General features: G+C 69.5%; 105 protein-coding genes, 2 tRNA genes and 1 riboswitch (2 of these 108 running past the window's edge). Of the genes, 52 read left to right on the top strand and 55 right to left on the bottom strand.

Annotated elements, in window-relative coordinates; all coding sequences use genetic code 11:
- Positions 1–564, top strand: partial view of a succinate dehydrogenase iron-sulfur subunit gene (locus J7U37_RS02230; protein WP_056180281.1) — the 3' portion only. It extends 240 nt beyond the left edge of the window; only the last 564 of its 804 coding nucleotides appear in the window; its start codon lies off the left edge, out of view; it ends in the stop codon at positions 562–564.
- Between the two features lie 131 nt (positions 565–695).
- On the opposite strand, the gene J7U37_RS02225 is transcribed toward J7U37_RS02230, so the two are convergent.
- The 3 genes from J7U37_RS02225 to J7U37_RS02215 form a co-directional block, all read right to left on the bottom strand.
- Complete coding sequence (locus J7U37_RS02225) at positions 696–3,860, bottom strand: multidrug efflux RND transporter permease subunit (RefSeq protein ID WP_056180284.1); 3,165 nt, start codon at positions 3,858–3,860, stop codon at positions 696–698.
- A gap of 3 nt (positions 3,861–3,863) precedes the next feature.
- A complete protein-coding gene (locus tag J7U37_RS02220; RefSeq protein ID WP_247634684.1) occupies positions 3,864–5,198 on the bottom strand; it encodes an efflux RND transporter periplasmic adaptor subunit in 1,335 nt (444 codons plus the stop codon).
- A 329-nt stretch (positions 5,199–5,527) separates the two neighbouring features.
- Positions 5,528–5,980 carry a hypothetical protein gene (locus J7U37_RS02215; RefSeq protein ID WP_247634683.1) on the bottom strand — a complete coding sequence of 151 codons (453 nt, stop codon included), beginning with the start codon at positions 5,978–5,980 and terminating at the stop codon, positions 5,528–5,530.
- Between the two features lie 247 nt (positions 5,981–6,227).
- Here J7U37_RS02215 and J7U37_RS02210 point away from each other — a divergent pair, with 247 nt between their 5' ends.
- The gene (locus tag J7U37_RS02210) at positions 6,228–6,800 is read left to right on the top strand and encodes a L,D-transpeptidase (RefSeq protein WP_056180290.1); all 573 of its coding nucleotides are present in this window, start codon (positions 6,228–6,230) and stop codon (positions 6,798–6,800) included.
- Positions 6,801–6,866: 66 nt separating this feature from the next.
- The gene (locus J7U37_RS02205) at positions 6,867–7,667 is read left to right on the top strand and encodes a TSUP family transporter (RefSeq protein ID WP_056180294.1); all 801 of its coding nucleotides are present in this window, start codon (positions 6,867–6,869) and stop codon (positions 7,665–7,667) included.
- Between the two features lie 75 nt (positions 7,668–7,742).
- Here the strand turns inward: J7U37_RS02205 and J7U37_RS02200 are convergent, their stop codons facing one another.
- Both J7U37_RS02200 and J7U37_RS02195 read right to left on the bottom strand, forming a co-directional pair.
- The gene (locus J7U37_RS02200; RefSeq protein WP_247634682.1) at positions 7,743–7,955 is read right to left on the bottom strand and encodes a DUF4287 domain-containing protein; all 213 of its coding nucleotides are present in this window, start codon (positions 7,953–7,955) and stop codon (positions 7,743–7,745) included.
- Positions 7,956–8,055: 100 nt separating this feature from the next.
- A complete protein-coding gene (locus J7U37_RS02195; protein ID WP_247634681.1) occupies positions 8,056–9,024 on the bottom strand; it encodes a hypothetical protein in 969 nt (322 codons plus the stop codon).
- 107 nt (positions 9,025–9,131) lie between these two features.
- On the opposite strand from J7U37_RS02195, the gene J7U37_RS02190 reads away from it, so the two are divergent.
- A complete protein-coding gene (locus tag J7U37_RS02190) occupies positions 9,132–10,043 on the top strand; it encodes a LysR substrate-binding domain-containing protein (RefSeq protein WP_247634680.1) in 912 nt (303 codons plus the stop codon).
- Here J7U37_RS02190 and J7U37_RS02185 read toward each other — a convergent pair.
- Together J7U37_RS02185 and J7U37_RS02180 are read right to left on the bottom strand one after the other, a co-directional pair.
- Positions 10,019–11,065 (bottom strand): MaoC family dehydratase, encoded by a 1,047-nt coding sequence (locus J7U37_RS02185; RefSeq protein WP_247634679.1) that lies wholly within the window; start codon positions 11,063–11,065, stop codon positions 10,019–10,021. The two genes, J7U37_RS02190 and J7U37_RS02185, sit on opposite strands and share 25 nt — an antisense overlap.
- A 95-nt stretch (positions 11,066–11,160) precedes the next feature.
- The gene (locus tag J7U37_RS02180) at positions 11,161–11,463 is read right to left on the bottom strand and encodes a YggT family protein (RefSeq protein WP_056180307.1); all 303 of its coding nucleotides are present in this window, start codon (positions 11,461–11,463) and stop codon (positions 11,161–11,163) included.
- Between the two features lie 121 nt (positions 11,464–11,584).
- Between J7U37_RS02180 and J7U37_RS02175 the strand changes: the two genes are divergently transcribed.
- Positions 11,585–11,660: transfer RNA gene (locus tag J7U37_RS02175), tRNA-Ala, on the top strand.
- An 82-nt stretch (positions 11,661–11,742) separates the two neighbouring features.
- On the opposite strand, the gene J7U37_RS02170 is transcribed toward J7U37_RS02175, so the two are convergent.
- Both J7U37_RS02170 and J7U37_RS02165 read right to left on the bottom strand, forming a co-directional pair.
- Positions 11,743–12,093: a DUF3140 domain-containing protein gene (locus tag J7U37_RS02170; protein ID WP_247634678.1), complete on the bottom strand. Its 351-nt coding sequence runs from the start codon at positions 12,091–12,093 to the stop codon at positions 11,743–11,745.
- 342 nt (positions 12,094–12,435) lie between these two features.
- Positions 12,436–12,843, bottom strand: coding sequence for a hypothetical protein (locus J7U37_RS02165; protein WP_247634677.1), 408 nt, complete (start codon positions 12,841–12,843; stop codon positions 12,436–12,438).
- 266 nt (positions 12,844–13,109) lie between these two features.
- On the opposite strand from J7U37_RS02165, the gene J7U37_RS02160 reads away from it, so the two are divergent.
- The gene (locus J7U37_RS02160; RefSeq protein ID WP_247634676.1) at positions 13,110–13,604 is read left to right on the top strand and encodes a phosphohydrolase; all 495 of its coding nucleotides are present in this window, start codon (positions 13,110–13,112) and stop codon (positions 13,602–13,604) included.
- 113 nt (positions 13,605–13,717) lie between these two features.
- Here the strand turns inward: J7U37_RS02160 and J7U37_RS02155 are convergent, their stop codons facing one another.
- The 4 genes from J7U37_RS02155 to J7U37_RS02140 all read right to left on the bottom strand — a co-directional run bounded on the left by J7U37_RS02155 (position 13,718) and on the right by J7U37_RS02140 (position 16,079).
- The gene (locus J7U37_RS02155) at positions 13,718–14,014 is read right to left on the bottom strand and encodes a hypothetical protein (protein ID WP_247634675.1); all 297 of its coding nucleotides are present in this window, start codon (positions 14,012–14,014) and stop codon (positions 13,718–13,720) included.
- Positions 14,015–14,353: 339 nt separating this feature from the next.
- Positions 14,354–14,527, bottom strand: coding sequence for a hypothetical protein (locus J7U37_RS02150; RefSeq protein WP_200940895.1), 174 nt, complete (start codon positions 14,525–14,527; stop codon positions 14,354–14,356).
- A gap of 140 nt (positions 14,528–14,667) precedes the next feature.
- Entirely contained in the window at positions 14,668–15,327 is a 660-nt protein-coding gene (locus J7U37_RS02145) for a 3-oxoacid CoA-transferase subunit B (protein WP_247634674.1), read from the bottom strand.
- A 23-nt stretch (positions 15,328–15,350) separates the two neighbouring features.
- Positions 15,351–16,079 carry a CoA transferase subunit A gene (locus tag J7U37_RS02140; RefSeq protein ID WP_056180324.1) on the bottom strand — a complete coding sequence of 243 codons (729 nt, stop codon included), beginning with the start codon at positions 16,077–16,079 and terminating at the stop codon, positions 15,351–15,353.
- 390 nt (positions 16,080–16,469) lie between these two features.
- Here J7U37_RS02140 and J7U37_RS02135 point away from each other — a divergent pair, with 390 nt between their 5' ends.
- Complete coding sequence (locus tag J7U37_RS02135) at positions 16,470–18,350, top strand: AsmA-like C-terminal region-containing protein (protein WP_247634673.1); 1,881 nt, start codon at positions 16,470–16,472, stop codon at positions 18,348–18,350.
- Positions 18,351–18,378: 28 nt separating this feature from the next.
- On the opposite strand, the gene J7U37_RS02130 is transcribed toward J7U37_RS02135, so the two are convergent.
- The 4 genes from J7U37_RS02130 to J7U37_RS02115 are packed head-to-tail and all read right to left on the bottom strand — an operon-like array spanning position 18,379 to position 21,848.
- Positions 18,379–19,152 (bottom strand): ABC transporter permease subunit, encoded by a 774-nt coding sequence (locus tag J7U37_RS02130; RefSeq protein WP_247634672.1) that lies wholly within the window; start codon positions 19,150–19,152, stop codon positions 18,379–18,381.
- A complete protein-coding gene (locus J7U37_RS02125; RefSeq protein ID WP_247634671.1) occupies positions 19,149–20,048 on the bottom strand; it encodes an ABC transporter permease subunit in 900 nt (299 codons plus the stop codon). The genes J7U37_RS02130 and J7U37_RS02125 overlap by 4 nt, the downstream gene beginning before the upstream one ends.
- Positions 20,049–20,050: 2 nt before the next feature.
- On the bottom strand, positions 20,051–21,139 hold the full coding sequence (locus tag J7U37_RS02120; RefSeq protein ID WP_247634670.1) for an ABC transporter ATP-binding protein: 1,089 nt from the start codon (positions 21,137–21,139) through the stop codon (positions 20,051–20,053).
- A gap of 16 nt (positions 21,140–21,155) precedes the next feature.
- A complete protein-coding gene (locus J7U37_RS02115) occupies positions 21,156–21,848 on the bottom strand; it encodes a Crp/Fnr family transcriptional regulator (RefSeq protein ID WP_056180343.1) in 693 nt (230 codons plus the stop codon).
- A gap of 209 nt (positions 21,849–22,057) precedes the next feature.
- Between J7U37_RS02115 and J7U37_RS02110 the strand changes: the two genes are divergently transcribed.
- The 6 genes from J7U37_RS02110 (at position 22,058) to J7U37_RS02085 (ending at position 29,541) form a co-directional block, all read left to right on the top strand.
- Positions 22,058–23,932, top strand: coding sequence for an ABC-F family ATP-binding cassette domain-containing protein (locus J7U37_RS02110; RefSeq protein WP_056180346.1), 1,875 nt, complete (start codon positions 22,058–22,060; stop codon positions 23,930–23,932).
- A 515-nt stretch (positions 23,933–24,447) separates the two neighbouring features.
- A complete protein-coding gene (locus J7U37_RS02105; protein ID WP_247634669.1) occupies positions 24,448–25,431 on the top strand; it encodes an alpha/beta fold hydrolase in 984 nt (327 codons plus the stop codon).
- A gap of 70 nt (positions 25,432–25,501) precedes the next feature.
- A complete protein-coding gene (locus J7U37_RS02100) occupies positions 25,502–25,936 on the top strand; it encodes a heme-binding protein (RefSeq protein WP_247634668.1) in 435 nt (144 codons plus the stop codon).
- 7 nt (positions 25,937–25,943) lie between these two features.
- The gene (locus tag J7U37_RS02095) at positions 25,944–27,542 is read left to right on the top strand and encodes a peptide ABC transporter substrate-binding protein (RefSeq protein WP_247634667.1); all 1,599 of its coding nucleotides are present in this window, start codon (positions 25,944–25,946) and stop codon (positions 27,540–27,542) included.
- Positions 27,539–28,462 (top strand): ABC transporter permease subunit, encoded by a 924-nt coding sequence (locus J7U37_RS02090; RefSeq protein WP_247634666.1) that lies wholly within the window; start codon positions 27,539–27,541, stop codon positions 28,460–28,462. The genes J7U37_RS02095 and J7U37_RS02090 overlap by 4 nt, the downstream gene beginning before the upstream one ends.
- A complete protein-coding gene (locus J7U37_RS02085) occupies positions 28,459–29,541 on the top strand; it encodes an ABC transporter permease (RefSeq protein WP_247634665.1) in 1,083 nt (360 codons plus the stop codon). The genes J7U37_RS02090 and J7U37_RS02085 overlap by 4 nt, the downstream gene beginning before the upstream one ends.
- Here J7U37_RS02085 and J7U37_RS02080 read toward each other — a convergent pair.
- Positions 29,525–29,779 carry a hypothetical protein gene (locus J7U37_RS02080; RefSeq protein ID WP_247634664.1) on the bottom strand — a complete coding sequence of 85 codons (255 nt, stop codon included), beginning with the start codon at positions 29,777–29,779 and terminating at the stop codon, positions 29,525–29,527. The genes J7U37_RS02085 and J7U37_RS02080 overlap by 17 nt on opposite strands.
- Positions 29,780–29,909: 130 nt before the next feature.
- On the opposite strand from J7U37_RS02080, the gene J7U37_RS02075 reads away from it, so the two are divergent.
- Entirely contained in the window at positions 29,910–31,397 is a 1,488-nt protein-coding gene (locus J7U37_RS02075; RefSeq protein ID WP_056479863.1) for an MFS transporter, read from the top strand.
- A 96-nt stretch (positions 31,398–31,493) separates the two neighbouring features.
- On the top strand, positions 31,494–31,802 hold the full coding sequence (locus J7U37_RS02070) for a hypothetical protein (RefSeq protein ID WP_056180368.1): 309 nt from the start codon (positions 31,494–31,496) through the stop codon (positions 31,800–31,802).
- A 4-nt stretch (positions 31,803–31,806) separates the two neighbouring features.
- Here the strand turns inward: J7U37_RS02070 and J7U37_RS02065 are convergent, their stop codons facing one another.
- Complete coding sequence (locus J7U37_RS02065) at positions 31,807–32,295, bottom strand: nucleoside deaminase (protein ID WP_247634663.1); 489 nt, start codon at positions 32,293–32,295, stop codon at positions 31,807–31,809.
- 156 nt (positions 32,296–32,451) lie between these two features.
- On the opposite strand from J7U37_RS02065, the gene J7U37_RS02060 reads away from it, so the two are divergent.
- From J7U37_RS02060 to J7U37_RS02045, 4 genes are all read left to right on the top strand, one after another.
- Entirely contained in the window at positions 32,452–32,655 is a 204-nt protein-coding gene (locus J7U37_RS02060) for a CsbD family protein (protein WP_056180530.1), read from the top strand.
- 1,126 nt (positions 32,656–33,781) lie between these two features.
- Positions 33,782–35,764 (top strand): pseudouridine synthase, encoded by a 1,983-nt coding sequence (locus J7U37_RS02055; protein ID WP_247634736.1) that lies wholly within the window; start codon positions 33,782–33,784, stop codon positions 35,762–35,764.
- On the top strand, positions 35,761–36,318 hold the full coding sequence (gene rsmD / locus J7U37_RS02050; RefSeq protein ID WP_247634662.1) for a 16S rRNA (guanine(966)-N(2))-methyltransferase RsmD: 558 nt from the start codon (positions 35,761–35,763) through the stop codon (positions 36,316–36,318). Before J7U37_RS02055 ends, rsmD begins: the two co-directional genes overlap by 4 nt.
- A gap of 125 nt (positions 36,319–36,443) precedes the next feature.
- Positions 36,444–37,571, top strand: a complete 1,128-nt coding sequence (locus J7U37_RS02045; protein ID WP_247634735.1) for a spore photoproduct lyase family protein — start codon at positions 36,444–36,446, stop codon at positions 37,569–37,571.
- Positions 37,572–37,584: 13 nt separating this feature from the next.
- Here J7U37_RS02045 and J7U37_RS02040 read toward each other — a convergent pair whose 3' ends face one another.
- Positions 37,585–37,980 carry a helix-turn-helix domain-containing protein gene (locus tag J7U37_RS02040; protein ID WP_247634661.1) on the bottom strand — a complete coding sequence of 132 codons (396 nt, stop codon included), beginning with the start codon at positions 37,978–37,980 and terminating at the stop codon, positions 37,585–37,587.
- A gap of 76 nt (positions 37,981–38,056) precedes the next feature.
- Here J7U37_RS02040 and J7U37_RS02035 point away from each other — a divergent pair, with 76 nt between their 5' ends.
- A complete protein-coding gene (locus J7U37_RS02035) occupies positions 38,057–38,668 on the top strand; it encodes an FMN-dependent NADH-azoreductase (protein WP_056479847.1) in 612 nt (203 codons plus the stop codon).
- Positions 38,669–38,687: 19 nt separating this feature from the next.
- Here J7U37_RS02035 and mutL read toward each other — a convergent pair whose 3' ends face one another.
- Entirely contained in the window at positions 38,688–40,637 is a 1,950-nt protein-coding gene (mutL, locus tag J7U37_RS02030; RefSeq protein WP_247634660.1) for a DNA mismatch repair endonuclease MutL, read from the bottom strand.
- A 161-nt stretch (positions 40,638–40,798) separates the two neighbouring features.
- Here mutL and J7U37_RS02025 point away from each other — a divergent pair, with 161 nt between their 5' ends.
- Positions 40,799–41,887, top strand: coding sequence for a glycosyltransferase family 61 protein (locus J7U37_RS02025; protein ID WP_247634659.1), 1,089 nt, complete (start codon positions 40,799–40,801; stop codon positions 41,885–41,887).
- A gap of 4 nt (positions 41,888–41,891) precedes the next feature.
- On the opposite strand, the gene J7U37_RS02020 is transcribed toward J7U37_RS02025, so the two are convergent.
- Positions 41,892–42,920: a KpsF/GutQ family sugar-phosphate isomerase gene (locus J7U37_RS02020; RefSeq protein ID WP_247634658.1), complete on the bottom strand. Its 1,029-nt coding sequence runs from the start codon at positions 42,918–42,920 to the stop codon at positions 41,892–41,894.
- Between the two features lie 364 nt (positions 42,921–43,284).
- Between J7U37_RS02020 and J7U37_RS02015 the strand changes: the two genes are divergently transcribed.
- Positions 43,285–44,907 (top strand): outer membrane beta-barrel protein, encoded by a 1,623-nt coding sequence (locus tag J7U37_RS02015; protein ID WP_247634657.1) that lies wholly within the window; start codon positions 43,285–43,287, stop codon positions 44,905–44,907.
- 139 nt (positions 44,908–45,046) lie between these two features.
- On the opposite strand, the gene J7U37_RS02010 is transcribed toward J7U37_RS02015, so the two are convergent.
- The gene (locus J7U37_RS02010) at positions 45,047–45,643 is read right to left on the bottom strand and encodes an AprI/Inh family metalloprotease inhibitor (RefSeq protein ID WP_247634656.1); all 597 of its coding nucleotides are present in this window, start codon (positions 45,641–45,643) and stop codon (positions 45,047–45,049) included.
- A gap of 280 nt (positions 45,644–45,923) precedes the next feature.
- On the opposite strand from J7U37_RS02010, the gene J7U37_RS02005 reads away from it, so the two are divergent.
- Positions 45,924–47,036, top strand: coding sequence for an acyltransferase (locus J7U37_RS02005; protein ID WP_247634655.1), 1,113 nt, complete (start codon positions 45,924–45,926; stop codon positions 47,034–47,036).
- A 719-nt stretch (positions 47,037–47,755) separates the two neighbouring features.
- Here the strand turns inward: J7U37_RS02005 and J7U37_RS02000 are convergent.
- The 5 genes from J7U37_RS02000 to J7U37_RS01980 all read right to left on the bottom strand — a co-directional run bounded on the left by J7U37_RS02000 (position 47,756) and on the right by J7U37_RS01980 (position 53,244).
- Positions 47,756–49,753 (bottom strand): methyl-accepting chemotaxis protein, encoded by a 1,998-nt coding sequence (locus tag J7U37_RS02000; RefSeq protein ID WP_247634654.1) that lies wholly within the window; start codon positions 49,751–49,753, stop codon positions 47,756–47,758.
- Between the two features lie 156 nt (positions 49,754–49,909).
- Entirely contained in the window at positions 49,910–51,154 is a 1,245-nt protein-coding gene (locus J7U37_RS01995) for a cytochrome P450 (RefSeq protein WP_056479817.1), read from the bottom strand.
- Complete coding sequence (locus tag J7U37_RS01990; RefSeq protein WP_247634653.1) at positions 51,151–52,443, bottom strand: FAD/NAD(P)-binding oxidoreductase; 1,293 nt, start codon at positions 52,441–52,443, stop codon at positions 51,151–51,153. Before J7U37_RS01990 ends, J7U37_RS01995 begins: the two co-directional genes overlap by 4 nt.
- Entirely contained in the window at positions 52,440–52,706 is a 267-nt protein-coding gene (locus J7U37_RS01985) for a ferredoxin (protein WP_056180410.1), read from the bottom strand. The genes J7U37_RS01990 and J7U37_RS01985 overlap by 4 nt, the downstream gene beginning before the upstream one ends.
- Positions 52,707–52,755: 49 nt before the next feature.
- The gene (locus J7U37_RS01980) at positions 52,756–53,244 is read right to left on the bottom strand and encodes a GNAT family N-acetyltransferase (protein ID WP_247634652.1); all 489 of its coding nucleotides are present in this window, start codon (positions 53,242–53,244) and stop codon (positions 52,756–52,758) included.
- A gap of 724 nt (positions 53,245–53,968) precedes the next feature.
- Here J7U37_RS01980 and J7U37_RS01975 point away from each other — a divergent pair.
- Positions 53,969–56,050, top strand: coding sequence for a TonB-dependent receptor (locus tag J7U37_RS01975; protein ID WP_247634651.1), 2,082 nt, complete (start codon positions 53,969–53,971; stop codon positions 56,048–56,050).
- A 143-nt stretch (positions 56,051–56,193) separates the two neighbouring features.
- Positions 56,194–56,481 (top strand): hypothetical protein, encoded by a 288-nt coding sequence (locus tag J7U37_RS01970; RefSeq protein ID WP_247634650.1) that lies wholly within the window; start codon positions 56,194–56,196, stop codon positions 56,479–56,481.
- Positions 56,482–56,630: 149 nt separating this feature from the next.
- Here the strand turns inward: J7U37_RS01970 and J7U37_RS01965 are convergent, their stop codons facing one another.
- Both J7U37_RS01965 and J7U37_RS01960 read right to left on the bottom strand, forming a co-directional pair.
- A complete protein-coding gene (locus J7U37_RS01965; RefSeq protein WP_056180422.1) occupies positions 56,631–57,005 on the bottom strand; it encodes a DUF6481 family protein in 375 nt (124 codons plus the stop codon).
- 251 nt (positions 57,006–57,256) lie between these two features.
- Complete coding sequence (locus J7U37_RS01960) at positions 57,257–57,466, bottom strand: cold-shock protein (protein WP_056180426.1); 210 nt, start codon at positions 57,464–57,466, stop codon at positions 57,257–57,259.
- 706 nt (positions 57,467–58,172) lie between these two features.
- Between J7U37_RS01960 and J7U37_RS01955 the strand changes: the two genes are divergently transcribed.
- Positions 58,173–60,104: an autotransporter assembly complex family protein gene (locus J7U37_RS01955; RefSeq protein ID WP_247634734.1), complete on the top strand. Its 1,932-nt coding sequence runs from the start codon at positions 58,173–58,175 to the stop codon at positions 60,102–60,104.
- 200 nt (positions 60,105–60,304) lie between these two features.
- Positions 60,305–64,591, top strand: coding sequence for a translocation/assembly module TamB domain-containing protein (locus J7U37_RS01950; RefSeq protein ID WP_247634733.1), 4,287 nt, complete (start codon positions 60,305–60,307; stop codon positions 64,589–64,591).
- A 45-nt stretch (positions 64,592–64,636) separates the two neighbouring features.
- On the opposite strand, the gene J7U37_RS01945 is transcribed toward J7U37_RS01950, so the two are convergent.
- Positions 64,637–64,837 carry a hypothetical protein gene (locus tag J7U37_RS01945; RefSeq protein ID WP_056180429.1) on the bottom strand — a complete coding sequence of 67 codons (201 nt, stop codon included), beginning with the start codon at positions 64,835–64,837 and terminating at the stop codon, positions 64,637–64,639.
- 149 nt (positions 64,838–64,986) lie between these two features.
- On the opposite strand from J7U37_RS01945, the gene J7U37_RS01940 reads away from it, so the two are divergent.
- The 4 genes from J7U37_RS01940 to J7U37_RS01925 all read left to right on the top strand — a co-directional run bounded on the left by J7U37_RS01940 (position 64,987) and on the right by J7U37_RS01925 (position 66,661).
- A complete protein-coding gene (locus J7U37_RS01940) occupies positions 64,987–65,490 on the top strand; it encodes a peptide deformylase (protein ID WP_247634649.1) in 504 nt (167 codons plus the stop codon).
- Positions 65,491–65,596: 106 nt separating this feature from the next.
- Positions 65,597–66,034 (top strand): hypothetical protein, encoded by a 438-nt coding sequence (locus tag J7U37_RS01935; protein ID WP_247634648.1) that lies wholly within the window; start codon positions 65,597–65,599, stop codon positions 66,032–66,034.
- Positions 66,031–66,330: a hypothetical protein gene (locus J7U37_RS01930; protein ID WP_247634647.1), complete on the top strand. Its 300-nt coding sequence runs from the start codon at positions 66,031–66,033 to the stop codon at positions 66,328–66,330. The genes J7U37_RS01935 and J7U37_RS01930 overlap by 4 nt, the downstream gene beginning before the upstream one ends.
- Positions 66,331–66,433: 103 nt before the next feature.
- Positions 66,434–66,661 (top strand): hypothetical protein, encoded by a 228-nt coding sequence (locus tag J7U37_RS01925; protein WP_247634646.1) that lies wholly within the window; start codon positions 66,434–66,436, stop codon positions 66,659–66,661.
- Between the two features lie 34 nt (positions 66,662–66,695).
- Here the strand turns inward: J7U37_RS01925 and J7U37_RS01920 are convergent, their stop codons facing one another.
- The 10 genes from J7U37_RS01920 to J7U37_RS01875 all read right to left on the bottom strand — a co-directional run bounded on the left by J7U37_RS01920 (position 66,696) and on the right by J7U37_RS01875 (position 73,025).
- Positions 66,696–66,905 carry a hypothetical protein gene (locus J7U37_RS01920; protein WP_056180441.1) on the bottom strand — a complete coding sequence of 70 codons (210 nt, stop codon included), beginning with the start codon at positions 66,903–66,905 and terminating at the stop codon, positions 66,696–66,698.
- A 217-nt stretch (positions 66,906–67,122) separates the two neighbouring features.
- Complete coding sequence (locus J7U37_RS01915) at positions 67,123–67,797, bottom strand: HAD family hydrolase (RefSeq protein ID WP_247634645.1); 675 nt, start codon at positions 67,795–67,797, stop codon at positions 67,123–67,125.
- Positions 67,798–67,916: 119 nt separating this feature from the next.
- Positions 67,917–68,204, bottom strand: a complete 288-nt coding sequence (locus J7U37_RS01910) for a hypothetical protein (RefSeq protein ID WP_056180551.1) — start codon at positions 68,202–68,204, stop codon at positions 67,917–67,919.
- 186 nt (positions 68,205–68,390) lie between these two features.
- Positions 68,391–68,915 carry a DUF2934 domain-containing protein gene (locus tag J7U37_RS01905; protein ID WP_247634644.1) on the bottom strand — a complete coding sequence of 175 codons (525 nt, stop codon included), beginning with the start codon at positions 68,913–68,915 and terminating at the stop codon, positions 68,391–68,393.
- A 65-nt stretch (positions 68,916–68,980) separates the two neighbouring features.
- Entirely contained in the window at positions 68,981–69,259 is a 279-nt protein-coding gene (locus J7U37_RS01900) for a hypothetical protein (RefSeq protein WP_056180451.1), read from the bottom strand.
- Positions 69,260–69,336: 77 nt separating this feature from the next.
- Positions 69,337–69,738, bottom strand: coding sequence for a hypothetical protein (locus J7U37_RS01895; RefSeq protein WP_056180454.1), 402 nt, complete (start codon positions 69,736–69,738; stop codon positions 69,337–69,339).
- On the bottom strand, positions 69,735–70,130 hold the full coding sequence (locus J7U37_RS01890; protein WP_247634643.1) for a hypothetical protein: 396 nt from the start codon (positions 70,128–70,130) through the stop codon (positions 69,735–69,737). Before J7U37_RS01890 ends, J7U37_RS01895 begins: the two co-directional genes overlap by 4 nt.
- A 278-nt stretch (positions 70,131–70,408) precedes the next feature.
- Complete coding sequence (locus J7U37_RS01885) at positions 70,409–70,867, bottom strand: hypothetical protein (RefSeq protein ID WP_247634642.1); 459 nt, start codon at positions 70,865–70,867, stop codon at positions 70,409–70,411.
- 68 nt (positions 70,868–70,935) lie between these two features.
- Entirely contained in the window at positions 70,936–72,192 is a 1,257-nt protein-coding gene (locus J7U37_RS01880; RefSeq protein WP_056479792.1) for a class I SAM-dependent RNA methyltransferase, read from the bottom strand.
- Positions 72,189–73,025, bottom strand: a complete 837-nt coding sequence (locus tag J7U37_RS01875; RefSeq protein ID WP_247634641.1) for a TlyA family RNA methyltransferase — start codon at positions 73,023–73,025, stop codon at positions 72,189–72,191. The genes J7U37_RS01880 and J7U37_RS01875 overlap by 4 nt, the downstream gene beginning before the upstream one ends.
- 268 nt (positions 73,026–73,293) lie before the next feature.
- Between J7U37_RS01875 and J7U37_RS01870 the strand changes: the two genes are divergently transcribed.
- Positions 73,294–74,985, top strand: a complete 1,692-nt coding sequence (locus J7U37_RS01870; protein WP_247634640.1) for a CYTH and CHAD domain-containing protein — start codon at positions 73,294–73,296, stop codon at positions 74,983–74,985.
- Positions 74,986–75,007: 22 nt separating this feature from the next.
- Here J7U37_RS01870 and rlmB read toward each other — a convergent pair whose 3' ends face one another.
- Entirely contained in the window at positions 75,008–75,838 is an 831-nt protein-coding gene (gene rlmB, locus J7U37_RS01865; RefSeq protein WP_244476781.1) for a 23S rRNA (guanosine(2251)-2'-O)-methyltransferase RlmB, read from the bottom strand.
- A 157-nt stretch (positions 75,839–75,995) separates the two neighbouring features.
- On the opposite strand from rlmB, the gene J7U37_RS01860 reads away from it, so the two are divergent.
- Together J7U37_RS01860 and J7U37_RS01855 are read left to right on the top strand one after the other, a co-directional pair.
- Positions 75,996–76,071: transfer RNA gene (locus J7U37_RS01860), tRNA-Glu, on the top strand.
- 220 nt (positions 76,072–76,291) lie between these two features.
- Positions 76,292–76,549 (top strand): hypothetical protein, encoded by a 258-nt coding sequence (locus J7U37_RS01855; protein WP_244476780.1) that lies wholly within the window; start codon positions 76,292–76,294, stop codon positions 76,547–76,549.
- Positions 76,550–76,616: 67 nt separating this feature from the next.
- Here J7U37_RS01855 and J7U37_RS01850 read toward each other — a convergent pair whose 3' ends face one another.
- The 4 genes from J7U37_RS01850 to J7U37_RS01835 all read right to left on the bottom strand — a co-directional run bounded on the left by J7U37_RS01850 (position 76,617) and on the right by J7U37_RS01835 (position 80,435).
- A complete protein-coding gene (locus J7U37_RS01850; RefSeq protein ID WP_056185878.1) occupies positions 76,617–77,090 on the bottom strand; it encodes a MucR family transcriptional regulator in 474 nt (157 codons plus the stop codon).
- 330 nt (positions 77,091–77,420) lie between these two features.
- The gene (locus J7U37_RS01845) at positions 77,421–78,782 is read right to left on the bottom strand and encodes a hypothetical protein (RefSeq protein ID WP_056185881.1); all 1,362 of its coding nucleotides are present in this window, start codon (positions 78,780–78,782) and stop codon (positions 77,421–77,423) included.
- Positions 78,779–79,504: an NAD(P)-binding domain-containing protein gene (locus tag J7U37_RS01840; RefSeq protein ID WP_247634639.1), complete on the bottom strand. Its 726-nt coding sequence runs from the start codon at positions 79,502–79,504 to the stop codon at positions 78,779–78,781. Before J7U37_RS01840 ends, J7U37_RS01845 begins: the two co-directional genes overlap by 4 nt.
- Positions 79,494–80,435: an aldo/keto reductase gene (locus tag J7U37_RS01835; RefSeq protein ID WP_247634638.1), complete on the bottom strand. Its 942-nt coding sequence runs from the start codon at positions 80,433–80,435 to the stop codon at positions 79,494–79,496. Before J7U37_RS01835 ends, J7U37_RS01840 begins: the two co-directional genes overlap by 11 nt.
- A 440-nt stretch (positions 80,436–80,875) precedes the next feature.
- On the opposite strand from J7U37_RS01835, the gene J7U37_RS01830 reads away from it, so the two are divergent.
- Positions 80,876–81,247: a PilZ domain-containing protein gene (locus tag J7U37_RS01830; RefSeq protein ID WP_247634637.1), complete on the top strand. Its 372-nt coding sequence runs from the start codon at positions 80,876–80,878 to the stop codon at positions 81,245–81,247.
- 145 nt (positions 81,248–81,392) lie between these two features.
- On the opposite strand, the gene J7U37_RS01825 is transcribed toward J7U37_RS01830, so the two are convergent.
- Together J7U37_RS01825 and J7U37_RS01820 are read right to left on the bottom strand one after the other, a co-directional pair.
- Positions 81,393–82,289, bottom strand: a complete 897-nt coding sequence (locus J7U37_RS01825; RefSeq protein WP_056479774.1) for a diguanylate cyclase — start codon at positions 82,287–82,289, stop codon at positions 81,393–81,395.
- 334 nt (positions 82,290–82,623) lie between these two features.
- On the bottom strand, positions 82,624–85,281 hold the full coding sequence (locus J7U37_RS01820; RefSeq protein ID WP_247634636.1) for a glucosidase: 2,658 nt from the start codon (positions 85,279–85,281) through the stop codon (positions 82,624–82,626).
- A 415-nt stretch (positions 85,282–85,696) separates the two neighbouring features.
- Between J7U37_RS01820 and J7U37_RS01815 the strand changes: the two genes are divergently transcribed.
- From J7U37_RS01815 to J7U37_RS01805, 3 genes are all read left to right on the top strand, one after another.
- Complete coding sequence (locus J7U37_RS01815; RefSeq protein WP_247634732.1) at positions 85,697–87,004, top strand: alpha/beta hydrolase; 1,308 nt, start codon at positions 85,697–85,699, stop codon at positions 87,002–87,004.
- 266 nt (positions 87,005–87,270) lie between these two features.
- Complete coding sequence (locus J7U37_RS01810) at positions 87,271–87,696, top strand: DUF1236 domain-containing protein (protein WP_156375923.1); 426 nt, start codon at positions 87,271–87,273, stop codon at positions 87,694–87,696.
- Between the two features lie 179 nt (positions 87,697–87,875).
- The gene (locus tag J7U37_RS01805; RefSeq protein WP_247634635.1) at positions 87,876–88,754 is read left to right on the top strand and encodes a LysR substrate-binding domain-containing protein; all 879 of its coding nucleotides are present in this window, start codon (positions 87,876–87,878) and stop codon (positions 88,752–88,754) included.
- A gap of 92 nt (positions 88,755–88,846) precedes the next feature.
- Here J7U37_RS01805 and J7U37_RS01800 read toward each other — a convergent pair whose 3' ends face one another.
- Complete coding sequence (locus J7U37_RS01800) at positions 88,847–89,860, bottom strand: zinc-binding alcohol dehydrogenase family protein (protein ID WP_247634634.1); 1,014 nt, start codon at positions 89,858–89,860, stop codon at positions 88,847–88,849.
- Positions 89,861–90,126: 266 nt separating this feature from the next.
- Here J7U37_RS01800 and J7U37_RS01795 point away from each other — a divergent pair, with 266 nt between their 5' ends.
- From J7U37_RS01795 to J7U37_RS01785, 3 genes are all read left to right on the top strand, one after another.
- Positions 90,127–91,077, top strand: coding sequence for a 2-dehydropantoate 2-reductase (locus J7U37_RS01795; RefSeq protein ID WP_247634633.1), 951 nt, complete (start codon positions 90,127–90,129; stop codon positions 91,075–91,077).
- Positions 91,078–91,577: 500 nt separating this feature from the next.
- Entirely contained in the window at positions 91,578–92,408 is an 831-nt protein-coding gene (locus J7U37_RS01790; RefSeq protein WP_056185906.1) for an alpha/beta hydrolase, read from the top strand.
- Positions 92,409–92,564: 156 nt separating this feature from the next.
- Entirely contained in the window at positions 92,565–93,017 is a 453-nt protein-coding gene (locus J7U37_RS01785; protein WP_056185909.1) for a hypothetical protein, read from the top strand.
- Positions 93,018–93,053: 36 nt separating this feature from the next.
- Here J7U37_RS01785 and J7U37_RS01780 read toward each other — a convergent pair whose 3' ends face one another.
- From J7U37_RS01780 to J7U37_RS01770, 3 genes are all read right to left on the bottom strand, one after another.
- Positions 93,054–93,572: a hypothetical protein gene (locus tag J7U37_RS01780; RefSeq protein ID WP_247634632.1), complete on the bottom strand. Its 519-nt coding sequence runs from the start codon at positions 93,570–93,572 to the stop codon at positions 93,054–93,056.
- Between the two features lie 331 nt (positions 93,573–93,903).
- Positions 93,904–94,338, bottom strand: coding sequence for a hypothetical protein (locus tag J7U37_RS01775; RefSeq protein ID WP_247634631.1), 435 nt, complete (start codon positions 94,336–94,338; stop codon positions 93,904–93,906).
- Positions 94,339–94,402: 64 nt separating this feature from the next.
- Positions 94,403–94,645, bottom strand: coding sequence for a hypothetical protein (locus J7U37_RS01770; RefSeq protein WP_056185912.1), 243 nt, complete (start codon positions 94,643–94,645; stop codon positions 94,403–94,405).
- Positions 94,646–94,887: 242 nt separating this feature from the next.
- Between J7U37_RS01770 and J7U37_RS01765 the strand changes: the two genes are divergently transcribed.
- From J7U37_RS01765 to J7U37_RS01745, 5 genes are all read left to right on the top strand, one after another.
- Positions 94,888–95,478 (top strand): hypothetical protein, encoded by a 591-nt coding sequence (locus J7U37_RS01765; RefSeq protein ID WP_247634630.1) that lies wholly within the window; start codon positions 94,888–94,890, stop codon positions 95,476–95,478.
- A gap of 149 nt (positions 95,479–95,627) precedes the next feature.
- A riboswitch (cobalamin riboswitch) is annotated at positions 95,628–95,830 on the top strand.
- A 105-nt stretch (positions 95,831–95,935) separates the two neighbouring features.
- Complete coding sequence (locus tag J7U37_RS01760; protein ID WP_247634629.1) at positions 95,936–98,086, top strand: TonB-dependent receptor; 2,151 nt, start codon at positions 95,936–95,938, stop codon at positions 98,084–98,086.
- A gap of 245 nt (positions 98,087–98,331) precedes the next feature.
- Entirely contained in the window at positions 98,332–99,228 is an 897-nt protein-coding gene (locus J7U37_RS01755) for a glycoside hydrolase family 16 protein (RefSeq protein ID WP_247634628.1), read from the top strand.
- Positions 99,229–99,264: 36 nt separating this feature from the next.
- On the top strand, positions 99,265–99,546 hold the full coding sequence (locus J7U37_RS01750; RefSeq protein ID WP_247634627.1) for a hypothetical protein: 282 nt from the start codon (positions 99,265–99,267) through the stop codon (positions 99,544–99,546).
- Between the two features lie 123 nt (positions 99,547–99,669).
- A complete protein-coding gene (locus J7U37_RS01745) occupies positions 99,670–100,335 on the top strand; it encodes a L,D-transpeptidase (RefSeq protein ID WP_056185924.1) in 666 nt (221 codons plus the stop codon).
- A 129-nt stretch (positions 100,336–100,464) separates the two neighbouring features.
- Here the strand turns inward: J7U37_RS01745 and J7U37_RS01740 are convergent, their stop codons facing one another.
- Both J7U37_RS01740 and J7U37_RS01735 read right to left on the bottom strand, forming a co-directional pair.
- A complete protein-coding gene (locus J7U37_RS01740; protein ID WP_247634626.1) occupies positions 100,465–100,818 on the bottom strand; it encodes a hypothetical protein in 354 nt (117 codons plus the stop codon).
- Positions 100,819–101,148: 330 nt separating this feature from the next.
- Positions 101,149–101,640 (bottom strand): phasin, encoded by a 492-nt coding sequence (locus J7U37_RS01735; protein ID WP_056185929.1) that lies wholly within the window; start codon positions 101,638–101,640, stop codon positions 101,149–101,151.
- A 300-nt stretch (positions 101,641–101,940) separates the two neighbouring features.
- Here J7U37_RS01735 and J7U37_RS01730 point away from each other — a divergent pair, with 300 nt between their 5' ends.
- The 6 genes from J7U37_RS01730 (at position 101,941) to J7U37_RS01705 (ending at position 111,269) form a co-directional block, all read left to right on the top strand.
- The gene (locus tag J7U37_RS01730) at positions 101,941–104,568 is read left to right on the top strand and encodes an ATP-binding protein (protein WP_247634625.1); all 2,628 of its coding nucleotides are present in this window, start codon (positions 101,941–101,943) and stop codon (positions 104,566–104,568) included.
- A 114-nt stretch (positions 104,569–104,682) separates the two neighbouring features.
- Entirely contained in the window at positions 104,683–104,952 is a 270-nt protein-coding gene (locus J7U37_RS01725) for a hypothetical protein (RefSeq protein ID WP_056186584.1), read from the top strand.
- Between the two features lie 146 nt (positions 104,953–105,098).
- Entirely contained in the window at positions 105,099–107,048 is a 1,950-nt protein-coding gene (acs, locus tag J7U37_RS01720; RefSeq protein ID WP_056185935.1) for an acetate--CoA ligase, read from the top strand.
- 128 nt (positions 107,049–107,176) lie between these two features.
- On the top strand, positions 107,177–107,485 hold the full coding sequence (locus J7U37_RS01715; RefSeq protein WP_056185939.1) for a DUF485 domain-containing protein: 309 nt from the start codon (positions 107,177–107,179) through the stop codon (positions 107,483–107,485).
- The gene (locus tag J7U37_RS01710) at positions 107,482–109,176 is read left to right on the top strand and encodes a cation acetate symporter (protein ID WP_056185943.1); all 1,695 of its coding nucleotides are present in this window, start codon (positions 107,482–107,484) and stop codon (positions 109,174–109,176) included. The genes J7U37_RS01715 and J7U37_RS01710 overlap by 4 nt, the downstream gene beginning before the upstream one ends.
- Before the next feature lie 335 nt (positions 109,177–109,511).
- A complete protein-coding gene (locus J7U37_RS01705) occupies positions 109,512–111,269 on the top strand; it encodes an MFS transporter (RefSeq protein ID WP_056185946.1) in 1,758 nt (585 codons plus the stop codon).
- A 49-nt stretch (positions 111,270–111,318) separates the two neighbouring features.
- Here J7U37_RS01705 and J7U37_RS01700 read toward each other — a convergent pair whose 3' ends face one another.
- Positions 111,319–112,413, bottom strand: the 3' portion of a protein-coding gene (locus tag J7U37_RS01700) for a DUF2252 domain-containing protein (RefSeq protein WP_247634624.1). The gene runs 282 nt beyond the window's last position; only the last 1,095 of its 1,377 coding nucleotides appear in the window; its start codon lies off the right edge, out of view; its stop codon occupies positions 111,319–111,321.

Below are 112,413 nucleotides of genomic sequence, written 5' to 3'. Positions count from 1 at the left end.
CGCGAGGGCATCTGCGGCTCCTGCGCCATGAACATCGAGGGCCAGAACGCGCTGGCCTGCACCATGGGCATCGACGAGTGCCAGGAGCACGCCAAGGGCAAGAAGACCGGCGCGGTGCGGATCTACCCGCTGCCGCACATGCCGGTGCTGAAGGACCTCGTTCCGGACCTGACCAACTTCTTCGCTCAGCACGCCTCGATCGAGCCCTGGCTCCAGACCGAGACGCCCGCGCCCGAGGGCGAGTGGAAGCAAACCCCCGAGGACCGGGCGCAGCTCGACGGCCTGTACGAGTGCATCCTCTGCGCCTGCTGCACCACCTCGTGCCCGAGCTACTGGTGGAACGGTGATCGCTTCCTCGGCCCGGCCGCCCTGCTCCAAGCCTATCGCTGGTTGATCGACAGCCGCGACGAGAGCACCGGCGAGCGCCTCGACGCCCTGCACGATCCGTTCCGGCTCTATCGCTGCCACACGATCATGAACTGCGCCAACGCCTGCCCGAAGAGCCTGAACCCGGCCAAGGCCATCGCGGAGATCAAGAAGATGATGATCGCCCGAGAGGTGTAGCTTTTCCCCTTCCTCGTAAGACCCACTGAAAAGGGCGCGCGGTTCTGAACCGCGCGCCCTTTTTGATTGTCCATTGCCCGATGTTCGTAGCCTGCCCTGAGGCCGCGCAGCGGCCTCAGGGTGGCGCCGTCCTACTCGGCGGGTGCGTGGTGCGGCACGTGCACGGCACCGGGCTCGGCCTCCGACCGGATGCCCTCGGTGGCGTCCTTGCGCCGGAAGATCCGCATCACCACCACGAAGAACACCGGCACGAACAGCACGGCCAGCACGGTGGCCGAGACCATGCCGCCGAGCACGCCGGTGCCGATCGCCTGCTGGCTCTTCGAGGCCGCGCCGGTGGCGATCGCCAGCGGCACCACGCCGAAGATGAAGGCCAGCGAGGTCATCACGATCGGCCGGAAGCGCAGCGTCGCCGCCTCGATGGTCGCGTCCACCAGGGAGGTCCCGGGCTTCCACAGGTCCTTGGCGAATTCCACGATCAGGATCGCGTTCTTGGCCGAGAGACCGATGATCGTGATGATGCCGATCTTGAAGTAGACGTCGTTGGGCAGACCGCGCAGGTAGACCGCCGCCACCGAGCCGATCACCCCGAGCGGGATCACGAGCAGCACCGAGAACGGGATCGACCAGCTCTCGTAGAGCGCGGCGAGGCACAGGAACACAATCAGGATCGACAGCCCGAGCAGCAGCGAGGCCTGCGAGCCCGCCTGTTTCTCCTGCAGCGACTGACCGGTCCAGGCGTAGCCGAAGCCTTTCGGCAGCTGCTCCATCAGCCGCTCCATTTCGTTGAGCGCGTCGCCCGAGGTGTAGCCCGGGGCCGGCTCGCCGGTAATGCGGACCGACTGGTAGCCATTGAAGCCGATGATCTGGGCCGGGCCGACGCCCCATTTCAGGTCGGCGAAGGAGGACATCGGCACCATGGTGCCGGAGGCGTTCTTCACCCCGTAATTCAGGATGTCGGCCGCCTTCAGGCGCTGCGCGTCTTCCGCCTGGACGATGACGCGCTGCATCTTGCCCCGATTGGGGAAGTCGTTGGTGTAGACCGAGCCGAGATTGACCTGGATGGTGTTGTTGATCTCCTCGAAATCGACCCCGAGGGCGGCCGCCTTCTCGCGGTCGATGACGAGTTCCGCCTGCGGAGCCGGGGGCAGGCCCTCGACATAGACCTTCTGCAGGACGGGGCTCTTGCGGGCGAGCGACAGCAACTGCTCCTGGGCCGCCATCAGGGCCGAATAGCCCTTCTGCGCGCGGTCCTGGAGTCGGAAGCTGAAGCCGGAGGCGTTGCCGAGGTTGTCGATCGGCGGCGGCTCGAGGGCCTGGATCACCGCGTCCTTGTAGGATGCCAGCGCCTTGTTGGTGCCCTCGATCAGCTTGGCGGCCGAGTTGTCGGCATCGCGCTCGCCCCAGGGCTTCAGGGTGACGAAGGCCTGTGAGGTGACCTGTCCCTGGCCCGAGAACGAGAAGCCGTTGACGACGGTCACGGTGGCGACGCCCGGCTGCGCCAGGAGATGTTCCTCGACCTTCTTCACCGCCGCCTCGGTGCGGTTGAAGGAGGAGCCGGGCGGGGTCTGGATGTCGACGGTGAAGAAGCCCTGGTCCTCCACCGGCAGGAAGCCCTCCGGCAGGCGCAGGAAGGCGTAGCCGAGGCCGATGACCAGGGCGAGGTAGACCAGCATGACCCGGCCGGAGCGCTTGATCAGGCCGGCGACGCCGCGGCCGTAGCGGGCGGTCTCGCGGTCCACCACCCGGTTGAACCAGCCGAAGATGCCGCCCTTGGAATGGCCGTGGCCCTTCTCGATCGGCTTCAGCAGGGTGGCGCACAGGGCCGGGGTCAGCGACAGGGCCAGCAGTGCCGAGAAGGCGATCGAGGTCACCATCGCGATGGAGAACTGGCGGTAGATGATGCCGACCGAGCCGGGGAAGAACGCCATCGGGATGAACACCGCGATCAGCACCAGCGTGATGCCGATGATGGCGCCGGTGATCTGGGTCATCGCCTTGCGGGTGGCCTCCTTCGGGGAGAGGCCCTCCTCGTTCATGATGCGCTCGACGTTCTCGACCACCACGATGGCGTCGTCGACGAGGATGCCGATGGCCAGCACCATGCCGAACATGGTGAGCACGTTCACCGAGAAGCCGGCGAGCAGCATCACCGTGCAGGTGCCCATCAGGGCGATCGGGACCACGATGGTGGGGATCAGCGTGTAGCGGATGTTCTGGAGGAAGACGAACATCACGATGAAGACCAGCACCACCGCCTCGACCAGGGTGTGCAGAACCTTCTCGATGGAGGCCTCGACCGCCGGGGTGATGTCGTAGGGGATGTCCCACTTCACGTTCGACGGGAAGAACTGCGACAGCTCCTCCATCTTGGCGCGGATGGCCGAGGCGGTTTGGAGGGCGTTGCCGTCGGGGGCCAGGGTCACCGAGATGCCGGCGGCCTCGCCGCCGTCGAGGCGGGTGGTGAATTTGTAGTCCTCGCCGCCGAGCTCGATCCGGGCGACGTCGCGCAGACGCACGTTGGAGCCGTCGGAATTGGCGCGCAGCACGATGGCGCCGAACTCCTCCGGCGCGGTCATCTGGCCCTTCACGATGATGGGGAAGTTGACCGGGTTGCTCTGCGGGCTGGGCATCGCGCCGACGGCGCCGGACGCGATCTGGACGTTCTGGTTGGAGATCGCCTTCGACACGTCGGAGGCGTTGAGCGACAGGCCGCGCAGCTTGTCGGAATCGATCCAGATGCGCAGGCTGCGCTCGGTGGAATACAGCGTCGCGCGCCCGACGCCCGGGATGCGGCGGATCTCGTTGATGACGTTGCGGATCAGGAAGTCGCCGAGGGCGATCTCGTCCATCGATTTGTCGGGCGAGACCAGGGTGATGATCTGCAGGGTCGCGGCGGAGGCCTCCTCCACCAGGGTGCCCTGCTGGCGCACCTCCGCCGGCAGGCGGGCCTCGACGCGCTTGAGGCGGTTCTGCACCTCGACGCCCGCGAGGCTCGAATCGGTGCCGGGCTGGAATTGCGCGGTGATCTCGACCACGCCGAAGGCGTCGCTGGCCGATTCGAAGCTGAGGATGTTGGCGGCACCGTTCAGCTCATCCTCGATGAGCCGGGTGGTGCCGGTGTAGAGGTTCTCCACCGACGCGCCCGGATAGGCGGTCGAGAGCGCGATGGAGGGCGGCGCGATCACGGGATACTGCGCCACCGGCAATTGCGGGATCGTGAGCAGGCCGCCCAGGATGATGAAGAGGGCGACGACCCAGGCGAAGACCGGCCGGTCGATGAAGAAGCGAGCCATGGTTCAGCGCACCTGCGATACGGGCTTGGGGGCAGCCGTATTGGGTGCCGCCGTCTGGGGCGACGCGGGCTTGGGCGACGCGGGCATGGGCGACGCGGGCTTGGGCGCGCCCGGCGCCTCGGCGGCCTCGGGCTCCGGAACTTCGGTGTCGCGGGGCTTCGGCTCGGCGTCGGCGGTGGCGACCCGCAGCTCGACGGTCTTCACCTGCTGGCCGGCGGTGATCTTCTGCACGCCCTCGACGACCACGCGGTCGCCGGCCTTCAGGCCGGAGCGGATGACCCACTGGTTGTCGACCACCGGGCCGACCTCCACCGGCTGAAGCATGACCTTGCTGTCGTCGCGCACCACCCAGACCTCGGCCTTGCCGTCGTTGGTCCGCTGGATCGCCTGCTGCGGCACCGCGAGCGCATCGGTGTCGATGCCCTGCTTGATGCGGGCACGCACGTACATGCCGGGGAAGAGCTCGTCGTGCGGGTTCGGGAACAGCACGCGCAGGGTCACCTGCCCGGTGCTCGGATCGGCGGTGACGTCGGAAAACAGCAGCTTGCCGGCCGAGCCGTAGAGCGTCCCGTCATCCATGATGAGGTGGACGTTGGCGGTGTCGGCCGAGAGGCGCGAGAGTTCGCCGCTGGCGAGATCCCGGCGCAGCTTGTTCAGCTCGCCGACCGACTGGGTGATGTCGACGTAGATCGGGTCGAGCTGCTGGATGGTGGCGAGGTTGGCGGCGCCGCCCTGCTCCACCAGGGTGCCCTCGGTGAGCAGCGCGCGGCCGATGCGGCCGGAGATCGGGGCGCGGACATCGGTGTAGCCGAGATTGAGCTTGGCCCGGTCGCGCGTCGCCTTGGCGCCCGCGACCTCGGCCTGGGCCTGCTTCAGGCCCGCATAGGCGGCGTCGTACTGCGCCTGACTCGCGGTCTGGCGCGAGAGCAGCTGCTCCAGCCGGTCGGCCTGCTGTCCGGCGAGGACCTGCGCGGCCTCGGTCCGGGCCAAGGCGGCCTCGGCGCTCTGCAGCTCGACCTCGAACGGGGCCGGGTCGATCTTGTAGAGAACGTCGCCTTCCTTGACCAAGCTGCCCTGCTCGAAGGTGCGCTTCACCACGAGGCCGGAGACGCGCGAGCGCACCTCGGCGATGCGCAGCGGCGCGACGCGGCCCGGCAGGTCGCGCACGTAGGGGATCGGCTGTTCGCGGACGGTGACGATGCTGACTTCGGGCACCGGTCCGGGGACCGGGGCCGCCGCCTGCTGTTTCTGATTGCAGGCCGATAGGGCGACCAGGACGATGCCCGCGGCGAGCGCGGTCGGCCGGGCCCCGAACAGGCGGTGGTTGAAAGACGTCACGATCGCGTCGCTCCTGCGCAATTCCGGCGGATGGCCCGCAGACACGGGCCGGCATCGCCGCGTTCAAGGTCCGGGCCCCCTGATCGCCGCGCGCGGCTGGGGCCATGGCAAGCGCCGGGCCATTCTGCATGGCCGGACGTGGGGTGGTGGCGGTCACAGGTGCGGCGGCTCGGCCCGTGCCCAGGGGGCGCGGACCGGCCGGACCCGGTCCGACTCGTCCGATGACGAGGCTGGAATGGCGCACAATCTGGGCGTTCCGACGACGCAGGTTGTATTCGACACGAAAAAGTCAGGTCGAATCCTGCGTCCGCCGGAAAGCGGCAGACGGTTCAGGCCGGAAGGACGAGCCTGGGGGGCCGATCGGGGGGCGCGACCGCCCGTGTGGCGGGCGCCGGCAGGACGCGCGGCAGGACGAGGCGATCCGTCCGGTGCTCGGTCGCCTGCGGGATGCGCAGGGCCGCGACGTTGCCGTAGCTGTCGTCGAGGTCGATCATCGCGGCCGAGATGCGCAGGTTCGTGTCCCGATTCGGCGGCAGCGTCGAAGAGGCCATCACGGCCTGACGCTCGAAACCGCGCGGGACCTCGCCCGCCATCCGCAGGAGCGGCAGCACGGCGCAGACGAGAAGCAGCATCGCGAGGAGACCCGACGCGAGCACGCCGAAAGCCCGCAGGACCGGGCGCGCCAGGATCGGCGAAGCCCGAAGACGCCCGGGCGAAGCCGGGACGCGCTCGGGCGAAGCCGGTTCGGCGGCGCGCGCGGTATGGAAATCTGCGGAACTCACGGTTCCGAGTCTGGGGTCAAAGGGCCTTGGCCGCAAGTTCCTGCGGCATTGTGTCAGGGCGGACGGGCGGATCGGAGAGCCCGAGTCGCGGGCGTTGCCGGGATCACACAGGGGCGGCGCCTTCGATCCCGGCTCGGTTGACCGCCCTCTCCCATCCCGCCAAGGCTCTCTCCCTCGACCACATGCCTTCCGGACACGCCGGGCGCTCGCGCCTGCGCTCCCCCGGTTTTCGGCTGGAGGACAGACCATGCAGACGCGCCGCGCTCTCGCCGCATCCGCCCTGGCGGCGGCCCTGACCCTTGCGACCGGACCGGCCTTCGCCGGCAACCCGTTCGACAGCGGGCCGATCGCCGACTTCATGAACATCTTCAAGGAGCAGGCGATCCCGCGCGAGACCGTCGCCTGGAAGGGCGCCGAGAAGCCCGGCACCATCGTGGTCTCCACGAGTCAGCGCCGGCTCTTCTACGTGCTCGGCGGCGGCCAGGCCGTGCGCTACGGTGTCGGCGTCGGCCGCCAGGGCTTCTCGTGGTCCGGCGAGAAGACGGTGACGATGAAGAAGGAATGGCCGGATTGGCGCCCGCCGGCGCAGATGCTGGCGCGCCGGCCCGACCTGCCGCGCTTCATGGCCGGCGGCCAGGACAACCCGCTCGGTGCCCGCGCCCTCTATCTCGGCTCCTCGCTCTACCGCATCCACGGCTCGAACGAGCCCGAGACGATGGGCGCCGCCGTCTCGTCCGGCTGCATCCGCATGACGAACAAGGACATCGTCGACCTCTACGATCGCGCCAAGGTCGGCACCAAGGTCGTCGTCCGCAACTGAGGACGGCCACCACCCTGGCGAGACCGCCGCCGGCCGGCCTCGCTGGACCTGAGACGTGAGGACGGGATGATTTTCGGAGTCGATATCGGCCTGATCGCGGGTCTGTTCGCGGTCGCGCTGGCGGCCGGCTGCGTCGACGCAATCGCAGGCGGCGGCGGCCTCCTGACCCTGCCGGCTCTGCTGCTCGCCGGTCTCGATCCCGTCTCCGCCATCGCGACCAACAAGCTCCAGGGCAGCGCCGGCGCGGTCTCCTCCACCCTCGCCTTCGCCCGCCGCCGCCTGATCCACTGGCCGGACGCCTGGAAAATCGCGGTGAGCGCCGGCTGCGCCTCCATCGCGGGCGCGCTCTGCGTCAGCCTGCTGCCGCGGCCGGTTCTCGACGCGGCCGTGCCCATCCTTCTGGTGGCGATCGCGATCTATTTCGCCACCGCCAAGCGCATGAGCAACGAGGACGCCACCGCCCGCATCACGCCGAACTGGTTCGCCCTGACCTGGGCGCCGGCGGTCGGCTTCTATGACGGCGTGTTCGGTCCCGGTGCCGGGGCCTTCTACATGATCGGCTTCGTCACCCTGCTGGGGCTCGGCGTGGTGAAGGGCACCGCCCACACCAAGCTCGCCAACGCGGCGAGCAACCTCGGCAGCCTCGCCCTGTTCGCGCTCGGCGGCCACGTGGTCTGGGCCATCGGCCTGGTGATGGCGGTGGGCGCCTTCCTCGGCGCGCAGATCGGCTCGCGCCTGGCGATCCGCATGGGCGCCCGCCTGATCCGTCCCCTCCTCGTCACCATTGCGTGCCTGATGGCTCTGCGCCTCCTGTCCGATCCGGCCAATCCGCTGCGCCGCGCCGTGGCCGGATGGTTCGGGGGGTGATCGCCGAACGCGGTCGCCAGTAAAGCCGAGGGCTTCGCGAGCTTCGCTCCACGTCGGTGTCTCGGCGGGATGGCGTCACGCTTTCCGCGTCGCCAGGACATGCGCCACGATCGCGTTGGCGTGTCCATGGCCCATGCCATGCTGGGTCTTCAGCATCGCGACGAGTTCCATGTGCCTCGCCGGAAGCCTGTCGAGAACGATCTGCTGCCAGAAGGCGATGGGCCGGCCATAGGTCTTCTCGATCGACGGGAAATAGGAGGCCGGACCTTTGGTCGTCTCGGTCGCCACGGCGCGTCGTCCTTCGCGTGCAGGCGGATGACTTCAATGTGAACAAGCCAACCTGAACACATCCTGCCGCCTTCGCAACCATGGCACGGAGCCGGTCGGGTCACGGGCGGCCGGGCCGAAGATAGCGAGCGACGCGCTGGCCGGTGAAGCTGGCGACCCAGACCTCACCGCCGACCCCGAGGGCTCCGGTCGCGCCGCCGAAGCGGGAATCCCCGCCGCGCACGACGACACGGGTCGCCAGGGTTTCGGGATCGACCTCCACCACCGTGAAGGCCATCGGGCACGGCCGTCCGGCGGCCTCGCAGCCGAACACCGCGCGCGGCGTCGCGTTCTGGCCTGCCAGCAGCAGGCGTCCATCCGATCCCCAGCGCAGGTTGTCCGGAAGGAAGTCGAGGTCGACAGCGGTGATGCCGCCCTCCCCCGTCAGCGGGAAGCGCCAGAGCCGGCGCGTCGCCCATTCGGACACGATCACGAAGCGACCATCGCGGGTGAGTTCGATCCCGTTGGCACCGGAGAGCGGGCGTGGGGCGATCGAAGCCCATCCGCCCTCGGGCGACCAGTGCCAGACCCCGCCGGTGGGCGTGCCGGCCTCGAACTTCGCGAGGAAGTCCGGATCGCCGGGATCGAACATGCTGGTCACGACGAAGCCGCCCTCCGGGGTCGGCGCGATGCCGTTGCCCCAGGTGCCCGGCGGCATCGCCACCCGGCGCACGGCCCGTCCGCGCGGGCCGGAGGGCGTCACCGCGAGATCGAAGATGTCGACCGCTTCGCCCGCGCCGTGATCGACGACGTAGAGCTCGAACGCGCCTGGGCCGGTGGCCCGGATGTTGATGCCGTGGGGTGAGAACGTGCCGGCGACGGGGGCGCCCGTCAGCATGTCCGCCGAGGGAAACAGGGCGAAAGGCGGGCGGTCCGGATGCTCCGCATCCACGACGGAGAGGCGGCCGCCGCCGCCCCGGGGCGACGGCATGCTGCTGACGACGATCCAGGCGGTTCCCTCAAGGCGCACGAGATCCTCGGGATGGGGAACGTTCTCCACGAAGGCGTAGGGGGGCGTCGCGTGGTCCATGGCTGTTTCCGGTCGGGATGCGGGCGCACAACGTCCATCGCCGCAACTTTGGAAACAATGGCTCGCCTGGGACTGGCATTGTGGACGGATACGCTATGATTCCGCACATGGACCGCCTCGCCGCCCTTACCGCCTTCGTCCGCACCGCCGATGCCCGCAGCTTCGCAGCCGCCGCCCGCACCCTCGGGCTGTCCCCGTCGGCCATCGGCAAGAGCGTCGCCAGGCTGGAAGCCGAATTGGGCGTCCGCCTGCTCCAGCGCACCACCCGGAGCGTCAGCCTCACGGCGGAAGGCGCCCTGTTCCTCGAACCGTGCCGCAGGGCGCTCGATGCCTTGGCCGAGGCGGATCTCGCCGTCAGCGCGCTGGCGTCGTCCCCACGCGGACGGCTGCGACTGAGCCTGCCGACGATCGGGTATCGCTTCCTGGTGCCGCTGTTGCCGGGCTTCGCCCGACTCTATCCCGACATCCGGCTCGATCTCGATTTCAGCGATCGGATGGTGGATCTGGTCGAGGAAGGCTTCGATGCCGCGATCCGCAGCGGCGTGCCGGCGGATTCGCGCATGGTCGCGCGCCGGATCGGTGGTTTCCGGATGGTGCTGTGCGCGGCGCCGTCCTACCTCGCGCGGGCCGGAACCCCCCGTGGCGTCGACGATCTGAGCGCCCATGCCTGCCTGCGTTTCCGGCAGGCATCGGCGGCGAACCCGCAGCCCTGGGTCCTGCGCGGCATGGCCGCGACGGCCGCCGACGCCTTTTCGACCCCCCTCGTCGCCAGCAACATGGAGGCCCTGCGCGCCGCCGCCATCGCGGGTCTGGGGATCGCCGCGATGCCGCGCTTCCTGGCCGCCGAGGCGCTGTCACAGGACGCGCTGACGGAAGTCCTTCCGGAGGCTCTGGCCGAGGGCGGCGATTTCTGGCTCGTCTGGCCCTCGAACCGCCACCTGTCGCCGAAGCTCCGCGTCTTCGTCGACTTTCTGGTCGCGAATTTCGACGCGGATCAGCGCGGCATGAAGGCCCAGTAATCCAGGTCGAGGATGACCGACGGGTCGTAGCCTTCGCCGGTCTTGTCGGGGTGGTTGCCGCAGGGCTGGTTCTTGGTGGCGACGGTGCGCAGGCGCAGGGCGCCGATGTCGGTGCGGCCGGGCAGGTCGGCGGTCTCCAGCACCTCGCTCCAGGCATAGACGGTGTCGCCGGCAAACAGAGGGGCCACGTGGCGCCCGGCATTGATGCCCGCCAGCGCGAAGGCGTTGCCCAAACCGTTGAAGCTGAGGGCGCGCGCGAGCGAGATCACGACGCCGCCGTAGATCAGGCGCCGACCGAAACGGGTGTCCTTGGCCGCGTAGCCGTCAAAATGCACCTTGGCGGTGTTCTGGTACAGGCGTGTGGCGATCTGGTGCTCGGCCTCCTCCACGGTCATGCCGTCGACATGGTCGATCTTCTCGCCCACCACGTAGTCGCCGAAGCGGTGCGGCGAGCCGGCGAGTTCGACGTCGTAGGCGCCCGGATTCAGGGGCGGCAGGGCGCTCGCGAGGTCGGCCGGGTCCACCACCTTCGCGAAGGTCGGCACGTGCTCCTGCGCAATCGTTGCCTCGGGGTCGCGCTTCTTCACCAGCACCCAGCGGCAATAGCTCAGCACGGTCTCGCCCTGGGCGTCCGAGCCGGTGGAGCGCACGTAGACCACGCCGGTCTGGCGATTCGAGCTCTCCTTGAGGCCGATGACTTCCGACACGGTCGAGAGGGTCTCGCCCGGATAGACCGGCCGGCGGAAGCCGCCCTCGGCGTAGCCGAGATTGGCCAGCGCGTTGAGGGAGATGTCCGGCACGGTCTTGCCGAAGACCACGTGGAAGGTGAGGAGGTCGTCGAGCGGGCTCTGCGGATAGCCGATGGCGCGCGCGAAGGCGTCCGAGGATTGCACGGCGAAGCGGGGGCCGTAGAGCGCGGTGTAGAGCGCGACGTCGCCGAGGGTCACCGTGCGCGGGGTGGCATGGCGGATGGTTTCGCCGAGGCGGTAATCCTCGAAGAAGCGGCCGGGATTGGTCTTCATGATTCGGGCGTCCCTCGAACGGCGCGGCGGCTCGCGTTTCTTGTTGTGTCGGGCTGGGCGGCGAGCCGGGACCGGCTCGCCGCCACGGTGCCGGGTCAGCCCGGATAGACGACGGTCTGGGTCGGCACGAACTCGTGCAGCAGGCGGCTCGCGAACAGCAGAAGCAGCACCAGCACGATCGGCGAGAGGTCGACGCCGCCGAGGTTCGGGAGAATGTTGCGGATCGGGCGCAGCACCGGCTCGGTGAGGCGGTATAGCACCTCACCGATCTGCGACACGATCGGATTGCGCACGTTCACCACGTTGAACGCGACGAGCCAGCTCAGGACCGCGCTGGCGATGAGGACGTAGATGTAGAGCTGCACGACGGTGTCGAAGAGCCAGATGAAGGCGTTCATGCGCGGAAACGATGTCCTCGTGGCCCGCGCTCGCGGGACGCATCACGCGCACGCAAAGCTGCAGGATTTCTGGAATTGACAGGTCGACGTGGGCAAGCCTAAAAGGCCGCCACCCCGGAACGGGGCTGTAGCTCAGATGGGAGAGCGCCGCAATCGCACTGCGGAGGTCAGCGGTTCGATCCCGCTCAGCTCCACCAGGTTACCCCCAGGCGCGGGGGCTGCCGGTGGTTTTTTCCAACACCCTGCTCGCAAGACATCGCTACGGCCGATCCGGTCCGGTCAGTCGTGCTTGAGCGGATCGTGGCCCCAGTTCATCAGCGACAGGCGCCAGGGCGAGTCCTTCACCGCGCTCTTGTCCTCCGGGCCGCCCTGCTTCAGGTGGCGGTGGACGTAGCCGACGACCTTCGCCATGTGGGCGTAATCGTCGTCGCTGAGATCGGCTTTCTTGGTCCTCAGCAGCGCGACGATGCGCCGGCCCTCGCGATGGCCCGTGGCTTCGCCGCCGCCCGTCTTCTGTCCGATGGACTGGCTCTCGTCCGTCTCCAGGTAGGCTTCCAGCTTGGCCGGGGTCATGTTCACGGCTTCGTGGAAGGCCGCGAAGGTTTCGGCGTGGTCGTCGGCCTTGGCCATGGTGTCGTCTCCCGAAAAGTCGGGCGAGAAACCGGGGCAAAACCCCGCGGGTTCCGCGCCCGCGACGGCGCGACCCGCACGCCTGGCCTCAGGCGATCAGCCAGGCCACCGCCATCACGCCGGCGAAGAAGATCCCGTACGTCGCCAGGACGGCGACGATCTCACGGTGCTGGATGACGAGGTTTTCAGAGGCGGACAGCATGGCGGTATGGCCGGGTGTGGAACGAACCCACTCATGTCACGGCCGCCCTGAAAATTCGATGATCCCGACTACGGTGCCGGCGAGGAAATTGCCGATGTCTCCCGGCCGCCACAGCCGGGTCCGGCGACCTCCGTCGAGCCTCAGGCGGGAACGCCGGAGGGCTGGTCGAACAGGAAGCCGTCGATCGCCGGAATGGTGACGGCGAGGCCGGCCCCGGCGCCGTAGCTCGCCTTGGTGAGGCGCCACGGCGAATCGGTCCGCGCCCGGATGGCCTCGGAGGGACGCAGGCGGCGCGCCGTGCCGTCGGTCGCGATCTCCTCGATCGTTACGAAGCCGTAGACCTGGAGCCGGGCCGCGATGAGCTTCGTCTCTCGGTCGCCGGCCGCCACCGGGAGGCTGCCGGTGTTGTAGACCGAATCCATCAGCGCGCGCTGCTCGCTGCGGCGGGCCGCCAGACCACCCCGGGGTGCGGCCGCTTCCGTGTGCTGGGTGCGAAGGGCGCGTCGGAAGGGAACCACATTGTCCATCGTCGCCGGAACGCTGCCCATACGCCACTGTCCTCACGCTGTGCCCGAAGGCCGGGGAACGCCCCCTGATGATCCCTTGATTTCGATGGTTCCGCTTAATGGGCCGCTAACGCTGCCGGACGGCGGCGTCCCGTTTCCGGGCCATCGCGTTCCAGAGGCCCCGCGCAATGCGGCGATCGTCCGCGCGCGGGATGGTTTACGGTCCCGCGGAATCGGGGCAGACACGGCGGAAGCGGTCAAAGGCGGGCGTTTCCGCGCCCGGCGGTGGCCCTGCCGAAGGACGCGTCATGGCATCCATCTTCGAGGCCCACAGCTTCGCGATCGTCGCGCATGCGGGACAAATCGATAAGGGCGGGCAGCCCTATATCCGGCACCTGGAGCGCGTCGCCAACGCCTCCGTGGCGCGGGCGGGCCATGCCAAGTCGGTGGATCGCCTCGCCCTCGATCCGATGCAGGTGATGCAGGCGGCGATCCTGCACGACGTCCTCGAGGACAGCCCGACGACGCCGGTGGCCCTGCGCGCCGAAGGTTTCCCGGATGCGGTGATCGCGATGGTCGTGATGCTGACCAAGCCGCCGGAGCCGATGCCCTACGACGCACGCATCGCCGCGCTGATCGCCAAGGGCAACCTCGGCGCGATCCTGATCAAGATGTCCGACACCGAGGACAATCTCAGCCCGGACCGCACCCTCAAGGGCGGCGAGGCGCGGCGCGCGGCCTATGCCGAGGCCTTCGGTCGCCTGAAGGCGGCCGCCGCGTCCCTCGGCTACACGGGTGCCTGACGGCCCGACGACAAACGGCCCCACAGCGGTTCATGCTGCGGGGCCGGATGTCACGAGGCGGCCCGTTCGCGAACGACCGGGCCGGTTGATTCAGCGCTGAGCTGATCGCGCGCTTACTTGCCGCTCGGGGCCGCGCCGCTGCCGGTCTCGCCGTTGCCGCCGGTGCTGCCGCCGGGCGCACCCACCGTCGCGGTGCTCGGGCCGCCCGAGGTTCCGGCCGGCGCCATCGTGGAGCCCGTGCTCGCCGGCGCGCCGGTGCGCTCCATCGACTTCTCGCTGTTGCTCTTCACGCTGCCCGGGTTGTTCATGTTGCCTTCCGCAGACCCGCCGCCGGCGGCGGTCTGGGCGAAGGCCGATCCCGTCAGGGCGAGGGCAAGGGAGCTGGCGATGACAAAGGTCTTGATGGACATGCTGCGTTGTCTCCAAGTTCTTGGTATGTGGTGGAGTTCTTGGTAAGTGGTGGACAAACGCGGCCGTGTCTCATTTGTTCATCCCGGCACGATGATTTTCACCGAGCGCGACAAACATTTAGCGTCATCTTAGTAAGGTGCCGTTTGACCGGCGGACTATTCAGCCTAGGCCGGTTCGCGTGCAATCCAGAGCTGTGTTATGGCCGGATGATCCGGTCTCGACGGGCCGTGGACGCGGCCGCGAGATCGTGCCCCGAGGGGGGGCGGCTGGCGCCACCGGTCCGGCACCGGCGACGGGCGCGCGAGGCGGCTTGGACCGCCCCGCTCCTTGGGCTCCGCTCAGGTGTCGCTCTCGGCCCGGTCGGTGTTCTGCTCGGGCTCGTCGACGGTATAGCCTTCGAGCCAATCCGCGCTGTTCTGCGAGCCGGCCGGGTAGGGATTCGCGTCGTCGGGCTGCCCCGCCGCCTTGGCCGCCCGGCCTTCGTCCAGAACCTGCTTCGAAATCGCCGCCATGTGGTTCGCTCCCCTGTTGTCGTCCTGCGTCAGCTAGGGCGCCGAGCACGAGCGGGGACCGGCCGGACGGCAAAAACCCGCCGCGACGGTGCGTCGGGCGGGTTTGGAGTCTTGTTTGCGAGCGAGGCTGCCTGCGGCGATCAGGCGAGCTTGGTGGTGAACCGCCCGGTGGTCTTGCTGCGGATCTCGTCCTCGGTGACCCCGTCGGCGAGTTCGACCAGCGTCATGCCGCCGTCGCCCTTCTTGTCGATCAGGAAGACGCCGAGATCGGTGATGACCATGTCGACCACGTGGGTGCCGGTGAGCGGCAGGTCGCAGGCCTCGAGCAGCTTCGGGCTCTCCGACCCGTCCTTGCCCTTGGCGGTGTGCTCCATCACCACCACCACCTTCTTGACGCCGGCCACGAGGTCCATGGCGCCGCCCATGCCCTTCACCATCTTGCCGGGGATCATCCAGTTGGCGAGGTCGCCGTTCTCGGCCACCTGCATGGCGCCGAGGATGGACAGGTTGATGTGCCCGCCCCGGATCATCCCGAAGGATTCGGCCGAGGAGAAGTAGCTGGTGGTCGGCAGCGCCGTGATGGTCTGCTTGCCGGCATTGATGAGGTCGGCATCCTCCTCGCCCTCGTACGGGAACGGCCCCATTCCGAGCATGCCGTTCTCGGATTGCAGCTGCACCGACATGCCGTCCGGGATGTAGTTCGACACGAGGGTCGGGATGCCGATGCCGAGGTTCACGTAGAAGCCGTCCTGCAGCTCCTTGGCGGCGCGCGCCGCCATCTGTTCGCGGGTCCAGGCCATGATCGTGGTCTCCTTGTCGGCTCTCAGACGGCGGCGGCGGGCACGGCGGGCTCGCCGCGCGTGCGGGTGGTGCGCTGCTCGATGCGCTTCTCGCGCACCGGCACGTGAACCATGCGCTTCACGAAGATGCCGGGGGTGATGATGGTGTCGGGGTCGATCTCGCCGGGCTGCACCAGGTGCTCGACCTGCGCGACCGTGACCTTGGCGGCGGTGGCCATCATCGGATTGAAGTTCCGCGCCGTCTTCCGGTAGATCAGGTTGCCCTCGGTGTCGCCCTTCCAGGCATGCACGATGGCCAGATCCGCGAACAGGCCGCGCTCCATCACGTAGTCCTCTCCGTCGAATTCGCGGACATCCTTGCCCTCGGCGATCAGGGTGCCGACGCCGGTCTTGGTGTAGAAGGCCGGGATGCCGGCGCCGCCGGCGCGGATGCGCTCGGCCAGGGTGCCCTGCGGGTTGAACTCGATCGCCAGTTCGCCGCCGAGGTATTGCCGGGCGAATTCCTTGTTCTCGCCGACATAGGACGAGATCATCTTGGCGACCTGTCGGGTCTCCAGGAGCTTGCCGAGGCCGACGCCGTCGATGCCGGCATTGTTCGACACCACGGTCAGGCCCTTCACGCCGGACTCGCGGATCGCGTCGATCAAGGCGTCGGGAATGCCGCAGAGGCCGAAGCCCCCGCACATGATCATCATGCCGTCCTTCAGCACGCCGGCGAGCGCCGCCGTGGCGTCCGGATAAACCTTCTTCATGGAAGCCCTCCTGGTGGGTTTGTTCTTCGTCGGCGCGACCGTCACGCGAAAGTCGCGTCCTGCCAAGCCCTTGTGACGAGGCCGCCGTTACATTTCACAGGGCGCGGCATGCCGCCCGGCCTTTGAGCGCGTCGAACTCCGGCGGGCAAGCGATGTCCGGCGATGTGCGTGTTCACCCCCTCGGCGACGTGCATGCGTCTTCGGCGTGCATCCTTCTGCGCAGTGGATGAGACTCCCGCAGCCGGCCGGCTCGGGGAGACAAGCCGGCCGTCGAGGACTATCAGGGATGGTCGCCGGTTCATCCGGCGTCGCGGCTGCCCGGGGCCGATGGGCCTTTCCCCGCGACGATCGCGCACCGCGTCGCTCGGGTCAGGCGCCGGATGGAGTGGAATGCCGCTGCGCCGCATCCTATCGATACTGAGCCTCGGGGCGTTCGGAGCCGCCCTGGTGGCGGCCTGCCTGCCCTGGTCGGTCTCGACGCCGCGGCTGAAGGGCATCGTGGCCCGGGACTTCGTGCGCGCCTACGGGCTCGCCCTGACGGCCGAAGGTCCGACCGACGTGACGCTGCTGCCGCTGCCGCGCCTCGGCTTCCGGAACGTGACCCTCGCGTCGGGGGGCCGCGACGGGCCGGTCCTGGCGCAGGGCGGTACGCTGTCGCTGCAGCTCAACCTTCTCGCGCTGCTGACCGGGCGCCTCGACGTGAACACCCTGACGCTCGACGGGGCGGCGGTGCATCTGCCCGCCGGCGACGGGGATTCACGCTGGGCCGAGCCGATCCGCCTGCTTCAGGCCCGCCTCGCGGCCGACGGCGCCGCGCATCCGCGCCGGATCAGCCTGTCGCGCGCCACCGTCACGGGCTTCGATCCGCGCGACGGATCGCCCCAGACCGCCCGCGACCTCGACCTCACGCTGTCCTGGCCGCTCTGGAGCGCACAGGCCGAGCTGTCCGGCAGCTTCCAGTGGAGCGCGATGCCGACCCGGTTCACCCTCTCGGGCCTGCGGGTCGTCGACCTCCTCGACGGCGGCGTGACCCCCTTCGCGCTCTCCGCGACCTGGTCCGCCGGAACCCTGACGGCCGAGGGCAACGGCCTCGCCCGCGCCGACGGCCTGACGCTGACCGGCCTCGGACAGTTCGAGACGCGGTCCCTGCCGGAGACCCTGGCCTGGGCCGGCGGCACCGTTGCGCTCTCGCCCTTCGTCGGGGCGTTCGGTCTGTCGGGAAGCTTCGAGGTGGACGGGCGCCGCCTCCTCCTGCCCAACGTCCGGGTGTCGTTCGGCGACAACCAGCTCGAAGGGGCCGGCTCCATCGTCTTCGGCCCGGATCGGCCGGCGGTGCAGGCGACCCTGGCGGCCGAGACGCTCAATCTCGCCCCGGCCCTGGCCGACGTGCTCCGGACCGCCGGAATCACCTCCGTCCCCGAGGGCGCGCCGGACTGGCGCACGCGTCCCCTCGCCCTCGGCCCCTACACCGGCGGCGACCTCGACCTTCGGATCTCGGCGGGGGCCGCCCGGTTCGGACCGGTCCTGGCGGAGGATCTGGCGGCGAGCGTCCTGGTCCGCGCCGGAAACATCGAGGCGTCCCTCGGCCGCGCCACCCTGGCCGGCGGCACGCTGAAGGGGCGCCTCGTCCTGGCCGCCGTGCCTGGAAACCCGGCCGCGACCGATGCGCGGTTGCAGGGCGCCTTCGATCGGCTCGACCTCGCCGCCGTCCCGGCGGACCTGCGCCCGGAGCCCTGGATTCTCGGCGCCGCGCAGGGTCAGTTCCAGGCCGAGGCCTCCGGCGCCGATTTGCAGGCCTTCCTGGGTCAACTCGACGGCCAAGCGACCTTGGCGATCGACGGGGGCACCCTGGTCGGGTTCGACCTGACCGAGGCGGCCCTGCGCCATCGGGCGCCGGTCCGGCAGGTCGGGCGCACGGCCTTCGACCGCGCCGTCCTCGGCCTGCGCTTCCGCGACGGCGTCGGCGAGATCACCGAAGGCACGATGGAGGGCGTCCTGATGGCCGCCTCCCTGCGCGGGACCGTGTCCCTGCCGGACCGCCGCTGCGACACCCTGGCGGAGATCACCGCGCGCGGCGGCCAACCGGAGGGCGCCAAGCGGGCACCGATGCGCTTCCGCATCGCCGGGCCGTTCGGTGGCCTCGACGTCCAGAGCCTGACCCGGGAGACCGAGCCCGATCTGCGCGGCGGCGCCATGGTGCCGCCGAAAGGCCCGCGCAGCCCCGCCGCCGGATGGGCGCTCCCGGCCGGAGCCCGCGCCTACGCGCCGTGACGGGCCGGGGCGGCGACCCAGCCGCCGGTCAGGCGAGGCCCTTGCGACCGCTGAGCCACGAGGCGGTGAGGACGATGGCGGTGATGAGACCGACGAGCAGCGTCGAGGCCGCGTTGATCTCCGGGTTCACCCCGAGCCGGACCTGGCTGTAGAGCCGCATCGGCAGGGTGGTGGCCCCCGGCCCGGACACGAAGCTCGCGATCACGAGGTCGTCGAGGGACAGGGTGAAGGCGAGCAGGAACCCCGCCGCCAGGGACGGGGCGATCAGCGGCAGCGTGATGGTGGCGAAGACGCGGGCCGGGCTCGCCCCGAGATCGGCCGCCGCCTCCTCGAGCGCGCCGTCGAGCCCGTGCAGCCGCGCGCCGACGATCACGGCCACGAAGCCGAGGCCGAGGGTCGCGTGCGCCACCACCAGGGTCAGGATGCCCCGGTCGAGCCCGAAGCCCACGAACAGCAGCAGCAGGGACAGCCCGGTGATCACCTCCGGCATCACCAGCGGCGCGTAGATCAAACCGGTGAAGAGGCGCCGGCCGGCGAAGCGGCCGCCCCGGTCCAGGGCCAGGGCCGCCAGGGTTCCGAAAACGGTCGCGAGGCTGGCGGCCGCCAGCGCCACGACGAGCGAGACCAAGGCCGCCTCCCGCAAGGGGATGTCGGCCAACAGCACGCCGTACCAGCGCGTCGAGAACCCGCCCCAGACCGTGACCAGGGCCGAGGCGTTGAACGAGTACGCCACCAGCACCAGGATTGGGCCGTACAGGAAACCGAGCCCGAGAATCAGGGCGATGCGGTCGAGCGCCCTCATCGGCTCGCCTCCGCGCCACCCTGCGCCGTGGCGGCATCGCCATCGCGAAACAGGATCAGCGGGCCGACGACCAGGATGAGGACCAGGACCGCCACCGCGGAGGCGAGCGGCCAGTCGCGGTTGGAGAAGAACTCGCTCCACAGGACGCGTCCGAGCATCAGGGTGTCGGAGCCGCCGAGCAGGTCCGGGATGATGAATTCGCCGACCATCGGTACGAAGCAGAGCAGCGCCCCGGCCACCAGCCCGGGGCGGGCCAGCGGCAGCGTCACGGTCCAGAACACCCGCACCGGCCCGGCGCCGAGATCGGCCGCGGCCTCGGGCAGGCGCGGATCGCTCTTTGCCAACACGGCGTAGAGCGGCAGCACCATGAAGGGCAGGTAGGCATAGGTGAGCCCGATCAGCACCGCCCCTTGCGTGTTGAGGATTTCCAGGGGCTGGCCGATCAGCCCGAGCTTCATCAGGCCCGCGCTCAGCAGCCCCTCGGGCTTCAGGATCGCGATCCAGGCGTAGATGCGGATGAGGAAGCTCGTCCAGAACGGCACGATGAGCAGCGCCACCAGGAGCGGCTGCCGGCGCGCGGGGGCGCGGGCCATGGCGTGGGCGATCGGTGTGCCGACCAGTGCCAGGATCGCGGTGGCGAGGCCCGCCAGGGTCAGGGAGGACAGGGCGGCGTCGCGGTAGAGCGCATCGCTCGCCAGAGTCTCGAAATTGGTGAAGTCGAGGGCTTCGAGGAAGCTGCCCCAGCCCTCGATCCCGGCGCTCCAGTCGAGCACCGGCAGGTAGGGCGGCTGGGCGGTGGCCGGGGTCGACAGGCTGATCTTCAGGGTCAGGATCAGCGGAAGCAGCACGAAGGCGGCGAGCCACAGGGCGGGCAGGACCGGCAGAAGGCGCTTCATACTCACCCCGCCGCCGGCATCAGCCAGGCCCGCTCCGGCGCGTAGGTCACGGCGACGGTCTGCCCCATGGCGGGGGTGTCCGATCCCGTGGGTGCGCTGACGCGCCAGACCGACCCGTCGGCGAGGCGGACCTGAACCCGAACCCGGTCGCCCAGATAGGTCGTCTCGACCACCTGTCCGGCCAGTGCTGGATCGTGTCCGGAGGGGGCGCCGGCCAGGGCGATGCGCTCGGGCCGAAGGGCGATCACCCCCTCCCCCACGGCCAGATCCGAGGCAACACGCGAGGCCCGCAACGGCCCGAGCGCGGTCTCGAGGGTGACGAGCCCGCCGGGCTCCCGCGCCAGCACCCGACCGGGAATCAGGTTCACATCCCCCAGCAGGGCGGCGACGAAGCGGTTCGCCGGGCGCTCGTACAGGCTGGCGCCGTCGCCGATCTGGACGAGGCGGCCGTCCTTCATCACGCCGATCCGGTCGGCCAGGGCCAGGGCCTCGGCCGGATCATGGGTGACCACGAGGAAGCCCGTGCCGAGGCGCTTCTGCAGGGCGCGCAATTCGCCCTGGGTTTCCTCGCGCAGGGCGCGGTCGAGGGCGCCGAGCGGTTCGTCGAGCAGCAGCACCCGTGGCTCCCGCGCCAGCGCCCGGGCCAGCGCCACCCGCTGGCGCTGGCCGCCCGACAGGGTGTCGGGCCGGCGGGCCGCGAAGCCGTCGAGACGCACGAGGCGCAGCAATTCGGCCACCCGCTCGGCACGGGCCGCGCGCCCCAGTCCGTTCAGCCCGTAGGCGATGTTGGCGGCGACGCTGAGGTGCGGAAACAGGGCGTAGGATTGAAACATCATGTTGACCGGCCGCCGGTGCGGCGGATCGGCGGTGATGTCGGTGCCGCCGAGGCGGATCGTGCCCGCGGTCGGGGTCTCGAAGCCGGCGATCAGGCGCAGCAGGGTGCTCTTGCCGCAGCCCGAGGGTCCGAGCAGGCACACGAACTCCCCGGGCTCCAGGGTCAGGTCGAGGTCTGCCAGGGCCGCATGGGCGCCGAAGCGCTTGCCGAGGCCGGTGCAGGTCAGCCGGCCGGCGGGATCGGGCGTCGACGCCATCGCGTGCGCCGGCGCCTCAGCCGTCCTCGCGCAGCGCTTCCGCGACGCGGGCCTCCAGCAGGTCGGGCCGGCGGATCACCAGGGCGCCGCGCGTCCGGTCGATCAGGCCGTCGGCCGCCATCACGGTGAATTCCCGCGTGACCTGCTCGCGGCGGCAGCCGATGCGGGCGGCGAGCACGTGGTGGTAGGGCGGCGGCGTCACCACCCGCTCGCCGTCGCCGCCGGCGCGCGGCACCGACAGGCGCAGCAGCTCGGCATAGAGCCGGTGGCGCAGATCGAGCAGCGCGTGCTCCATCAGGCGGGTGTTCAGTTCGCGCACGCGCTTGGCCAGCAGCCGGAACAACCGGTCGGCGATGGCCTCGGAGGCGAAGATGATCTGCCGGAACACCGGGGCGGGCACGACGCAGACCTCGCCGCGGGTCAGCGCCGTGACGTTGGCCGAGCGGCCGATGCCGTCCAAAGCCGCCAGCTCGCCGAAGAAGGCGCCGCCGCGCATCTCGCCGAGGATCACTTCCTTGCCGGATTGCGAGCGGTTGAGGATGCGGACCTCGCCGGAGGCCAGGAAGTACACGTCGGTGGAGACGTCGTCGTAATCGACCAGCACCTCGTTCTCGTCGAAGCGACGCCAGTGGCAGCGCGTCTCGTAGACCGACAGCTCGATTCCCGGCTCCTTGAAGAACGGGATGGTCGTCAGCCGTCCTGTGGTCACGCGTCCTGCCCCCTCGTTTGTCGGACCTGATCGATACGCCGTGCAATTCCTGGGTCAAGCTGTCCGGCTCGTCCCACCTGCCGATAGGCGTGGATGCCAAACGCGCGCCAGTTCTGCGAAACGCGCGTCAACGGCGCCAACCCTGCCGGAAGCGGGGCGCGATGCGGCGCCCGCTTGCCACTGACGCCCCGACCCCGCAAAAGCGCGCCATGCTCCGCGTCAACGACCTCACCTACCGCATCGGCGAGCGCCTGATCCTCGACGGCGCCACCTTCGTCATTCCGGACCGCGCCCGGGTCGGGCTGGTCGGCCGCAACGGCGCGGGCAAGACCACCCTGTTCCGGGCGATCCTCGGCGAATTGCCCACCGAGGGCGGTACGGTGTCGATGCCCAAGGGCATGCGCATCGGCGCGGTGGCGCAGGAGGCCCCCGCCGGCCCCGAAACCCTGCACAGCGTGGTGCTCGCCGCCGATACCGAGCGCGCCCGCCTGATGGCGGAGGCCGAGCAGGCCGATGGCCTCCGGCGCGCCGAGATCGAAACCCGGCTGGTCGACATCGAGGCGCATTCGGCGCCGGCCCGCGCGGCGGCGATCCTGCACGGCCTCGGCTTCGACGCGGAGGCGCAGGGGCGGCCCTGCGCCGATTTCTCCGGCGGCTGGCGCATGCGCGTGGCGCTGGCCGCCGTGCTGTTCTCCGAGCCAGACCTGCTGCTGCTCGACGAGCCGACCAACTACCTCGACATCGAGGGTACGATCTGGCTCTACGACTACCTGGAGCGCTATCCGCGCACGGCCGTGATCATCTCCCACGACCGCGACCTCCTCGACGAGTGCGTCGACCACATCCTGCACCTCGATCGCGGCAAGCTCAGCATCTACAAGGGCGGCTACACGTCCTTCGCCCGGCAGGTGGCCGAGAAGCGCGTGCTCCAGGCCAAGGCGAAAGCCAAGCAGGATGCCGAGCGGGCCCATCTCCAGAGCTTCGTCGACCGCTTCAAGGCCAAGGCCACCAAGGCCCGGCAGGCCCAGTCGCGGGTCAAGCGCCTCGCCAAGATGGAGATCATCGCCTCGGTGATCGAGGACGACGTGCCGGCCTTCCGCCTGCCGAGCCCGGAGCGGCCGCTGTCGCCGCCCATCGTCGCCATGGAGCGGGTGCAGGCCGGCTACCCGGACCGGATCGTGCTCTCGGGCCTGAACCTGAGCCTCGCTCCCGACGACCGGGTCGCCCTGCTCGGCGCCAACGGCAACGGCAAGTCGACCTTTTGCAAGCTCATCGGCGGGCGGCTTCCGCCCCTGAGCGGCGAGATGCGGCGCTCCTCCAAGATGGAGGTCGCGTACTTCGCCCAGCACCAGCTCGACGAATTGCGCCCGGCCGAGAGCGCCTATGCCCATGTCCGAGACCTGATGCCGGACGTGCCGGAATCGAAGGCCCGCGCGGCGGCCGCCCGCCTCGGCTTCTCGGGCACCAAGTCCGAGACGCCGGTATCTCAGCTCTCCGGCGGCGAGAAGGCGCGCCTGCTGATGGGCCTTGCGGCCTTCCGCGGCCCGCACCTGCTCATCCTGGACGAGCCGACGAACCACCTCGACATCGAGAGCCGTCAGGCCCTGGTCGAGGCGATCAACGATTACGAGGGCGCCGTCATCCTGGTCAGCCACGACCGCTTCCTGGTGGAGGCCTGCGCCGACCGGCTCTGGCTCGTCTCGAACGGCAGCGTGAAGGCCTTCGACGGCGACATGGACGATTACCGCCGCTTCGTGCTGGCCGGCCCGGAGCGCGAGGCCGAGAAAGGCACGGCCGAGTCGACCGGCAGCGCCAAGGCGGTGGAGCGGCGCTCCAACGCCGACCGCCGCGTCGCCCTCGCGCCCCTGCGCAAGAAGCTCGAGGGCGTCGAGGCGCGGATGAAGAAGCTCACCGACGCCATGGCCAAGATCGACGCGGCCTTGGCCGACGGCACCGCCTTCCAGGCCAACCCGGCCAAAGCCGGCGAAATCGCCAAGATGCGCTCGGACGCCGCCGCCGCCCTGGAAGCGGCCGAGGAGGAGTGGCTGGAACTCAGCGGCGAGATCGAGGGCGCGACGGCCTGAGCGGGAGTCGCGCCGCTCCCTGCGGGGTGGGATGTTTCCCATTCGAAAACCCGCTTGCTCCACTGCGTCATCCCGGGGCCGCGCAGCGGAGCCCGGGAGCCGGAAACACAGGGGGGGCAGGACTTTACACCGTCCGCCGGCTCTGGATTGCAGACCCTTGCCGCGCCCCTTTCGGGGCCGGGCTCGCCTCTGGAGCCCTGGAATGACGGCGCGGTGGCCTTCGCCTTTCCGGGGATGGCGCCGACGCACGCATCTCCGCCCCAGCGGATCTCCGGCCTGCCCAGAATCCGTCGAGCTTGCGGGGAGGCGTTGGAGGCGGGGGTGGTCGGGTGACCTTCGACCTGCTGAGGCCGGCGGAGCCACCCCCACTCCCAACCTCTCCCCACAAGGGGGAGAGGGACGCGTTCTGCTGCCGCAGACACCCGCGCGTTTTCCCCTCCATCCCGCCTCCGGCCCGGCAACATTCCCCACCGCCGGGGCGTTTCCGACCGCGTGCAACCGTAGGGAACCCGACGATGCCCCATCGACCCCGCCGCCGGATCGGGCCTCTGCTGGCGCTGCTGCCGCTCGGTGCTGCCGGCGCCTGGATCGCCTATAGTCGCCTCGGCATCGATCATCGCCGCCGCATGCACCCGGCCCTCCCCGGCAGGCAGGAATGCCTCGCCAGCGCAGCCGGCGGCCTCAGCTTCTCTGCGGCCGGACCCGCCGAGGGCGTGCCGCTGCTGCTGATCCACTCGGTCAATGCGGCGGCCAACGCCTACGAGGTCCGGCCGCTCTACCGCCATTACGCCAAGGAACGTCCGGTCTACGCCCTTGACCTCCCCGGCTTCGGCTTCTCCGAGCGCAGCGACCGGATCTACACGCCGGAGCTGATGACGCAGGCGATCCACGCCATGGCGGCGGAGATCCGGCGGCGACACCCCGGCACGGCCATCGATGCGGTGGCCTTGTCGCTGTCGGCGGAATTTCTCGCGCGCGCCGCCTTGGAGCGGCCGGACGATTACCGCAGCCTGGGCCTGATCAGCCCGACCGGGTTCGACAAGCGCTATGCGCGCCGCAACCCGTCCGGCAGCGACACGGCCCGCGCGGTGGCGGCCTGTCCCCTCTGGGGCCGGGCCCTGTTCGACCTCCTGGTCAGCCGCCCCAGCATGCGCTTCTTCCTCGAGAAGACCTGGGGCTCGCGCGACATCGACGAGGGCCTGCTCGCCTACGACCAGGTCTCGGCCCACCAGCCGGGCGCCGAATTCGCACCCTTCTCGTTCCTCGCCGGGCACCTCTTCGCCACCGAGACCGGCCAGGTCTATCCCCGGCTCGACCGACCGGTCTGGATGGTCCACGGCACCCGGGGCGACTTCGTCGATTACCGTCATGCCGACCGCTTCCGGGATGATCCGCGCTGGACCGTCGAGGTGCTGGAGACCGGCGCCTTCCCGCATTTCGAGCGCCTGAACGCGGTCACCGCCCGCTACGACGCCTTCCTGGCCCGGCTCGGGCACTGAGCCCCTGGTCGCTCGCGTCGCTCCGGGTTAGTCGAGGGGTACGCCCGTTTGAGAACAGCCCGGAGCCCCGATGTCCGACCTCACCCTCGCCGCTGCCCAGACCATCGTCGCCACCGCGCTGGAGACCGCCCGCGCCCACACGCTCAAGCCCCTGGCGGTGGTGGTCTACGATGCGCGCGGTGCCCTGAAGGCGCTGGGCGCGGAGGATGGCACCTCCCTGCGCCGGGCCGAGGTGGCGATGGGCAAGGCCAATGGCTGCCTCGCTCTCGGCCTCGGCGGCCGCGCGATCCACAAGCGCGCCGAGGAGCAGGCCTACTTCGTCGCCGCGGTCAGCCACCTCGTCGGCCCCGCCGCCCTCGTGCCGGTGCCGGGCGGCGTCCTCATCCGCTCCGGCGACGCGGTGATCGGCGCGGTCGGCATCTCGGGCGACACCTCCGACAATGACGAGCTCTGCGCGGTGGCCGGCATCGAGGCGGCGGGCCTCATCGCGCAGACCGGCGCCTGATCCGCGCATGCGCCCGCATCGGCGCCAATGGCTGGTCGGTGGTGCGGCGCTCCTGGCCGCCGGAGGCGTCGGCCGGGCCGCCGCCGCACCGGCCGACGTGTATCGGCGCGGCAACGATGCGGACCCCGAGACCCTCGACCCGCACAAATCCTCGACCGTCGCCGAGGCGCATATCCTGCGTGACCTCTCCGAGGGCCTGTTGACCTACGACAATCACGGCGCCCTGATCCCGGGCGCCGCGACCCGCTGGTCCGTCTCCGACGACGGCCTCACCTACGACTTCGAGCTCCGCCCGGACGGGCGCTGGTCGAACGGCGATCCGGTCCTGGCCTCCGACTTCGTCTTCGCCCTACGGCGCATCCTGTCCCCCGCCACGGCGGCGAAATACGCCGAGGTCCTGTTCCCCCTGAAGAACGCCCGGTCGGTGAACCGGGGCGCGCTGCCGCCCGAGGCTCTCGGGGCCGCCGCACCGGAGGCAAGGCGCCTCGTGCTGACCCTGGAGCAGCCGACGCCGTACCTACTCGAATTGCTGACCCACCAGACCGCCCTGCCGGTGCACCCGCCCTCCCTGGAGCGCCACGGCGACGCCTTCGCGCGTCCCGGCAACAGCGTCACCAACGGCCCCTACCGGCTGCGGGACGTGGTGCCGAACGATCGCATCACCCTGGAGCGCAACCCGCATTTCCACGCGGCGGCCACCGTGGCGATCCCGCAGGTCGCCTTCCTGCCGACCCCGGACCTGTCGAGCGCGGTCCGGCGCTACGCGGCGGGCGAGATCGACTCGCTGGCCGACCTGCCCGGCGACCAGATCGCCTCACTGAAGGTCCGGTTCGCCGATCAGGTGGTGCTCGGCCCGGCGCTCGGCCTCTACGCGCTGGCGGTGAACACCCGCAAGGCCCCGTTCGACGACGTCCGGGTGCGGCGCGCCCTCTCGCTGGTCATCGACCGCGAGTTCCTGGCCCAGAAACTCTGGGGCGAGACCATGGACCCGGCCTACTCCCTCTGCCCGCCCGGCCTCGACCATTATCGCCAGCCGCCCGAGACCGCCGGGCGCGACGCCCTGCCGATCGACCGCGAGGACGAGGCGAGGGCGCTCCTGGCCGCCGCCGGCTTCGATGAGGCCAAGCCCCTGCACGTCGAGTATCGCTTCAACACCAGCGACAACAACCGCAACACCGCGCTCGCCATCGCCGACATGTGGCGCGGCATCGGGGTGGTCTCCCGCTTCGTCTACACCGACGCCAAGACTCACTTCGCCTACCTGCGCGACGGCGGCGACTTCGACGTGGCGCGCATGTCCTGGATCGCCGACTATTCCGATCCCCAGAACTTTCTGTTCTTGCTGGAGACCGGAAATGACGGCCTCAACCCCGGCCATTACGGCAACCCGGCCTATGATGCTCTGATGCGGCAGGCCGCCGCCGAGCGCGACATCGGCCGGCGGGCCGACCTCCTCTACGCGGCCGAGACCATCGTGGTCACCGAGCTGCCCTGGATTCCGGTGATGCACACCCGCTCCAAGGCGCTGATCGCCCCGCGCCTTGCCGGCTATCACCCGAACCTGCGCAACGCGTCGCCGACGCGCTTTTTGAGGCTGACCGCGTGATCGGTTTCGTGCTGCGCCGGCTGGTTCAGACGGTCCCGACCCTGCTCGCCGTCGTCACCTTGAGCTTCTTCCTGATCCGGCTCGCCCCCGGCGGCCCCTTCGACCTCGAACGCCCCCTGCCCCCGGCCGCCATGGCCAACCTCGCCCGGGTCTACGGCCTCGACCAGCCGCTGATCGTCCAATACGGGCGCTACCTCGCCGCCCTGCTGACCAGTGATTTCGGGCCGTCGTTCTCGTTTCGCGATCTCACCGTCAGCGACCTGTTCGCCCGCGGCCTGCCGGTCTCGATGACGTTGGGCGCCCTCGCCCTGGCGCTCGCCCTCGTGCTGGGCATCGGGCTCGGCGCCTTCGCGGCTTTCCGCCGGGGCAGCCCGGTCGACCGCTTGGTCGGCCTGCTGGCCGGTCTCACCCTGGCGGTGCCGACCTTCGTGGTGGCGCCCCTGCTGCAGATCGTCTTCGGCCTGTCTTTACGCTGGCTGCCGGTGGGCAGCTGGGAGAACGGCGCCCCGGCCAACCTCGTCCTGCCGGTGATCACCCTGGCGCTGCCCCAGGTCGGGGCGCTCGCCCGACTCACCCGCGCGTCGATGGCGGAGGTCCTGGCGGCGCAGCCGATCCGCACCCAGCGCGCCATGGGACTGCCGCCCCGGCGCATCGCCCGCCACGCCCTGCGCGGCGCCCTGCTGCCGGTGGTGGCGATCCTCGGGCCGACGGCGGCCTCCCTGCTCACCGGGTCGGTGGTGGTGGAGACCATCTTCGGCCTGCCCGGCATCGGCCGCTACTTCGTCGATGGGGCGCTGAACCGCGACTACACCCTGGTGATGGGCACCGTCGTGCTGGTGGCGCTGTTCGTCATCGTTCTCAACCTCGTGGCCGACCTCCTCTCCGGCCTCCTCGACCCGCGCCTCAGGGCCGCCCGGTGAGGCGCGCCCTCGGGCGCCTCGTCCGCGACCCGGGCGCCGTCGCGGCCCTCGCGGTCCTGGTGCTGATCGCCCTCGCGTGCCTCGTCGGCCCGTTGCTCACCGGGCACGATCCGGCGCGGATCTATCCCGACCTCGTGCGCACCCCGCCGTCGCTCTCGCCCCATCCGCGCCCTGAGACGATCGCCCCCTCGGTGGAGCGCCTCGCCTTCCGCATGCGGGTGACGGCCGAGGACATCCGGGTCGCGGACGGGGTCCTGCACGTCACCCTGTCGGCGGCGACCCCGATCAACGAGCGGGCGCTCAGCTACCTGCCCCGCTCGGACCTGTTCGGCCCCGCCGCCGTCGTCTCGCGCGCGGCGGAGGGGCGCCGCCTCGTGGTCGAGGCGCCGGTGCGGCGGCTGGTGTTTCCCCTCGGCACCGACATGCTCGGGCGCGACCTCCTCAGCCGCAGCCTCGTCGCCGGCCGCGTCTCGCTCCTGATCGGCCTCGTCGCCACCGGCGTCGCCCTCCTCATCGGGGTCACCTACGGGGCGGTGGCGGGCTATGCCGGCGGCCGGGTCGACGCCGCGATGATGCGGCTCGTCGACGGGCTCTACGCCCTGCCATTCGTGTTCTTCGTCATCCTGCTGCTGGTGTTCTTCCGGGCCGGGCTCGGGCTGATCCTGGTCGCCATCGGGGCGGTGGAATGGCTCGACATGGCCCGCATCACCCGGGCGCAGACCCTGTCGCTGCGCCACCGCGACTTCGTGCGGGCGGCCGAGGCGCTCGGCCTCTCCACCGTGGCGATCCTGCGGCGGCACATCGTGCCGAACACCCTCGGACCCGTCACCGTGGCGGCGACCCTGCTGGTGCCCCGGGTGATCCTGCTGGAGAGCTTCCTGTCCTTTCTCGGCCTCGGCGTGCAGGAGCCGTCCACGAGCTGGGGCGCCCTCATCGCCGAGGGCTCGCGCGCCATCGAATCGGCGCCCTGGATGCTCGCCGCCCCGGCGGGGTTCCTGGTCGCCACGCTGGTGGCGCTCAACGTCCTCGGCGACGGCCTCGCGGATGCCCTCGACCCGCGTCTCAGCGCGGCTCGGTAAGGCCGGGATAGACCACCCGGACCACGCGCCGCGCCTCCGGGATCGCGGAGGTCGGCCGGGTTTTCCCGGCGCGCCCGTCGAGGGTCTCCACGGCCACGTCCCTCGTTCGCAGGCGCCACGGATCGGGATTGCCCGAAGAGGGACCGCGCCCCGCCTCCGACGCCGCGGCGGGCATGACCCCGAGGGCGGTGAGGGCGAGGATCAGGCAGAAGGGTCGGCGGAAGAATCGGAAAGGCATCGGGGGCGTCCGGTCGAACATCCCGAATTCAGCCAAAAGTCTTTAAGCGTTCGGGCGAAGCTTGGCGGAACTCCCGGGGCGCGGCGCGGATTGCCAACAACTGTCGTGATACAAGGTTAATGAGGGTTCGATGGCAACCAGAGCCGTGGCGGAACGGGGTGGCGCGCAAGGCGCGGCGCCGGAACGGGTCCCGATGGGCACCGTGATCGACACCGACATCTCCGCCCGGCTCGACCGCCTGCCCTGGGGGCGCTTCCACGTCCTCGTCATCGTGGCGCTCGGCATCACCTGGGTGCTCGACGGCCTCGAAGTGACACTGGCGGGCTCCCTCGTGGGGGCGCTGCGGGCCGAGCCCATGAGCTTCACCGAATTCGACATCGGGCTCGCGGCCAGTTCCTACCTCGTCGGCGCCGTCACGGGCGCGCTGGGCTTCGGCTGGCTCACCGACCGCATCGGCCGCAAGAAACTCTTCTTCATCACCCTGGCGCTGTACCTCGCGGCGACCGCCGCGACGGGGCTGTCGTGGGATATCTACAGCTTCTGCCTGTTCCGCTTCCTGACCGGGGCCGGCATCGGCGGCGAGTATACCGCCATCAACTCGACCATCCAGGAACTGGTCCCGGCCCGCGTGCGCGGCTGGACCGACCTCGTGATCAACGGCTCCTTCTGGATCGGCGCCGCGATGGGCTCGTTCCTGTCCATCGTGGTGCTGCGTCCCGGCATGATCGACCCGGCCTGGGGCTGGCGCATCGCCTTCTTCGTCGGCGGCGGCATCGGCCTGGTGATCCTCCTCCTGCGGACCTGGATTCCGGAAAGCCCGCGCTGGCTCGCCACTCACGGCTACGTCGCCGAGGCCGACCGCGTCGTCACCGGCATCGAGAAGCGCTTCACCGACGAGGGCCACACCCTGCCGCCCATCGACGAGGGCAAGCGCATGAAGCTGAGGACCCGCAGCCACACCCCCCTCAAGGAGGTGTTCGGCACCATGCTGGTCGGCCATCGCAAACAGACCCTGGTGGGTCTGGCCCTGATGGTGGCGCAGGCGTTCTTCTACAACGCTCTGTTCTTCACCTACGCGCTGGTGCTGCAACGGTTCTACGGCGTGCCGGGCGACCATGTCGGCTGGTACCTGCTGCCGTTCGCGCTGGGCTCCTTCCTCGGTCCGCTGCTCCTCGGACGTCTGTTCGACACGATCGGCCGACGCCCGATGATCGCCTTCACCTACGGCATCTCGGCGGTTCTGCTCACGATCACCGGCTACCTGTTCAAGATCGAGGTGTTCGGGCCGGTGGGCCAGACCGCGGCCTGGATGGTGGTGTTCTTCTTCGCTTCGGCAGCGGCGAGTGCGGCCTACCTCACCGTGGCCGAGACCTTCCCGCTGGAGATCCGGGCGCTCGCCATCGCGGTGTTCTATGCGCTCGGCACCGGCATCGGCGGTGTCTCCGGTCCGCTCCTGTTCGGCGCTCTGGTGGAGACCGGCTCACGCGACAACGTGCTGATCGGCTACCTGATCGGCGCGGCCCTGATGGCGGTGGCGGCCATCGTCGGCGGCCTGTTCGGCACGGCGGCGGAAGGCAAATCCCTGGAGGACGTCTCGAAACCTTTGGCAGCGGCCTGACGCCGGCGCATCCGACGCCGGCAAAGCTTGAAACCGCCGGGGATGGTCTGTGTTGGTCTGAGACTGATGGTGTCACACTCAGCTCGGAGGGACCTCATGCGGATCATCCCCACCACGCTCGCGCTGGTTCTGGCCAGCACGTCTTTCACCCTCGCCCAGGGCAATGCGCCGGCCGAGATCAAGCAGCCCGGGCCGCCACGCCTGACGGCGCCCGGGGTCGCGGGCGGCCCTGTGGTCAAGCCCGGCGGCATCGACAATGGCGGTCCGGGTTCGGTCGGGACCATCGCGCCCGGAGCCACCGGCGCGTCGAGCATCTCGAACAATTCGGCCGCCTCCGGCAATGCCGAGCAGAACCAGAAGCCGATCGCCAACACCGGCGGCGGTGGGGGCGCCGGCGGAAGCTGAGGGTTCAGCGCTCGCGGCGGTTTGCGAAGAAGCGCCGCAGCAGGTCGGCGGCTTCCGTCTCGCGGAAGCCGCCATAGATTTCGGGGCTGTGATGGCAGGTCGGCTGCGCGAAGAAGCGCGGTCCGTGCTCCACCGCGCCGCCCTTGGCGTCGTAGGCCCCGAAATACAGGCGCCGGATGCGGGCGAGGGAGATCGCCCCCGCGCACATCGCGCAGGGTTCGAGCGTCACGTAGAGGTCGCATCCGCTGAGGCGCTCGTCACCGAGGGCGAGACAGGCCGCGCGGATCGCCAGGATTTCCGCATGGGCCGTCGGATCGCGCAGGCCCAGCGGCCGATTGTGCGCCACCGCGATCACCGCCCCGTCCTTTACCACCACGGCCCCGACCGGGACCTCGCCCTCCGCCGCCGCCTTTCGCGCGGCATCGAAGGCGAGACTTAAGGGGTCGTCAGCGTCGAGGTGGGTCGGGGGCACGACGGGGATCGGTTCGGACATCTGGAAAAGCGTAGCGCGTTCGGCAAACCACGGAAACTAACGTTAACCCATGCGAATGTTACGCCTGGGAACATCGCCGTGACGTGGCCGTTGGAAAGCCCGATGCGGCTGGATCGATGAATGGTTCGGCTGCCAACGACAGACGAGGAGCGCACGATGAGCAGCACCACCGACAAGATCAAGGGTCTCGCCAACGAGGCCGTCGGCAACGTCAAGCAGGGTATCGGCAACGTTACCGACAACGACAAGCTGAAGGCCGAGGGTAAGGCCCAGGAGCTGAAGGGCGAAGCCCAGAAGACGGTCGGCGATGCCAAGGACGGCGTGAAGAACGCTGCCGACACCGTGAAGAGCAAGCTCTAAGCACCTCCAGACCGCGCGCCGCCTCACGCGGGCGGCGCCGTCAGGCGGGACAGGAAAGGCGGCGCGAGCCGCCTTTTCGCGTGTGGGGCCCGGTCTTAGCGCGAACCCGCGGCTCAAGCGCGCGGGATCACTCGCAACAACGCGTCCGCTCTGTTATGGGGCAGGCATGACCGACAAGACTGATAAGACGATGGGCGGGTCCGAGGACGCGCCTGCCAAGATTTCCCGTTCGAAGGCCAAGGCCTCGACGAAGGCAGCACCCGAGACCGGCGCGACTCCGCCCGTTGCTGCGCCACCCGCGGCCTCCGCGAGCCAGCCCGTGAAGACGAAGTCTTCGAGCGCCAAGGCGTCTGACGCCAAAGGGGCCGGCGGCAAGGCGTCTGATGGCAAGGTTTTCGATGCCAAGGCTGGTTCCTCGAAGGCTGGTTCCTCGAAGGCTGGCCCCTCGATGACCGACGTATCCGAAGCGAAAGCCTCCAAGACCAAGGCTGCAGCCGGCAAGTCTGCCAAGGCCAGCAACGCAACAGCCGATACCTCGACGCCTGAGATCGTCGCCCCTGGACCGGCGAAGGCCAAATCCGACACGGCAGTGTCCGGCAAAGCAGTGTCCGAGAAGGCCAAGTCCGAAGTGGTCAAGTCCGACAAAGCCAAGTCCGACAAAGCCAAGTCGGCGAAGTCGGAGGCGGCGAAGGATGAACCCGGCGCGAACGAGTCCGCGACGACCAAGCCCCGGAAGCTGAAGGCGGCGCCGTCGAGCGAGGGGGCGACGCCCGAATCCGAGGCCCCCGCCTCCGAGGCGGCCAAACCGGAATCCCCCAAATCCAAAGCCGCCAAATCCAAGGCGCCGAAGGCTGCGCCGTCTCAGCCCGAAACGCAGACGGCTGAGCCGGTGGCGAGCGTGCCCGAGACTGCCAAATCCGAACCAGCCAAGCCCGAGACAGCTAAGCCCGAAACAGCCAAGCCCGAAACAGCCAAGCGCGCTAAGGCGAAGGCCGCTGACGCGGTGATTCCGCCGCAAGCCCCGGAACCGAAATCCACCGAGAAGGCCGAGGCCTGGGCGCCGGCGACCGATGCGGGCATTCCCGGGCCTTCGGCCGAGGAAAAGCCCAAGGTTCGGCACGCCGCCATGCCGCGCGGCGGCGACGCGCCCCTGCGCCGCAAGACCCCGCTGGTGAAGGCGCCGATCGCGAAGCCCGAGGCAGCCTCCGCCGATGGACCGTCCCGCGACGCCGGGACGCCCGAGGGCGACCGCATCGCCAAGGCCATTGCCCGTGCGGGCATCGCTTCGCGTCGCGATGCCGAGGCGATGATCGAGCAGGGCCGCGTCACCCTCAACGGCCGGGTGCTGACCTCGCCGGCGATGAACGTCACGCCCGATGACCGGATCACCGTCGATGGGGAGCCGCTGCCGGCCCGCGAGCGCACCCGCCTGTGGATCTACCACAAGCCCCGCGGTCTCGTGACCACGGCGCGCGATCCAGAGGGCCGCCAGACCGTCTTCGACAACCTGCCCGAGGACTTGCCCCGCGTGGTGGCGATCGGACGCCTCGACATCAACACTGAGGGGCTTCTGCTCCTGACCAACGATGGCGGTCTCGCCAAGGTCGTCGCCCACCCGGATACCGGCTGGCTGCGCCGCTACCGCGTGCGCGCCCACGGCGACACCACCCAGGCCGAGCTGGACAAGCTGCGCCGGGGCGTGACCATCGACGGCATGGATTACGGGCCGGTGGAGGCGACCCTCGACCGGTCGTCCGGCGACAACCTGTGGATCACCCTCGGCCTGCGCGAGGGCAAGAATCGCGAGGTCAAGCGCATCCTCGAGCATCTCGGACTGGCGGTGAACCGGCTGATCCGGCTCTCGTTCGGGCCGTTCCAGCTCGGCGACCTCGAAGCCGGCCTGGCGGAAGAAATTCGCACCAAGGTGCTGAAGGAACAGCTCGGTCCTGCCCTGTCGGAGCAGGCCGGCGTCGATTTCGAGAGCCCGGTGCGGGAGCCGATCGCGCCCTTCGGCTCGCCGAAGCAGCAGGCCAAGCAGCCCGCCCGCAGCGCCTCGGCCGCCCAGCGCCGCGACTCCTATGGCAGCGACGACGGGGCGCCGCGCGGCGCCCGCGGCGGCGATCGCCCGATGGCGCCGGCCAAGCCCGCCCGGGTGCCCACCGGCGGCAACAGCGCCGGTCCGCGCCGCTCGGTCTGGCGGGCCGAGGACGAGGCCCGTGCCGAGGACGCACCGCGCCGGGTGAAGATTCCGCGCCGGGGTGCCGATCCGAAGGCCGAGCGCGAAGCCGCAGCCGTCCGCGGCCGCGAGCGTGTCGGCGCCATCAGCACCGGCGAGCGCCGCGTCCTCGTGGAGCGGCTGAAGTCGAGCCCGCAGGAATCCGCTGCCGAGCCGCACCGCCGGGACAGCGCCGGACGACGCCGGGGTGACGAGGCCACGCCCCGCGAGGGCCGCTTCCCCCGTGCCGAGGCGCAGGCCCGCCCGTTCCGGCAGACCGAAGACCGTTCGGACCGTTCCGCCGGCGACCGTCCCGCCCGCAGTTTCGGCGGTGAGGGTCGGCCGCCGCGCCGGGAGGACGACCGCCCGCGGGGGAATTTCCGGCCTCAGGACGGCGCCGAGCGTCGCGGCCCGCCACGCGGCGGAGAGGACCGCCCGCGTGGCCCCTTCCGCACCCATCCGAACCGCTCCGAAGGCGACGACGCCCGCGGCGCCCGCCCGGCCTCCCGTGGCGCGCCGGCCCGCGACGACCGTCGGGACGATAAGCCGAGTGGTTTCCGGGGCGACAAGCCGAGTGGTTTCCGGGGCGACAAGCCCAGCGGTTTTCGGAGCGACAAGCCCAGCGGCTTTCGGGGTAACGACCGCTCGGGCGCCGACCGCAGCGATCGCGGCGGCTTCAAGGGCGGTTCCGCGCGCCAGGATGGCGAGCGCAGCGGCTTCCAGGGAGCCGGCAAGCCGGGCGGTGGCTTCAAGGCCGGTGGCAAGCCTGGCGGGTTCGCTAAGCCCGGCGGTGGCAAGCCGGGTGGCTTCAGCCGGGGCGGCGCAGGCGGCAGCAAGCCGGGCGGGAGCAGGCCCGGCGGCGGTGGTCGTCCGCCCCGCGGTGGGAGCCGGTGAGGATCGTCGGCGGCGACCATCGCGGGCGCCGCCTCGCCACGCCGAAGACCGACGCGATTCGTCCGACCTCGGATCGTCTGCGCGAGGCGATCTTCAATGTCCTCGCCCACGCGTATGACGATGCCGTCGCCGGAGCCCGGGTCCTCGACCTGTTCGCCGGCACCGGGGCGCTCAGCTTCGAGGCCCTGTCGCGCGGCGCCGCCTACGCGCTCCTGGTCGACGAGGGTGCCGAGGCCCGGGCTCTGATTCGCGAGAACATCGAGGCCTTCGGGGCAGAGGGGTCGACCCGCCTGTTCCGGCGGGACGCCACCCGGCTCGGCCCGGTCGGCACCAGCGGCACCTTCACCCTCGTGTTCTGCGACCCCCCCTACCAGCGCGATCTCACCCCGTTGGCCCTGGCCAGCGCAGCGGCCGGCGGCTGGCTCGCGCCCGGCGCCCTCGCGGTGGTCGAGGAGGCGGCCAGCGTGCATGTCGCCCTGCCACCCGGCTTTACCGAGCTGGAGCGCCGGGTCTACGGCGACACGGCCGTTGCCTACGCGCGCTATGCCGGCTGAGATGCGACTGCGACGTTTCGCGTTCTGCGTCGTATACCAGCGCGACCTCGACGTGACCCTCGGTGTATACCGGCGGCACTTTTGCGCAGTTCGGACCCCCGAGGCGGCCGATGCGTTCACCCCGCATGGTCCTCGCCGAACCCCGAGCCGACGCCGCGGAATGGGCTCCGTCCGCATCTCCTATCGCGCCGCGCCCGACCCTCCTCTGGCGGCCGCGCCGCGTCCTCGTGACCCCCGCCGCCCTCGAGCACGCCCATGGCCGTGCCATGGTGGAACGCGCCGCCGCGCTCGGGCTGCCGGTCGAGCACCTGAGTGCCAACCGATTGACGGGACTACGTAATCCGGATCCGCGCATCGCCTATCGCGAGGCCAAGGCGACCCTCGCGATGGTCGTTGCCCCACCCACCAAGCTGAAACTTCAGCCGATCCCGCCGAGCGCCGACTGGCGCTTCGACCTCGCGGAAGGCTGCCCGGCGCATTGCCAGTATTGCTACCTCGCGGGTTCGCTCTCGGGTCCGCCGGTGACCCGGGCCTACGCCAATCTCGACGCGATCCTCGGCAACCTCCCAGCTTATCTCGGCCAAGGCGGGATAACGTCAGCCCAGGAAGAGCGCGCGCAGGAGGGAACGACTTTCGAGGCCTCGTGCTATACCGACCCTCTTGGCATCGAACACCTGACGGGATCACTCTCCGCTGCGATTGAGTACTTCGGTGCGTGGGACGCGCCGGTACAACTACGCTTCACCACCAAATTCGCGGCCGTGGCGCCGTTGCTGGACCTGCCGCATCGCGGACGCACCCGGATCCGCTTCTCGGTCAATGCCCGCGCGGCAGCCCGCTACGAGGGCGGCACCGCCAGCCTCGATGAGCGTCTCGGCGCTCTCGCGGCGGTGGCGCGCGCCGGCTACCCGGTCGGGCTCACGATCGCGCCGATCCTCCCCGTGCCGAACTGGCCGGACGCCTATGCCGCGCTTCTGCGGGACGTTGCCGATGCCCTCGCCGGATTGCCCGACGTCGATCTGACCGTAGAGCTGATCACGCATCGGTTCACTCCCGGTTCGAAAGACGTTTTGCAGGGTTGGTATCCGGGTTCCGATCTTCCGATGCGAGAGGACGAACGCACCCGGAAGATGACCAAGTTCGGTTCACTGAAATACGTCTACCCGCGTGACCTGATGCGACAGATGCGCGAGACTATCACGGCTGCCGTTACACGCGAATTGCCATCTGCGCGGGTGCTGTACTGGACCTGACGGAGCGGGGCGGTCACGAGGTCTGCTCGCCGTCGAAGCGCGTCCGCGCATCCTGGATTGCCGGCAGATTGGCGAAGGCCCAGGCTCCCAGGGCCTGAACGGGGTCCTGCAACGAGCGACCCAACGCCGTCAGTTCGTAATCCACGCGCGGCGGGATCGTCGGATGTACCGTTCGCGATACCAGTCCGTCCCGCTCCAGGCCGCGCAGAGTAAAGGTCAGCATCCGCTGCGAGATACCGCCGATCGTTCGCTTCAACTCGTTGAAGCGCCGCGGTCCATCCGTCAGCGTCATCACCACGAGGATGCTCCACTTGTCACCAATGCGTGCCAGCACGGTCCCGACGATTCGACAGTCGGCGGGGCGGTGATCGCGCGCTGTCGCGGTATCCTCGATGTGCCCGGGTTTCACGAATGTGCCTCCTTGCGCTCGCGCGGGTCTGGTCCTCTATAGCGCCTCGGTACACTTCTGATACCGGGGATTGAACATGAAGCTTCTGCACGTCGACGGCAGCATCCTGGGGGATCACTCCGTCAGCCGCTCCGTCTCGGCCGCGATCGTTTCGCACTTGAAGGCTGGGGCGCCGAATCTCGACGTCACCTATCGCGACGTGGCGGCGACCCCGATCCCGCACCTGTCGGGTGCCTACCTAGCCGGCCAGCAGCCGAACGCGAGCAACACCCCCGACATTCAGAACGACGTCGCCCTGGGACGCGAGGTGCTTGAGGAATTCCTCGCCGCCGACATCGTGGTGATCGGCGCACCGCTCTATAACTTCACGATTTCCTCGCAGCTCAAGGCCTGGGTCGACCGCATACTCGTGGCGGGCCGGACCTTCAAATACACGGAGACCGGCGCCGTGGGCCTCGTGCCCGAGAAACGGGTCATCGTCGCCGTTGCGCGGGGCGGTCTCTACGGTGCCGGGACCCCGAACGCAGCGGCGGAGCACGCTGAAACCTATCTCCGCGCCGTCCTTGGCTTCATCGGCGTCACCAAGCCGGAAATCATTGTGGCCGAGGGCATCGCGCTCGGTCCGGAGGCCCGCGAGAAGGCGCTCGCCGAAGCTCTCAAGGCCGCCGCCAACCTGCCGGCGGCTTAAGGATCACAGGCCCCGCGATCTAACGCCGGCCGAACAGCCGCTCGATGTCGTGGAGCTTCAGCTCCACAAAGGTCGGGCGGCCATGATTGCAGGTGCCTGACAGCGGCGTCGCCTCCATCTCGCGCAGCAGGGCGTTCATCTCCTCAGGGCGGAGGCGGCGCCCGGCTCGGATCGAGCCGTGACAACTCATACGTGACAGGATCGCGTCGAGGCGCCGCCCGAGGGGGCCACCGCTGCCATCGGTTCCGTCGGGACTGCTGTCTTCAAGCCCGCTCTCGGTCATCGCATCGAGGATATCGGTGACGAGACCGCGGATCGAGGCATTCGCCAGGGCCGCCGGTACCTCGCGCACCAAGACCGCACCGGTACCGAAAGCTTCCAGGGTGAGGCCGAGTCGGTCTAGGTCGGGTGCCGCCGCAACCAGACGCTCCGCATCGCCCGGCGCCATCTCCACCACATCAGGAACAAGCAAGCCCTGGCGGGCAATGCCGCCAAGCGCCCGCTCGCGCTTCAGACGCTCGTAGACGAGCCGCTCATGCGCTGCATGCTGATCCACCAGCACCAATCCGTCGGCGGTCTGGGCGACGATGTAAGTTTCGTGCAGTTGCGCCCGCGCCGCGCCGAGCGGATGCCCGACTGTCTCGGGCAACTCTGCCTCCCGGTGCAGATCGGCCGAGGGCGCCGCGAAATCATCGGCGAACTGAGCCTGAGTTGGGCCGCTGAGTTGGGCCGCAGGCTCTTCGTCGATCAGCGTTTGGGGCGTTTCCCCGAGCCCCGTGAAGGCGGAGGACTGGTACGAGCCCTGGCGGTAGCCGATCGGAGCCGCGAAGGATGGAAGTCCTCGGGCTTGGCTTGGGCTCGGTACCGGATATGGGCTTGCGCCCGTATGAACCTGGAGGCTCGCCGGGCGCAGCGCGTCAAGGGTTCGGGCGGCGCTTGTGGTCGAACCGCGTAGGCCTGCCTGCCGCAGCGTCTCATGAATCGCGCTGACGATCAGTCCTCGGATCAGGCCAGGGTCGCGAAAGCGTACCTCTGTCTTAGCCGGATGCACGTTGACGTCGACTAGGGCCGGATCGCACCGGATCGTAAGTGCCAGGACAGGATGCCGATCCGAACTCATGGTATCCGCGTAGGCACCCCGAACGGCACCAAGCAGGAGCCGGTCACGAACCGGGCGGCCGTTGACGGTGAAGTGGATCTGGTTGGCCGCCCCGCGATGGTAGCTCGGAAGGCCGATATGGCCCGACAGGGCAAAGCCTTCGCGCGCCATGTCGAGGACCAGCGAATTCGTGCCGAAATCAGTCCCAAACACCGCGGTCAGCCGCCGCAGGGTCGCGGCCGGACCGGTCTCGGCCTCCGCTGGGAAGACCGCCGGTGTCCCAGATTCCGAGCGCAACGCCAGACGGATCTGCGGCTGCGCCACAGCAAGCCGGCGTAGGATATCGCCGATCGCCGTCGTCTCGGCCCGGTCGGATTTGAGAAACTTCAGGCGCGCCGGGGTGGCGGAAAACAGGTCCACTACCTCGATGCGGGTTCCGCGCGCGCTCGGTGCCGGCCGAACCTCGCCCTTCACGCCGGCATCCACCGTCAGGGTGGCGCCAGTTTCGGCCTCGACCGTGCGACTCGTCAGCGTCAGGCGGGCGACGGCGCCGATTGAGGGCAGCGCTTCGCCGCGGAATCCGAGCGTCTCGATACGGGTCAGATCGCCGCCCGGGAGTTTTGATGTGGCATGGCGCTCCACCGCAAGAGCCAAGTCATCGGCGCTCATGCCCGCGCCGTCATCGACGACGCGGATGAGCCGCCGTCCGCCGGCCTCAATCGTCACCTCAATGCTGCGCGCACCGGCATCGATGGCATTCTCGACGAGTTCCTTGACGGCCGAGGCAGGGCGTTCAACCACTTCGCCCGCTGCGATGCGGTCGACGAGAATCGGATCGAGGCGGCGGACAGGACGAAGCGGCGCGGACATGTGGGAGAAACTATAGGTGTACAAGGACCTGCCCGAAAGGTCGTCTTTGAACCGAGCCCTCGTGCCCCATAGCTATTCGGTACCATGAAGTGTCTGTCGGACCGTGGCGAGGCTGCCGGACCGATGCCTTGAAGGTCTCAACCGGAAGGTCCGGTCCATCCATGAGTGTGACACTTCAGCGTTGCCGTACGGTCTGGGGGCGGACGGAGCATCGTGACGCCCTTCCCAGCCTTCGGGTCGTCACCGATGCCGTGTATCAACCCGTGACCGCAGACGGCCGCTGGGGCCTGCTCGATGCTGCCGGAAACACGATCGAGGCGAGTGGCGAACCGGTCGTATCGGAGGTCACCGATTGTGCGGAGGATCGACCAACTCTCTACGTCGGACCGCTGATCACCCATTACGGCCACTTCCTGTTTGGCACCTTTGCACGACTGTGGCCGCTCCTCACCTGGGACGGCCCGAAGCCGCGCCTACTGTGTCATCCGCTCGGGCCACCTGAAATACGGCGCGAGACCTGGGCGGCGCTGCCCTTCCTGATCGAGATTCTCTCCCGGTTCGACATGACGCTCGACGATCTCGCGACGTTCGAGCGGCCGACCCGCATTCCGCGCCTCATGGTGCCTCAGCCGAGCTTGCACGAGCAGGACTTCGTCCATGACGTACACGGCACCCTGGCGCGCTTCGTCGGACAGCCTTTCTGGGACCCGGCCCTGGTCGATACAGAACCGCGACCCGTCTACCTTTCCAAAACGCGTCTGGGCACCGGAATCTCGCGCCTTCGCAACGAGCAGATCCTATGTGAGGCGCTGGAGCGCGGAGGCGTCGACATCGTCTATCCGGAGAGTCTGCGCCTGTCCCAACTCGTGCGCCTGCTATCCGAGCGGCGCATAGTGCTCGGGACGGCGGGGTCGGCCTTCCACGCTGCTGTCTTTGCTGCGCCGGGCCGGCGCATTCTCGGCCTGAACTGGGCGGCGCATATCAACGCCAACTTCCTGCTCCTCGATGCCCTGAACGGAACCCAGGCGCACTACTACTCCGCCATCGGCGCTGAAACAGGTGAAGAGGCTGGGTTCCACTTCGGCTGGTCCCTGCCGGATCCGACCGCCGTCGCCGTTGAAATACTGGCACGCGCGCGGGCCTTCGATACCCTTGATACCCGGGATGCGGAGGAGGACGCGGTCCGACGGCATGCCGGACGGGTATCGCCCCTGCAGCGGGTCGGGCGTTGGCTTCTGCGGCAGATCTGATCGGTCAAGTAACGCCCGAGCGCAGGAGGTCGTGGTAGTGCACGAGGCCGACCGGGCGCTCGTTATCAACAACGATCAGCGCGGTGATCTTCATCGATTCCTGAATTTCGAGCGCCTTCGCCAGGAGTGTCTCGGGCGCGATGGTGCGGGGCTTGCCGCTCATCAGGGACTCGACCGCAAGACTGTCGAGGTCACTGCGGAACACGTTGCGGCGCAGGTCGCCGTCGGTGACGATCCCAGCGAGCCGACCGTCGGCCTCGACCACAAGCACCGATCCAAAGCCCTTGGCGTCGATCTCGGCAATGGCGGCGCGCATGGATGTCCCGCGTGCGACCACCGGTAACTGCGAGCCACTGTGCATCACCTCCCGGACTTGTCGCAGGGAGGCGCCTAGGCGTCCGCCCGGATGATAGATGCCGAATTCCCGTGCCGAGAATCCGCGCGCCTCCAGAAGAGCGATCGCGAGCGCGTCGCCGAGCGCCAGCTGCATCGCCGTGGAGGTCGTTGGGGCAAGGCCGTTCGGGCAAGCCTCGCGCGCTTTCGGCAGCGTCAGGCAAATGTCGGCTTCGCGGCCGAGAGTGGATCCCGCATTGGCCGTAATGGCGATGAGGCCGACCCGGTATCGCCGCGCGTAGCCGATGATGTCGGCGAGTTCCGTGGTTTCACCCGACCACGACAAGGCCACGACGACATCCTCCGGCTGGATCATGCCGAGATCGCCGTGGCTCGCCTCGGCTGGATGCACGTAGAGCGCCGGGGTCCCGGTGGAGGCCAGCGTCGCGGCGATCTTGCGCCCGATATGGCCGGATTTGCCCATGCCCGTCAGGATGGCGCGACCCTGCGCCCGCGCGATCCGCGAGACGGCCGCCGTGAAGGCGTCGCCGAGCCCATTGCCGATCGAGTCCATCAGGCAGGCGAGACCGTCGCGTTCGGTCTCGATGGTGCGCAGGGCGGAGGCCACGGCGGCAGACGGGGCATTCCCGGCGGCGTCGATGGGATGGCGCGCGGCCAAGGCGGTGTCTGCTGGAGCCATCCCGGCCCGTATCCTTCTGGTCTGATCGCGCGCGCGTGAGCCGCGACGGTGTCGGCTGGCTATGAACAGCGATTGTGGTCGGATGGCGACTCCGATGGGCCTATGCGGGTCTGGCCGCCTGCGTTGACGGGCCATTAACCGTGCTCGTTGTAGCCCTCTTAACCATGGTGCCGGGCCGCTCACGCCAAGCGTGGCCACGGGCCGCCCGCCAGGCGGTCCCGCCGGCAGTCCTCGTCTCGAAGCGCCGTATCTGGCGCGAAGGTCAGCGGAAAGACGTCGATCCGTGACAGGTGCAGGGCCGATTTCAGGATGGCGCGTTCGAGGCTCGGGCTTCGCGCTGGCTGCCCTCCTGATACTACCCCCCTTGGCGGCTGCGGCGCAGACCCTGCCGTCGGGGGCCCCCGACAGCGCGTCCGGAACGGCCAATGTGGGCGACGTCCTGCCCCTCAATTCCGGCCTGCGCGGCAGCACGATTTCGGGTAGCGGCGTCCTGAACAGCAACGGCAGCACCACCGACGACGGGGCCGGCAGTGGCGGGCTCGCCACGCGCGCCTTGGCCGGCAGCCGTTCGGGCAGCGCCATCGCGTCCGGCGGGACCAATGGGGCCAACAATCGCGGCCCGACCAACATCCTGAAACTTCGAGCGATTCCGCCACGCCGGTTCGGAAGCGCCACCGTCCGTCCGGTCCGGTCGATCACGCAGGTGCCGAGCTACGACCTGCGCCTGACGCCAGTGGTGCGCAGCGCCGTCAGCGGGGTGCCGCTGCCGACGCTGCTCCCCCTGGCCGGCGTGCAGACGCCGGGGTTCTTCCTGTCGACGGCTTTGCGCCGGCCGATCACCATCGACGAGGCCTACGCGCCGCTCGGTATCAAGTTCGGCACCTTCACGATCCTGCCCGCTCTGCAGCAGAGCATGGGTTACGACACCAACCCCGACCAGATCACCAACCGCCTGGCCAGGCCGTCTCTGGCGCTGCGGACGGACGGTGAGGTGAGCTTACGGAGCGACTGGTCGTCAAGCGAACTCACCGGCGATTTGCGGGGGGGCTATGTCGATTTCCCGGATAATGAGGGAGCGAGCCGCCCCAACGGGTCGGGCGTGACCCGGCTGCGGATCGACGCGAACCGCGATACGCGGATCGATGTCGAGGGCCGTTTTCTCCTGGAAACACAACGCACTGGCACCCCCGACCTGGCGGCCACGACGGCAACCCGGCCGCTGATTGCGAGCTACGGCACCACGCTCGGCGTCACCGAGCGCTTCAACCGGGTGCAGGTGTCGGTGCGCGGCCTGCTCGACCGGTCCGAATTCGAGGATGCGCAACTGTCCGACGGCACCATCGTGCGTCAGAGCGACCGCAACCTGAACCAGTACGGCCTGCAACTCCGGGCCGGATACGAGATCTCGCCAGTCATCACGCCGTTCGTCGATGTCCTGGCCGATACCCGCGTCTACGATCTACGGGTGGATTCCTCGGGAATTCGCCGCGACTCCGATGGCGTGACCTTAGCGGGCGGCGCGACCTTTGCGCTGACCCGTTTCGTGACCGGCGAAATCTCGGGCGGATTGCAGCACCGGACCTATGTCGACCCGTCGCTGCGCGACCTGACGGCGCCGGTCGTGAACGCGGCGCTGATCTGGAGCGCGAGCCCGCTCACGACGGTGCGGCTCAATGCAGCCACGGGCGTCATCGAGACGTCGGTACCGGGTTCGAGCGGAGTTCTTACACAAACCGCGACCCTGGAAGTCCAACACGACCTCCTGCGCAATCTCTCGCTCATCGGCGGGGTCACGTATCTGTCGAACGACTACGACCGGGTGAATATCACCGAGCGCGGATTCTCGGCGACGGCGCGCCTCGACTATCGCTTCAATCGCTGGCTGGCGATGCGCGGCAGCTACATCTATCAGCGCCTGGACAGCTCCTCGGCGGGATCGAGCTTCCACGCCAACACGTTCCTGCTCGGCCTGCGGGTCAATCCCTAGCGGCGGTGCCGCGTCCGGAGTGACGGACGCGACCCGCGTTTCGGGCCTTGGTATACCGAAGCGACGCGTCGCGGTGACGGACCCGACAGGCGTTCCGGACCTTGGAATACCCGCAGGGTCGTGTCGCGGTCACGGCCGGTCAGCGCACCATCGCGAGGGAGGCGCCGGATTTCGAAAGTGCGCCGTCGAGGGCTGCGCCACCCTGGCGCAAACGGGCCGCGACGGTGCCGCCCGGCTGGTACAGGTAGACCTCGCCGTCGCGGTAATCCCAGGCCGTGACCTTGGACAGGTCCTTGTTCGGGCAGCCCGAGGCGCTGGCCTTGTAGAGGTCGAGAGCGGGGGCGCTCGACAGCGAGACCTTGCAGCTCGCGCCGGTGGCGTCCTTGGCGTTCCAGGTTCCGACCACCGAGGATCTGCCGCTGGCGACCACCGGCGGCGGCAGTGGCGCGACGGGCGTCGGGTCGGGCGCGATCACCGGCGTCGAGGGGGCGACCGAGACGTTGGCGCCGACCGGCGGCGGAAAGTCGGTCGGTGAGGCGGAGGCGCCCGGCGGCGGGGCCAGCGGCTCGGAGGTGACGGGTCCGGACGGCATGGCCGGGGCGATCGGCTCGAGGGCGGCCTGGGGACCGGGCGCGGCCCGACCGCGCATGGGGCCTTCGAGGCGCTGCGAGGCACAGGCGCCGAGGCCGGCGGCGAGCGCGAGAATGGCGGCTGTCGACAGGAGCGAACGCGGCATCGATGGCAAAATCCGAAGGGGAGCTGGGTCGGGGCCGAGGCCCCGCGTTATGGCCTGCGTCACCGTCAATTGCGCTGGCGGCAAGGCGCCGAAGGGGGCGAGCACGGGTTTTGCCGGGACGGCCCGACATTTGCCGCCCGGTGTGGCGCTCGTGCCTCAGGACGAACCGCGGAATCCCGTGCGCCATTTACCACGCGGAGGGATGCGCCTTGTCTCCGCGGCCGCCACCTGCAAGCCTCGGATAGTCCTCAATCTCGGGGGCGCAACACTCGCGTCCGCCATGCGCCGCCTGCACAGCATCGATTCGATTCGCGGCCTGGCTGCGCTGGCGGTGATCTACGCGCACACCGTCGAGTTCGGGCTGAAGACCCGGCTCGGGCCGTTTCCCGCCGAGCAGGCCGTCCTGGCCGGGCTCACGGAGTGGCTCGACCTCGGCAAGATCGCCGTGACGATGTTCTTCGCGGTCTCGGGCTTCGTGGTGCCGTTCTCGCTGTTCAAGCCGAGCCGCCGGCCGATCCTGGCCTTCGCGATCTCGCGGTTCTTCCGCCTCTATCCCGCCTATTGGCTGTCGATTCCGTGCGGCCTGCTGGTGCTGTTCATCTGGGCCGGGCGGGACATTCCGGCTCTCCTGGTCCCGACCAACATCACGATGCTGCAGCAATTCGTCGGGGTCGAAAACATCATCGGTCTGTATTGGACCCTGCAGATCGAGCTGATCTTCTACGGCCTGTGTGTCGCCCTGTTCGCCATGGGTCACCTCGACCGGCGCGGCAGCGTCGTCGCCACCACCCTTCTGATGATCGCCGCCGCCGTGGTGCTGGCTGGCTTGCGCTACCACCTCCAGCGCAAGGTCCCGGTGGCGGTTCCCCTCGCGCTGGCGGTCATGCTGTGGGGTTTGTGCCTGCGCTACCATGTCTTCGAGCGGCGGCCGGGCTGGGGCGGGGCCTTGGCCCTGGTCACGGGGGCGCTGGTCTGCGCGGTGCCCCTGGTGTCGGTGCTCGCCTACGGGCGGGACATGGGCTTCCAGGAGAACTGGATGAAGTACACGATCACCTATTGGCTCGCGATGGCGCTGTTCTGGCTCCTGAGCGTCGGGCTGCGGATCGAGGGCCGGGTCTTCGTCTATCTCGGCGCCATCAGCTATTCGATCTACCTGTTCGGGCCGGTGGTGCAGGTCGTGCTGGAGCACGTGCTCGCCGGATATGAGGCGGTGATCCCGATCCACCTGTTCGCGGGCGCGACCGCTCTGGCCACCGTCGCGGTGGCGGCCCTGGTCTATCGCTGGATCGAAGCGCCCGCCATCGACCTCGGGCGCACCATCACCCGCCGCATTATCGAGCAGCCCGCGCCCGTCGCCGCACCGGCACCCGCCCTCGGTCGTTCGGAACCCTGAGCGGGACCGGATCGGAGCGGGATCGAAGCCATGGTCCGTGGAGAGCCCGGCGCCGCGGAAGGGTTCGACGCCCGGTCCGCCGCCTTCTTCGGGTCGGGGTGGCTCACACGTCCCGCATCCCGACCTGATGCGGCTCCCCTGCCCCGCACCAGCTTCCCTGCCCCGCAACCAACATCCAAACCCTAGCGAAACCGTCCGGCCGTTCGCGCGACCGGGTTCGTTCCCCGTCCGGCGATACGGCGGACAACGCATATCAGTTGGGACGAAGGGGCGGAGCCGATTGCCCGACCGCCCGTCCCAGGAATTGACGGTCCGTAACGTTCAATGACCTGCTCGCCGTCAGAGGAGATCTGCCGTCGTCTCCAAGACAGGTTCGTCCGGCTTCAGCACGATCCTGCGAGATGTCGGCGGATGGCGCATGAACGACGCCGGCTGCGGTGAAGAACGGGTCGGACCGGTCCGAACTCCCGCGAGGACAGGCAACGCGATGCGGGGTCCGGCATCGATCGCGCGCATCTCCGTTCGTCCGGCCATCGGGTTCCCGTTCGGATCAGGATCGGTACGGCCGAACGGCCCCGGCGTGCCGCCACCTCGGCTTTTCGGCTAGGGCGAAGGGCGGGTTCGTCGGCCTGCCGCCGCAGCGCTTCCGTGCCGCCGCAGCCGCTTCCGTGCCGCCGCAGCGCTTCCGCGCCGCGGCGTGCAATGGAGACGTGTCCCGGTCAGGCCGCCCGGATGGCCTGGAGGAACGTCGCGACCTCGCGCTGGACGTTCACCGACTGCGTCGAGAGTTCCCCGGCCGCCATCATCACCTGCTGCGCGGCGGAGCCGGTCTCGCCGGCCGAGGCCAGCACCCCGGCCACGTTCATCGAGACGTCCTGGGTGCCACGGGCGGCTTCGATGGCGTTGCGGGAGATCTCGCCCGTGGCGGCGGTCTGCTCGACCACGGTCGTCGCGATGGAGCCCGTGATGGTGTTGACCGACACGATGGTCTGGCTGATCTGCCGGATCGCCGCGACGGCCTCGCCGGTCGCCTGCTGGATCGCCGTGATGTGTCCGCCGATCTCGCTGGTGGCCCGGGCGGTCTGGCCGGCGAGTTCCTTGACCTCCGCGGCGACCACGGCGAAACCGCGTCCCGCCTCACCGGCGCGGGCCGCCTCGATGGTGGCGTTCAGCGCCAGCAGGTTGGTCTGGCCGGCGATGCTGGAGATCATCGTCACCGCCTCGCCGATCCGGTCTGCGGCCTCGGTCAGCCGGGCCATCGTCATGTCCGTCGCCTGCGCGTCCCGGGTCGCGGCGGCGGCCACCACGTTCGACTGCTTCACCTGGCGATCGATCTCCTGCAGCGAGGCCACCATCTCCTCGGCCGCGGAGGCGACGGTCTGCACGTTGGCGGAGGTTTGCTCGGCCGCCGCGCTGGAGGCGATCGCCCGGGTGCTGGTTGCATCGGCCACGCTGGTCATGGACCGGGCGGTGGCGTCGAGTTCGGTGGAGGCGGCGGTGACGATGCCGATGGAATCCCCGATCGTCCGCTCGAAGCCCTGCACCAGTTCGTCGACGCGGTCGGCTCGGCGCTGACGGGCGGATTGCTCGGCGACCTGTTGCGCTTCCAGGTCGCGACGGGCGATCGCGTTCCGCCGGAACACGTCGACGGCCTTGGCCATTTCGCCCATCTCATCGGTGGCGTCCTGCGACGGCACGATGACCTCGGTCTCTCCGGCGGCCAGGCGGCTCATGGCGTGGGTCATCCCGGCGATCGGCTGGATCAGGCTGCGGGTGATCACGAAGGCCATGCCGCCACCCAGAATCAGCGCCACCGCGATCAGAACCCACTGCACCCGCTCACTGAGAGCCGCGGTCGCCTCTGTCATCGCGGTGATCTCTTTCATCCGCGCGTTGGTCACGGCGTGGGCCTTGAGGCCGGCGGCCTCGATGGCGGCAATCTTCGGCTTGATGCTCTGCTCGAACTGGACCCGGCTCTCCTCCATGGCCTTGGCAGCCTCCTGGAACGCCTCGACATAGGTGTTCAGCGCGGTCTCGGTGCGGGCGATCGCCACGGTGAACGCCTGGTCGGGATCAAGGCCCCGCAACGCCTTGCCGGCGGCCACGGCTTTCCGGGCGTTCTCCGCAAAGGTCGCCGGACCCTTGGGGTCGAGCGTCGCCAGGAAGCGCCAGTTCGACATCCGCGTCAGAAGGATCGCGCTCTCGAACGTCTGGGCCTGGCTGATCTGGGCCGCGCTACCGTTGGCGCGGATGTCCTTCAGCAGGTCCTGACTCAGGCGGCTCAGCACGTTGCCCCCGTCGAACAGGCGGGTCCGGGTCTCGGCCAGGGTGGCACCACTCGTCCCCAATCGGACGACGTCCTGCCCCAGACTCCGGCCACCATCCGGCATCTGGGCATAGAGCTTCCGGCGCTCTTCCGAGATCGTGTTCCCCATCACCAAGTCGCCGGTCTCGACGATCTTCTGGCGAGTCTGTTCGAGGGCGACCAGGATGTCCGGCTTGGCCGTGGCCTTGTACTCGAGCGTCTGGGCGATGAATCGGTCGGTCAGGCCCGTGACGGTGTAGATGTTGCGGGTATTCGCCTCGACCCGGTTGCGGCGCCCGTACTGGTCGGTGAGCTGGGCAAGCTGGTGATTCGAGGCAATGCCCAGAACGCCGATGATGACCATCAGCGTGCCGAAGCCGGCATACAGGCGGGTGCGAATACCGAACTTCATGGTAGAGTCTCACGGTGCAAGATTTCTTCGTGAGACCTTCTATACAATATAGCCCGTAAAATTCAGTTAAAAGATCAGTATTTTAATATGTAATTGTCATGGACCTTTGCCTATAGTTCCCGCCTGATCTTCGCGATGGCCTCGTGCCGGGTTCTCCTACGGGGCGATGCCGTCGATGGCGAGGCGCAGGTGCTTCGGGCCGCGCAGGGCCGAGCCCGACCGGTAGGGCGGCGGATCGGCGGTCAGGCGCGGGTTCTTCAGGCGCCGGGCGAGCGCCACCAGGGCAGCCTCGACCTCGAAGCGGGCCAGCGGGGCTCCGACGCAGTAATGCAGGCTGCCGCCGAAGCCGAGATGGCGGTTGTCGGTGCGGTCCGGGTCGAAGCGCTCCGGCTCGGCATAGACCGCCGGGTCGCGATTGCCGGAGGCGAGCAGCAGCACCAGGGGCGCGCCTTCCGGGATGGTGACCCCGTCCTGCGTGATCGGGCACAGGGTCGTGCGGGTCCGGAACTGGACCGGGGGCTCGAAGCGCAGCAACTCCTCGACCACGCGGGGCGCGCGGGTGGGGTCCTCGCGCAGGCGGCGCAGCTCGTCCGGGTGGCGCAGCAGGGTCAGCATGCCGTTGGTGATGAGGTTCACCGTGGTCTCGTGGCCGGCGACCAGCATCAGGATGGCGGTGGCGATGAGGTCGAAATCACTCATGCGCGGGCGGCCGTCGACGCCTTCCGTCGCCAACCCCGACAGCATGTCGTCCTGCGGGTCCTTGCGCTTCTCGGCGATCAGGCCCTGCATGTATTCGGAAATGGCATCGAAGGTCCGGCTGTTCTCGGCCCGCAATGCGTCGTCCTGGAGGGTGTCGGGCTCCAGAGCGGTGGCGAGCTGCGTCGCCCAGCCGTGGAAGCGCTCCTCGTCCGAGGGCGGGATGCCGAGAAGTTCGCAGATCACCGTGACGGGCAGCGGATAGGCGAGGTCGTCGACGATATCGATGCTGGTGGCATCGCCGAGCTTGTCGAGGATCTCGTCGACCAGCACATGCGAGCGTGCCCGCATCGCCTGGACCCGCTCCGGGGTGAATTGCTGCATCACCGCCGCCCGCAGGCAGTCGTGGTCCGGCGGATCGCGGAAGATGAAGGGCCGGTGGGTGTCGGTGAGGTGGTCGCGCACCGGCTTGACCAGCCAGTCCTTGAAGGGGTTGCCGGTCTTGGGCCGGTCGGCCGGCGGCAGCGTCTCCGAACTCACCCGCGGATCGTGCAGCAGACGCGTGATCGCCGCGTGGGTGGCGGCCACATAGGTGCCGTCCTCCTGGCGCGAGACCGGGCAGGTGCGCAGCTGCGCGAACAGCGGATAGGGGTCGGGCCGGTTGGCCTCGTCCTTGATCCGCGCGAACAGGGTGTCGTCGGTCATGACCGATCCTTGCGGGCGGGTTCCGGGAAGTCGGGCGGCAGCACGGTGAAGGGGCCGGCATCGACGCCGGTGGGCTCCGGCGGGAACGGCGCGCCCTCGGCGATCAGGTCCGCATAGGCCGGGAGCCAGCGGGCGCAGTCGAACGCCACGGCGGCGATGCAGCGGCCTTCGCGGCCGTAGACCGCCAGGAAGCGGCCCTCCTTCAGGCTGCCGCGGGCGATGCAGAACCCGTCGGCGCCCTCGGTGAGTCCCACCGACTTGAGGGTGATCCCGCCCTGGCTCGACCAGAAGGCGGGGACGTCGCGATAGGGCTCGGGCGCAAGCCCGGCGAGCAGGCGCCCGGCATGGCGCCCTTGCGCGACGGCATGGCCCCAATGCTCGAGGGCGATGCGGCGGCCGGGATAGAGCGGGTGGGGGAAGCGGGCGACGTCGCCCGCCGCCGCGATGCGGGGGTCGGGCGCGTCTGCCGCGTCGAGGACGTAGCCCTGCGCGTCGCAATCGATCCCGCCCGCGTCGAAGGCGAGGCCCGAGCCTTCGAGCCAGGCGGTGTTGCGCACCGCCCCGAGGGCCACCACCACCACGTCCGCCGCGATGACGCTGCCGTCATCGAGGCGGGCTCGCACGACGCGGCCGGTGCCGTCATCCTCCAGGGCCTCGACCTTCACCCCGCTGCGCAGGGTGGTGCCGAGGCGCTCGTGCAGGGCTCCCACCACCGCGCCGAGATGCTGGCCGAGCACCCGGGCGAGCAGGGTCGGCCCGGTCTCCGCCAGGGTGACCGGCAGGCCGAGGGTCCGGCACGCGGCCGCGACCTCGCAGCCGATGAAGCCGCCGCCGATGATCAGGACGTGGCCGGGGCCGGCGGCGAGATCGCGCCGCAGGGCCTCTGCCTCGTCGCGGCCCCGCAGGGTGTGGACGCCCCGGAACGCCGCCTGCGCGGAATCGCGCCAGGGCCGGGCCGAGGCGCCGGTGGCGATCAGGAGACGGTCGTAGGGCAGGGTCTCGCCGCTCGCCAGGGTGAGGAGCCGGCGGGTCCGGTCGAGATGCGTGGCGGGAGTCCCGAGGCGCCAGTCGGCCTCCAGCGCGACGAGGTTCGGCAGGGTCGTGGCGTCGGCGGCGACCTCGCCGGTCAGCACGGCCTTCGACAGGGGCGGCCGGTCATAGGGGCGATGGGGTTCGGCCCCCACGATGGTCAGGGGGCCGGCGAAGCCCGCCTCTCGCAGGGCCTCGGCGCCGCGAAGGCCGGCGAGCGAGGCGCCCACCACCACGACCCGCGTCTCGGCATCGCTCATCGACGGGCAGCCCCGGCATCCTCGACGCGGATGGCCTGGACCGGGCAGGCGATGCGGGCGCGCTCGATGTCGTCGCGGGCGCCGGCGGACGGGGCGGGATCGTAGTGCAGCGCCTCGCGGCCCTTCAGCACGAAATGGTCCGGCGCCGCATAGCAGCACTGGGCATAGGCCTGGCAGAGGTTGAGGTCGACCGTGACCCGGAGTCCGCCGGCGGAATGGCGGGCATCGGGCGGGGAGGCTGCGGGTTCGGGAACGTCGGTCATGCTTGCGCAATGGACCCGACCCGGCCGGGGTTCCGCCCCGGGGGCGTGGTTACAGGACGCGGTGCATCACCAGGGCATCGACCAGGCCGAGATCCGGGTGCCGGAACACCCCCGGCAGGCGACCGACCTGGGCAAAGCCGAGGCTCGTCCACAGGGCGACCGCGCGGGTGTTGGTGGCCACCACGAAGTTGAACTGCATCGCGGTAAAGCCGGCGGCACGGGCGGTGTCGAGGGCGTGTGCGCCCATGGTCCGGGCAACGCCGCGCCCGGTGGCGTCGGGCCGGGTCATGAAACTCGCATTGGCCACGTGGTCTCCCCCGCCCGCCTGATTCGCTCGCAGGGTGTAGGTGCCGAGGATATCGCCCTCCGCTTCGGCGACCAGAACCCGGTGGGCGGGTGCGAACCAGTAGGCCAGCATCGCCGCCCGGCTGCCGTCGCGGGGCAGCGCGTAGGTCTCGCCGGCGCGGATCGTCGGTTCGAGGATCGCCCAGACGACGTCGGCATCGGCGGGGCCGGCCGGTCGGATCGTGATCGTCATCGCGCGGGCTCCCGGTGGGTGGTCAGGAATGCAGTGGGCAGATCGGCCGCGCTCGCGGACGGCCCTCGATCGCCACGATGCGGCAGGAAACTGGCTGCGACCGGGCCGATACCGGTTCCGCGTGAACGCCTCGGATGCGGGTGCAGGCGAAAAGGGCTGGGATGTCTGCGGGGTCTCCTCCCCGGTGGATTGGGGGCAGGCCTGAGATCCGTCGAGCTTATGGGGAGGCGGTGGATGGGTGTCTCACAGCCGGCGAGGCCAGCGGAGCGACCCCCACTCCTAACCTCCCCCACAGGGGGGAGAGGGACGCGTCGAGCTCTTGAAGACGCGGAGTTGCCAATCCGGTAGCCTGCCGAGAATAGCCTTCCCATAGAAGGGGAGCCGGTGCACCGCGAACTCACCTGGAATGACCACCAGCCCACTGTCCTGATCGACGGTCGCCTCGTCAGAACCGTGTCGATCGGGTCATCCGAACGGGAAACGAGCACGGCACACCAAACCGTCCGCGGCGATCGGCGGGACGACGTCCGTGATCCGCGAGACCGATGCGTCACGGTGATGCGTCCGTGCCACACCGAGCGGCCAAGCGCGGCGGGCTGCGACATCGCGATTGTAATACTATTACACTTCGGCCACGAAACATTATAACGTTTGTGTGTGAGGCGAGATGCGCGTTCAGCGATCAAGGACAGTTCTGGCCGGCGCGATGCTGGCGGGAGCCGGGATGACGGTTCAGCCGGCCGGCGCGCAGCAGGCGCAGGCGACCCTGGAAGAACTCAGCGTCACCTCGCCGAGCCCGATCGTGACCCGTCCCGTGACGGGTCCCATCTCCGGGCCGCCCATCGGCGTGCTGCCCGTCGTCACCAACACCTTCTCGCCGGTCACGGTCGTGACGGCCGAGCAGATCGCCCGCGACCAACCGCGCACCCTGGGCGACGCCCTGTTCGACCGGCCCGGCATCTCGGGCACGAGCTACGCGCCCGGCGCGGCCAACCGCCCGATCATCCGCGGCCTCGACAACAACCGGGTCCGTATCCAGGAGAACGGCGTCGGCATCCAGGACGTCTCCGAACTCGGCGAGGATCACGGCGTCCCGATCAACCCGCTGGTGGCCAACCGCATCGAGGTGATCCGCGGGCCGGCCTCCCTGCGCTTCGGCTCGCAGGCGATCGGCGGCGTGGTCAGCGCCGAGAACAACCGGGTGCCGACCTACATTCCGGCCAACGGCGTGTCGGGCTCGGCCACCACCGGCTACTCCTCGGTGGACAATGGCCGCCTCGCCGCCGTGACGGTGGATGGCGGATCGGGCAACGTCGCGGTCCATGCCGACGGCTTCCGCACCGCCGCCGACAGCTACGCCATTCCGGGCGGCATCCAGCGCAACTCGGCCAACGAGAGCCAGGGCGGCGCGGTCGGCATGTCGTTCATCGGCGAGCGCGGCTTCGTCGGCCTGTCCTACAGCCATTACGACGCGGTCTATCAGATCCCCGGCGCCGACGCCGCCGAGAGCCGCACCCGCCTCGATCCGCGACAGGACCGCCTGCTGGCTCGGGGTGAGTACCGCCCCGTCGAGGGACCGATCGCGGCCGTGCGCTTCTGGCTCGGCGGGTCGGTCTATCGCCATGACGAGATCGGCATCGGCGAGAACGGGGTCGACGGCATCCAGGCCACCTTCAAGAACCGCGAGGCAGAGGGACGCGTCGAGCTCCAGCACGTGCCCGTCGCCCTGCCGTTCGGCACACTCACGGGCGCCCTCGGTATTCAGGCCGGCCGGCGCACCCTCGGGACGGCCGGCGAGGCCGGCGGGTTGCTGGCCCCGACCGATTCCCGCAGCAATGCGGTCTACCTGTTCGAGGAACTGGCGGTGGGCGGCGGCCTGCGCTTCCAGGCGGCCGGCCGCATCGAGGGCGACCGCGCCACCGGCACCGCCACGGCGTTCCCCGGCGACTACCTGCCGGTGGAGGGCGAGGAGCCCCTGGCCTTCGGGCGCCGCCGCAAGTTCGCCCCGAAGAGCGCCAGCTTCGGCGTCCTGCAGGACCTGCCTTACGGCTTCGTGGCGAGCGTCAACGGCTCGTTCGTCGAGCGGGCGCCGACCGCTTACGAACTCTATTCGCGCGGCGCGCATGACGCGACCGAGACCTTCGAGATCGGCAGCTCGACTCTGAAGAAGGAGCTGGCCCGCACGGTGGAAGCCAGCATCCGCCGGGCCGAGGGGCCGCTGCGCCTCGACGCGACCGGCTACTTCACCCGCTATACCGGGTTCATCTACAAGCGCGATACCGGCACTCGCTGCGGCGACGATTTCGCCTCGTGCGGCAGCGACGACGAGTTGCAGCAGATCGTCTACTCTCAGCGCAACGCCACCTTCTACGGCGCCGAGATCGGCGCGCAGCTCGACCTGATCCGGGTGGGCAACGGTTTTGCCGGCCTCGACGCGCAGTATGATTTCGTGCGTGCCCAGTTCGACGACGGCACCTTCGTGCCGCGCATCCCGCCCCACCGCCTCGGCGGCGGTCTGTTCGTGCGGGCCGACGGCTGGTTCGCCCGGGTGAACCTGCTCCATGCCTTCGCCCATACCGAGATCGCCCCGATCGAGACCGTCACGCCGGGCTACGACGACCTGCGGGCGGAGGTCAGCTACACCAAGCCCCTCGATCCGCGCCTCTACGGCATGAGCGAGGTGACCCTCGGCCTCCAGGGCCGCAACCTGCTCGACGATCGCATCCGCAACTCGGCCTCGTTCAAGAAGGACGAAATCCTGCTGCCGGGCCGCAACGTCAGGCTGTTCCTGACCGCCCGGTTCTGACGGCCCTCTTGTGATGGCCTTCTTCCGCCGGTCTTGGTCTCAACCTGGACACGCGAAGATAAAGGCCGACGTGTCGACGCGGGCGTGCTAGAAGAACCCAACCCCGCACGACCCCGTGTCCTGGGCAACTCCATGAGGCCCAAGTGGCTAACGCGTTCAAGAGCGGTGCGTCGCAATCGCGCTCGACCAATGACTTCAACGAGCGCGCCAAGCAGCTGTCCGAGCGGCTGGGTGCGATCGAGAAGCCGATCCAGATGAAGCGCGGAAACGCGCCGCGCCGGACCTTCAAGGCCGGTCCGCGTCCTGAGGAAGAGACCAGCGAGCAGGCCGAGCCGCAGACCGAGGGCAACGAGGGCCAGGAGGTCGAAGAATCGGAGGTTGCGGATTCGGAGACCGAAGACCGCGAGACCGAAGATCACAAGGGCGCCTGATCGCGACCGGTTCGCATCGCCCGCTGCCGGGCGGTGCCGAAACGACAGAAGGGCCGGCGAGGGATCGCCGGCCCTTCTGTCGTTTCGGGGTGATGTCGGCCCGGAGCGGCGTGCCGGCCCGGAACCAAATGTCGGCCGATTGCCGGATGTCAGCGGCGGGCTTTGGCCTTGCGGGCCGCGTAGCGGGCATCGCGGGCCGCTTTCTTCTCGGCAAGTTCCGCCGCCTTGCGCTCGGCGGCGGCCAGAGCCTCGGCCTCCTCGCGGGCGATCTGGGCGGCGAGTTCCGCCTCCTCGCGCGCGCGCTTGGCCTCGGCTGCGGCCTTCTCGGCAGCGATCCGGGCGGCTTCCCGCTCCCGGGCGCGCTCCTCGCGGGCGCGAGCCACCTCGGCGCGGGCCTGGGCCTTGGCGATCATCTCCGGATCGTCGGCCGGCGGGCGGGCCTTGAATTTTTCCAGCAGCATCTGCTTGGCGCTGAGGGAGTTCTTACGGCGGTCGTCGAAATTCCGATAGTCGAAGGCGCCCATCTGACCTTTCTCATGTGGTGAGTCGCCCGCATCCGGCGTGGTGCACGCGCGGCATGGGGCCGTGGGGGAATGATCGTTTCGGGTGTTTCAAATCGCAGCAGCCCCATGCCTGAGGGACTGGCGGGAATCAACAGAAGCCGCCCATGGGCGAGCGGCTTCTGACAGCTTGTTGAAACGATGCCTCAGTAGTTCGGCATCGCAGCGCCGAAATTCAACCGATGCGGCTCACGCCGCAAGTCGGTCGATGCGGCTCACGCCGCCTGGAGGTTGCCGGCCGACTGCTTGCCGGTGCGGCGGTCGCTCTCGATCTCGTAGGACACCTTCTGTCCCTCGATGAGGTTGCGCATGCCGGCGCGCTCCACGGCCGAGATGTGGACGAACACGTCCTTGCCGCCATCATCCGGCTGGATGAAGCCGTAGCCCTTGGTCTCGTTGAACCATTTCACGGTGCCCGTGCTCATGGGAATCCTCCTGAAGCGTTTTGGGGTGGAGCGTGATCTTGCCTGCCATCGGCTGCCCGGCACCCGCGCGATCTCGCACGGGCACCCGAGGCGCAGGGTCTTCGAATGGGATTGCGATCGCAGCGGCATCCGTGGACGGGCCTGGCGGGCAGGCTCGACGCAATGACGAATGTGCTACCCGGTGGGAACCGGCCATGGAGCGATGGGGTCAAAATTCGGAAGCCTGCGACGGGAGGACAAGGCGCTGGCGTGAATCGGGTTCCCTCGCCGATCGACGAAAGCGCATCCCGCCACAGGGGCTTACGCGATCGCGCCTTGCTGAACGGGATTCGCCAGACCGGGTTTGCGAACCGGTGGAGGACGGGGACGGCGGCATCACGTCCGGGCGAGGTGGGGGGTGACGCGGTTGCTGCCACGCCGCCGCATCGATAGGTTGACGGCCTTCACGATCTGGCCCGAACGGGCTTTCGAAGGCCGCCATGGCCTTAACGTCTTGGAGAGGGCGGCGCCCGATCCTGGGTCCGTGCGGTCGGGGCGGAGGTGGAATGACGGGGTCCGTGAGTCAGCGACGATGCATCCGGGGACCGACGCGGGGCTCAAAGCGGGGCCTGATGCCGGGCCCGGTCGGGAACAGCCATTCGTGACGCGGATTCGGGGGCGGGTTCGACACGTGACGCTGCTGAGGCTGGCGCGCGCCGCCTGGCCGCTGGCCGCCGGTCTCACCGGGGCGGGCGGGGCTGCCGTGCCGGCGGCGGCCTTCGACCTGTTCGGGCTGTTCGGCTCCGAGGAGGAGCCGCCGGCGCCGAGCGCCGCGGCCCTGCCCTACACGGTGAAGATCTCCGGCATCGACGATGACGACGTCCTGCGGGCGCTGCAGGACACCTCGACCCTCTATCGCCTGCGCCAGGAAGCGCCGCCGGACGGCGAGGGCCTGGTCCGCCGGGCGGAGGCCGACCAGCGCCGCCTCGCCGACGTGCTGTCCGGCTACGGCTATTACCAGGGCACGGTGACGATCCGCATCGACGGCGTGGTGCTGGCCGGCGAGCCGAGCGTCGTCCCGGCCGCCCGCGCGGCGGAGGCGTCGCGCGCCCGCGCCCTGGTTCCGGTCAAGATCGTGGTCGATCCCGGCCCGCTCTACACCCTGCGCTCGATCGCAGCCCGCGACCTCCGGGGCAACCCGTTCCCCGAGGAGATCCTGCCGGAGCGCTTCACCCGTGTCGGCGCCGACGTGCCGGCCCGCTCGGCCACCGTGCTGGCCCGCGAGGCGAAGATCGTCGACCGCTTCCGGGCGCTGGGCCATCCCTTCGCCAAGGCGGCCGCGCGCGATCCCGTCGTGGACGACGCCGCCCACGTCATGGACGTGACCTACACCATCGATCCGGGTCCGATCGCCGGCCTCGGCGAGGTCGCGGTGCGCGGCACCAAGGACATCGATCCGGCGGTGGTGCGCTCGTTCATCTACGCCGAGCCGGGCGATCCCTACTCGCCCAAGGCGGTTTCCGACATTCGCCGCTCGGTCGCCAAGGTCGAGGGCCTCGGCTCGATCCGGGTGCGCGAGGGCGAGACCCTCGACCCCTCCGGCAACCTGCCGATCTTCGTCGACGTCACGGAACGCGAGAAGAACCTGATCGGCGTCGCGGCCCGCTACTCCACCGTCGATGGACCGGGCATCCGGGCCTATTACGCCAACCGCAATCTGTTCGGCGGCGGCGAGACCTTCCGGGTCGATGCCGACATCTACTATCTGGGCAACGATCTCTACGCCAAGCAGCGCAAGGCCGCCGGTATCGATTCGAACGGCCTCGGCGGGCGGCTCTCGGCCACCTTCGTCAAGCCGGCCCTGTGGGGCACCCGCAACGATTTCATCGCCAACGTCTTCGCGGGCCGCGAGGCGCAGCAATCCTACGTCAGCGACGCGGCCGGCGGCACGGTGGCCCTGCGCCACCGCTTCTCCGACACCTTCTTCGCCCAGGTCGGCCTCGACGGACAGGCGGGGCGCTCGCAGGATGCCCTCGGCAAGGTCGATTACCGCCTCATCGGCGTGCCGGTCTCGGTGTCCTACGATTCCACCGACAACCTGCTCGATCCGACCGAGGGCGTGCGCCTGACCGCCTCGGCGACGCCCTATGCGGGCATCCTCGGCTCCGACCCGTCGATCTTCGTCGCCAAGGCGCAGGGCTCGACCTACTACGCCTTCGACGACGAGGCCCGCTACATCCTGGCCGGCCGCATCGGCTTCGGCTCGATCTCGGGGGCCAGCCTCGAGGATATCCCGGCCAATATCCGCTTCTTCGCCGGCGGCGGCGGCTCGGTGCGCGGCTTCCCCTATCGGACGCTTGGGCCGCGCGGACCTTTCAACCTGCCGATCGGCGGCCGCAGCCTGCTCGAAGCTTCGGTTGAGGCGCGCATCAAGGTCACCGACACGATCGGGGTGGTGCCGTTCATCGACGCCGGCACGGCCTTCGCCGGCAGCGTCCCCGACTTCGACGAGCGCATCCGCTACGCGGTCGGCCTGGGCCTGCGCTACTACACCGGCATCGGCCCGATCCGGGTCGACGTCGCCTTCCCGATGGACCGCATCAAGGGCAACCGCGAGCGCCCCGTGGCCCTGTACATCAGCCTGGGACAGTCCTTTTGATGGGATTTCGGAAGCGTTCCCATGCGGGGATCTCGATCGCGTGGATAGCGACCCTCTCCCCTCTGCGGGCGAGGGTGCCTGCGGGGCAGGCGGGAGAGGGGGCGCCCTGTCCGGACACGTCGCTCCCTTCTCCCGACCCGCTCCGCGGGTCACCCTCCCTCGCAAGGAGGGGCGGGAAAGCGCGCCTCCTCGCCGCCACCCTGTGCCTGTCCGTCTTCGCCGCGACGCCCGCCACCCTCACCCGTGCCGATGACGGCGAGAAGACCGTGCTGGGCGGCCTGCTGTCGAAGGCCCTGTCGACGCCGGGGTCGCGGGTCGCCATCGGGGCGGTGGACGGTGCCCTGTCGTCGGACGCCACCATCCGCGACGTGGCGATCAGCGACGCCAACGGCGTCTGGCTGAAGCTCGACCGGGCGCGCCTGGTATGGCGCCGCCTGGCGCTCCTGTCGGGCCGCCTGGAGGTGGAGAGCCTGGAAGTCGGGCGCCTCGAAGTGCTGCGCCGCCCCCTTCCCGCTCCGGTCTCGGCGACGCCCGAGCCCGACGGGTCGCTGCTGCCCGACCTGCCGGTCAAGGTCGAGATCAAGACGTTCAAGCTCGCCGAACTGATCCTCGGCGAGGCCCTGGCCGGGCAGCCGGCCCGCCTCACCGCCGAGGGCCGGGCCAAGCTCGGTGCCCCGTCCGAGGGCCTCGACCTCGACGTCTCCGTGCGCCGCCTCGACGCCGAGGGCCGGTTCGGCGCCCGGTTGCTGTTCGTGCCGAAGGGCGAGATTCTGGAGTTGAAGACCACCCTGGTGGAGCCCGCCGGCGGGCTCCTGTCCAAGGCCGCCAACCTGCCGGGGACGCCGGCGATCAATCTCGACCTCGACGGGCGCGGCAGCCTCGACGCCTGGAATGCCCGCCTCGACTTCGATGCCGGCCCCGATCTCGGCGCCCGGGGCACCGCCCGCATCTCCCGCATCGGTGCGGAGCGCCGGCTCGCCCTCGACCTCGCCTCGCGGATCGAGGGGCTGCTGCCCGGCCCGGCCGCGGCGATCTTCTCCGGCACGACCAAGCTCGACGGTGGCCTGCGCTTTTCCGACAGCGGCGCCTTCGGCATCGACCGCCTGGAACTCGCCTCGCGCACCGCCCGCCTCGAGGCCCGGGGTACCCTGACCGCCGATCGGGTCGCCGACTTCCTCGTCTCCGCCCGCGCCGTGCCCACCGAGGGCGGCGTCACCAAGGCGGCGGATGCCGAACTCGACACCCTGGTGTTCGACGGCAGCCTGAAGGGACCGATCGCGCGTCCCATCGTCAACGGCACCCTCAAGGCCGCGGGCCTGCGCGCCGGCGGCTCGGCCCTGGAGCGGATCGACGCCGCTCTGTCGATGGTGCCGGCCGGCACCGACCCGGCGGCCGCGCGCTTCGCGCTTTCCGCCGACGCCAAGGTCGACGGCCTGCGCCTCGCCGATCCGGCCCTGCGCCGGGCCATCGGATCGCGGGCCGGATTGACCTTCCGCGGCACGCTGCAGCCCGACGGCGTCGTCGATGTCGCCGCGTTCACGCTCGACGGGCCGACGGCCCGCGCGACCTATGCCGGCAAGGTCGGGCAGAACACCCTCACGGGCACGCTCGACGCGGCCCTGTCCGATCTCGCGGCCTTCTCGGAGGTGGCCGGGCGGCCGCTCTCCGGCACCCTGACGGCGCGGGCGGCGCTGAGCGGCGATCCGGCCCGCAAGGCGGTCAATGCCGATGTGGATCTGCGCACCTCGGGCCTCGTCCTGTCGTTGCCGGCCCTCGACCGCACGCTCGGTCCCTCGCCGCGCTTCAGCGGCCGCCTGTCTCAGGTCTATGACGGCTACGCCTTCGACAATGCCCGCTTCGAGGGGGCCGAGATCGTCGGCCGCCTGGAGGGGCGCGCCACCGCGCGCCTGGCCGACGCCAAGCTGGTGGTCGACCTGAAGGACCTCTCGACCCTCGACCCGAAGCTCGCCGGCCGCGCGCTCCTCGACGGACGCCTCACCGGCACCCTGGAGAAGCCCGACCTCAAAGCCACGCTCACCACCGACGACGCCCGCGCCCTCGGGCGGCCCCTGCGCGACCTCCGGGTCGAGACGGCGCTGACGGACATCACCGGCACCCTCGACGGCACCCTGCGGGTGTCCGGCGAGGTGGGTGGCAAGGCCCTGCGCGGCGATGCCCACGTGGCCCGGCCGTCGCCCGATGCCTGGATCCTCGACCGCCTCGCCTTCGGCCTCGGCTCCGTCGCCCTGGACGGCCATGCCGCCCTCGACGCCCGCACCCTTCTCACCGAGGGGGCGCTGGCCCTCAAGGCTGGCAACCTCGACGATCTCGCGCCCCTGGCCCTGACGCCCATGGGCGGCAACGTCGAAGCGGCCATCACCCTGTCCCGCGCGGGCGGGCGCCAGGATGCCGCCATCCTGGCGAACGGGGCGTCGCTCCGGTTCGGCGAATTCGGCCTGTCGCGCCTCGACGCCGATCTGAAAGGGCGGGACCTGCTCGGCCGTCCGGTCGTCGACGGGCGGGTCAATGCCGACCGCATCCTCGCCTCCGGGCAGAGCCTCGACACCGTGCGGCTCGTCGCCGTGGGCTCGCCCAGCGCCAGCGACATCACCCTCACGGCCAAAGCCCGGGGCTTCGACCTCGACGGCGCCGCCCGGCTCGTGCCCGGCGAGCGCACGCGCATCGAGCTGGCCCGCTTCTCCGCCGCGCGCGGCGGCGACCGTTTCGCCCTGGCCGGCCCCGCCAGCGTGACCCTCGACGCGGGCTCGGCCGTGATCGACAATCTCGTGGTCGCCGCCGGCAGCGGCCGCCTCAGCCTGTCGGGCCGGGTCGGACAGGCCCTCGACCTCAAGCTCGGTATCCGTAGCCTGCCCCTGGCCCTGGCGCGGATCGCTTCGCCCAACCTCGCCCTGACCGGAACCCTGGACGGCGAGGCCGACTTGCGAGGCTCGGCGAGCCGGCCCGAGGGTCGCTACGCCCTGACGGTCGCCCGCCTCGTCACGCCCGAGACCCGCAAGGCCGGCCTCCCGCCCATCGACGCACGGGCGAGCGGCACGGTGAGCGACGGACGCGCCGGCATCGACGGACGGGTGTCCGCCGGGCGCGGGGCCGAGATGACGGTGACGGGCTCCCTGCCGGTGGCGCCGGGCGAGGCCCTGGCGGTGAAGCTGCGCGGGACCCTCGACGCGGCGCTCGCCAACAGCTTCCTCAGCGTCGGCGGTCAGCGGGTCGCCGGCCGCATCGCCCTCGATGCCGGCGTGGCCGGCACCCTCGCGGCCCCCCGGGCCGAGGGCAGCGCCACCCTGACGGGTGGTTCCTTCACCGACCCGCTCCAGGGCATCCGCCTCACCAACATCGAGGGCCGGGTGACCGGGCGCGGGGACACCCTGGTGGTGGAGCGCCTGACCGCCCTGACCCGCAACGGCGGCAGCCTGCGCGGCGACGGCAAGGTGGCGCTCGATCCCGCCGCCGGCTTCCCCGGCTCCATCCGGGTGATGGCCGAGCGCGCCGAACTGGTCTCCAGCCCGCTGATGACGGCGGTGGCGAGCCTCAATCTCGCGCTGACGGGGCCGCTGGCCCGGACGCCGAAGGTGGCCGGCCGCATCGACCTCGTCTCGGTCGACGTCTCGGTGCCGGACCGCCTGCCCGCCACGGTGCAGCCCCTGCCCGAGATCCGCCGGGTCAACACGCCGCCGGACGTCCGCGCCCGCCTCGCCGCGCGCGCCGACCGCCGCGCCAAGATCGCGGCCCTGGGCCGCAAGGGCAAGGCCGCCGCGCCCTTCGACGCCACCCTCGACGTGGCGGTGAACGCGCCCAACCGCATCTTCGTGCGCGGCCGCGGCATCGATGCCGAACTCGGCGGATCGCTCCGGCTGACCGGCTCCTCGCGCGACCCCGTCGCCACCGGCGATTTCGAGATGCGGCGCGGCCGCCTCAGCGTGGTCGGCCAGCGCCTCGACTTCACCCGCGGGCGCCTGGTTTTCGGCGGCGAGATCGCTACCCCCGACCTCGACTTCGTCGCCGAGACCAAGGCCGCCGAGGTCACGGCGCGCATCGCCGTCACCGGGCCGGCCAACCAGCCGAGCTTCCTGCTCACATCGGACCCGAGCCTGCCGCAGGACGAGGTGCTGTCGCGCCTGCTGTTCAAGAAGGCTTCGGGTGGCCTATCGCCGTTCCAGGCGCTGCAGCTGGCGCAGGCGGTGGCGCAGTTCTCGGGCGGGGCCGGCGGCGTGGACGTGTTCGAGCAGGCCCGCAAGGGCCTGGGGCTCGACAGCCTCGACGTTTCCACGGGCGCCAGCGGCGGACCGGCACTCGGCGCCTCGCGCTATCTCAGCGACCGCCTCAGCGTCGGCGTGAAGGCCGGCGCCAAGCCGGCCGATACGGCGGCGACGGTGGATTACGACGTGACCCGGCGCATCAAGATCCAGGGCGAGGCCGGCAGCGACGGCCGCACGGCGGTGGGTGTCGGCGCCGAGTGGGAATACTGAGCCTCAGCGCATCAGCCCGAACGCATCAGCCCGAACGCATTAGCCTCAGCGCATCACCCAGAGTGCCTGGCCGAACCGGCTCATCGGCTCGTGGAAATGGGTGACGAGAACGATCGCCCACAGCGTGCCGAGAAGCGTGGTGAGGCCGAGCAGGATCACCTCGCCGGATTCGTGCAGCCGCAGGAAGCGACGGGCGACGGAGGAGGACATGGAGGGAGAAACGGGATCGTGCGCGCGGTTGGCCATTGCGTCTCCAGAGCGGGTTTGATCTGACGTGTCCCGCCGCAAGGCATGGGCCAGCCTGTGTTCGAGACCCGGCTTTCGCCGGCCTCTCGTGCAACCGTGAAGGCTGCGGCTCGCCCGTCCCCCCACTCCGTCAGGACACGCCCAATCCCGTGACCGCCGCATCCCTGCTGATCTACCCGGATCCCGGCTTGCGCCGTGTCGCGGAGCCTGTCCTGCACGTCGACGAGGCCTTACGGGCCGCCGCCCGCGACCTCGAGGCGGTGATGCTGGCGGTTTCGGCCCTTGGGCTGACCCTGCCGCATATCGGTCGCCCGCAGCGCCTCGTGCTGCTGCGGATGGAGCCGGGCGAGCCGGTGACCGCCTACGTCAACCCCGAGATCGTCTGGGCCTCGCCGGAGCGTGGCCCGCAAACGGAGGGGAGCGTGTCGATGCCGGGGGTGATGGAGGTGGTCGATCGCGCCGTGCGGGTCCGGGTCCGCTACCGCGACCTCGACGGGACGGAGCGGGAAGAGGAGGCGGAGGGGTTCCGGGCGGCCTGCCTGCAGCACGAGATCGATCAGCTCGACGGCGTCTTCTGGATCGAGCGCCTGTCCCGCTTGCGCCGCGAGCGCGCGATCAAGCGCTTCGCCAAGCTGCGCCGAGCCGGTGCCTGAGGCCGATCGTGGCTCGGATTCGGCCGCCATGCGTTATCGCACGGCAGCGGAACGCCCCTTCCCCCTGTTGAGCGCCGCTCGCGCGCAGATCGGCCCGATAGACCCGATGCGATTTCTCCTGCTCGTCCTCGCCCTCGGCGCCGTCGTGCCGTTCGGTGCCTCGGCCGCACCGGCCGCGGCGGTGGCGCCGCCCCCGGCCATCGGCTGCCCGTCGCTGGCCAATCTGCGCCTGCTTCTGCGGCAGGCGAAGAACGATGCCGGCGCGGCCGCCGCGATGCTGGCCGACGACAAGGCCGATCACCTCGGCTGCGCCGTCGTCGCCCGTGAGACGGTCTCGAGGATCGCGGAGCACCTCTCGCTCAACGGCAACGCCTACGATTGCCTGACCCTGCGGACCACCGCCATCTGCCAATGGGTGGTGGCCGGCACGGTTGCGCCGGCCGGCGCTACGCCGGGCAAATCCCGATCCGGCGACAAGGGGCGTGCCCCGGAGAAAGCCACACCTCCCGAGAAAGCCGCGCCACCGGAGAAAGCCCGCCGATGATTCGTCCCTGTCTGTTCGCGAGCTTTCTCGTTCTGGGAGCCACCGGCGTGGCGGAGCCGGCCCGGGCCGCCGAAACGACCGATGTCATCGGCTGCGACACCCTGGTCGAGCTTCGGGTTCTGATGGCACGGGGCGATCACGCAGCGATCGAAGCCGCTCTTCCCGGCCATCCGGGCTGCCGCCGGATCGCACGGGCTCGGATCGGGGCGGCGGAGCATCGCGCCATGGTCGGCGGTGCCCCGTTCGAATGCCTCGCCGTCACGCAGGCGAGTGCGTGCGCGTGGATTCTGCCATAAGTTGAAGCCGGCCGCGCGTCTGGACGGGACGACGCGAGACCAGACCATGAGGGGATGTATGTCGGGACCGATACGAGCGCGCGGTGTGGGGATCTTGGGCGGCGTGAGCCTTGCCGTGGCGGTGGCGACGACGGGGGCGCTGGCCCAGGGCGCCTCGACGCCGATCCAGAGCCCGCAGGACGCGGCCTGCCGCGACGAGGCCCGCGACAAGGTGTTCTCCACCCCCGATCCGAAGGGCCTCGGCCTCTACGCCATCGGTCGTCAGCTCTACTTCGCCTGCATGAAGCGCAATCCGGCCGCACCGCGCCGGCGGGAACGGCCCCGGACCTAGCGCCGAGGCCTCATGACGCCCCGGCGGGTCGAAATCAGACGCTGAGCGGGGCGCCGATGCGGGCGCGCAGGACGTGCCGAAGGTTCTCGTTGGCGGTGGTGTCGGCATCCAGGGCCGACATCAGGCGGAGCAGGCGGCTGATCGGCGTGGTCCGGTCCTGGACCGCCGCATCGATCAGGGAGTGGAGGGGCGCCTGCTCGCAGGGCATCTGAGAGGTCGGGTTCGTCTGGGCCGGCTGGGGCATGGTCCGCGGATCCGTTGCGTGATCGGACGCGATCACGGCCGGCTCGCTACGCCATCATTTGACGGGGCGCCAGAGTTTTTTGCCATCTATCCATAGCCGGCACGCAATCCTGTCCTGCGCACCGGAACAAACACGGATCAAGTGGGAAATGTGTGGATCGCTGCAGATCCCGCACCGCCTGTGACCCGGATGCCGGCTCAGGCGATGCGAATCGACCTCACCGTGCCAGGGGAGAATCCCGGTAGCCGTCGAGGAGATCCTGCGGGTCCCGGTAGAGGGCGATGCAGCCCGCCGCGCTCAGACCCGCCTCGGGAAATCCCCCGCACAGCACGCCGACGGTGCGCAGCCCGGCCTTGTTCGCGGCCTCGGCATCGTAGGGCGTATCGCCGATGACGATCGCCGCCTCGGCCGAGAGCGGCGCCAGCTTTGTCAGGGCAGCCTGAAAGATGTCGGGGAACGGCTTCGAGCGCTCGACGTCGTCGGAGCTGACGACGACGTCGGTCAGATCCTCGATCTCGAGGAGCGACTGATAATGCGCGACCTCGCTGCCCTTGCCGGACGAGGCCAGGGCCAGGGTGATCCCCTCCCCCTTTAGGTGCTGGAACAGGGCGCGAACGCCCGGAAACGGCTTCACCTTCGGCAGGTAGTCGCGCTTGAACAGGTCCGAGCGATAGGCCTCGATCGCCTCGCCTTCACGCTCCACCCGCTCCGCGTCGAGGAACACCGGCAGGAGCTGGTCGCCGCCCTTGCCGATCTGGCTCCGGGCCTGGTCTTGCGAGACGGTCACGCCGAAATGCGCGAAGGCGTCGACCCAGGCCTGGGCGTGGAGATCGACGCTGTCGAGCAAGGTCCCGTCGATATCGAAGATCACCGCCCGCACGGTCTTGGTCATCACGTCGTCCCGGTCCCGAAGCCGGCCTCCGGCCGACCAGCCGAGGCACCGGGGGCGAACGGGTGATGATCCCGACTGTTCCGCCGCCGCCTCGGTTTTCCGGGGCGTGCGGGGCGGGTCTAGCGCGGAAAGATGTGCAGGCCGTCGTCGGGCAGGAGATTGCGGGCCGGACCGCCGGTCTGCTGGCCGCGGCCCTGCTGGTAATAGGGCAACTCCGGGCGCCGGTCGTTGTCGCCGCCCGAATCGTACTCGTAGGGCCGGCTCCAGGGGGCACGGCCGCCGACGCCGCCGGTGCTGTCGACATCGAGGATCACCGGGCCGTCCCGCAGGGGGCCGGGACCCGCCACGGCGCCGATCGGAAGGCCCGCGATGCTGAGGGCCAGGAGGGTCGAGAGGGTGGTCTTCATGATGCCTCGTGGAGACAGGAGGGTGCGCGCAACCGGCCGGCGCATCGCCGTCTTGACGCGGTCAACGGTCAAGGTTCCGCTTCGTTCCGCCGCAGAGGCGGGGCCGCGACGGATACGAAAAAACCCGCTCCCCCAGGGGAAGCGGGCTTTTGCTCTCATCGCAGTCCGAGAAGCCTCGGGCGAAGCTCAGTGCACCGTGGCGACGCTCTCGGCACCGAGGTGACGGGCGGATGCACGGGGCGCCCGGGTTGCGGCACTCTTGGTGGAAGCGCTCTTCGTCGTGCCGGCCTTGTCGGCCGCCTGGGTCTTGGATGCAGCAGCCTTTGACGAAGCAGTCTTGGTCGCAGCAGTTTTGGCCGACGCAGTCTTGGACTCCGCCTTCTTCGACGCGGACTTGCCGGCGCCGGCATCCTTCGCCGAGGCCTTGTCCGAGGCTTTGGCGGCCGCCTTGGCCTTGCCCTCGACGGCGGCGCCGGCGCTGCGGCTCCGGCTCGCCTTGGCCTTCAGGGTCCCTGACAGAACTTCGGCCGGGCTGGCCGAAAGGGTCAGATCCGGGGCGACGCTGTGGACCACGGCGATCTCGGAACGCAAGCCGGCCTGCAGCTCGCGCTCGGCGCGCAGCCAGTGGGCCTCGGCCTGGCCGAAGGTCCGGCCCTCGTCCTCCCAGATGAAATAGGCGCGCTCGCGCACCTGATGGTCGAAGGGGTTCATCGCGGTTTCCTCATCCGTGCGGTCCCGTGTGCCGCCGAAGATGAAACCGGATGGTTAAGCCAGCGTTAACCGCGTCCCTTGGCCGAGGGCTCGGACAGGCGGCGGGCATTGGCCTGCACCGTGCGCCGGTAGCCCGCGACCACCCGGGCGGGAGAGCCGCCGGTCGCCATGAGCAGGACCGCCTCGTTGGCGGCCATGATCTTTTCGGTGACCATGCGCTCGGCCTCGATCTGAGCCGCCGCCCCGCCCGCAGTCATCATCGCCAGGCGCAGACCGATCACCTGCTGCGATTCCATCGCCAGCAGGGTCGCATCCATGCCGAGCTTCCACCACGAACCGAACATGCAGCCTCACTCCCAAAGCCAGCGTCAAGCTTCCGTCGGGCCAATCCGTTCCCGCCGCGCTGACGGTCGACTGGGGATCAATCGAACAGGCGGTTCTTCGCGCCCGACCCGCCGAGGCTGATCTTCTTGGCGCCCGATCCGCCGAGGCTGATCTTCTTGGGCGGCGCGGCGGCCGGGCTCGGGACGGCGGGGCGGGCCGGCTTCAGACGGGACTGGCCGTAGACCACGGAGCCGATCTCGTCGGCGACCCGCACCAGATCCTCGCGCTCGCAGGCCCGCGCCACCCGCAGGCCGAGCTGGTGCATGTGGCTCTTGCCGTAGAGGTAGACCGCGAGGCGCGCCCGCGTGGTGGTCGACATGGCGTCGAGAATTTCGGGCAGGTCGTCCTCGTCGGCCCGGTAGACCTGTCCGAGGAGTTCGAGGGAGACCGGGCAATCCGGGTCCGGAACGGCGCCGCTGGTCGGATGGGACTGCGTCATGGAGCGTCTGCCTGTGCGAGGGGTGGTGGGGTCGCGGCCGCGAAACCGGCCGCGATGGGAGTCGGTGCGTCCGCCTCCGGGCGCACCGGAACCGGCGGCGTGGCCGGGCCCAGGGGTGCGAGGCATCCCGTGCAGACGGAGGCGATGGCGATGCGGGACCGTGCCTCGGCCCGCTGCCAGACCGCCTCGCTCCGGGCCCGCGCGGCCCGGGCGATCGCGTCGTCCGAGGTCGCCGCGCCGCCGAGGCCGGTGAGCGACTCGCCGGCGGGACGGATGCGCAGGAACAGCGGTTCCTGGGCCTGGGCCATGCCCGCCGTCGTCACCCCGATAGCAGGCGCGAGGGTCGCGAGGCTACCGGTGATTGCCAGGGCGGTGCGAAAGCTCAGCTGCATCGACTCCTCGATCGGACCTGCATGGATCGGACCTGCGCGCGATGGAGACCGTCGGGGCCCGACCCATGGTTCCGCCGGATAGGGTTAACAGGTGCTGAAGGGAACCGGATGCCGCAGCGGCAGCGCGTCGGCTCGACCCCCGCCGGAGCCACGGCCTAACAGGACGCCATGGAACCCAACGTCTATCTTCTGATGGCCGCCGCCCTGGCGTATTCCGGCTACATGCTCATCGCCATGCGGTCGTAGATCGGAGCGGGAAACCCCCGGTCGCCGGTCGCTCAGGTGCGATCACCCTTCTGGATCACCGCGCAGGCCGTGACCGGGCGACCACCCATCTCCGAGACCGAGCAGGTCACGAGGGCCGCCCCGAGGTCGACCTTGCTGTGGCGCGTCGTCGTGGCCGCCTCGTGGGCCTTGGTGGCCGCTGCGGCGATCGAATCAGCGCCCATCCCCGTCACGGCATGCCCCGCCCGTCCGACCAGCGCGAAATAGCCGGCCGGCAGCGGCGTGCCCTTGTACTGCACGCCGGTGGCCGAGAGGTCGCCGCACGCCAGGGTCATGCCGATGCCGTCGGCGGCGCCGAGTTCGGCGAAATCTGTCGTCCGGTTCACCAGGCGCGCCTGGGTCTCGGCCACGACCCGGTCGATGAGGTCGCCGCAGGAATCAGCCGCGGCGGGGTCGGCCAGGAACAGGGCGGGCACGAGGACGAGGAGGAAGGCGGAGATGGGGGCGCGCATGTCCGTCCATCTAAGGGCCCGCGGCGGCTTGTCGAGCGCGCACGCGCCGATGCCTCCGGCCGCGAATGTCACAGGCGCTTGCGCGGCGGACGCGGACGCCGGAACACCCCCACCACCTCGAGATGGCCGGAATAGGCGAACTGATCGACGGGGGTGACCCGCTCCAGGGTGTAGCCGCCCGCCACCAGGGTGGCGGCGTCGCGTGCGAAGGTGCCGACGTCGCAGGCCACGCCGATGACCAGCGGCACCTTCGATTCGGCGAGGCGGGCCGCCTGGGCACCGGCTCCGGCACGGGGCGGATCGAACACCGCCGCGTCGTAGGCGTCGAGTTCGAGGGGCAGCAGCGGACGGCGGAAGAGGTCGCGGCGCTCGGTGGTCACTTGGCGCAGGCCCGGCACCGCCCGGACCGCCCGGTCGAGGCTCGCCAGCGCGGCGGCATCGCCCTCGACCGCGTGGACGTCGCGGGTCCGGGCCATGGCGAGGCTGAAGGGGCCGCTGCCGGAGAACAGGTCGACCACCCGCTTGGTCTTCTTGTCGAGGGCGGCGATCACCGCTTCGGTCAGGACCGCCTCGCCCGCCTGCGTGGCCTGGAGAAAGCCGCCCGCCGGCGGCACCAGCCGCAGGCCCGCGCTGGCGACCGCCGGCGCGCGGCGCTCCACCAGCACCTCCCCGTGCAGGGACAGGCGCGCGAGATCGAGGTCGTCGGCGAGGCGAACGAGGGCCGCGCGTACCCCCTCGGCGGCCGGGCCGTGGCCCCGGATATCCACGTCGAGGCCGGCTTCGGTGGCAGTGAAGGCGACGTCGAGGGGCTTGCGGCCGTGGCCGAGCGGCGCGCTGAGGGCGATGGCGACCGCCGGGGCCCGGTGCAGGGCCGGGACGGTGATCGGGCAGAGATCGATGGCGACGAGGTCGTGGCTGCGGGCGGCCATGAGGCCGGCCTGGGCGGCCCCCTCGACGGCGCGGACATGCAGGGTCAGGCGGCGCCGGCCCTCGCCCCGCGCGTCGACCACCGGCTCCGGCGCGACAGCCAGCCCCGCCTGTGACAGGGCCTGGAGAAGATGCCCGCGCTTCCAGGCGTGATAGGGCTCGGGTGCCAGGTGCTGGACGGCGCAGCCGCCGCAGGCACCGAAATACGGGCAGAACGGCGCGATCCGGTCGGGCGAGGCCTGCTCCACCGCCACCAGGACGCCGCGCGTGCCGGCGCGTCGGATCGTGACCCGCTCGCCCGGCAGGGCCAGGGCAACGGCGGTGCCGTCCTCGGCCAGCCCGTCGCCGCGCGCGCCGAGGCGGCGGATCTCGAGGGTTTCCACGGGGGACTCGGTCATGCAGTTGGGTCCAAGGGTCTCAAGGTCGGAGGGTCCGAGGCCGGGTTTTCCGAATCCGGGGTTTCCGAAGTCAGGCGCTTCGAAGTGCGCGGTTCCGGACCCAGTCTCGCCCCGATCAGGAACTCGCGGTTGCCGTCGCCGCCGGTGACGGGGGACGGGATCAGCCCCAGCACACGCATCCCGGCGGCGGTGAGCACGGTCTGGATCTCGGCGCAGACGGCGTCGTGGATGGCCGGATCGCGCACGATCCCACCGCGCCCGACCCGCGCCCGACCGGCCTCGAATTGCGGCTTGATCAGCGCTGTGAGCGCCGCGCCGGGGGCGAGCAGCGGCAGGATCGCCGGCAGCACGAGGCGCAGGGAAATGAAGCTGACATCGATCGTACAGAATTCGGGCGCGCGCGGGATCGACGTCCGGTCGAGGGCGCGGATATCGACGCCCTCCAGGCTGGTGACGCGCGGGTCGGTCCGCAGCGACGCGTGCAACTGGTCGCGCCCGACATCGACGGCGTAGACGTGCGAGGCCCCGGCGCGCAGCAGCGCGTCGGTAAAGCCCCCCGTGGAGGCGCCGACATCGAGGCAGACCCGGCCGGCCGGATCGAGCCCGAAGGCGTCGAGGGCGGCGACGAGCTTCACGCCACCGCGGGAAACGAACGGGTGCGGGGCGGTCGCCTCGAGCCGCGCGTCGCGGTCGAGCAGGTCCGAAGCCCGCGCCACCGGCTGGTCGTCCGCCCGCACCAGTCCGGCGGCGATGGCGGCCTGGGCCCGGGCCCGGCTCTCGAACACACCCCGCTCGACCAGCAGGCGGTCGGCCCTCAGCCGGTCCCGATTCATCACCCCATCCAACGCACTGACATCCCGCCGGCCTCCGGGCCGTTTCTTCCCGCTACACCACAACATCCCGGGGGCGAACGAAATTCGTGACGATTTCGGTCGCCCTTCCGGGGCGCTCTGCGCCATAGACGTGGAGGGGATGCGACTCAGGTCGCGCGCGGAACGGTTGCGCTGGACCGGGTTTGTGCCCGGACGCAGGAGCCGAGCGGTCCGTCGCGGGCGACGGATTCGATCCGCGCCGGATCTCGGTCGAGACATAGGACGAGTCATGGGTGTGACGGAGGAATTGGGTGTGCCGCAGGAAGCGGGTGTGCCGCAGCAATCGGATGTGCCGCAGGAAATCGAGCTGAAGCTGCAGTGCGAGGCGGGCGACCTCGCCGAGCTGAGCCGGCACCCGTTCCTCCAGGATTCGCCTCAGGATGCCGCGTCCGACCAGGACGCGCCGCGCCCGGAGACCGCTCTCCTCACCTCGACCTATTTCGACACGGCTGAGGGCGACCTGCGTGCCGCCGGCCTGACCCTGCGCGTGCGCCGCGACGGCGACCGATTCGTCCAGACCGTGAAGGCCGCCTCGGCGGGAGCGGGGCTGTTCGACCGGGCCGAGTGGGAGATGCCCGTCGCGGACGAGGCTCCGGATCTCGCGGTTCTCGGCGACACGCCGGTGCCCGCCGTGCTGGAGGCCGCCTCCGACGCCCACCTCGCGCCCGCCTTCGTCACCCGCGTCGAGCGGCGCACCCGCATCGTGCGCTACGGGGCTTCGCGCATCGAGGCCGCGTTCGACGAGGGCCGGATCGAGACCCGGAACGGCGACGCACCCCTGTGGGAGCTGGAACTCGAACTGATCGAGGGACGCCCCGACGACCTGTTCACCCTGGCCCAGGCCCTGGCCGAGACGGTGCCGCTGCGCCTCGGCGCCCTCAGCAAGTCGGCCTGCGGCTTCAGCCTCCTCGACGGCACCCTGCGGCGGCCGAGCAAGGCGCGGCCGGTGCGGCTGTCCCCGGAGGCCACCACGGGGGAGGCCTTCCAGGCCATCGCGCAGGCCTGCCTCGCGCATCTGCGCCGCAACGAGGACGTCTTCCTCCACAACCGGCACGTGGAGGCCCTGCACCAGCTGCGCGTCGCCCTGCGCCGCCTGCGCTCCGCCTTCACCCTGTTCAAGCCGATGCTGGCGAACGACCCGATGGCCGCGACCCTGCGCGATGAGATCAAGCGCATCTCCGAGCCGTTCGGACATGCCCGCAACCTCGACGTCTTCCTGGCCGAGACCCTGCCGGCCGAGATGGCCCGGCGCCCGGACGAGGCCGGCCTTGACGATCTGCGCCGGCGCCTCGAGGCGGAGCGCGACCGCGCCCATGACGGCGTGATCGCGACCCTCGAGGCGCAGGAATGGCGCAGCCTCATCCTGGATATCGCCGCCTGGCTCGAGACGGGGGCCTGGCGCACCCGGCGCGAGGCCGAGGCGGCAGAGGATACGGCGGCGGAGCGAGCCGGCCGGGAGGGAGCCGTCCCAGAGGGCGTCGACCCGCAGGCGCCCGCCCGCGACTTCGCCGCCACGGTCCTCGACAAGGTTCTGCGGCGCATCCGCAAGCGCGGCCGCCATCTCGCCCGCCTGGAGGCCGAGGAGCGGCACCGGGTACGGATCGAGGCCAAGAAGCTGCGCTACGGGGCCGAGTTCTTCGGCAGCCTCTATGCCGGCAAGAAGGCCCACAAGCGGCACAAGGCCTTCGTCTCGACGCTCTCGGACCTGCAGGACCACCTCGGCACCCTGAACGACCAGGCCACCGCCCATATGGTGCTGTCCAGCCTGGTCACCGGCCCCGATCCGTCGGAGATCCCCGGCGAGACCGTGTTCGCGGCCGGCCTCGCCGCCGGCGACAACGAGGCCGGCGCCAAGGCCCTGTTGAAGGCCGCCGCCGCGGCCCATGCCGAGCTGCTCGACGTCAAGCCGTTCTGGCGCTGAGGCCGGGCGCCCCGGGTGGGCGTCAGGCCTCGCGCGGGCTCAGGGCGTAGAGCGTGATGGCGGCCGCGTTCGACACGTTGATGCTGCGGATCTCGCCGCTGAACGGAATGCGCGCGAGCACGTCGCAATTGTCGCGGGTGCGCTGGCGCAGGCCCTTGCCCTCGGCCCCCAGCACGATCACCGCCGGCCGCTTGGGGCCGATGCTGTCGAGGGCGGTCTCGGCGTCGGAATCGAGGCCGATCCGGGTGAAGCCGCGCTTGCCGAGGTCGACCAGCGCGTCCGACAGGTTGCGCACCACGATGAGCGGCACGTGCTCCAGCCCGCCCGAGGCGGATTTGGCCAGGACGCCGGTGGCGTTGGGCGAGTGCCGGGCCGTGGTGATGATGCCGGCCACGCCGAAGGCGGCGGCGGTGCGGACGATGGCGCCGACATTGTGCGGATCGGTGATCTGGTCGAGGGCGAGCAGCAGCACATCGTCGCCGAGTTCGTCGAGGTCCGGCCCCGGCAGCGGGTCGGCCTCCAGGTACAGGCCCTGGTGTACCGCGTCCGGCCCGAGCAGGGCGTTGATGGCGCTCGGCCGCACCATCTCGGGATCGATCCGCAGGGGACCGATCTCCTCGGCGAGCCGCGTCATGGCGTTCTCGGTGGCGAGCAGACGGTGGAGCTTGCGCCCCTCATTGGCCAGCGCCTGCGCCACCGGATGCCAGCCGTAGAGCACCACGTGGTCGCCCGACGCCGCCGCCACGCTGGCGGCGCCGCGCTGGTTCTGCGGGGGACCACGCCGGAAGGGGCCTCGCGAGAAGCCGGGCTTGTTCGTCCTCGGGCCCGGCGGGCCGTCGCGTCGCGTCGTCATGGGGTGTCGATCCGCTTTCCGGCCGCCCCTGAAACAGGCGCGCCGCGTCTGGGGTTCGACAAACCGGCCGGGGCCGTTTTCGTCAAGCGGCAAACTAGCGTCGCCTCCCCCGTTGCCCCCGCGGCCGAAGCCGCCTATAGAACCGCTCACCGCAGCAGCGCCCTTCGTCTAGCGGTCCAGGACGTCGCCCTTTCACGGCGAAAACACGGGTTCGATTCCCGTAGGGCGCGCCACTCTACTCAGGCCTACGGGCCGATCGACCGCCCCCTCCATCGCTGACGTCTTCGTGACCGCTGTCGCAACACGCGTCTGCGTGCCGCCCTATGTTCAGGCGATGGGTCCGATGTCTCGCGAGCGCTGTCCGACGACCGAACTTCCCAAGCCGGCCTGCGCGGGATCGGACCGGCGCGAGCCCGTGTCGCCCCGGCACCGCGCATGGCCGGATCCGCGATCGTGAGCGGCGGGGCTCGTCCGCCGCGCTGCGTCCACTACGTCGGCTTCCGCGACGATCGCTACCAGAACGCCTACCGGGTGTTCGGCGGCCCCCGCGTCATCCACCGGCGCTGGGATTTCTACGCGACCCGCGATGTCGGCCCGGACGACGTGGTGATCTTCGCCGAGGGCGACGAGACCCAGGCGATGGCCACGCGGAACGCGACCGATCTCGACGAGCGCTGGCTGTTCGGCGCAACGCCCCTGCCCGACCCCTGAAAACGAGGAAACCCCGCGCCGGTGACGGCAGCGGGGCTTCGGACGTCTCGGCGCGCGGGGACGCGCTTCAGGCGGCCTTCTTGCCGCCCTTGGCCTTCGGCTGCACGTCTTCGTCCTCGTTGCGGTTGGCAACCTGGCCGAGGCCGATCGACTTGGCCAGTTCCGAGCGCATGGCGGCGTAGGACGGTGCGACCATCGGGTAATCGGCCGGCAGGCCGTAGCGCTGACGGTAGCTGTGCGGGTCGAGACCGTGGCTGCTGAGGTGACGCTTCAGGGTCTTGTAGCTCTTGCCGTCGAGGAAGCTGACGATGCCGTCCGGCGTCACCGACTTGCGGATCTGGGCGGCGCTCGGCTTCTCGATCTCGGCTTCCTCGGAAACCGGAGCGACCCCGCCGGCGAGGCCGCTCAGGGACGCATGCACGTTGCGGATCAGATCCGGCAGATCGCTCGGGCGAACCGGGTTGTTCGAAACATAGGCCGCCACGATGTCGGCCGCGAGGTCGACGAAGTCAGTTGTTTGAATTTCGGTATTTTCGGACATGCGAACTTTTCTTTTCCTGCGCCCCCAGACGGCAAATCGCCCATCCGAAGGCATTTATCAAGCGCCAGCCGCCAATTCCGTCGACCAACAGGGCAGATATGCACGATTCGGATAGGAGATGTCCACAACTCCGAGGCTACCGTGAAGGTTGTTCCGCACGAATATTGCTGGATTGTTCCAGCGCGAAGCGGTGAATCTGTCGGGTGCAGGGCGCTCTGCCATGCGGCTCGCCGCCTGAGCGGGCCTGATCGCCACGCCCCGGAACGGCCGGTATCGCACCGGAGCGATGGCGCGCGCGGCGGCCTCGACAGGAGAGTCCGCCCCGGATGCTTAAGACTTCGTGACTTCGGGTACGGTCCGCTCGTCCGTCAGCGCCGCCCGCTGGCGTTCCGACTGCCGGCGGCCGAGCCAGAGGCTGTTCAGGAGCCAGAGCGCCGACAGGGGAATGGCGGTCACCGCGACCGCCGTTGAGCCGAGCCCCAGGGCGCCGATGCCGGCGAAGGACCAGGCGCCGAGCTGGTCGCCGGTGCGATACACCACGGTGTCGATGAAGTTCTTGGCCTTGTAGCGATCCTCGCGCGGCACGACGGTGAACAGCACCTCGCGGATCGGGCGCGCGATGGCGAAGTTCCCGGCCCGCCGAAGCACCTGAAACACCACGATGGCGGTGATGGTCGGCGAGACCGCAAGTGCGGCGAAGCCGAGGATGCTGGCGGCGGGCAGCAGCGCGAGGGCGGGGCCGACGCCGATCCGGCGTACGATCCGCCCCGTGAGGAAAAACTGCACCCCGAGCGTCAGCAGGTTCACCAGGAGATCGACGCTGGCGAAGAAGGCGGTCTGGGCGCCGCGATCGGGGAAGCTGCGCTTGGCGATGCCGGCCTGCTCGAAATACAGGAAGGTCGAGGTCACGGAGAACAGCAGCAGGAACAGGCCGATGTTCAGCAGATAGGGCGAGCGGACGGTACGGGTGATGCCCGCGAAGACGCTGCCGCCGATCGCTTCCGCGGGGTGCGCCTCTGCGCCGATCGCCGCGCCGGCGCCTGGGGCCCGGTGCAGGCGGTCGGACAGGCGCGCGAGCCCGCGCATGCTGAACACGGCCACTTCGAGGAGGAGCGCCGCGCCGAGCAGGAGCGCCCAGGTCGGGGCGTCGCGGGCCAGGATGGCGGTGGTGGCCGAGCCCGCGATGGCGCCGAGGGTCGCGCCGGCGGCGATGAAGCCGAACAGGCGCTTGCCCTGCTCGGTGGAGAACACGTCGACGATGGTGGCCCAGAACACCGAGACCACGAACAGGTTGAAGATCGAGAGCCAGATGAAGAAGGCCCGGCCGATCCAGACGTCGCCCTCGGGGCCGGCGAGATAGAGCCCGCCGGCGAACAGCAGGATGTTGGCGGCGAAGAACCGGTAGGTCAGCGGCACGAAGCGCGCGCGCGGCAGCGTCTTGACCAGCCAGGCGAACGGAACGTTGAGCGCCAGCATGCCCACGAGCGTACCGGTGAACAGCCACGGCAGGTTCTCGATCCCGCCGGCGACGCCCATCTGGTCGCGGATCGGGCGCAGGACGTAGTAGGCGGCCAGGATCGAGAAGATGTAGGCCCACGACCAGGCGAGGGCCGGCGCCTCTCCCGGTCGCACATCGACCAGGCGCCCGAGCCAGGTCGATGCGCGCGGGTCGGCGCCGGCCCCGGCCGTCACCGCGACACGCCCAGACGGGTTGCCAGTTCCGGCGCGGTCAGGTCCAGGCCGAAGCCCGGCGACCCCATGGCGAAGCTGTCCGCCTTCGCCAGCGGCCCGACCGGTACGGGATCGAAGCCCGCATCGGTCACGAGCTGCGCCACGCTCTTCAGCGCCTCGGCGTCGTCGCCGGCGATCGGGATGGCCATGCGGCCGCCGTCGCGGCGGGCGTTCTTGGCGAAGACCTTGTAGTTGGCCGCGTTGAAGGCCCGGACGACCCGGGCGCCGGCGAGATACTTGGCCGAGACCGCCGCGATGCCGTTCGCCTGTACCTCGCCGTAGACCTCGCCGTCGCGGGCCTGGGTCGCGTTGCCGGCATCGATCACGACCTTGCCCGTCCAGGCGCCCGCGTAATCCTGCGCGAGCTGCGGGTAGGCCTTGTAGGGCACCGCGACCAGGATGACGTCGCCGAAGGCGATCGCCTCGGCGGGCGTGCCGGCGCGGGCTTTCGGTCCGAGTTCCTCGACCAGGGACGTCAGCGTCTCGGGATGGCGGGAGGACAGCATCACCTCATGCCCGGCCTTCGCCCACAGCCCCCCGAGGGTGCCGCCGATATTGCCGGCGCCGATGATGCCGATCCGGGCCGGCTGTGCCGCCGTCTGGGCCCCGGCCGGCGCCGCCGATCCGAGCGCGAGGGCGGCGAGCGCCAGGATCACGCGGCGGGAAATGAACCTAGAGTGCATCGACGAAGGCCTCCATTCGGGTGCGTTGGGCGGCATCGGGCAGGCGGCCGCGCGCGGCCCCCAGGTTGTCCTCGACATAGGCGGCCTTGGCCATCCCGGGGATCGGGCAGGTCACCGCCGGGTGCCCGAGGACGTATTTCAGGAAGAATTGCGGCCAGGTCGCGCAATCGAACTCGGCGGTCCAGGCGGGAAGCGCCCGCCCCTGCACGGCCTTGAACAGGCGGTCGCGCCCGAACGGCACGTTGACCATCACGGCCATGCCGCGCTCGGCGGCGAGCGGCAGGATGCGCTCGGCGGCGCGGCGGTCGTCGAGGGCGTAATTGACCTGAATGACGTCCAGCGTCTCGCGCTTCATCAGGGCTTCGAGGTCCCCGAACTGGCTGTCGCGCCAGACCGTGACGCCGACGTAGCGGATCTTCTTCTGCGCCTTCAGCTCCCGCAGGGTGGCGAGATTCGCCGACGGATCGATGAGGTTGTGGACCGCGATGAGGTCGATCATCCCGGTGTTCAGGCGCTTGAACGAGCGGGCGATCTCGGCGGCGCCGGCCTCGCGGCCCGGCGTTCCGACCTTGCTGCACAGGAAGACCTTTTCGCGCAGGCTGTCCTGCCCGGGGATGCCATCCTGCGCGAGGATCAGGCCGAGCACGTCTTCGGCGGTGCCGTAGCTCGGAGCCGTATCGATGACGCTGCCGCCCAGGGCCACGAACCGCTGCACCGCCTCCCGCAAGGGGGCGATCGCCTCAGCGGTGGGCTCGACCTCGTAGCGGCGCGAGGTGCCGATGCCGATCACCGGAAGAGTCTCGCCCGTGGACGGGATCGGGCGTCGCAGCAGGGCGGCCGGCTCCGCCGCGACGGCGGACGTGCCGAAGCGGGACAGCGACAGGGGCAGCAGGCCGGCGCCGGCCAGGACGGCGCGTCGGGAAGGAGGCATCGGCAGGGTCTCCGGCGGAACGGGTGCGGAGTTTCATCTAGGGCCGTGCGTAGGACTTCGACATGGGCCGAGTTCGAGATGGGCCGAGTTCGAGATGGGCCGAGTTCGAGATGGGCCGAGTTCGAGATGGGCCGACTTCGAGATGGGCCGAGTCCGGCTTCGGTGTCGCCTCGAAGAGCGCGGGGCTGCCGCAGGGAGACGTTGCCGGCGGCGCTCTGATCGGCGCGGCCCCGACCGCAGAGGCCATCGTCGACACGTGGCCGGGTTCCCGATGCCTGTGCCGATCGCGCTCGGCGGTCTTCCACTCTGGTCTGTCGGGGTTGTTGGTGCGTCACCGGGAGGCGGAGCCGAAATTCAGTTTCGTTTCCGATACAGACAAGGCTTGATTGAATACCGATGGTCGGGTGATATATTGACGATAAGAGCCTGGGAACAGTTCTTTGACTCAAGATCAAGATGCTGCATTGCACGAAGATCGAGCAAGCAGGAGCAAAACGGAATGGATCGGTCTGATCAGGACGCAGGAGGGAACTGAAATTCCCTGCAGCGTGAAAGATGTTTCGGCGACCGGAGCCAAGCTCAGTGTCTCCGAGAACATCCAGCTCCCGTACGAATTCATGCTCAAAGTTGTCGGAATGGATTATGTGTGCGCGGTGGCGCTCGCGTGGCGCGTGGGAAATCTCGTCGGCGTGCGGATCGTGAAGTTCGCGAAGCTGGTCCCCAAGCGGGTTCTTCCCGCGGACTCGCACGAAGCAACGGATTGGGCGCCGCATCAACGCCATGGCACCCGCCGCCATCGCCGGCTCGACTGATTCATCGCTTTGCCGTGACAATCAGAGGCGCGGCCCGCCACCGACCCGGCATCGGCACCTCCCTCCGATGCCGCGATCAGCGACGGCCGAAGCGGAACGCGGCTGGTCCGGGATCGCGTGTCCGAGGCCGCGGCGGGAGGCGCGATCAGACGAACTCGGTCGTCAGCTTGGCGCTGGTGACGGCAACGCGATCCCGTCCCGCGGCCTTGGCGGCGTAGAGCGCGAGATCCGCCCGCTTGAGCAGCGTTCCGACCTCGTCGCCCTCGACCCAGCTGCTCACGCCGATGCTCACCGTGAATCGCAGCGAATTGGTCCGGTCGAGCATCCGGCGTGCGGAGCATTGCCGGCGGATGCGGTGCGCCACCACCGAGGCGCCGCCGAGACTGTGCCCCGGCATGACCAAAGCGTATTCCTCGCCCCCGATCCGGCCCGCGAGGCTTCCGGTTTCGCGCAGGATCTGGGCGACGCTGCGGATCACCAGGTCGCCGACATCATGACCGTGGCGATCGTTGATGCTCTTGAAATGGTCGATGTCGATCTGCAGCACCGAGAGGGGCTGATCGGCGGAGGCGGCGTGGAGTTCCGCGCGGGCCAGACGCAGCAGCGCGCCGCGATTGAAGAGCTGCGTCAGGTGATCCGTGTCGGCCTGTTTGATCAGGGCATGCTGCAGCTTCAGGACCCGCTCGGCCGCGCGCAGCCGTCCGTACAGCTCCCGCGAACTCGGCGGCTTGGCCAGAAAGTCGTCTGCCCCGCTGTCCAGGATTTCGTCGATGGGTCGGGTGTCGCGTGCCGACGACATCGCCAGGATCGTGAGCGGGCGGCGGTCATCCGCGAGGGCGCGCAGGGACCAGCAGAGTTCCAGTCCATCCAGGGGGTGAACCTCCAGGCTGGTGAGGACGCAGGTCGCGGCCGGATTTCCGGCGACATAGGCGAGCGCCGCCGCCGAATCCGCGAACTCGACGACTGTATGGCCCCCATGCACCAGCATCCGGGCGATCGCCTTGCGCATTAGCCGGCTCGAATCGACCAGAACAACGTGCATAACGGCCCTTCTGCGGACTGATCGAGCGAACCGGATGCCGGGACGGGTGCGATCGGGTGCGATCGGGTGGAGCGTGTCGGCGGACGCCGGATTCAGAGTGAGTTCGAGCTGTCGCACGTTGGAATTGACGTGGACCGTGGAGGGGGTCGATGCCTCTTGCGGCCCTGCTCGCGACGCTTAAATTCGCCTTCTTGATTCCACAATGACCGGTAGAATTTACGGGTTCCCTAATTCTACCGGTTGAGTTTCCGAGTTTCCGGGTGAACCGTCGCAGATTCAGCGGCATCTTCCCCGAGCGGAAGACGGCGATGGCGCGCGGTGGTCCGGCCCGGCGCTACGCGGGCGCCCGCCGGGAACGGGTGTGCAGCAGGTTGAGGATCAGGGCCGTCCAGCCGGTCTGGTGCGAGGCGCCGAGGCCTCGGCCGGTGTCGCCGTCGAAGAACTCGTGGAACAGCAGCGCCTCTTCGGTGCCGGGCGCCGGCGCGATCGGGGGCCGGTCGCCGAAGATCGGGCGCCGGCCCTCGGAATCCTTGGTGAACAGGGCGATCAGCCGGTCCTCCAGGGCGTCCGCGATGGCGCTGAGGGTGAGGTGGGCGCCGGAGCCGGTCGGATATTCCACCAGGAAGTCGTCGCCGTAATAGGTGTGGAAGCGGCGCAGCGCCTCCACGATCAGGTAGTTCATCGGCATCCACACGGGGCCGCGCCAGTTCGAGTTGCCGCCGAACATGTTCGAGGTGGAATCGGCCGGGTCGTAGCGCACCGTGAAGGAGGCGCCGAACTCGTTGAGGGCATAGGGCTGGTCCCGGTGCGCCTTCGACAGCGAGCGCACGCCATGGGCCGAGAGGAACTCCGCCTCGTCGAGCATCCGGCGCAGCAGCGCCTTCATGCGATGGCCGCGCAGCAGCGACAGCAGCTTGCGGTCCTGCACGCCGCCCTCGTCCCAGCGCGACACCAGGCAGGCGAGGTGCGGGCGGTTCTCCAGGAGCCAGTTGAGGCGCCGGGCGAAGTCCGGCAGGCGCTGGAGCACCGAGGGCTCGATCACCTCGACGGCGAAGAGCGGCACCAGACCGACCACCGAGCGCACCCGCAGGGGCAGCATGCCGCCGCCGGGGATATCGACCTCGTCGTAGTAGAACTCGTCCTCCTCGTCCCACAGGCCGAAGCCCTCGCCGCCCATGTCGGTCATCGCCTCGGCGATGAGCAGGAAGTGCTCGAAGAACTTCGACGCGGTGCTCTCGTAGACGTCGTTGTGCAGGGCCAGCTCGAGGGCGATCCGCATCATGTTGAGGGCGTACATCGCCATCCAGGCGGTGCCGTCGGCCTGGTGGATGCGGCCGAAGCCGGGCGGTGGGCGCGAACGGTCGAACACCCCGACATTGTCGAGGCCGAGGAAGCCGCCCTGGAAGACGTTGCGGCCGTCCGCGTCCTTGCGGTTCACCCACCAGGTAAAGTTGATGAGGAGCTTGTGGAACACGCCCTCCAGGAAGGCGATGTCGCCGCGTCCGCCGCGCCGGTCCCGATCGATCTCGAACACCCGGTAGGTGGCCCAGGCATGGACCGGCGGGTTGGCGTCGCCGAACTCCCATTCGTAGGCCGGCAGCTGGCCGTTCGGGTGCATGTACCATTCGCGGGTGAGGAGCAGGAGCTGCTTCTTGGCGAAGTCCGGGTCGAGCAGGGCCAGCGGCAGGCAGTGGAAGGCGAGGTCCCAGGCGGCGAACCAGGGATATTCCCACTTGTCCGGCATCGACAGCACGTCCGCCCCGGCGAAGTGGCGCCAATGCACGTTGCGCCCGCTGTCCCGCTCCTTCGGCGGCACCGGCTGGAGCGGGTCGCCCTTGAGCCAGAGCCGGACGTCGTAGGAATAGAGCTGCTTCGACCAGATCAGGCCGGCGGCGGCCTGACGGTAGATGGTGCGGGAATCGGCATCCCCGAGGCCGTCCTGGAGCGACTCGTAGAAGGCATCGGCCTCGGCGACCCGGCGATGCACGATGGTGCCCTCGCGGTCGACGGGACGGGCGCGGGTGCCCGCGGACAGCCGGAGCGTGACCCGCGTGGTCTCGCCGGGTTCGAGCTGGCGGAAGTAATGCAGGCCGAGCTTGGTGCCGGATTCGCGTCCGACGGCGCCGTCGTCGCCGTCGACGATCGCCGCGTGCAGCCCGTCCTTGAACGGGCCGGGGGCGTCGGGCTCCCAGCCGTGCAGGCGCAGGTTGGTGTCGTTCTCGCAAAACAGCGGATCGGGATAGCCGTCGAAGCTGAGCCGGTAGAGCCCGAGGCGTGGGTGGTCGCAGGCGATCGCGCCGTCCGGGCGCAGGGTCAGGGCGGGGCGGCGATGGCTCGCCTCCTCGCGCCACGACCAGGTGTTGCGGAACCACAGCTGCGGGATGATGTGCAGGTCGGCGGTCTCCGGCCCCCGGTTCACCGCCGTGATCACCACGTGGATGTCCTCCACGTCCTCCTTGGCGTATTCCACAGTGACGTCGAAGAAGCGGTTCTCGGCGAACAGCCCGGTGTCCTCGATCTCGTATTCCGGCTGGTCGCGCCCGCGCCGCAGCCCCTCCTGCACCAGATCGTCGTAGGGGTAGGCGCCCTGCGGGTAGCGGTAGAGGAACTTGAGGTAGGCGTGGCTCGGGGTCGCGTCGAGGTAGTGATAGACCTCCTTCACGTCCTCGCCGTGGTTGCCCTCCTCGTTGGCGAGGCCGAACAGTCGCTCCTTGAGGATGTGGTCGCGCCCGTTCCAGAGGGCGAGCGCCAGGCACATCTGCCCGCGCTCGTCGCAGATCCCCGCCAGGCCATCCTCGCCCCAGCGATAGGCCCGCGAGCGCGCCTCGTCATGCGGCAGCGAGCGCCAGGCATTGCCGTCGCGGCTGTAATCCTCCCGCACCGTGCCCCACTGACGCTCGCTGAGATACGGCCCCCAAAGCGACCAGGGGCGTTCGCCGCGTCCCTGCTCGGCGATGCGGCGACGCTCGGCCCAGCCGTCGAGTTCGCTCACGTCCGCCCCCGTTCGCCGCCGGCCGGACGCGGCGCGCGGATGCGGGCCGCCGTCGCCGCGAAAGGGACGGTCGGCGCGGCGACGGACGGTGAAGCGGGCAACGGTGAGGCGATCATCAGGTCCGGTGGGGTCGGGGTCAGGGCAGGCGCCGATGCATCATCAGCGCCAAGCTCACCCGACGCGGCGCGATTTCGCAACCACGGCGGCCCAGCAGGCGGGGCGGCGCCTTCACGTCATCGTGTGATCGCCCGTTTCCTGGCAGGTCGCGAGGCGATTCGGAAGGCGGAAGCGCCGTTTGGCGGTGCGGCGACCGCGTCCCCGCCGCAATACCGGTCCAGGGCTCCAGCCCGGGCTTAACCTCTGGTTAACCGACGGGCCGTCTCGGTCCGGTTACAGGGAGACACGCGTGGCGAGCATGACCATCGGGACGACAGCGGACCGTAGAGTCCGGGCGCGACGGCTGATGCCGGTCCTGGTGCTGCTTCTCGCCCTGCCCGCCTGCGCCGGGCGCCCGACCGGCGTGCTCCTGCCGGTGGCCGCCGGGGTGACGGCGCCCGGAACCTCGCAGGTCGAGATGCTGGTGGTGACGAACCGCAAGAGTGCGGGCGCGCCCGGGGAATTGTTCTCCGGCGAGCGCGGCGCGGCGGTGAGCTACACCGATCTCGCCGTCTCGATCCCGCCCGATGCGACCCGCGCGGCCGGGACCGTGCAATGGCCGAAGGCCCTGCCGGGCAATCCCGCCACCGACTTCGTCGCCCTGCGGGCCGATCCCCTGGCGCGCAAGGACGTGCCGGCCTGGACCGGGCGTGCCCTGAAGCAATCGCGCAAGCGCCAGGTGCTGGTCTTCGTGCACGGCTTCAACAACCGGTTCGAGGATGCGGTCTTCCGCTTCGCCCAGATCGTGCACGATTCCGGGGCCGAGGTGGTGCCGGTGCTGTTCACCTGGCCGTCCCGCGGCAGCGTCCTCGCCTACGGCTACGACCGCGAGAGCACGAACTTCTCCCGCAACGGCCTCGAGACCCTCCTGCGCGATCTCGCCAAGGACCCGAAGGTCGGCGAGATCACCGTCCTTGCCCATTCCATGGGCAACTGGCTCGCGCTGGAGAGCCTGCGCCAGATGGCCATCCGCGACGGCCGCGTCGCCGCCAAGATCCGCAACGTGATGCTGGCCGCCCCCGACGTCGACATGGACCTCGCCCGCGCGGCGTTCCACGACATGGGCAAGGACCGGCCCCGCCTCACCCTGATGGTGTCCGGCGACGACCGGGCCCTGGCCGTGTCGCGCCTGGTCTGGGGCGATTCGGTCCGCCTCGGCGCCATCGACCCGAACCAGGAGCCCTACCGCTCGGAACTGGAGCGGGAGAACATCGGCATCCTGAACCTGACCGGGGTGCAGTCGGGGGATTCGCTGAACCACGGCAAGTTCGCCTCGAGCGAGGTGGTGGCGCTCCTGGGCAAGCGACTGGCCGATGGACAGCCGATCTCCGACAGCCGCGTCGGGCTGGGCGACAAGCTGGTCCAGACGGCGGCCGGAGCGGCCTCGACGGTCGCTACCGGAGCGGCGCTGGCGGTGGCGGCGCCGGTGGCGATCCTCGATCCGCAGACGCGGGAGACCTACGGGCAGCACCTGTCCAATGTCGGCCACGGCGTCACCGATACGGTCGGCTCGACGGTGGATCTGGCCGGCGCCCCCATGCGGGCCGTCACCGGCACGCCCGAATGATGCCCTTCGGTCCGCTCCGCTATGCGTCCCGGGATGTCGTCGGGGTCTTCCGCATCAGCCAAGCCCCGCATCAGCCAAGCCCCGCATCAGCCAAGCCCCGCATCAGCCAAGCCTCGCATCAGCCAAGCCCCGCGTCAGCCAGGCTCCGCATCCTGACTGCCGCCAAGGGTTACCGGTCTCCGCCGCGCCGTGGTGAGACCGTATCCCAAACCGTTCATCCCCCCCTCGTTGACCGGCCCGGTTCGGGCCTGCCTGGAGTTGATCCCATGACCCTCCCCATGACCCTCGCGCGTTTCACGGCCGCATCCGCCCTGGTTCTGGCGGGCCTCGCCACCGCGCAGGCGCAGGGCCTCGTCCAGGGGGCGGAGGAAGGGGCGGCGCGCGGTGGGATGGCGGCCGGGCCGCTCGGGGCCGTGGTCGGCGGCGCCATCGGGGCAGCGGTCGGCACGGCCAACGGCATCCTGGGCATCGACCGGCGCGAGCGCTTCCGGATCTACACCACGGCCGAGCGCCGGCCCTCCTATGCCTATGCGGGCAACCTTCGGGTCGGCTCGGTGCTGCCGGAGGACGGCATCGTCTATTACGACGTCCCGGCGGAATTCGCGATCTCGGGCTACAACTATACCATCGTCAACGATCACCCGGTGCTGGTGGAGCCGCGCACCCGCCGGGTGGTCGAGATCATCGACTGATCGGATCGGCGCGGTCCGGACTCAGGGCGAAGGCGGGACGCGCTCCGGCAGCGACGCGTCCCGCCACGGGGATACGAGCCCGATCTCGTCGGGCGCACCCGGAGATGACCGGGTCCGTGTTGCGAGCGATGCGACATCTGCATAGATGGATCGACATCCAGCAGAATTGCGATTGAGTCATGCGCCGCCCGGATCTTGAGATCGATCTCCTGCGCGCCTTCGTGGCCGTGGCCGAGACCGGCAGCTTCACGGCCGCGGCGGACGTGGTCCACCGTTCACAATCGGCGGTGAGCCAGAAGGTCCTGCGCCTGGAGGAGATCCTGGGGCAGCGCGTCTTCGAGCGCACCAGCCGGACCCTCGGCCTGACCCCGGACGGCGAGCGCCTGCTGGTGGCGGCCCGGCAGATGCTGGAATTCAACGATGCGGTGATCCGCGCCTGGCACGAACCCCCGGCCAGCGGGACGCTGCGTCTCGGGGTGGCGGAGGATTTCATCCCGGGCCAGTTGCCGAAGCTCCTGGCCCGGTTCGGACGGCTCTATCCGGGCGTGCATATCGACCTGATGACCGGCCTGAGCTGCACCCTGCTCGAGGCCTACGACGCCGATCGGCTCGATGCGGTCATCGCCAAGCGCAGCGGCGCGAGCCCGCGCGGCCGGGTGATCTGGCGGGAGCCGCTGGTCTGGCTGGCGGCCGCCGACTACCAGCCGGATTTCAGCAGACCCGCCCGTCTGGTGATGCTGCCGGCCCCCTGCAGCTATCGCGACATGATGATCGCGGCGCTCGACTCGGTCCGTTGCGAATGGGTCGCGGCCTGCACGGCAAGCAGCCTGATGGGTGTGCAGGCTGCCGTGGCCGGCGACCTCGGGGTGACGCTGCTCGGCCGCTCCTTCCTGCAGGAGGGTTTGCAGATCCTGCGCGCGCCCGACCTCTGGCCCGCCCTGCCGATGACGGAGGTCACGGTGATCGGCGAGGACCGGGCCGGCGCCCTGATCCGGCCGCTGATCACCTTCCTGACCGAGAGCCTCGCGGGCAGCGACGGCCTCGCCCTGGTGGCCTGACGCGGAGATGGCGCCGCCGTTGCGGCCCTTGCCGCCTTGCGGCCCTTGCCGCCTTGCGGTCCTTGCCCCCTTGCGGCCCCTGCCGCGCGTGCTCAGAAGCCGGTCAGCACGGTCTTGCCGATGCTGCGTCCGCTCTCCTGCGCGGCGTGGGCCCGGCGCAGGTTCGCGGCGTTGATCGGGCCCATCTCCTCGCGAAACGTGCTGCGCAGGAGCCCGGCATCCACGAGGCGCGACACTTCGGTCAGGATACGGTGCTGCTGGTCCATGTCCGGCGTGCCGAAGAGGCTGCGGGTGAACATCAGTTCCCAGTGCACCGACAGGCTCTTGCGCTTGAACGGCACGATGTCGAACGTCTCCGGATCGTCGATCAGCGCCAGCGCACCCTGCGGCGCCAGGGCGGCGACGAGGGCGTCCCGATGCTGGTCGCTGCCCGCCAGGCTGGCGGCATAGCGAACCTGCGGAATGCCGATCCGGGCGAGTTCCTGGTCGAGGGGCTGGCGGTGATCGATGACGTGGTGGGCGCCCATGGCGCGGCACCACGCCTCGGTCTCGGGACGCGAGGCCGTCGCGATGATGGTGAGCCCCGTCAGGCGCCGGGCGATCTGGGTCAGGATCGAGCCGACGCCGCCGGCGCCGTTGACGATGAGGAGCGCGTCGGTGCCCGCCATGACGCCGTAGGGCACGCGCAGGCGATCGAACAGCAGCTCCCAGGCGGTGAGCGCGGTGAGCGGCAGGGCGGCGGCCTGTTGCGGGGTCAGGGTCTTCGGGGCGAGACCGACGAGGCGTTCGTCGACGGCGTGGAATTCCGCGTTGGTGCCCGGCCGGTCGAGGGCGCCGGCATAGAACACGGCGTCGCCCGGTTGGAACAGGCGGACCTCCGGGCCGGTCGCCGCGACGATGCCGACCGCATCGTAACCGAGGATGTGGGGCCGGCCCGGTTCGGGCGTGACGCGGCCCCGGACCTTCACGTCGACGGGATTGACCGAGATCGCCTGGATGCGGACGCGAAGATCGCGCGGGCGCAGATCCGGCTCCGGCAGGTCGAGATCGATCAGAGCCTCGGGCTCGGTGATGGGCAGGGAGGTGTGAAACCCGACGGCCTTCATGGGGATGCTCCTGATCGGCGATGCGGAAAGCTGCCAACACCTGTCGGGTCGGCACCGCGGGAGGACCCTTGCTCGAACGCGGTCATTTGAGAAACGCATAGTTCTGATGGATGCGATCGGATTTCCGACTGCATCGCGCCCGCTCCGCTCCGCCGCGCGGGCCTGCTGTCCCGCGCCTGCGTCTGGTCCCGGCCGCCCGGCGGGTCCAGACTGGCGCTCCGGCCGGCGTCGCGCCGGCACCGGTTCGCCACGAGGTTTCCCAGGGCATGACGGTCGCCATCAAGAAGGTTGCCAGCAAGAAGGTCGCTATCGTGGGGGCGGGCTCGGTCGGATGCTATTACGGCAGCCTGCTGGCGCGGTCGGGGCTCGAAGTCGTCCTGGTCGGGCGGCGCCCGCTCGTGGACGCGGTCGAGGCGCGTGGGCTCTGGCTGGAGATCGGCGACGAGCGGATCGTGGTCCAGGTCCGAGCCACGACGGCGGTCGACGCCGTCGCCGGGGCCGAATGGGTGCTGGTCTGCGTGAAGTCCGGGGATACCGAGGCGACCGGACGGGCCATCGCCCCGCACCTGCGGCCCGACGCGACGGTGCTGAGCTTCCAGAACGGGGTCGACAATCCGGAGCGCCTGCAGGCGGTTCTCCATCGCCCGGTGGTGCCGGTGGCGGTCTACGTCGCCACCGAGATGGTGGGGCCGGGCCACGTGAAGCACCATGGGCGCGGAGACCTGGTGATCGGCGCCTCCACGACGAGCCTGGAGATCGCCGCCGCGTTCGCCGCCGCGGGCATCCCCACGCAGGTCTCCGCCCGAGCCGTCGACGCCCTGTGGGGGAAGCTCGTCGTCAATTGCGCCTACAACGCCCTGTCGGCGATCACGCAACTCCCGTACGGACGCCTGCTTGCGGTCCCCGGCATCGCCAGCGTCATGGCCGACGTGGTGGCCGAATGCGTTGCCGTCGCCGAAGCTTCCGGCGTCGCGGTGCCGGGCGACATCCTCGACCGCGTCCTCGCTCTCGCGGCCGCCATGCCGGATCAGCATTCCTCCACCGCGCAGGATCTGGCCCAGGGCCGGCCGAGCGAGATCGCGCATCTCAACGGTCTGATCGTCCGGAAGGGGGCAGAGACCGGCGTGCCCACACCGGTGAACCGGCTGCTGAGCACCCTCGTGCAGCCGGCCGAAGCCCGGGGCGGCGAAGCGCGGCGCGCCGAAGCGACGGGCTGAGCCGCTGCCCTGACGCACCGGGGACGTCGATCATCGGAGGCGCCGGTACATCAGGGTCGCCTGCGCGGCCGACGCATCGCGTCGGCGTAGCCGACACGTCGTGGGGAGAGGAACCCTCTACCTTCGTATGGTTTCGCCCATTGCCCGCAGCTTGTATCGCTTGGGCCGGGTCGCTTTCGCCGACGACATCGACGCTGCCGGCAAGACGATCTGTGATGATCCCGTCAGACATCATCGGCGATACACGCGAAGACGGCATGATCGGGCGGATCGAATTCTCCATTTCGAAGTCGCAATTCCGAACCCTGTCGCCGGTCCATGGACGAAGCGGTTGATCGCGAAGGCCCGGGCCTGTGCCCTTAGCGTTCAGCCGGATACGCCTCCGCCTCGCGCCGGCCGGCCGGACCCGATCCGGGGCACCCGTCAAACCGGGCTTCGTCGGGGCCGCGGGACAGACTTCACCCCACCACAGAGTTCACCCTCGAGGAAGGACCGAGACCATGGATTTCCTGACGACACGGGACGGCACGCGGATCGCCTACAAGGACTGGGGTCCCAAGGACGCGCAGGTCATCGCCTTCCATCATGGCTGGCCGCTCAGCGCCGACGACTGGGACAACCAGATGCTGTTCTTCGTTAACCAGGGTTATCGGGTGATCGCGCATGACCGCCGCGGCCATGGCCGCTCCTCGCAGACGGCGACCGGCAACGAGATGGACACCTACGCCGCCGACGTCATCGAACTCGCCGCGGCCCTGGACCTGAAGAACGCCGTCCATATCGGTCACTCGACCGGCGGCGGCGAGGTGGCGCGCTACGTCGCCCGCTCGGAGCCCGGTCGCGTGGCCAAGGCGGTGCTCATCGGCGCGGTGCCGCCCGTGATGGTGAAGTCCGAATCCAATCCCGGCGGCTTGCCCCTCGCCGTCTTCGACGGCTTTCGCGCCGCGCTTGCGGCCAACCGGGCGCAGTTCTACCGCGACGTGCCGGAAGGCCCGTTCTACGGCTTCAACCGGGACGGCGCGAAGGTCTCGCCCGGCGTGATCGACAATTGGTGGCGCCAGGGCATGATCGGCGGTGCCAAGGCCCAGTACGATTGCATCAAGGCGTTTTCCGAGACGGATTTCACCGAGGATCTGAAGGCGATCGCGGTGCCGGTCCTGGTGATGCACGGGACCGACGATCAGATCGTGCCGATCGCCGATTCGGCGATGCTCTCGCACCCCCTCCTGCAGCAAGGCACGCTCAAGACCTATGAGGGCTTGCCGCACGGCATGTGCACGACGCATCCCGAGATCATCAACCCGGATCTGCTGGCCTTCGTGCGCGCCTGAGGCCATCGGGCGAGCCACGCCGCGAGACCTCGCCACCTGTCAGGGGGCCTTGCCGACCTGCCAGGGGGCCTTGCGGCGTGCCGCCGCAAACCGGAACTCGCGGACTCCCGCGGCCCTTTCCTCGATATCCAACACGGAACGGTCGGGGTCAGTCACATGCGCTATGGTTTGCTCGGATTGAGCGCGCTCGCGGTCACGTCATTCGCCACGGGGGTCTTCGCGCAGAGCAAGCCGTTGCCGCCCGCCTCCTCCGATGTGATGCCGCCCGTCGAACTCACCATCCGGATGGAGGGGGGCAAGCCCGTCTGCGCGCCGGCCGAGCTGAAGCTTCCGGCCAACACCAACGTCGAACTCCACATCGTCAGTCAGGCGGCCGAGCCCGTGACGATCACGGCCCCGGGGCAGTTCGAGAACGCGAACGTGCTGCACGCCGATGGCGATCTCGTCCATGTGGCGAGCGAGAAGGGCTATCTCGTCAAGCAGAACGGCAAGGGCGTTCTGCGCATCCGCACGCTCAAGGCCGGGCAGGAAACCTATGCCTGCACCAGCAACCGCAACCAGAAGGCCCCCTTCGAGGGCAAGCTGGTCCTCACCGATCCGGCGGGATAGCGCGCGAACCGGGCCGCCTGAGACGCGCCGGCGGGATCACAGCGCTTCGACGGACATCCGGAAGCTGTCGAAGATCGCGTTCAGGTCTGTGGCATAGCGGGTCCCGCCCTTGGGGGAGGCCCAGACGCTGACGAGGAGTTGGCGCTTGTTCGGGTCCTTCGGCGAGACCGCGACGTAGCGCAGAAGGGTTGGTTTGCCTTCGTAGGTCGCGGGAACGTCCGTGATCTTGAGGAAATAGGTCGGAAAGTCCTTCTCCTCGATATTCGCTTCGCCGGTGACCGTGACGCCCCGGCGTTTGAAGTCGCTCTCGTGTTCCGCGAGGAGCTCCTTCAGCTCGGCCGGCCTGAAGCTCTCGAACCAGACGAAGACCTCCGCGTCGGACGTCTTGGCCTGGATGCCACGCTTGATCGCCGAGGATGTCCAGCCGGCCGGGAGGTCCACCGTGACCGGTGGTTGTCCGGGGACGACGGTGACGGGGTTGGCGATCGCGACGGCGCCCATCAGCAGGACGGCGAGGGAGGCCACGCTGGCGGATTTCGGCAGGCTTGTTGTCACGGGCTCACTCCAGGGCAAGGTCAGGCTCTGTGTAAAGCATCGCCGAGACGGGCGCTTCTGTATTTTTGCTGAAAAAATCCTCCGGATCGGAGTCTATTCGGTTGAATGTGAACTGAGATTAATAAAAAGACCGATAAGTCTTGCGCTCGGACGAGGCTGAGCAGATTTGGTCATGGAATCAAATCGAGCGGCATTGTCGGTGGAGCACAAGGTATCGCGGCGGCCGATCCGGTCCTCGATCAGGGGACAAACCGTTCCGCACCGGAATCCTCGTCTTGACGTCCTGTCGCGCTGTCTGATGTCCTGTTCGAAACCAGCCGTTCCGCGCGTTTCAGGGGCTGGGATACGGGCCGCGAAACAGGTCGCCCAACGCTTTGCGCCGGAACAGGGTGCGCCAGCGCCGGAGTTGATGCTCCGGTCGGTCGTGGTTGATGTGGCAGCGCTGGCAGAAGGCCGCGAGGTTCTTCGCGGCGTTGTTCGCCGTGTCGTGGTCGCGGTGGGCTGTTGCCAGGACCACGCGCGTCGTCCGCACGGTTCCCAGCACGTCATCGATCCCGACCGCGAGGCAGACGAACCGCCCTGCCCCATCGCGCCAGGCGCTGGCATCGTCGTCCCACCAGCGCCCATCGCCGAGATGGAAGACCCGCCGGCCATGCGGCCGTCCGCAGGACTCGCACCGACCCCGCGCGCGGGTGAACCGGATGACGGCCGACAGTTCGGGCCAGTCGATCGGATAGAAGAAGCGATGCTCGCGACGGATCGGCATGGTCGGCAATGGTCACGGCACGATTGGCGCTGGCAAGCGCCGGCTTCAACCGGCGGCGCTGAATTCAGCCGGAATGGCTGGAGGGCGCCTGCCACTGCACGCCGGCATGCTCGCGGATGTCGCCCGCCGCGCTGCCGGTGTCGGCGTCGCTGGCCCAGCCGCTCGGCTCCGCCACGTCGAGGATCTCGTCGTCCGGATAGGCGGCTTCGAGAAACAGCCTGGCTTCGCCCTCGGCGGCGGCCCGCACGGTCACCAGCGGTTTGGGTCCCTCGGCGGTCCTGATGTTGGCGATGAACAGCTTCGTCATGTCCGATGTCTCCCGGCGGTGATGACCGCTCACAGAGGGCGGTGACGGGCGAACAGCAAGAGGGCCGGCATCGATCGGCCGATCGCGGGGGCGAGCGCCCGCGCCGCCTCGGTGACCGAGACCGGGGTCCCCGCGGGATCGGGCCGGGCACTGGATCGTCAACCACGGCGTGCATTCCGCCACCGAAACTCGCGGATCGTCTCAACCAGACCGAAACCTCCGGGCGCCATGCTGTCCGGCGGATGATCGCCCCACGTCGCGCGATCGCGCTTGGATGGGGCCTGAGCCAGATTTCCAGACGTCGCTTCTTTCTCCAACGGGTTTCCTGCCGGATTTCGGGCCAAGCCCTGAGGCCGCTGGCCGTCGACGCCGAGTTCACCCGCGACAACGTCGACACGGCCTGTCAGGCCCTGTCGTTGAAGCTGGTGAACCTCGTCGAGGAGGACGACGAGGGCAGCTATGTCTTCCGCCTGACGCGGCCGGGCCTGCTTCTCCTCAACGGCCAGATCGAAGCGGCCGCTGCCCTGATCGACCAGGGCTTTGGTTTGCGCCGGATCAAGACACCGCCCCTCTGGGGCGCGCTCGGCAGCAAGCTCCGTCCGGGCGGACCCGGCATGTCCCTCAAGGGCAGCGGTCCGAGGGCCTACGCCACCCAGTTGATCGTGGCGGTCGCCTCCGGACACGCGATCGTCGCCGGTGACGTCGTCCGGGGCAATGCCAATGGCCCCCGCACCTGGCTCGAGGACGAGCCGGCGCCCCGCGCCGAACGCCAGATCGGACCCTCGCCGCTGCGAAGCTGGAGCCCGGATCAAGATCGGGATCGCCCGCTCTGATCGGAGGGGTGGCCGCCCATCCAGCCTTCACCCGGCCTGTCCCCGACCCCCCGGCGCTGGGCTCGGCCCTGGCTCGGCCTGGGCTGTCGCACAGGGAGCACAGGACGCCGATTTCCCGCGCGTTCGATTGACGCTGTCGGGCTTCGTCTGGTCTTCTGGCCTCGGACGGTTCCTCGGATCGAGGATCAAAAGGGAACGCGGTGCGGGCGAGAGCCCAACGCCGCGGCTGCCCCCGCAACTGTAAGCGGCGAGCCCATCATCAACACGTCACTGGGTGCCCCGGCACCTGGGAAGACGATGAGAGGGCGGTGACCCGCGAGCCAGGAGACCTGCCGTCCATCGTGGTCACACGCGAAACGCATCGGGCGGGGTGTCCTGGTGGGTGTCGGGGCGTTCGCACGCGGCGAACGGACCGACCTCGTCGCGGTGACGTGCCACAGACGTCGCCCGAGGTTTCATGTCGCCCGCTCCGTCACGGCCCCCCTACCGAACGCTCCTTCTGGTCTCCTGTGCCGGCCTGGTGCCTTACGGCGCGCAGATCCGGCCGGTCTTTGGCCAGGCGGCCGAGGCGAACCTGGCTGAACTCTCGGTCACGGCGGAGGCATCGGCGCCGCCCGGAACCGGACCGGTCGCGCAGGCGGGCTTCGTCGGCGGCGTCACCGGCATCGGCGGCGGTCTCAGGCCCGTCGATGCGGCGAGCGCGGGGGTGATATCGGGTGCGCAGATCAACAGCCGCCCGATCACCCGACCGGGAGAGGTGCTGGAAAGCGTGCCCGGTCTCATCGTCACCCAGCATTCCGGGGAGGGGAAGGCCAACCAGTTCTTCCTGCGCGGGTTCAACCTCGACCACGGCACCGACATCGCGCTGTCGATCGACGGCATGCCGGTCAACATGCGGACCCACGCCCACGGACAGGGCTATGCCGACCTCAACTTCCTGATCCCGGAACTCGTCGGCGCGGTGGAGTTCCACAAGGGTCCCTACTTCGTGCGCGATGGCGACTTCGCCTCGGCCGGTTCGGTGCGGATCGACTATCTCGACAAGACCGACCGCAACCTCGCCCTGACCTCCTTCGGCAGCTTCGGCTACAAGCGGGCGCTCACCATCGCGTCGGCACCGCTCGGGCAGGGCACCCTGCTGGTGGCGGGCGAGGCCCAGACCTATGACGGCCCCTGGGACGTGCCGGACCGTCTGGCCAAGCTCAACGGCGTCGTCCGCTACAGCCAGGGCACGGCCCTGGACGGCTTCGCCCTGACGGGCATGGCCTACTGGGCCCGGTGGAACGCCACCAACCAGATCCCGGAGCGCGCCGTCGCGGAGGGGATCATCGGCCGCTTCGGCACCCTGAACCCCACGGATGGCGGCGACACCAGCCGTTTCTCGCTCTCCGGACGCTGGAGCCGGACGAGCGACGCCGGCATCACCCGGGCGAACGCCTACGTCATCCGCTATGGGATGAACCTGTTCAACGACTTCACATATTTTCTCAACGATCCGGTCAGCGGCGACCAGTTCCGCCAGCGCGACAGCCGGGTTCTGGGCGGCGGCGAGATCAGCCACACGGTCCAGGGCGACCTCTTCGGGTTGCCGATGGAGACCGAAATCGGGCTTCAGACCCGCACGGACTCGATCCGCGTCGGCCTGTTCAACACCACCGCGCGGCAGGTCCGCTCGACGGTGCTGGACGACCGGGTGCTGGAGGCGAGCGCCGCCCTCTACGTCGAGAACCGGGTGCGCTGGACCGATTGGCTGCGCACCAGCATCGGTGTCCGGGCCGACGGATTCACCGCCGATGTCCGCTCGGACACGCCGGCCAATTCCGGCACGGCATGGGACGGCATTGTCAACCCGAAGCTCGGCCTCGTGCTCGGTCCGTGGTTCGAGACCGAGCTGTTCGTGAATTACGGCGGCGGCTTCCACTCCAACGACGCCCGCGGCGTCACCGCCACGGTCGATCCGACCAGCCCGCTCTTCAACATCCGCCGCTCGCCCTTCCTCGTGCCCTCGACCGGCTCGGAGATCGGCCTGCGCAACCGCAGCATCGCCGGGCTCGAGACCGCCGTCGCCCTGTTCCAACTCGATTTCGCCTCCGAGAACCTGTTCCAGGGCGACAGCGGCACCACCGAGCCGAGCCGCCCCACCCGCCGCTTCGGCATCGAGTGGACCAACCGCTACGCCGTAACGCCCTGGCTCTCGTTGGAGGGCGACCTGACGGTCACCAACGCCCGCTTCTCGGACCGGGACCCGATCGGCAACCGGGTGCCGGAGGCGCCGACCACCATCGCGTCGGCCGGATTCACCTTCGGTGCGGGTCCCGGCTGGTTCGGTTCGATGCGCTTTCGCTACTTCGGGCCGCGTCCGCTGATCGAGGACAATTCGGTGCGCTCGAAAGCGACGGCTCTCCTGAACGGACGGATCGGCTACGCCTTCGACGATGGAATCAGCCTGTCCCTCGACGTCTTGAACCTGACCAATGCCAGGGCCGACCAGATCGCTTACTTCTACACCTCGCGCCTGAGCGGCGAAGGCCCCGCGGGCGTGGCCGACCGGCATGTCCATCCGGTCGAGCCCACCGCGTTTCGTCTGACCCTCGCGGGGCGCTTCTGAAGCCGCGCCCGCGATGTCCCTGCCGGGATCTTTGCGATGCGACGCTGTCGCTGTCCTTCCGAAGAAACGGGAGAATGCGCGATCCCGCTGGCGCCATGAGATCGCCGCGTTGTGACGTCGTCGTGGCACCCCTGCGCCGGCCATAGGCCTCCCTGCACTGGCTCGGACCCTTGCGGCGCCCTATCAAGGATGGGGGCGGAGGCCCGTCGGCGTCAGTGGTCCGGCATCGTTTCGAGGATACTGTGATGTTCCAACGCTTCGCCTGTCTCGTCGCCGCGACGCTTGCCGGCACCGTCCTGGCGCAAGCCGCTCCGCTGCCCGGCAAGATCGATCCGGCGACCTTCGGGGCTCCGACCTTCGACGAGCGCTGGCAGACGCTCGATGCCTCGGAGATGGCGAAGAAGCCCCCTTCCCCGACCCGGTGGCGAACCGTGCTCGGCTCGGGCGGTCCGACGAAACTCGAGTACCGCTCCGGCAGCGCCGGCAGCATCTACGTCGACCCGAGCTTTACCGGCGTGAAGGACGACAAGGTCCTCGACACGCCGCTCGGTCTGAACCCGTTCAAGCTCGATCCGGGTAAACACCTCACCATCCTGGGTTCGAAGATACCCGAGAACCTGCAACCGCTCGCGCATGGAAAGCAATTCATGGGCGGCGTGCTGACCACGCGGTTCAGCTTCTCGCAGCTGTTCGGGTACTTCGAGATCAAGGCGAAGCTGCCCGTCGGCAAGGGCGTCTGGCCCGCCTTCTGGCTGATGCCGACGAAGGGCAATTGGCCGGAGAACGGCGAACTCGACATCTTCGAGGGACTGGGTGTCCCCAATGAGATCTGGTGTTCCCTCCACACCGGCGAGGCGCCGAAGCAGCGCAATCAGAAGGTCACCCTACCCTTCCCGGTGGGAGGACCCGGGGCGGACTGGCACACCTACGGCGCCGCTTGGACCGCCGACGAAATCGTGTGGTACGTCGACCACAAGGAGGTCCGTCGCATTCCGACGCCGTCCGACATGAAGTCCGTTCCGATGTACATCCTGGTCAACCTCGCCATCGGCGGATCGTGGGGTGGGTATCCCGACGCCTCGACGCCCATGCCGGCCGAGTACCTGATCCAGCGCGTCACGGTCTGGCGCCTGCCGGGCTGAGGCCGCTCAGGAGGGACAGATCGGGAGATGCGACGCATGACGACCAGATTTGATGGAAAGACCCGCCGGTGCGGAAGGGCCGCTGCGATCGGCCTGACCCTGGCGCTCGTGGCGGGGACCGCAGCCGAAGCGGCCGAACGCTACGGCTCCTCGCTGTCGGCCGAGCGCAACCGGGAGCGCGATCTCGTGATCGATCAGGAGCGGGCGAAGGCCCGGGCGCGGAACGACTTCTCGGTCGGGTGCTCGCGCTATCGCTATGGCTGCGGATACGGCACCTCACAGGGATACGGGTCGCGCCGGTCTTACGGCGATCGTTAAGCACGATCGTCGCCGGGTGACCGGCTCTGCCGCAATGATGACGAAATCTGCGCGGCCGGTGGAACCTCCGCTCTATGCTTACGCTTGTATAGCAAAGGTTACGGCATAGGTAAGGGACCACAGATGAAGACCTTGGCGACCGCCCTGGCTGGCATACTCGGTGTCTGCGTCCTCTCGACGAGCCCTGTTCTGGCAGCTCCCTACGATCCCTTCGGCGGCAATGCCGGCGATGACTACTATTCCGCCGATCCGGCCTATGCCAACGGCCGTCTCACCGACGATCCCTACAGCTTCCCGGGCGCCGTCGGTCAGGGCTATCAGGCCGCGCCGCAGGCGCAGGTCGCCCCGATCCCGCGCGAGATCGTCGCCTTCGACGGCAATTACAAGCCGGGGACCGTCGTGGTCTCCACCGCCGAGCGTCGGCTGTACTTCGTGATGCCGAACGGCGAAGCCATCCGGTACGGTGTCGGTGTCGGTCGTCCCGGCTTCACGTGGTCGGGCGTCAAGACCGTGACCGCCAAGAAGGAATGGCCGTCGTGGACCCCGCCCGCCGCGATGATCGCCCGTCGTCCCGACCTGCCGCGCTACATGGCCGGTGGTGTCGAGAACCCGCTCGGCGCGCGGGCCATGTATATCGGCAACACCGAATACCGCATCCACGGCTCGAACGAGCCTGACACGATCGGTCAGGCCGTGTCGTCGGGCTGCATCCGGATGACCAACGAGGATGTGACCGACCTCTACGAGCGCGTGAAGGTCGGCGCCAAGGTCGTCGTGCTGAACAACTGATCGGGACCCGCCGAGCGGGGTTGCCTTGGCAGCCACGCTCGTACCGTCAGATGCGAGAAGGCCGCGCCGTCCGAGAGGATGGCGCGGCCTTCTTATTGGAGACGATCGGACGTCAGACGTGCCGACCGGTCAGGGGGCGACCCGGCCGACGGCCGTCTGCGGTGCGCTCAGCGGCGCGATCGGCATGTTGCAGAAGCAGCGCGCGCCAAGCGGGCGCGGACCCGGTAGCGGGCAGGAATAGGGCTGATACCCGGTGAGGCCCGACTGGACGGCATCGCAGTTCAGGCCGACCTCGCGGCGTGGCGCCCGGCGTTCGTAGCGATCGTCCCGGTCATAGGGGCGCGGCGGCAGCCGGCGTTCCTCGTACCGGCGCGGCGGCGGCTGGTCGTAGCCGTCCTCGTAGTACTGCGCCTGCGCGGTCTGAATCGTGAGCAGTCCGGCCACGAGGCCGAGGATCAGACAGCGTCCGGAAATGCGTCGCATGGATGTGCACCTCTGTTGGAGTCGTGCGCCGCTGGAAGATGTCGGCGCCCCTGACCGCCACACCCGCTTCGGGCGGGAGGCGGAAGGGCCGAGCGGCCCGAAATCGGAACGCTGCCAGCGGTAGGAGACGGGTCGGCTGCGGGCAAGTCCTCTGGCTTGAGGCAAGTCCTCTGGCTTGAGGCAAGTCCTGTGGCCCGAGGCAAGTCCTCTGGCTGATGGCCGTCCGGCGCCGCCCATCGAACGAGAACAGCCCGCCGGCCAGGGGCCGAGCGGGCTGAGACTGGGCGCCGGGTGGGCGCCGTTGATCAGGACGTCACGCGCGGAGCGCGATCAGGAGTTGGTGGCGTTCCGCATGGCCTGCTCGGCGTCGCTGCCGGCCTTGCGTGCCGCCTCGGTGCCCTGCTCCATCGCCTTGCGGGCGTGCTCGGCACCCTCCTGCATGGCGCCCTTGGCCTTCTCGGCGCTCTGCTGCATCGCCGTCTGGGCGAGGCCGCCGAACTCCTTGGCCTGGGCCTGGATCGCGGCGAACTGGCTGCGCACGAATTCAGCCTGATGCTGCATGGCTTCCTGCAGATCGCGGGAGCGGACGAGCTTCTGGGCGAGATCGAAGGCGGCGGTCACGTTCTGCTCGGCGAACTCGAAGCCGCGCGCCGAAACGTCGTGGGCGTTGGTGCGCGCCATCTCGGCGGAGCCCTGAACGGTATCGGCGGTGCGGCGAGCAGCGCTGATGAAGGTGTCGAACGCTTTGCGCGCCTGATCGACACTCTTCTCGGCAAAGTCGCGCATCTCGGCGGGAACCTCGTAATTCGGGGTGCTGCTCATTATCCTCTCCTCACAGGTGATTGTTGATGGCTTGTTGTGCACTGCACAATAGCACAGGCCCAGCCCTATGCCACCCTGCTCGGGCGCATTAAGGTTGACAACAGGTAAACGCCCGCCGGAGACGCTGGTGGCTTACGAAGAGGCCGTGACGCACTAAAAAGGACGTCACGTTGCAAAAATCGTCACGCGAAACAGGTGCGGATGTTCGAGACTGGAGCTTCACGGCCGGGTTTGGTTGACGATCCGGCGCTGCAGGCCGTCTTGCGCCGGTGCGTCGATGATTCGCGCCTCGCGACCCGCATGGCCGATCCATCGACCGCAACCTTGATCCTCGATGCGTCCGGCGCGCGGGTTCTCCATGCCTCCGCGGGCACGGACCCGCTGCTCCGCGCGATCAGCGATGCGGACGGGCGGATCTACCCGGATCTGCGGCTCGGCGAGCAGATCGCCCGTGCGCGTCTGCGCCGGGATCATCCCGTGCTGGTACGGCTCCACCTCGACCCCCGGCGCCTCGCCCCACCGGTGACGGTCAGCCTCCTGCTCACGGCACTGGCCGAAGACGGCGAGGCGGTGGTCCTCGTCGCCGGCGCGCCGCTCCCGAACCTTCGCCCCCGGCGGGCTGCGGAGAGCCGCGCGGAGCCGCCGCCGCCCTCTGCCGCGATCCCGCCCGTGCCCGACGCGATCGAGATCGCAGACCAGGACCCGAACCCGAAGCCGAACCCGGACCTCGAGGGCGATGACCCCCTGGTGCTTCGCCAGCGCTTTACCTGGGAAAGCGACGCGGGCGGCGCCATCGTGCGGATCTCGCAGGAAGCCGGTTCGGCGTTTCGCCGCCGATTCCAGGGCCGGACCTGGCGCGACCTCGCGCAGGCGGAAATCCTCCGCGATGCCGGCGGGTTGCTCACCGCCCTGGAGGGGGCGCGGACGTTCCGGGCCATTCCGGTGACGCTGATCGAGCCGGACGGCGCTCTCTGCGAACTGGAACTGTCCGGCGCCCCGATCGACCGGAGCGGAAACGGCTTCCGCGGCTTCGGACAGGTCCGTTCGATCGTGCGGCCCGCCGTTTCCGTCGCATCGGCGCCTCCGGCCGCGCCAGCGATGCTCATCCCGGTGTCTGCGCCCGTTCTTGCACCGGTTCCAACGCCTGTCCCGGCTCCGGCCGAGGCGGAGGAAGCCCTTGGTGCGGTCCTCCCGCCTGATTCCGGCCCGGTGGAGACGCCTCTGCCCGAGCCCGATCCGCACCTGTCGAGCCATGAACACGCGGCCTTCCGCGAGATCGCCCGCGCCCTCGGTGCCCGTTTCGCCGGCGACGACCGGGCGGAGCCCGAGTCCGAGCCGGGTCTGCCCTGCGCCGTGATGCCGTTCCCGGTCCCGCCCGCGCGTCCGGTGGACCCCGCCGCACCCGATGCCGCGATGGTGGCGACGCTGGAGCGCATTCCCTCCGGCGTCCTGGTCTACCGGGACAATGCGGTGCTGTTCGCCAACCGGCCGCTGCTCGACCTCGTCGGGTATGCGGACCGCGATGCACTGGCTGCGGCCGGCGGGGTCGGACATCTGTTCGGAGGCCTGGACCCCCACGCGCGTTCGAGTGTCGATACGCCCCTCGTCCTGGTCACCCGGGACGGCGGCCGTGCGAGCGTCCTGGTCGAGCATTCGGTCCTGGATTGGGCCGGGCAGCCGGCCGAACTGCTCCTCGCCCGCGATGCCGAGCCGAGCGAGGAGGCCCGCGCCGCCACGGCGGTGGCCATCGCGCAGGATTTCGCCGCACGGCGCGGTGCCGACGCCCTGGCGGTGCTCGAAACACTGGAGGACGGGGTCGCCCTCCTCGACGAGCGCGGCCGCATCCTGACGCTGAATCGCAGGACCGCCGAGGCTTTCGGGCTCGATTCCCGAGAGGTCGTCGGGGCGAGCTTCCTCAGCCTGTTCGCGGCCGAGCACGCCGTCGCCCTGTTGGCGCGCCTGCACGCCGACCCCGCCTCCGCCGCGATGGACGAGATCCCGGTCACCGCGCGCGGAACCGGGGTGCGCCTCCGGGTCAAGATCCTGCCCCTGGCCGGCGATGCGCAGGGCCGTCTCTGCGCCGTGATTCGGAACGACGGATCGCATCCCGAGAAGGGCGGGTCGGACATTCGGGACGAGGCGTCGCGCGCGCGCGCGTCGGAGGCTGGCAGCGTCCGGCAGGCGGACGTCCTGGCGTGGATCAGCCAATCCGTCCAGGCACCGATCACGTCCATGATGGGGCTGACCGACGGTCTGCTCGACGCGACGTTCGGGCCGCCGGATTCCGAACGCCACCGCGCGGCCCTGCAGGAGATCCGGGCCTCCGGAACCCACCTCCTCGACCTCATCAACGATCTCCTCGATCTGGCGCGCATCGAGGCCGGGCGCCTCGATCTCGACATCGCGGAGGTCCCGCTGAACGACGTGGTGTCGCGCTGCGTCGCCCTGCTGCAACCCCAGGCTGCGCGGGAGCGGATCGTGCTGCGCACCAGCTTCTCCGTCGATCTGCCGCCCCTGCTGGCCGATGAGCGGTCCGTGCATCAGGCCACGCTCAACGTTCTCGCCCACGCCATCGCCCTGACCGAGGCGGGCGGCCAGGTCATCGTCTCCACCACCATGGCGGATCGCGGCGAGATCGCCCTGCGGGTCCGCGATACCGGAGCCGGGATGACGCCGGACGAGGTCGACGGCGTGCTCAATCCGTTCCGCCAAGAGCTGCCTCCCAGGGAGGGCCTGCCTTCGAGCGAGAGCCTGCCTTCCAGGGAGGGCCTGCAGGCGGATACGCGCAGGGGAACCGGGCTGGGCCTTCCCCTGACCAAGGCTCTTGTCGAGGCCAATCAGGGGCGGTTCCGGATCGACAGCCGGAAGCACGAGGGCACCCTGGTCGAGATGTCGTTCCCCGCTCGCCCCGCGACGATGCGGGCCTGATTCCGGTTGTACCCGCGCAACCCGCGATGTCAGCGCGCGTTATGTGGGCAGCCAGGGAGGCGGGCTCTCCTGGGATCGAGAACCTGGGATCAAGAACCTGGGATGGAGAAACCGATGCGGACGTTGCCCCTGATCGCCCTGCCCCTGATCGCCGGTCTCGGCCTCGGTGCTCCGAGCCTCGCCCTGGCGCAGCAGACCGGCACAGGACCGACCGAACAGAATCTCAATTCGGCCGGCCAGTTCCGTAACATCACCTCCACGGGGGTGACGAAGCCGCCGGGCCGGGCCGGCGCAGGTTCCGACGATGTCGGGTCGGATGCCGTGCAGAAGCAGAAGTCCCTGGATCGCAAGATCGAGACCGGGATCTGCATCGGTTGTAACTGAAGCACCGCGTAGAAACTCGTCAATCTGTCTCCCAACAGGCCGCCTGAGTGCTTGCGGCCGATATGTCGTTGAGCCTAAGACGATATTCGGAAGTCCCGGCTGCGTGAACAGTCGCGATACGATCGGGCGCCGACAGGGAAAACGCGATGGACGAGAAGGTAGTCGAAGTGCGTCCGACGTGGAGCGAAGGCGCTCACGTCGATGATGCCAAGTACCTGGCCATGTATCAGGCCTCCGTCGCCGATCCAGAGGCATTCTGGAGCGAGCACGGCAAGCGCATCGATTGGATGACCCCCTTCACGACGGTGAAGGAGACCAGCTTCGAACCTGGCAAAATCTCGATCAAGTGGTTCGAAGACGGGCGTACCAACGTCGCTTACAACTGTGTCGACCGTCATCTCGAGACGCGTGGCGATCAGGTCGCCATCATCTGGGAGGGTGACGATCCGAACGAGTCCAAGCACATCACCTATCGCCAGCTTCATTCCGAAGTCGGCAAGATGGCGAACGTGCTGCGCAACCGTGGCGTGTCCAAGGGCGACCGGGTCACCATCTACCTGCCGATGATCCCCGAGGCCGCCTACGCCATGCTGGCCTGTGCGCGGCTCGGCGCGATCCATTCCATCGTCTTCGGCGGTTTCTCGCCCGATTCGCTGGCCGGCCGTATCGAGGGCTGCGCCTCCAAGATGGTCATCACCGCCGATGAGGGCCTGCGCGGCGGCCGCAAGGTGCCGTTGAAGGCCAATGTCGATGCCGCCATCGCGCGCCTGCCGAAGGACAGCGTCGACCACGTCGTCGTCGTGCGCCGCACCGGCTCGTCGATCGCCATGGAGCCCGGCCGTGACGTCTATTACGACGAGGCCGCCGCCCAGGTGACCGACGAATGCCCGGCCGAGCCGATGGAGGCCGAGCACCCGCTTTTCATCCTGTACACCTCGGGCTCGACCGGTCAGCCCAAGGGCGTCGTCCACACCACCGCCGGCTATCTCGTCTACGCCTCGATGACGCATCAATACGTCTTCGATTACCGGGAGGGCGAGGTCTACTGGTGCACGGCCGATGTCGGCTGGGTCACGGGGCATTCCTACATCGTCTACGGACCGCTTGCGAACGGCGCGACGACGCTGATGTTCGAAGGCATCCCGACCTATCCGTCGAATTCCCGCTTCTGGGAGGTGGTCGACAAGCACAAGGTCAACATCTTCTACACCGCCCCGACGGCGATCCGCTCGCTCATGGGCGGCGGTGAGAACCCGGTGAAGAAGACCTCGCGGGCGTCCCTGCGCGTCCTCGGCTCGGTCGGCGAGCCGATCAATCCGGAAGCCTGGGACTGGTACTACAAGGTGGTGGGCGATTCCCGCTGCCCCATCGTGGATACCTGGTGGCAGACCGAGACCGGCGGCATCCTCATCACGCCGCTGCCGGGTGCGACCAAGCTGAAGCCGGGTTCGGCGACGCGGCCCTTCTTCGGCGTTCAGCCGATCGTGGTCGATGCCGAGGGCAAGACCCTCGAGGGTCCCTGCGAAGGCAACCTCTGCATCAAGGATTCCTGGCCGGGCCAGATGCGCACGGTCTATGGCGACCACGAACGTTTCGAGCAGACCTACTTCTCGACCTATCCGGGCAATTACTTCACCGGTGACGGCTGCCGCCGGGATACGGACGGCTATTACTGGATCACCGGCCGGGTCGACGACGTCATCAACGTCTCCGGTCACCGCATGGGCACGGCGGAGGTCGAGTCCTCCCTGGTCGCGCATCCGAAGGTCTCCGAAGCGGCCGTGGTGGGCTATCCGCACAGCGTCAAGGGCCAGGGCATCTACGCCTACGTGACCCTGATGGAGGGCGAGGACGGCTCGGACGAGCTGCGCAAGGAGCTCGTCACCTGGGTCCGCAAGGATATCGGGCCGATCGCCTCGCCCGACCTGATCCAGTTCGCTCCGGGCCTGCCCAAGACGCGTTCGGGCAAGATCATGCGCCGGATCCTGCGCAAGATCGCCGAGGACGAGTTTTCGGCGCTCGGCGACACCTCCACCCTCGCCGAGCCGGCGGTGGTGGACGACCTGATCGAGAATCGCCAGAACCGGACGCACTGAGCGCCACGGTCCCTCCGATCGCGCGGACACGGTGACCCCGTGTTCGCGCGTCCTGCTGTTCCCACAATCGAACGCCTGCAATCCGGACGCCGCCCTGCGAAGACGCGGATCCCTGGGAAAGACACGTCATGGCCGATCTCGAGACTGCGCGGATCGCGCAGAGCCCGCATTTCAAGGAACTCGTCCACGAGCGCACCCGCTTCGGCTGGACGCTCACCATCATCATGCTGCTGATCTATTTCGGCTTCATCGGGTTGATCGCCTTCGACAAGGCGCTGCTGGCGGTGAAGATCGGCGGCGGTACGGCCTCCCTGGGCCTGCTGCTCGGCGTCACCGTCATCGTGCTCGCCTTCATCCTCACCGGCATCTACGTCCAGCGCGCCAACGGCCGCTTCGACCAGCTGACCGCCGCCCTCAAGCGGGACCTCGCCCGATGATCCGCGCAAAGCACCCCCTCGTCCTCGGCACCGTGATGGCGGCGCTCGCCGCAACGGTCGCCTATGCGGCCGGACCGGATCTCGGCGCCGTCAAGCAGTCGGCGACGAACTGGCCGGCGATCGGCATGTTCGCGTTCTTCGTGCTCTTCACCCTCGGCATCACCTACAAGGCCGCCAAGGGCACCAAGTCGGCCGCCGATTTCTACGCCGCCGGCGGCGGCATCTCGGCCGGCACGAACTCCCTGGCGATCGCGGGCGACTACATGTCCGCCGCCTCGTTCCTCGGCATCTCGGGGCTCGTCTACACCTCGGGCTTCGACGGCCTGATCTACTCCACCGGCTTCCTGGTCGGCTGGCCGATCGTACTGTTCCTGATCGCCGAGCGCCTGCGCAACCTCGGCAAGTTCACCTTCGCGGACGTGGCCAGCTTCCGCCTCGACCAGACCTCGATCCGCATCATCTCGGCCACCGGCACCCTGGTGGTGGTGGCGTTCTACCTGATCGCCCAGATGGTCGGCGCGGGGAAGCTGATCCAGCTGCTGTTCGGCCTGCCCTACCTCTACGCCGTCATCATCGTCGGCGTGCTGATGATCGTCTACGTGGCCTTCGGCGGCATGAAGGCGACCACCTGGGTTCAGGTGATCAAGGCCTGCCTGCTGCTGGGCGGCGCCACCTTCATGGCCGGCGCGGTGCTCTATCAGTACGGCTTCAACCCCGAGGCCCTGTTCGCCGCCGCCGTCGCCACCCACCCCAAGGGCGACGCCATCATGGCGCCGGGCGGCCTCGTCAGCAATCCGGTCGAGGCGATCTCGCTCGGCGTCGGCCTGATGTTCGGCACCGCCGGCCTGCCGCACATCCTGATGCGCTTCTTCACGGTGTCGGACGCCCAGGCCGCCCGCAAGTCGGTGTTCTACGCCACCGGCCTGATCGGCTATTTCTACATCCTCACCTTCATCATCGGCTTCGGCGGCATCGCCCTGCTGATGTCCGATCCGGCCTATTTCAACCTCGACGCGGCCGGCGCCTTCGACAAGCTCAAGGGCATGGTCGGCGGCACCAACATGGTGGCGGTGAACCTCGCCAACGCGGTCGGCGGCCCGTACTTCCTCGGGTTCATCTCGGCCGTGGCCTTCGCCACCATCCTGGCGGTGGTGGCCGGCCTCACCCTCGCGGGGGCCTCGGCGGTCAGCCACGACCTCTATGCCCAGGTGATCGCCCGGGGACGCACCAACGAGGCGGCGGAAGTCCGGCTCTCCAAGATCGCCGCCGTCGTCATCGGCATCGTGGCGATCTATCTCGGCTACGTCTTCGAGAACCAGAACGTCGCCTTCATGGTCGGCCTCGCCTTCTCGGTGGCGGCGAGCTGCAACTTCCCCGTCCTGACCATGTCGATCCTGTGGAAGGGCACCACCACCTGGGGCGCCCTCATCGGCGGCCTCGTCGGCCTCGTGGCGGCGGTCGGCATGGTGGTGCTGTCGAAGGCCGTCTGGGTCACGACCTTCGGCAACCCGGCCGCGATCTTCCCCTACGACAACCCGGCCCTGTTCTCGATGCCGCTGGCCTTCCTGACGATCATCGTCGTCTCGAAGCTCGACAACACCAAGCGGGCCCAGCGCGAGCGGGCACTGTTCGACGCGCAGTTCGTCCGCTCCGAGACGGGAATCGGTGCCGACGGAGCCCACGCGCACTGAGCCGAAGCTGCTCCGAATCGGGTGGGGATCGAGGGGGCGCGACGCAAGTCGCGCCCCTTCTCATGTCGGCTGGCCGGTCTAATCCCGGCGCGATCCAAAAAAGACTTCCTCAAGACTCAAAAAATATCTGAATTCGGTACTCCTCGGCCGCGATGGGGACTTGGGCGAAAACGTGGCATGGCCTAGCATCGCCACGCGGGTACTCAGACTAGCCGCCGGCACGCGAGGGACTGATCAGTCCGCGCGGGTCCGGCAGCAATGCTGCGGCATCCGCAGGGTCCAACACGTCACGGGCGGACTACGCCTGGGCAAAACAAGACTTGGAGAAACGTCCCATGGTTGCGTCCAGCGCAATTCCCGTCAGCGATTCGGCCACACGGCCGATGAGCGCCGGCGAGAAGAAAGTCATTCTCGCCTCATCCCTCGGTACCGTGTTCGAGTGGTACGATTTCTATCTCTACGGATCGCTCGCGACGATCATCGGGGCACAGTTCTTCTCGGCCTACCCGGAAGCGACCCGCAACATCTTCGCGCTGCTGGCCTTCGCGGCGGGCTTCCTGGTCCGGCCCTTCGGCGCCCTGGTGTTCGGTCGCCTCGGCGACATGGTCGGACGCAAGCACACCTTCCTGATCACCATCCTGATCATGGGCATCTCGACCTTCATGGTCGGCCTGCTGCCGTCCTATGACACGCTGAACGCCTACGGCATCGGCTGGGTCGCTCCCGTGACCCTGCTCGCCCTGCGCATGCTCCAGGGCCTCGCGCTCGGTGGCGAGTATGGCGGCGCCGCCGTCTACGTGGCCGAGCACGCCCCCCGCGGCCGTCGCGGCTTCTACACCGCCTTCATCCAGACCACGGCGACGCTGGGCCTGCTGCTGTCGCTGGTGATCATCCTGTCGACGCAGGGCTACGTGAACGGCGCCTACGCGCCGACCGTCACGACGGCCGCCGACGGCACCCAGACCACCATCACGGCCTTCCAGGCCTGGGGCTGGCGCATCCCGTTCCTCGTCTCCTGCGTCCTGCTCGGCATCTCGGTCTGGATCCGCATGCAGATGAACGAGAGCCCGGCCTTCAAGAAGATGAAGGAAGAGGGCACCCACTCGAAGGCGCCGCTCTCGGAGGCCTTCGGCCAGTGGCGCAACGCCAAGTGGGCGCTGCTGGCGCTGCTCGGCCTCACCGCCGGTCAAGCCGTGGTCTGGTACGCCGGGCAGTTCTACGCCCTGTTCTTCCTGCAGAGCATCCTCAAGGTCGACCAGTTCACCGCCAACGTGCTGATCGCCTGGTCGCTGCTTCTCGCCACCGGCGGCTTCCTGTTCTTCGGCGCGCTCTCCGACAAGATCGGGCGCAAGCCGGTGATCCTCGGCGGCTGCCTGATCGCGGCGCTGACCTACTTCCCGCTGTTCGAGCAGCTCACCGCCAACGCCAACCCGGCCCTCTACCAGGCGCAGTCCACGGTCCCGGTGGTGGTCAAGACCAACCCGGATGCGTGCTCGTTCCAGTTCAATCCGGTCGGCACCGCCAAGTTCACCAAGGAGTGCGACGTCGCCAAGGCGCTGCTCGCCCGCTCGGCCGTGAACTACACCACGGAGCCGGTCGCCGCCGGTGCGCCGACCATCGTGACCATCGCGGGCAAGGACTTCCCGGTGGCCGATCCGGCCTTCGCCAAGGCGGTCCCGGCCGCCCTGACGGCCGCTGGCTACCCGGCGCCCGCCGGCAACGCCACCATCGTGAAGGTGGCCAACCCGATCGACATCTTCACGGGCCAGAAGCTCATCGTCATCGGCATCCTGACGATCCTCGTCCTCTACGTGACGATGGTCTACGGCCCGATCGCGGCGGCCCTGGTGGAGCTGTTCCCCACCCGTATCCGCTACACCTCGATGTCCCTGCCCTATCACATCGGCAACGGCTGGTTCGGCGGCCTGTTGCCGGCCACCTCGTTCGCCATCGTGGCCCAGACCGGCAACATCTATAACGGCCTGTGGTACCCGATCGCGATCGCCGCGATGACCTTCGTCATCGGCCTCCTGTTCATCCCGGAGACCAAGGATCGCGACATCTTCACCTACGACGAGAACCCGGTGCGTTGATCGCCGGGTTCTGAGGAAGGCCCCGCCACCCGGCGGGGCCTTTTTTCGTTCAGGCGGCCTGCGGCGTCGGCGTCGTCAGGAAGTCGGTGATCAGGAGGGCGTGGTCCTCGACGCTCTGGCGCGCATACGCCATGGCGAAATCCGCGATCGCCTCGTCGAAGGCCGAGCCCTTGCCGAGATAGCCGGCGATCATCACGGCGTCGCCCGACCGGGCATGGGCGCGGGCGAGCGTGGTGCCGCAGAGCTGGGCGTAGGCCTTGGCCCCGCTCTCGGACAGGATCTCGCCGACGGCCGAGAGCTTCCGGTTCTTGAGCTGGCGCACGTAGTAGGAGCGACCGCTCGCCTCGGACTGCGCGGTGCCGAGGAAGAGGTCGCTCGCCGCCTGCATGATCCGCTGGCCGTCGATCACCCGCTGGCCCTCGGAGACGATCGAGAACGGCTTCAGGGCGAGCTGCCCGATCACGGAGGGCCGGGCCTCCTTGATCTGCAGGAACAGCGGCGCGCCATCGGCATCGGCATAGATGCCGACCGCGCAGACGAGGCCGACCGAGCCGATCCCCACGACCTTGAAGGCGACGTCGCGACGGGCGTAGCGCGAGACCAGGGTCCAGCGATCGGCGCTCAGGGCGTCGGGATAGGCCTGGAGTGCCGCTTCGGCGTCCTGTACGGCCTCGGTCAGCCCGTTCGGCCCCTCGTGGCAGATCGTCCGATCCTTGTCGGCGATGCGCCAATCGGCCGGGTTCTGGCGATCCGGCTCGGAGGCCAGCTTGGGGGTGTCGCCGCGGCTCAGGCCGTCGGCATTCTCCATCGAGGCTTCCGAGAGCAGGCGCCGGCACAGGTCGCCGTCCCCGAAACGTCCGACCTCACGGTCGATATCGATGCGGCTGTGCCAGATCGCCAGCGGCGACAGGTTGGACAGGTCGCGCATGTGCTCGCGATAGGCGCAGGCACTGGCCTTCGCGGCCTTGCGGGCCTTCTCCACGCCGCGCGGAAGGGCCGCCAGGGCCACGCTGGCGGCGAGGCGCTTCACATCGACGGTGAAATCGACGTTCCAGAGGGTCTCGTCGAAGTCGTTGATGTCGAACAGGGTCTGCCCCTCGGGGCTGCGGTACACGCCGAAATTGCCGACGTGGCAATCGCCGCA

It is taken from the genome of Methylobacterium sp. 37f (genome assembly GCF_023093475.1).
Lineage (GTDB): Bacteria > Pseudomonadota > Alphaproteobacteria > Rhizobiales > Beijerinckiaceae > Methylobacterium.
Note: the sequence above shows the minus strand (reverse complement) of the source record. Positions and strands in the feature narration are given on the sequence as shown.

Excerpts from the sequence above, each read along its gene's own strand:
- J7U37_RS02225 (WP_056180284.1), bottom strand. The coding sequence starts at position 3,860 with ATGGCTCGCTTCTTCATCGACCGGCCGGTCTTCGCCTGGGTCGTCGCC.
- J7U37_RS02210 (WP_056180290.1), top strand. The coding sequence starts at position 6,228 with ATGCAGACGCGCCGCGCTCTCGCCGCATCCGCCCTGGCGGCGGCCCTG.
- J7U37_RS02205 (WP_056180294.1), top strand. The coding sequence starts at position 6,867 with ATGATTTTCGGAGTCGATATCGGCCTGATCGCGGGTCTGTTCGCGGTC.
- J7U37_RS02195 (WP_247634681.1), bottom strand. The coding sequence starts at position 9,024 with ATGGACCACGCGACGCCCCCCTACGCCTTCGTGGAGAACGTTCCCCAT.
- J7U37_RS02190 (WP_247634680.1), top strand. The coding sequence starts at position 9,132 with ATGGACCGCCTCGCCGCCCTTACCGCCTTCGTCCGCACCGCCGATGCC.
- J7U37_RS02185 (WP_247634679.1), bottom strand. The coding sequence starts at position 11,065 with ATGAAGACCAATCCCGGCCGCTTCTTCGAGGATTACCGCCTCGGCGAA.
- J7U37_RS02180 (WP_056180307.1), bottom strand. The coding sequence starts at position 11,463 with ATGAACGCCTTCATCTGGCTCTTCGACACCGTCGTGCAGCTCTACATC.
- J7U37_RS02170 (WP_247634678.1), bottom strand. The coding sequence starts at position 12,093 with ATGGCCAAGGCCGACGACCACGCCGAAACCTTCGCGGCCTTCCACGAA.
- J7U37_RS02165 (WP_247634677.1), bottom strand. The coding sequence starts at position 12,843 with ATGGGCAGCGTTCCGGCGACGATGGACAATGTGGTTCCCTTCCGACGC.
- J7U37_RS02160 (WP_247634676.1), top strand. The coding sequence starts at position 13,110 with ATGGCATCCATCTTCGAGGCCCACAGCTTCGCGATCGTCGCGCATGCG.
- J7U37_RS02155 (WP_247634675.1), bottom strand. The coding sequence starts at position 14,014 with ATGTCCATCAAGACCTTTGTCATCGCCAGCTCCCTTGCCCTCGCCCTG.
- J7U37_RS02150 (WP_200940895.1), bottom strand. The coding sequence starts at position 14,527 with ATGGCGGCGATTTCGAAGCAGGTTCTGGACGAAGGCCGGGCGGCCAAG.
- J7U37_RS02145 (WP_247634674.1), bottom strand. The coding sequence starts at position 15,327 with ATGGCCTGGACCCGCGAACAGATGGCGGCGCGCGCCGCCAAGGAGCTG.
- J7U37_RS02140 (WP_056180324.1), bottom strand. The coding sequence starts at position 16,079 with ATGAAGAAGGTTTATCCGGACGCCACGGCGGCGCTCGCCGGCGTGCTG.
- J7U37_RS02135 (WP_247634673.1), top strand. The coding sequence starts at position 16,470 with ATGCCGCTGCGCCGCATCCTATCGATACTGAGCCTCGGGGCGTTCGGA.
- J7U37_RS02130 (WP_247634672.1), bottom strand. The coding sequence starts at position 19,152 with ATGAGGGCGCTCGACCGCATCGCCCTGATTCTCGGGCTCGGTTTCCTG.
- J7U37_RS02125 (WP_247634671.1), bottom strand. The coding sequence starts at position 20,048 with ATGAAGCGCCTTCTGCCGGTCCTGCCCGCCCTGTGGCTCGCCGCCTTC.
- J7U37_RS02120 (WP_247634670.1), bottom strand. The coding sequence starts at position 21,139 with ATGGCGTCGACGCCCGATCCCGCCGGCCGGCTGACCTGCACCGGCCTC.
- J7U37_RS02110 (WP_056180346.1), top strand. The coding sequence starts at position 22,058 with ATGCTCCGCGTCAACGACCTCACCTACCGCATCGGCGAGCGCCTGATC.
- J7U37_RS02105 (WP_247634669.1), top strand. The coding sequence starts at position 24,448 with ATGCCCCATCGACCCCGCCGCCGGATCGGGCCTCTGCTGGCGCTGCTG.
- J7U37_RS02100 (WP_247634668.1), top strand. The coding sequence starts at position 25,502 with ATGTCCGACCTCACCCTCGCCGCTGCCCAGACCATCGTCGCCACCGCG.
- J7U37_RS02095 (WP_247634667.1), top strand. The coding sequence starts at position 25,944 with ATGCGCCCGCATCGGCGCCAATGGCTGGTCGGTGGTGCGGCGCTCCTG.
- J7U37_RS02080 (WP_247634664.1), bottom strand. The coding sequence starts at position 29,779 with ATGCCTTTCCGATTCTTCCGCCGACCCTTCTGCCTGATCCTCGCCCTC.
- J7U37_RS02075 (WP_056479863.1), top strand. The coding sequence starts at position 29,910 with ATGGCAACCAGAGCCGTGGCGGAACGGGGTGGCGCGCAAGGCGCGGCG.
- J7U37_RS02070 (WP_056180368.1), top strand. The coding sequence starts at position 31,494 with ATGCGGATCATCCCCACCACGCTCGCGCTGGTTCTGGCCAGCACGTCT.
- J7U37_RS02065 (WP_247634663.1), bottom strand. The coding sequence starts at position 32,295 with ATGTCCGAACCGATCCCCGTCGTGCCCCCGACCCACCTCGACGCTGAC.
- J7U37_RS02060 (WP_056180530.1), top strand. The coding sequence starts at position 32,452 with ATGAGCAGCACCACCGACAAGATCAAGGGTCTCGCCAACGAGGCCGTC.
- J7U37_RS02055 (WP_247634736.1), top strand. The coding sequence starts at position 33,782 with ATGCCGCGCGGCGGCGACGCGCCCCTGCGCCGCAAGACCCCGCTGGTG.
- J7U37_RS02045 (WP_247634735.1), top strand. The coding sequence starts at position 36,444 with ATGGTCCTCGCCGAACCCCGAGCCGACGCCGCGGAATGGGCTCCGTCC.
- J7U37_RS02035 (WP_056479847.1), top strand. The coding sequence starts at position 38,057 with ATGAAGCTTCTGCACGTCGACGGCAGCATCCTGGGGGATCACTCCGTC.
- mutL (WP_247634660.1), bottom strand. The coding sequence starts at position 40,637 with ATGTCCGCGCCGCTTCGTCCTGTCCGCCGCCTCGATCCGATTCTCGTC.
- J7U37_RS02025 (WP_247634659.1), top strand. The coding sequence starts at position 40,799 with ATGAGTGTGACACTTCAGCGTTGCCGTACGGTCTGGGGGCGGACGGAG.
- J7U37_RS02020 (WP_247634658.1), bottom strand. The coding sequence starts at position 42,920 with ATGGCTCCAGCAGACACCGCCTTGGCCGCGCGCCATCCCATCGACGCC.
- J7U37_RS02010 (WP_247634656.1), bottom strand. The coding sequence starts at position 45,643 with ATGCCGCGTTCGCTCCTGTCGACAGCCGCCATTCTCGCGCTCGCCGCC.
- J7U37_RS02005 (WP_247634655.1), top strand. The coding sequence starts at position 45,924 with ATGCGCCGCCTGCACAGCATCGATTCGATTCGCGGCCTGGCTGCGCTG.
- J7U37_RS02000 (WP_247634654.1), bottom strand. The coding sequence starts at position 49,753 with ATGAAGTTCGGTATTCGCACCCGCCTGTATGCCGGCTTCGGCACGCTG.
- J7U37_RS01995 (WP_056479817.1), bottom strand. The coding sequence starts at position 51,154 with ATGACCGACGACACCCTGTTCGCGCGGATCAAGGACGAGGCCAACCGG.
- J7U37_RS01990 (WP_247634653.1), bottom strand. The coding sequence starts at position 52,443 with ATGAGCGATGCCGAGACGCGGGTCGTGGTGGTGGGCGCCTCGCTCGCC.
- J7U37_RS01985 (WP_056180410.1), bottom strand. The coding sequence starts at position 52,706 with ATGACCGACGTTCCCGAACCCGCAGCCTCCCCGCCCGATGCCCGCCAT.
- J7U37_RS01980 (WP_247634652.1), bottom strand. The coding sequence starts at position 53,244 with ATGACGATCACGATCCGACCGGCCGGCCCCGCCGATGCCGACGTCGTC.
- J7U37_RS01975 (WP_247634651.1), top strand. The coding sequence starts at position 53,969 with ATGACGGTTCAGCCGGCCGGCGCGCAGCAGGCGCAGGCGACCCTGGAA.
- J7U37_RS01965 (WP_056180422.1), bottom strand. The coding sequence starts at position 57,005 with ATGGGCGCCTTCGACTATCGGAATTTCGACGACCGCCGTAAGAACTCC.
- J7U37_RS01960 (WP_056180426.1), bottom strand. The coding sequence starts at position 57,466 with ATGAGCACGGGCACCGTGAAATGGTTCAACGAGACCAAGGGCTACGGC.
- J7U37_RS01945 (WP_056180429.1), bottom strand. The coding sequence starts at position 64,837 with ATGGCCAACCGCGCGCACGATCCCGTTTCTCCCTCCATGTCCTCCTCC.
- J7U37_RS01935 (WP_247634648.1), top strand. The coding sequence starts at position 65,597 with ATGCGATTTCTCCTGCTCGTCCTCGCCCTCGGCGCCGTCGTGCCGTTC.
- J7U37_RS01930 (WP_247634647.1), top strand. The coding sequence starts at position 66,031 with ATGATTCGTCCCTGTCTGTTCGCGAGCTTTCTCGTTCTGGGAGCCACC.
- J7U37_RS01920 (WP_056180441.1), bottom strand. The coding sequence starts at position 66,905 with ATGCCCCAGCCGGCCCAGACGAACCCGACCTCTCAGATGCCCTGCGAG.
- J7U37_RS01915 (WP_247634645.1), bottom strand. The coding sequence starts at position 67,797 with ATGACCAAGACCGTGCGGGCGGTGATCTTCGATATCGACGGGACCTTG.
- J7U37_RS01910 (WP_056180551.1), bottom strand. The coding sequence starts at position 68,204 with ATGAAGACCACCCTCTCGACCCTCCTGGCCCTCAGCATCGCGGGCCTT.
- J7U37_RS01905 (WP_247634644.1), bottom strand. The coding sequence starts at position 68,915 with ATGAACCCCTTCGACCATCAGGTGCGCGAGCGCGCCTATTTCATCTGG.
- J7U37_RS01900 (WP_056180451.1), bottom strand. The coding sequence starts at position 69,259 with ATGTTCGGTTCGTGGTGGAAGCTCGGCATGGATGCGACCCTGCTGGCG.
- J7U37_RS01895 (WP_056180454.1), bottom strand. The coding sequence starts at position 69,738 with ATGACGCAGTCCCATCCGACCAGCGGCGCCGTTCCGGACCCGGATTGC.
- J7U37_RS01890 (WP_247634643.1), bottom strand. The coding sequence starts at position 70,130 with ATGCAGCTGAGCTTTCGCACCGCCCTGGCAATCACCGGTAGCCTCGCG.
- J7U37_RS01885 (WP_247634642.1), bottom strand. The coding sequence starts at position 70,867 with ATGCGCGCCCCCATCTCCGCCTTCCTCCTCGTCCTCGTGCCCGCCCTG.
- J7U37_RS01880 (WP_056479792.1), bottom strand. The coding sequence starts at position 72,192 with ATGACCGAGTCCCCCGTGGAAACCCTCGAGATCCGCCGCCTCGGCGCG.
- J7U37_RS01875 (WP_247634641.1), bottom strand. The coding sequence starts at position 73,025 with ATGAATCGGGACCGGCTGAGGGCCGACCGCCTGCTGGTCGAGCGGGGT.
- J7U37_RS01870 (WP_247634640.1), top strand. The coding sequence starts at position 73,294 with ATGGGTGTGACGGAGGAATTGGGTGTGCCGCAGGAAGCGGGTGTGCCG.
- rlmB (WP_244476781.1), bottom strand. The coding sequence starts at position 75,838 with ATGACGACGCGACGCGACGGCCCGCCGGGCCCGAGGACGAACAAGCCC.
- J7U37_RS01850 (WP_056185878.1), bottom strand. The coding sequence starts at position 77,090 with ATGTCCGAAAATACCGAAATTCAAACAACTGACTTCGTCGACCTCGCG.
- J7U37_RS01840 (WP_247634639.1), bottom strand. The coding sequence starts at position 79,504 with ATGCACTCTAGGTTCATTTCCCGCCGCGTGATCCTGGCGCTCGCCGCC.
- J7U37_RS01835 (WP_247634638.1), bottom strand. The coding sequence starts at position 80,435 with ATGCCTCCTTCCCGACGCGCCGTCCTGGCCGGCGCCGGCCTGCTGCCC.
- J7U37_RS01825 (WP_056479774.1), bottom strand. The coding sequence starts at position 82,289 with ATGCACGTTGTTCTGGTCGATTCGAGCCGGCTAATGCGCAAGGCGATC.
- J7U37_RS01815 (WP_247634732.1), top strand. The coding sequence starts at position 85,697 with ATGACCATCGGGACGACAGCGGACCGTAGAGTCCGGGCGCGACGGCTG.
- J7U37_RS01810 (WP_156375923.1), top strand. The coding sequence starts at position 87,271 with ATGACCCTCCCCATGACCCTCGCGCGTTTCACGGCCGCATCCGCCCTG.
- J7U37_RS01805 (WP_247634635.1), top strand. The coding sequence starts at position 87,876 with ATGCGCCGCCCGGATCTTGAGATCGATCTCCTGCGCGCCTTCGTGGCC.
- J7U37_RS01800 (WP_247634634.1), bottom strand. The coding sequence starts at position 89,860 with ATGAAGGCCGTCGGGTTTCACACCTCCCTGCCCATCACCGAGCCCGAG.
- J7U37_RS01795 (WP_247634633.1), top strand. The coding sequence starts at position 90,127 with ATGACGGTCGCCATCAAGAAGGTTGCCAGCAAGAAGGTCGCTATCGTG.
- J7U37_RS01790 (WP_056185906.1), top strand. The coding sequence starts at position 91,578 with ATGGATTTCCTGACGACACGGGACGGCACGCGGATCGCCTACAAGGAC.
- J7U37_RS01785 (WP_056185909.1), top strand. The coding sequence starts at position 92,565 with ATGCGCTATGGTTTGCTCGGATTGAGCGCGCTCGCGGTCACGTCATTC.
- J7U37_RS01775 (WP_247634631.1), bottom strand. The coding sequence starts at position 94,338 with ATGCCGATCCGTCGCGAGCATCGCTTCTTCTATCCGATCGACTGGCCC.
- J7U37_RS01770 (WP_056185912.1), bottom strand. The coding sequence starts at position 94,645 with ATGACGAAGCTGTTCATCGCCAACATCAGGACCGCCGAGGGACCCAAA.
- J7U37_RS01765 (WP_247634630.1), top strand. The coding sequence starts at position 94,888 with ATGATCGCCCCACGTCGCGCGATCGCGCTTGGATGGGGCCTGAGCCAG.
- J7U37_RS01760 (WP_247634629.1), top strand. The coding sequence starts at position 95,936 with ATGTCGCCCGCTCCGTCACGGCCCCCCTACCGAACGCTCCTTCTGGTC.
- J7U37_RS01755 (WP_247634628.1), top strand. The coding sequence starts at position 98,332 with ATGTTCCAACGCTTCGCCTGTCTCGTCGCCGCGACGCTTGCCGGCACC.
- J7U37_RS01750 (WP_247634627.1), top strand. The coding sequence starts at position 99,265 with ATGACGACCAGATTTGATGGAAAGACCCGCCGGTGCGGAAGGGCCGCT.
- J7U37_RS01745 (WP_056185924.1), top strand. The coding sequence starts at position 99,670 with ATGAAGACCTTGGCGACCGCCCTGGCTGGCATACTCGGTGTCTGCGTC.
- J7U37_RS01740 (WP_247634626.1), bottom strand. The coding sequence starts at position 100,818 with ATGCGACGCATTTCCGGACGCTGTCTGATCCTCGGCCTCGTGGCCGGA.
- J7U37_RS01735 (WP_056185929.1), bottom strand. The coding sequence starts at position 101,640 with ATGAGCAGCACCCCGAATTACGAGGTTCCCGCCGAGATGCGCGACTTT.
- J7U37_RS01730 (WP_247634625.1), top strand. The coding sequence starts at position 101,941 with ATGGCCGATCCATCGACCGCAACCTTGATCCTCGATGCGTCCGGCGCG.
- J7U37_RS01725 (WP_056186584.1), top strand. The coding sequence starts at position 104,683 with ATGCGGACGTTGCCCCTGATCGCCCTGCCCCTGATCGCCGGTCTCGGC.
- acs (WP_056185935.1), top strand. The coding sequence starts at position 105,099 with ATGGACGAGAAGGTAGTCGAAGTGCGTCCGACGTGGAGCGAAGGCGCT.
- J7U37_RS01715 (WP_056185939.1), top strand. The coding sequence starts at position 107,177 with ATGGCCGATCTCGAGACTGCGCGGATCGCGCAGAGCCCGCATTTCAAG.
- J7U37_RS01710 (WP_056185943.1), top strand. The coding sequence starts at position 107,482 with ATGATCCGCGCAAAGCACCCCCTCGTCCTCGGCACCGTGATGGCGGCG.
- J7U37_RS01705 (WP_056185946.1), top strand. The coding sequence starts at position 109,512 with ATGGTTGCGTCCAGCGCAATTCCCGTCAGCGATTCGGCCACACGGCCG.